The following is a 114,166-nucleotide window of genomic DNA, read 5'->3' on the forward strand; positions in this document are numbered from 1 at the left end:
CACATCGAGCTGGAATTCGAGGAGGACACCCACCGCACCCGCGCCGCGGCCATGGTCCGGCTCTCGGACGGGAGCGAGGTACGCGCCCACGGCTACGCCAGCCGTCACCCCTCCGACTCCGAACAGCCCAGGGTGGGCGAGGAGATCGCGGGTGCCCGTGCACTGAACGAACTGGCGATGAAGCTGCTGACCAAGGCGCACGACGAGATCGACGCGGAGTCCGGACGCACGTCGTACCCGCTGACCTGAACGCCTTGGGTCCGAGGGGTGGGTGCCGGGCCGCTTGTACGAGAGGCTTCGTAATTTGACGGACGTCGTAGTACGGAAGGTATCGTACAAGCGATCCTTCCGTACCCGGCGAAACGGAGTCCGTCGTGAGTGCCCTTTTCGAGCCCATCACCCTGAGGTCGCTTGTCGTGCCCAACCGGGTATGGATGGCACCCATGTGCCAGTACAGCGCCGAACCGGTGGGGCCTGACGCGGGGGCGCCCACCGACTGGCACTTCGCCCATCTCGCCGCCCGCGCCACCGGCGGCACCGGACTGATCCTCACCGAGGCCACGGCCGTCAGCCCCCAGGGGCGGATCAGCCCGGCCGACCTCGGCATCTGGAACGACACCCAGGTCGCGGCGTTCCGCCGGATCACCGACTTCGTCAAGGCGCAGGGCTCGGCCGTCGGCATCCAGCTGGCCCACGCCGGCCGCAAGGCCTCCACCGCCGCCCCCTGGACCGGTGGCGGACCGGTCGGCCCCGACGCGCACGGCTGGACGCCCGTCGCGCCCAGTCCGCTGCCGTTCGACACCGGCTACCCCGTGCCGCACGAGCTGACCGTGGACGAGATCCATGGCGTCGTCGCCGACTTCCGTGCGGCCGCGCGCCGCGCGCTCGACGCGGGCTTCGAGGTCGTCGAGGTGCACGGGGCGCACGGCTATCTCATCGGGCAGTTCCTCTCGCCGCACAGCAACCGGCGCACCGACTCCTACGGCGGCAGCTACGACAACCGCGTCCGGTTCGCCCTCCAGGTCGTCGACGCCGTACGAGAGGTGTGGCCCGAGGACCTGCCGGTCTTCTTCCGCATCTCCGCCACGGACTGGCTCACCGAGAACGCCGAGGACGAGCGCGAGGGCTGGACCGCGGACGAGACCGTGCGGTTCGCCGAGGAGCTCCGGGCCCATGGGGTCGACCTGCTGGACGTCTCCACCGGCGGAAACGCTCCCCGTGCCCGCATCGCCGCCGGCCCCGGCTACCAGGTCCCCTTCGCCGAGCGGGTGAAGCAGCAGACCTCGCTCCCCGTCGCGGCCGTGGGCCTGATCACCGACCCGCAGCAGGCCGAGAAGATCCTCACCGAGGGCCGGGCGGACGCCGTGCTCCTCGGGCGCGAGCTGCTCCGCAGCCCTTCGTGGGCCCAGCAGGCAGCCCGCGAGCTCAGTGGTCAGGTACGCGCTCCCGAGCAGTACGGCTACGCGATCTGACCGCACCCTGCGTCCGCCCGCGCCCTCCCCGCTGCCTGCGGGGAGGGCGCGGACGCATGCCGTGCGCTGAACCGGCCTCCGTTCACCGCACATTCACCAGGGATGACGGCCGCGGCATTCCCTCCGGCGCCGTGGGGATCTACGCTCGGCCCCGAATCGATCATCGTTGTCCCCGTCCGGCCGGATGAAGACAACGTTGTCCGAACTCCCTGGAAGGTACCGCGACATGCCCACCAGACCCCTGCCCGCGGCCCGGCGTCTCGCCGCGCGCGCAGCCGCCGTGCTCGTCACCGGCGCGCTCGCCGCGGCGGTCCTGCCCCCGGCCGCCGAGGCCGTGGCTCCCGTCAGCCGCCCCACCGCCTATGTGGACCCGCTCATCGGCAGCGCGAACGGCGGCAACACCTTTCCCGGCGCCACCCTCCCGTACGGCATGATCGCCTGGTCGCCGACCAGCACCACCGGCGACCAGACGAGCACCGGCGCCGCCAACGGGTACGAGTACGGTGCCACCCGGCTGCGCGGACTGAGCCTCACCCACGTCAACGGTGCCGGCTGCAACCCCGGCGCCGCGGGCGACATACCGATCATGCCGTTCGTCGGGGACGTCACCTCGTCACCGTCCGCCGACACCAAGGACGCGGTCTACGCCGCGAACTTCTCGCACGACGACGAGCGCGCCGTACCGGGCCGCTACACCGTCGGCCTCGACTCAGGCGCCACCGCGGACCTCGCGGTCAGCCGCCGTGCGGGCGTGGCCGACTTCGGCTTCCCGGCCGGGAAACCCGCCAACCTGCTCTTCCGGGTCTCCAACTCGCTCAACGGCAGCGAGGACGCCCAGGTGGAGATCGACGCCGCGCACCGCAAGGTCACCGGCTCGGTGCTCACCGGCGCGTTCTGCGGACGGCGGGCCAACGGCGGTACGAACAACCGCAAGAGCTACTACCGCCTCTACTTCACCGCGTCGTTCGACCGCGCCTTCTCCTCGACCGGTACGTGGAAGGACGGCACCCTCGCCCCCGGCGCCACCACCGGCAGTGGCGGCGAGGGCTACGCCACCGGGGCGGACCGGGCCGGCCGCGGGTCGGGCGGCTGGGTCGGCTTCGACACCGCGTCCGGCAGCGACGTCCACATGCGGATCGGCATCTCCTACGTCAGCCAGGCCGGTGCCGAGGCCAACCTCAGGTCCGAGATCGCCCCGCACGCCGGGGTGGCCGACGTCGCGGCGGCCGCGAGCCGCAGCTGGGACCGGGAGCTGAGCTCCGTGACCACCGGAGGCGGCACCGAGGCGCAGCGCACCACCTTCTACACCGCGCTGTACCACTCGCTGATGCAGCCCAACCTGATCAGCGACACCGATGGCCGCTACCCGGGCATGGACGGTGCTCCGCACCGGGTGGAGCGCGGGCAGAAGGCCCAGTACAGCAACTTCTCCGGCTGGGACCAGTACCGGGCCCAGATACAACTGCTCGCCCTGCTCAAACCGGAGATCGCCGGTGACTTCGCCCAGTCGCTGTACAACTTCGCCCGGCAGAACGGCGGCGTGTGGGACCGGTGGGTGCACATCAACGGCGCGACCCATGTCATGACCGGTGACCCCACCGCGGCGACGCTGGCCACCTTCTACGCCATGGGTGTACGGAACTTCGACTACGAGGGCGCCTACGAATCGCTGGCCCACCAGGCGACCGTTCCCCTCGACGACGGTCTCTCGGATGCCGGCTGCCCGGGGCAGTGCACCGGCCAGCGGCCCAATCTGGGCCAGTATCTGGAGTCCCACTACGCGCCGCAGGACGTGTGCCACTGCTGGGGCGGCGCAGCCGAGACCCTGGAGGACGCGGTCGCCGACGACGCGCTCGGGCGCTGGGCCGGACTGCTCGGCCGCGACGCGGACGCCAAGGCGTTCAAGGAGCGGGGCGGCTGGTGGCGCAACGTGTTCAACTCCGCGGCCACCGACGGAGCCGGCACCGAGGGCTACATCCAGGCCCGCAACCTCGACGGCTCCTGGCTCACCCCCTTCAGCCCGGGAAGCGACAGCGGCTTCGCGCAGGGCACCAGCGCCACGTACACCTGGATGGTGCCGCAGGACGTCCAGGGGCTGGCCGAGGCGATGGGCGGCCGTGACGTCGCGGCGCAGCGGCTGGACGCCTTCTTCCACAAGGCGGACGGTTCCTGGTCGGTGAAGGGCGGCGACGCCGTGCGCTACGACCCGACCAACGAGCCCGGAATCCACGCCCCCTGGCTCTACAACGCGCTCGGTGAGCCGTGGAAGACGCAGGAGACGGTCCGCGAGATCCTGGACACGGTCTACGGGACGGGGCCGCGCGGCCTGCCCGGCAACGACGACCTGGGCACCATGTCCGCCTGGTACGTCTTCTCGGCGCTGGGGCTGTATCCGCGGACGCCGGGCAGCGGGGACCTGCTGCTGGGTACGCCGCTGTTCCCGAGCGCGGTGATCGACCGGCCGCACGGCAGGGACATCACCATCAGCGCGCCGGCCGCCGACGCCACCCACCCGTACATCGACGCGGTGGCGGTCGACGGCCGCGTCCACGACCGGTCGTGGACGGACGCGAGCCTGCTCGCCCGGGGCGGCTCGCTGGCCTACCGGCTGGCCGACAGGCCCAACACCACCTGGGGCACGTCTCCTTCGGGGCTGCCGCGGTAGCTCGGAAGGCGGCCCCGGGCCGATCCCGCGGCCTGTTCGCGGTGATCCGGCCCGGGGCGTCGCCGGGGTCAGACACGACGAATTTCTATCGTTGAAAATTCTCCGTGCACGACTGTTGTTTTGAGTTTGGTGTTGTGGCTCAATGTTCGATTGTGTGCTGTGCCTCACAGGTTCGAGGCACTTCAGCTCTCTCGACAGGACGACGCCTTGAGACGACAAAAGCCCCACCCCCGCGCTCTGTTCAGGACGGTGGTCTGCGCTGCCGCGCTGCTGATCCCCGTGGGCGCGACCCTGGTCCCGGCCGCCGCAGCCGCACCGGCCGCAGCCGCCGGCGCCGCCTCCGCCACCGCTTTCGCGGCCGCCGATCCGGCCACCGACGTGCACGGCCTGAAGGGCGAGTACTTCAGCATGTCCGCGCCCGGCGCGCGGGACTTCGACAAGCTCGGCGGAGTCGCACTCGACCCCGAGATCAACTTCCCCGGCCTCACCGGGGCGTTCGAGTCGGCCACCGGTCAGGCCGAGAACACCACCGCCCGCTGGACCGGCAGTATCCAGGCCCCCGAGGACGGCGACTACACCTTCGCCGCGAGCGGCGACAACGGCTTCCGGCTCTACATCGACGGCAAGGTGGTCATCGACCACTGGGAGCCCGACTGGGACAACGAGCAGACCAGCAAGCCGCTCGCGCTGAAAGCCGGCCAGCCGCACGAGTTCAAGCTGGAGATGTTCCAGGACACCGGCGGCGCCAACATGTTCCTGCGCTGGTCCAGCGCGAAGCTCTCGAAGGAGATCGTTCCGGAATCGGCCTTCACCCCGCCCGCCGACTTCGAGGTCTACCCGGTCGGGCTGACCGTCGGCGACGACGGACAGAAGCTGCAGGCCACGTTCGACGACAAGGTCAGCGACTTCTCCGCGGTGAAGGACCACCTCGCGATCGAGGCGGACACCTCACCGATACCCGTGAAGTCGGTCGCCCGCGTGCCCGGCAACGCCAAGGCCCTGCTCGTCACCCTGTCCGCGCCCGTCCAGAAGGGCCAGCAGGTCCGCTTCGCGTACGACGGCGAGGGCGGTCTGCAGGCAGGCGGCGAGAGCGTCCCCGAGATCAGCCGCACGGCCAAGAACCTGTCCACGCACCGGCTGACCACCACCTGGGGCGACAAGCTCGACCGCAACCACCCGCTGCCCGAGTACCCCCGGCCGCAGCAGGTCCGCGACGAGTGGAAGAACCTCAACGGTCAGTGGGAGTTCGCCGGAGCCACGGCGGGCGAGCAGCCCGCCTTCGGGAAGGCGCTCGGCGAGCACATCACGGTGCCGTACCCCGTCGAGTCACAGCTCTCCGGACTCGAGCGCCACGAAGACCACATGTTCTACCGCAAGCTCGTCACCGTGCCGAAGAGCTGGTCCGTCGGCCAGGACAAGGGTGCCAAGGGCAAGGGCGGCAAGAACAACCGTCTGAAGCTCAACTTCGGGGCCGTCGACTACCAGGCCCGTGTCTGGGTGAACGGCAAGCAGGTCGCCGAGCACACCGGCGGCTACACCTCCTTCACCGCCGACATCACCGACGCGGTCAAGGGCACCGGCCCGCAGGAGATCGTCGTCGCGGTCACCGACACCACGGGTGACGACCAGCCGAAGGGCAAGCAGTCCCGCAACCCCGGCGGCATCGTCTACACCCCGTCCTCCGGTATCTGGCAGACCGTCTGGATGGAGCCGGTCGCGCCCGCCTCGGTGGACACCCTGACGACCACCCCCGACATCGACAAGGGCAGCCTCGCCCTGAAGGTCAACTCCGCGGACTCCTCGGCCGGTGCGCAGATCAAGGCCGTCGCCCGGGACAAGAAGGGCAAGGTCGTCGGTACGGTCACCGGCCCCGCGAACCACGCGCTGAGCCTGCCCGTCGCCAAGCAGCACCTCTGGACCCCGGACGACCCCTACCTGTACGACCTCGAGGTCACCCTGACCGACGGCCGCTCCAAGGACACCGTCGACAGCTACTTCGGCATGCGCTCCCTCGGCATCCAGAAGGTCGGCGGCTACCAGAAGCTGGTCCTCAACGGGAAGCCGTTCTTCTCCCTCGCCATGCTGGACCAGGGCTTCTGGCCCGACGGTCTCTACACCCAGCCGAGCGACGCCGCGCTGACCTTCGACCTGAAGGCGCAGAAGGAGCTCGGCTTCAATGCGGTGCGCAAGCACATCAAGGTGGAGTCGGCCCGCTGGTACTACCACGCGGACCAGCTCGGCCTGCTGGTCTGGCAGGACTTCGTCTCCTCCGACATCACCGGTGAGAAGGGGCAGCAGGCCTTCCTCTCGCAGGGCAAGCAGATGATGGAGCAGCTGCACAACTCGCCCTCGATCGGCGGCTGGATCGTCTTCAACGAGGGCTGGGGCGAATGGGACCGCGCCGAGACCGGCAAGATCGCCGAGTCCGTCAAGGCCGCCGACCCCTCCCGCGTCGTCAACGCGCACAGCGGTGTCAACTGCTGCTCGTCGAAGGGTGACTCGGGCAAGGGCGACATCATCGACCACCACGACTACCTCAACAACGAGGCCCCGTTCCCGGACGACCGGGCGGCCATGGACGGCGAGCACGGCGGCTTCACCCTCCGTACCCCCGGCCACATGTGGCCCGGTGCGCCCGCGGCGATCTACAGCGGTGTGGCGGACAAGGCCGCCCTCACGGCCAAGTACGTGGACAACACGCGCACGTACTACCTGGCAGCGGCCGGTGCGGAGCTGTCCGGCTCGGTGTACACCCAGGTCAGCGACCTGGAGAACGAGCTGAACGGTCTCTACACCTACGACCGGCGAGAGATCAAGGTCGACGCGAAGCAGGTCCGGAAGATCAACGAGCAGGTCATCGCGGCCGGCGCGGCCGCCGGTGACCGCGACGAGGTGAAGGGCGGCGCCGCCTGGAACCTCGACGAGGGCAAGGGCGCCGAGGCGGGCGACCAGGGCCCCAACCACCTCCCGCTCACCCTCTCCGACGGCGCCTCCTGGACCCCCGGCGTCCAGGGCTCCGCGCTGAAGTTCAACGGCGAGGGACAGTACGCCGAGACCACCGGCCCGGCCGTCGACACCACGAAGAACTACACGGTGTCGGCCTGGGCCTCCCTCGACGAGCTGCCCGGCAACTACGCGACGGTCGTCAGCCAGGACGGCAGGCGCACGGAGAACCCGTTCTACCTCCAGTACGGGCAGGGCGCGTTCGCCTTCAGCACCCCGGGCGGCAACCGGGCCCGGGTGGAGATGAAGCCGGAGACCGGCAAGTGGTACCACCTGGTGGGTGTGCGCGACGGCGACGAGCTGAAGCTGTACGTCGACGGCAGCCTCGCAGCCACCGCGCCGGCCGGACCCGCGGACGTCAGCACCGGCCCGCTCTCCGTGGGGCGTGCCCGGTACGCGGGCGAGAAGGGTGACTTCTGGAACGGCTCCATCGACCAGGTCAGGGTGTACGACAAGGCCCTGACCGCGGACGAGGTGAGCGCGCTGCACGGCACCGAACAGCCGTAGTCGCGCACTCCCGCTGAAGTGCTGAAGGCCTGAAGGCCCGAAGCGCTGGTGCACTGAACCGCTGCCTGCTGTCGCCCCTGTGCGGCAGCAGGCAGCGGCATGCGCCCCGGCGGACCCGCGGCCCTGGCGCCGTGTGAGGATCATGGAATGGCTGAGCCGCAGATCCGTCGCCGCCGGGACGGCGACATGAAGGCGTGCATCGAGGCGCTGGCCACCGTGCACGAGGCGGACCGCTACCCGGCGCAATGGCCGGCCGGCCCGGGCCGCTGGCTGACACCGGACGGCATGCTCGACGCCTGGGTGGCCGTGGCGGGGCCGGACGTCCTGGGACATGTGGGGCTGACCCGTACCGGCCTTTCCACGGCGGCGCAGGCCGGCCTTCCGCCGGACGAACTGGTGTCGGTGACCCGGCTGTTCGCCACGGCTACGGCCCGTCGGCGTGGGGTGGCGCGTGCGCTGCTCGCCGCCGTGACGGCCGCGGCAGCCGAGGGACGGCGGCTGGTCCTGGAGGTGGAGGACGGCAGCGGGGCTGCCGTTGCCCTCTACGAGCGCGCCGGGTGGCGCCGGGTCGGCAGCCGCTCCGGGAACTGGACGACGGCGGACGGTCGGACGGCGCTGATGCATACCTATCTGGCGCCGGCCGGAGGGGCGCGGTGGCGCGGACCGTGAACGGGCCGACGGCGTTGCGGCTACCGGCAGCGGATCCGGCCGTCCGAGAACGAACGTACGCGGCGGACCGCCAACGGACCGACGGCCCGGACCGACGCGGTCGCGTCGGTCCGGGCCGTGACCCTGGGGCCTCTCGTTTGGATCATGCCGGGCTCGCGAGCCCCGGCACCGCACCTCGCGGCGTTGTCGTCGGTCGCCGACGCTCCGCGTCGACTCCCTCCTCCGCCTTGCGAGGCACAGCACCGGACCCCGCTCCCTGACCCGGCCTGGTCCAGACGAAAGATCCTGGCAGCGGTGCGGGTGGGCGTCAGATCACGGCGCCCAGGGCGCCTCCACCGCCCAGGTGGTGTCCTCGGTGAAGGTGGCCGGGTTGTCCCAGGCGTGTCCGCCGCCCGGTGTGGCCAGCCAGACCTCCGAGTCGATGTGGCGCAGATAGCTGCCCGGCAGATTGGCGCTGGACAGTCTCACCCCGCCCGTCCCGGCGACGGCGCACCAGGTGGCATCGGCCTTGAACAGGGCCGAGCCGTCGTTGGCGTCCCGCCGGACCCGGAAGTCGCGGTGCCGGAGGAACTCGCCCGGATAGTTGCGGGACTCCAGCGAGTAGCAGTTGCTGTTGCCGAGACCGGCGACGATCTTCCAGGTGGCGTCGCCCTTGAGCACCGCGCTGCTCCCGCCGTCGACGACCGCGGTGAAGGCGAGCGCGTCCTGATGGCGCAGATACTTGTCGGTGTACCCGGGCGTGGTGACCCGCAGGGACTTGTACTGCCCGGTGGGCAGCGTGACCGGTGGTGCGGGGTTGCGGGAGGCGTTGATGAGGGCCTGGTTGGCGGCCTTCACGCGTGCCGCGTCCACCTTGACCACCTGACGGTCGTAGGTGAGCAGCCCGTTCGCCTCGTTCTCGACGTCGGTGATCTCCGTGTAGACGGAGGCGGAGAGCCCCGCCGGCAGCTGTCCGACCCGGATGCTGTCGAGCAGCCCGACGAACCGGTTGTTGAGCGCGGAGGTGCTCGCCTGGTCCTCGTAGCTGAATCCGCCGCCGGGATACCACTCGTGCCCGGGGACCTTGTAGCCGAGGCCGCCGAACTCGCCCAGGACGGCCGCCCGGGTGGACGTCGGTGCGGTGTTGCCGGGGCCGACGTAGACGTGGTTGTCGACCACGTCCCCGTTGCCGCCGTCGACCGAGCCGCAGCAGTTGACGCCGCTCATGTTGTCGACCAGCCGGGACGGGTCGTACGCCTTGACCTCGTTGGCGATCCTCGCCTGGTCGTACTGCCCCCAGCCCTCGTTCTGGTCGACCCACATGACCAGCGAGGGCGAGCTGCGGTGCTGGTCGATGACCGCGTGGTATTCGACCTCCCACTGCGCGCGGGCCGCGGTGTCGGGGCTCTTGCCGGTGTCCATGGCGGGCATGTCCTGCCAGACCAGCAGGCCGAGCTTGTCCGCCCAGTAGAACCAGCGCTGCGGCTCGACCTTGATGTGCTTGCGCACCATGTTGAAGCCGAGGTCCTTGTGCGCCTGCAGGTCGGACTTGAGTGCGGCGTCCGTCGGCGCGGTGTAGATGCCGTCCGGCCAGTAGCCCTGGTCCAGGGTGCCGGTCTGGAAGACGAACTTGCCGTTCAGGACCGGCCGCAGGATGTTGTCGACCTTGGCCACGGCGATCGACCGCATGCCGGCGTAGCTGCCGGCCGAGTCGGTCACGGCCGACCCGTCGAGCAGCTCGGCCTTCACGTCGTACAGGAACGGGTCGTCCGGGCTCCACAGATGCGGGTTCGGCACCGGCACGGAGATCTCCGAGCCGATGGTTCCGGTGGCCGTACCGACGACGTTGCCGCCGCTGGAGACCGTGACCCGGGCGCTGCGGCCGGCAGCGGACGCGCCCTGCACCTTCACCCGCAGGGTGCTGTTGCCCAGGTTCGGTGTCATGTCCAGGCGGGTGATGTGTGCCGCCGCGACCGGCTCCAGCCAGACCGTCTGCCAGATACCGGAGGCCGCGGTGTAGAAGATGCCGCCGCCGTTGTGCGGCTGCACGTCATTGATGCGCTGCTTGCCGACGGCCTGCCCGCCGGTCTGCGTCGGGTCGTAGACGGAGACCACGACCGTGTTCGTGCCGCCGTTGAGCTGCGGGGTGATGTCGTACGCGAACGAGTCGTAGCCGCCCTTGTGCGCACCGACCTGGGTGCCGTTGACCCAGACCGTGGTCTGCCAGTCGGAGGCGCCGAAGTTGAGCTCGACCCGGCGGCCGTTCCAGTTCGACGGCACGGTGAAGGTGCGCTTGTACCAGAGCTTGTCGTTCTCGGTGATCTTGCGCTGGATGCCGGAGAGCGCGGACTCCGCGACGAACGGCACCCGGATCTGATCGGTGAACGAGGACGGCTGCCCGGCGTCGCGGCCGGTCACCGCGAAGTCCCAGATGCCGTTGAGATTGGCCCAGTCGGGCCGGGTGAGCTGCGGGCGCGGGTACTCGGGCAGCGGCTTGTCGACCGGGACCTGAGCGGTCCAGGGGGTGGTCATGGGGGAGGGCTTGGGCGTCCAGGACGCGGCGCCGGCCGGCGCGGCACCGACTCCCACCAGTGCGGTGGACACCAGCGCCAGCAGTCCGGTGCCGGCGATCACTCGTCTCCACCAGGGCCCGTGGCCGGGAACACGTAAACGGCTCATCGGTTCGTCTCCTTCGTTCGGTCCAGCTCCGTCATGCGGGAAGCCCCCCGCGCCGGGTGGCGCGGGGAGCGGTGCGGGATTGCGTGGAACAGTCGGGGGTCAGACGAGCTGCCAGAGGTGGTCGTCGGTGCCGTTGTCGTCGTACTGCACGACGTGGGCGCTGTCGGCGGTGGACATGTTGTCGACGCCGAGGACCTTGGCGGAGTGCCGGTTGCGGATGCGGTACCAGCCGTCTCCGTCAGGGACGAGCTGCCACAGGTGGTCGTCGGTGTCGCTGTCGTCGAACTGGACGACGTGGGCGCTGTCGGCGGTGGACATGTTGTCGACGCCGAGGACCTTGGCGGAGTGCCGGTTGCGGATGCGGTACCAGCCGTCGCCCTCGGGGACCAGCTGCCAGTCGTGGTCGTCGGTGCCGGTGTCGCCGAACTGGACGACGTGGGCGCTGTTGGCGGTGGACATGTTGTCGACGCCGAGGACCTTGCCGGAGTGCCGGTTGCGGATGCGGTACCAGCCGCCCGAGAGCCACGGCTGCGCGTCCGGGTCGGCAGTCGGGAACGACGTGATGCGCAGGCGCGCCGCACCCATGGGGACGAGCGTGATCTCCTCGACCGGTTGCGTGCTGCGGGCCGGACTGTCCTGGAGCGGGGTGACGACGTGTTCGCCGTCCGCCGCCCACTCCGGGATGCGGCGGGCCCGCGCGGTCATGGTCAGCGGGGTGCCGTCGAGCGTGAACGGGTTGGCGTCCTTGACGTGGCTGACCGTGTGGTGGTGCAGCGAGGCCGCCGGCTTCTTCTCGTCCAGCACGAGTCCGTAGTTCCACGGGCCGGTGGCGTGCACCCCGAACTCCGGGAACTGGTCGGTGCCGCCGATGCGCTCGTAACTCTCACCGATCCGCAGCGAGTACGTGAGCGGGCCGCGGTCCACGCTGACGGAACCGTGGTTGTGCTCCCAGGTGCGGACGGTGGTCTGCTGCGGGAAGCGCAGGGTCACCTTGTCGCCGTCGGCCCAGGTGCGGTCGATGCGGGTGAAGGCGGGTCCGGCGGGAGCGTCCACGCCGCGCCCGTTCACCTTGATCTCCGGCACGGCGCACCAGGCCGGCACCCTGAGCACCAGCGGGAAGCGCAGCTGCTTGGGTGCCTTCAGGGTCAGGGTGACCGTGTCGGTGAACGGATAGCCGGTCTCCTCGGTGAAGGTGACCTCGGTGCCGTCGGCGACCTTCGCGGTGACCTCGCTGCTCGCGTACATCGCGGCGGCGAGACCGCCGTCGGGGGTGGCGAGCCAGAGCTCCTCGACGAAGTAGGGCCAGCCCATGCCGTAGTTGTGCGGGCAGCAGCGGTACTGGTCCACGCCAGGCAGGAACGCCTGCATGGCGAAGCCGTTCTGGAACTGCCGTTGCTTCTTCGGCGCGTTGTCCAGGTCGACGCTGTTGGCACTGGTGATGTAGTGGATCGACCTGCCGGACGGGTCCAGCGAGGCGGGCAGCGAGTTGAAGGCCAGTTCCTCGCAGCGGTCGGCCCACAGGGGATCGCCGGTGATCCGGGTGAGCAGCTGGTGGCTGGCCATGAACTCGACGATCCCGCAGGTCTCGAAGCCCTGGCGCGGGTCGCCGTGCCCGGGACGCGCGTTCTCGTCCCCGGCGAAGCCGCCGCCGGGGAACTGCCCGTACTGGTCCATGGCCTTGCCGTAGGTCCCGTAGGTGTCCCGGGTGTCGTCGGCCGAACCGCTGCGCAGCGCGTACTGGGCGGGCTCGCGGAAGCCCTGCGCGATGTTGACGTTGTGCAGGTTGACCAGGTTGTCGCCCCAGTCGGCGCCGTTCGCGTGGATCTTGTCGGCGAGGTCCAGCAGGAAGGTGTCGCCGGTGCGGTTGAAGAGCCAGAACACGCTGTCCAGGCCGTCGCCCCAGCGCAGCGCGATCCAGCTGGTGTTGAAGGCGCCGGGCCCCTGGGCGTTCATGTAGCGGAAGAACCGGCTGAGGAAGGGGATGATCCGGGTGTCCCCGGAGTACTCCTGCCAGGAGCGCAGCGCCTGGACCAGCGGGAGGAAGGGCCAGAAGTCCGGGCCGCCGTTGAGCGAGGTGCGCAGCGACTTCGGGCCGAAGAGGCCGTCGGACTGCTGGGTGGCGAGGATCGCGTCGAACCAGCGGCGCACGGTCGCCAGCGCCTTCGCGTCGCCGGTGACGATGGCGAGGTCGGTGTAGCCGCGCAGCCAGTACGGGACCTCCTCCCAGCCGCCCAGTTCGGGGCGGACCCAGCCGGTGGCGGTGAAGTCCAGGAAGTGCGAGAACTCCTCGTACCGGCCGCAGAGGCCCTCCAGCTGGAGCTTCAGCTGGCCGGCCAGCCAGCCGCGCGCGGTCACCCGGCCGGGCGGGAGTTTCAGGAACGCCGTCGGGTGGAGGGGGGCGGCGTTGGGGGAGTAGTGGCCCCCATGGGCCGGTTCTGCGCGGTGCTCGGCCGCGGTCGCGGTGGTGGCCCAGCGGCCGCTCGCCGCCGTGGCGGCCGCGGCCGTGGCCAGCGCACCGGCCATGAGTTGTCTGCGGTTCAGTGGCATGGAGGGGTCTCCTGCTCTCTGCCGGCCGTGCGGGGACTCCGGCTCGGGGAAGGCGCATGACACGTGCGGGCTGCCAAGACGCTCCGGCGGGGGACGGATACCGGGACGCGCCCATGGCAAGGAGCGCCGTCGCGACCCGGCGGGCTGCGCGGCAACTTCTATGCAACGTTGGAAAATTGGCTACCGGCGGTATGACAGCACGGCGTCAAGCGGCTGTCCAGGGGTGCGGCAGTAACCGGTGGGGCCGCAGCCGCCGGCCGGACCCGAACAACTCCGACACATTTTGGAAACGCATCGACAACGCTCTTGCCGCCCGTGCCGCGCCGCCTATATAACGTTGTAAACCGAGCCGCCGAGAGGCCGCACAGGCTCTCACGACCGCAGTCCGTGCAGCTGGGGCCCACCCCCGTGAAGCACTCGCGGGGTCGTGAGGAATGCAGTGACATCAGCCGCCGAGCGGCCGATGCATCGTCCAGCCATGCCCGACCGCACGCCCACCAGCGTGCCGTCATCCCGCCAAGGAGCCCCCGCGCATGATGATCCAGCGCCGAACCCGTACCCTCGCCGTGGCCTGCCTCCTCGCCGCCACCGCCACGCTGGCCGCCTCCGGCTGCTCCAAGTCGGAGGGCTCGGACAACGCGAGCGCTGACAGCAGCCAGGGCGCCCAGGCGGCCAAGTCCCCCGAGTCCTCCTCCGGTTCCGGCTGCTCGCTGCAGACCTACGGAGCGCCGAAGCTGGACCTGAAGAACGCGGTGGTCGGCTTCTCCCAGTCGGAGAAGGAGGCCAATCCCTTCCGGATCGCCGAGACCCAGTCCATCAAGGACGAGGCCAAGAAGGTCGGCGTCAAGAAGCTGCTCACCACCAACGCCCAGTCGCAGCTGTCCAAGCAGATCAGCGACATCCAGGACATGCTGTCGCAGGGCGCCCAGTTCCTCATCGTCGCCCCGCTGAACTCCGACGGCCTGGAGCCGGCGCTGAAGGCCGCCGCCGCCAAGAAGGTCCCGGTCCTCACCATCGACCGCAAGGTCAACTCCACCGCGTGCAAGGACTACGTGGCCTTCCTCGGCTCCGACTTCGTCGAGCAGGGCAAGCGCGCGGCGGACGCGATGATCAAGTCGACCGGCGGCAAGGGCAAGGTCGCCATCCTCCTCGGCGCGTCGGGCAACAACGTCACCACCGACCGCACCAAGGGCTTCGTCGACCAGCTCAAGGCCAAGGCCCCCGACCTGAAGATCGTCGCCCAGCAGACCGGCGAGTTCGCGCGCGACAAGGGCCAGCAGGTCATGGAGCAGCTCATCCAGTCCAAGCCCGACATCACCGCCGTCTACGCGGAGAACGACGAGATGGGCCTCGGCGCCGTCACGGCCCTGAAGGCTGCCGGCAAGAAGCCCGGCAAGGACGTCAAGATCGTCTCCGTCGACGGCACCCGCAACGCCGTCCAGGCCCTGGTCAACGGCGAGTACAACGCCGTCATCGAGTCGAACCCGCGCTTCGGGCCGCTGGCCTTCGCGACCGCCCAGAAGTTCTACGGCGGCGAGGAGATCCCGGAGAACGTCATCATCACCGACCGTGCCTACGACGAGTCCAACGCCAAGGCCTCGCTCGGCGGCGCGTTCTGACCTGACCGGCACCACCTGCCCGTAGTACCCGCAGGGGCGCCGGGCGGGCAGGGACCGGTCGCGTACCGACCCGTACGCGACCCCCGGCCCGCGCCGGCCCCCGGTGGATCACCTGCCGCCGTGGCGCTCCCCCGTCACGGCGGCCACCGGGCCCACACCCTTGGAAGAGCGGAAGGCCAAGACCAGCCATGGCACCACCCGAAGCAGTACCGCAGCCGCCGGAGCCGGCCGCCTACGTGAAGGAGGCAGCCGCGCCTGCCGACGGCGCGGCGCAGGCAGCCGGCGCGGCCGTGCCCGTCCTGGAAGCGCGTGCGGTGAGCAAGCGCTTCCCGGGCGTCGTCGCCCTCGACGACGTCTCCTTCTCCCTGCGTGCCGGGGAGACCCACGCACTGGTGGGGGAGAACGGAGCCGGCAAGTCCACCCTGATCAAGGTGCTGACGGGCGTGTACCAGCCCGACGGGGGAGAGCTGCGACTGACCGGACAACAGGTCGCCTTCGCCCGGCCGTTCGAGGCGCAGCAGGCCGGCATCTCCACGATCTACCAAGAGGTGAACCTCGTCCCGCTGATGAGCGTGGCGCGCAACATCTTCCTCGGCCGGGAGCCGAAGAACCGTTTCGGCCTGATCGACTTCTCCCGCATGCACCGCGAGACCACCGAACTGCTCGACGGCTTCGGGGTGCGCGTCGACCCGAAGCGGCCGCTGCACACCCTGGGCATCGGCACCCAGCAGATGGTCGCGCTGGCCCGCGCCGTCTCGGTCAACGCCCAGGTCGTCATCATGGACGAGCCCACTTCCTCGCTGGAGCCGCGCGAGGTCGAGACCCTGTTCCGGGTCATCGAGGACCTGCGTGAGCGCGGCATCGCCGTGCTCTACGTCAGCCACCGCATGGACGAGCTCTACCGGATCTGCGACCGCGTCACCGTGCTCCGCGACGGCCGCCACATCCACACCGGTGACCTCGCCGACCTCGACCGCATGCAGCTCGTCTCGATGATGCTCGGCCGCGACATGGCCGAGGTCCGGCGCTCCGGCCTCACCAGCTTCGGCTCCGAGGGACACGACGCCTCCCGCACCCCCGTGCTCACCGCGAAGGGTCTCTCCCGCAACCACCAGCTCCACGACATATCCCTGTCGTTGTACGCCGGCGAGGTGCTCGGCCTCGGCGGTCTCCTCGGCTCCGGCCGCAGCGAGACCGCGAAGGCCCTGGCCGGTGCGCTGAGCCTGGACTCCGGCGAGATCGGGGTCGGCGGGCGCACCCTGCGCAGGCTCACCTCCGCCGGCGCCATCCGGGCCGGGATCAGCCTGCTGCCCGAGGACCGCAAGGCCGAGGGCATCGTCCCCGGCCTCTCGGTCCGCGAGAACATCGTGCTGGCCGCGATGCCCCGCCTCTCCCGCGCAGGTGTCGTCTCCCGCGCCAAGCAGGACCGCATCGTCGACATCTTCATGAAGCGGCTGCGGATCAAGGCGGCGAGCCCCGAACAGAAGGTCGGCGAGCTCTCCGGCGGAAACCAGCAGAAGGTCCTGCTGGCCCGCTGGCTCTGCCTGGAGCCCAAGGTGCTGCTGCTTGACGAGCCCACCCGCGGCATCGACGTCGGCGCCAAGGCCGAGGTCCAGAGCCTCATCGACGACCTCGCCCGCGAGGGCCTCGCCGTCCTGCTCATCTCCTCCGACATCGAGGAACTCATCGAGGGCGCCGACCGCATCGTCGTCCTGCGCGGCGGCGCGGTCGCAGGCGAACTGGCGGGCGACGAGGTGGCCGAGAGCCACCTGCTCGAAGTGCTCGCCGACCACTCACCGGCGCCCGCAGGGAAGGCCCCGGCCGCTCAGGAGGACCCCCGATGACCCAGGCCACGCTCTCCACCACACCCGCCGCCCGCCCCCTGGCGCGGCTGCGCGACCCCGCCTGGTACCAGGAGTACGGCGTGTACCTCGCCGTCGCGGTGGTGCTCCTGTTCAACGCGCTGTTCACCGAGCACTTCATGACCGCGGACAACCTCCGCACCCAGCTCGTCCAGGTCGCGCCCATCGTCATCGTCGCCCTGGGCATGGCCCTGGTGATCGGCACCGAGGGCGTCGACCTCTCCGTCGGCTCGACCATGGCGCTGGCCGCCGCGCTCCTGCCGCTCTACCTCGGCTACGGGCTGGTGGCCGCCCTCGTCATGGCCCTGCTGGCCGGAGCGCTCGTCGGCGCCGTCAACGGCACGCTCGTCTCACTCGTCGGGCTGCAGCCGATCGTCGCCACCCTCGCGCTGTTCGTCGGCGGCCGCGGCCTGGCCCTGGTCATGGCGGACGGTCAGCTCAAGCAGATCGTCAACCCCGACCTGCTGTCGCTCGGCACCGGATCCTTCCTCGGCATCCCGCTCGTCGTGCTCATCGCCGCGGTCCTCGCGGTCGCCGTCGCCTTCCTGGTCCAGCGCACCACCTTCGGCCGCCAGGTCGTCGCGATCGGCGGCAACCGGCCCGCGGCCGCGCTCGCCGGGCTGCCCGTGCGCCGCGTACTGATCGGCGTCTACATGCTCTGCGGGGTGCTCGCCGCACTGGCCGGCATCCTCGCCACGGCCAGGCTCACCGCCAGCGACCCCTCCTCGCTCGGCACCCTCATGGAACTCTCCGCCATCACGGCGGTCGTGGTCGGCGGCACCCCGCTGAACGGCGGTTCCATCCGGGTCCTCGGCACGGTCGCCGGCGCCCTGCTGATGCAGTTGCTGCGCGCCACGCTCGTCAAGCACGACCTGCCCGACTCCACCGCACAGATCGCCCAGGCGGCCATCATCATCGCCGCCGTCTACGTCGCCCGGGAGCGTCGGTCCCGATGAACGAAACCTCACCTTCCCCGGTGGCCCAGGCCCCGGCACCGCGCAAGACCTCCGCAGCGGCCGGCGGCGGCGCGCCCCGCCCCGTGACCGGCGAGCCACCCGCGCTCGGACAACGGCTCGCCGAACTCCTCCAGCGTCAGGGCGTGCTCGCGGTCCTGCTCACGGTCGTGATCGCCGCGTCCTTCATCTACCCGACGTTCGCCACGCTGGACAACGCCCGCGGCGTGACCGTGCAGGCGTCGTTCCTCGCCGTGGTGGCCCTCGGCATGACCATGGTCATCATCACCGGCGGCATCGACCTGTCCGTCGGCTCCGTCTTCGCGCTGGGCGGTGTGCTTGCCGCGTGGGCCTCGCAATGGGGCTTCCTTGCCGCACTGTTCCTGCCCCTCGTGGTGTGCGGTGCGATCGGCCTGCTCAACGGCTTCCTGGTGGCGCGCGCCGGAATGGCACCGTTCATCGTCACGCTCGCCACCCTGCTCGGGGCCCGCGGCATCCTCCTGGCCTTCACCGACGAGGGCGCCACCACCTACCTGGTCCCCAAGGGATCGGCCTTCGCCGAGCTGGGGCAGGGGAGCGTGTGGGGGTTCGGCTACCCGATCCTCATCGCTGTCGTGCTGTTCGGCATCGGCGGACTGGTCCTGCAGCGCACCTCGTTCGGACAGACCCTCTTCGCCGTCGGCGGCAGCAGCGACGCGGCCACCCTGATGGGCCTGCCCGTGGCCCGTACCAAGATGCTCGTCTACACCCTCAGCGGACTGCTGGCCGGGCTCGCCGGCGCGCTCAACGCCGCCCGGCTCTCCTCCGGCGTCACCATCGTCGGCGTGGGCATGGAGCTCGACGCGATCTCCGCCGTCGTCATCGGCGGCACCCTCCTGGTCGGCGGCGCCGGATCGATCAGCGGGACGCTCTGGGGAGTACTGCTGCTGGCCGTCATCCAGAATCTGATCAACCAGATCGGCTCGCTGAACTCCTCGTACCAGTCGGTCGTCAGCGGTGGGTTCCTTATCGTTGTCGTCGTGGCCCAGCGCTACCTCGCGCGCAGCCGCAGAAGCACCTGAACCCGTGCCGGGGCCGCGGCCCCGGCACAGGTCCAGCCGAACCGGCGGAGCCGGGCCACTGCGCTTCAACGCGCGTCAAGTCGATTCAGGGAGTGCCGTGGGCGTCAGCCTCAAGGACGTTGCGCAACGGGCGGGCGTATCGATCAAGACCGTGTCGAACGTGGTGAACAACTATCAGCACGTCACACCGAAGATGCGCGCCAAGGTGCAGCAGGCCATCGACGAGCTCGGCTACCGCCCCAACCTCACCGCACGGCACCTGCGCAAGGGCCGCACCGGCATCATCGCCCTCGCCGTCCCCGAGTTCGGCAACCCGTACTTCGCGGAGCTGGCGGGCGCGGTCGTCGACGCGGCGGCGAGGCACGACTACACCGTGCTGGTCGACCACACCGGTGGGCTGCGGGAGAAGGAGCTCCTGGTCAGCCAGGGGTTTCGGTCCCATGTGATCGACGGCCTCATCCTCAGCCCGATCCACCTGGAGACCGAGGACCTGATGGCGCGCACCGAGACCGCGCCGCTGGTGCTGCTCGGCGAGCGCGAGTACGAGGCCCCGTACGACCACATCGCCATCGACAACGTCGCGGCCTCCCGGGAGGCCGTCCGCCACCTCATCGACCAGGGGAACCGGCGGATCGCCTTCCTCGGCTCGCGCACCGGCCGCGAACGGCAGCCGGCCCATCTGCGGCTGCGCGGCTGGCGGGAGGAGCTCGCCGCCGCGGGCATCGAGCCCGACGAGTCGCTGGTCGTGGTCACCGACGGCTACGGCCGCGAGGACGGGGCCACCGCGATGGCCGCCCTCCTGGACCGCGGGGAGCAGCCCGACGCCGTGTTCGCGTACAACGACCTCATCGCCATCGGAGCGATGCGTACCCTCTTCGAACGGGGTCTGCGCATCCCCGAGGACGTCGCCGTCGTCGGGTTCGACAACATCGAGGAAAGCCTCTACGGAGCGACCACGCTGACCACCGTCGCCCCGGACAAGGAAGCCATCGCCCAGCTGGCCGTCGACAGCCTCGTCGAGCGCCTCTCCGGCGAACCGGTGTCCGAACCCAGGCGGCCCCGGCCCGGCTACCGGCTCGTCATCCGGGAATCCACCGTCCCCCGGCCACCCGCCGAGCGGGCCGGACCGTAGTGCCCCGGCCGGCACGGCCTGCTGGGCGGGGCACCAGCGGCCGTACCCCCGGCCGTCCCTGCCCCGCCCGGCCGTCCGCTCGTCCCAAGGATCTCTGATGCCTCGCCCCACCGTGAACCGCAAACCGTTCGGCGCCCATGGGCACACGGACGTCGACGTCTGGACGCTCGACTCCGGGACCGGAGTCCGGGCCGAGATCCTCACCTACGGCGGCATCCTGCACCGCCTCACCGTGCCGGACACCGCGGGAGCCACCGCCTCGGTCGTACGCTCGCTGACCGCCCTGGACGAATACACGGGCAAGAACCCGTTCTTCGGCGCCCTCATCGGCCGCTTCGCCAACCGCATCGCGCACGGCCGCTTCACCCTCGACGGGACGGCGTACCAGGTCCCCGCCAACGACCGGGGACACGCCCTGCACGGCGGGCCCGACGGCTTCCACACCCGTGTCTGGCAGGCCGCGGGCGAGTCCACCGCCACGGCGGCGACGCTCCGGCTCACCCTGCACAGTCCCGACGGCGACATGGGATTCCCCGGTGCGCTGGACGTCACCGTCACGTACACCCTGGACGCGGCGGGCACCCTCGCCCTCGACTACACCGCGACCACGGACCGCGCCACCGTCCTCAACCTCACCAACCACGCCTACTTCGACCTCTCCGCACGGGGCGACATCCGCGGGCACACGATCCAGGTGGACGCCGACAGCTACCTCCCCGTCGACGAACAGGGCATTCCCGAGGGCCCGGCCACGCCGGTGCACGCGACCCCGTTCGACCTCACCGCCCCGAGCACCGTCGGGGAGCGGATCACCCTCCCGGACGAACAGCTGCGCAGGGCGGGCGGGTTCGACCACTGCTGGATCCTGCACGAGCCCGCGACACCGGGGGAGCTGCGCCGCGCCGCCCGGCTCACCGCCCCCGGGGCCGAGCGGGTCATGGAGGTGTGGACCACCGAACCCGGCATCCAGGTCTACACCGCCAACCAGCTCGACGGCACCATGGCCGCGCCCGGCGGCGGGCACCACGACCGCCACAGCGCCGTCTGCCTGGAGACCCAGCACCTGCCCGACTCACCCAACCGCCCGAACCACCCCGGCACGGTCCTGCGCCCGGACGAGGTCTTCCGCAGCCGCACCGAGTTCAGGTTCCCGCACCTCGCCGCCGCCACGGCCTGAACCGGCGGCACCGGAACGGGCCCGGCCCGCGGATGTCACACACTCCGCGGACCGGGCCTCCTGCCGCCGTGCGTCACTTCAGATACGGGCCCGCCGCCCCGACCTTCCCCGGAGCGGCGTTGCTGCCGCCGAGGTCCAGGACGTAGATCCGCATGTTGCCCTTGCCGGGGGCCGCCACGCTCAGCTTGCCGTCCGACACCACCTTGGTGTCACCGGTGACCGCGTCCTGGTAGGTGCCGTTGGGGATCCCGGTGTAGGTGGCCGCGCCGGTGACCGTCACCAGGGCGAAGCTGTCCACTCCGTTCGCGGCGTCGGTGTAGCGGCGCTTGTACGCCATCTGCCCGGTGATGCCCTCGGTGGAGTACTGGCCCATCTGGAGGGCCGGCACGGCGCGCCGGATCTCGTTGAGCCGCTGGACGTGCTTGACCAGCGGCTTGCTCAGTGTGTTCGCGACCTCGCCGGTGGCCGAGGAGACCTGGCCGAAGCCGGACGCCTCGACCGTCCCCGCGAGGTGGTCGCCGTAGTAGGCGCGGCCGGTGGTCGCCAGCGGGCAACTGGGCCCGCAGTCGATCTTCTTGCCGGCCTGGAACTCGATCTCCGATCCGTAGTACAGGGTCGGGATGCCGCGGAAGGTCCACATCAGAGCCATGTTCTCGGCCCAGGCGTCGGTGCCGCCCGCATAGCGTTCGCTGCTCTTGTTGGGACCGTAGTCGTGACTGTCGACGTAGACGACGTTGTACGTGGCGTCGTTGTAACTGTCGTCGGAGTCCTTGCCGTTGTTGTACGCGTTGTCGGCGTCACCGAAGTTCATGTGCATCCGCATGTCGATGACGTTCATGCCGGAGAACTCGCTGTGGTCCGGCGTGTGGTAGGTGTTGCCGGCCAGGAAGGCGTTGGCGGAGACCGGCTGAGCCCCGGTGCCCAGCTTCTCCTCGTAGTCGTACATCTCCAGTGCGGCCTTGCTGTCGTCCGCGCTGTACTCCTTGCGCTCCTTCCAGGTGAAGAACTGCGCCGAGTGGTTGACCGATCCGCGGTTCCACTTGTCGTTGACGAACGCGCCCACCTCGCCGAAGACGAAGAAGTTCTTCGCGGCCGTGGCACCGAACTGCTGGGTGACGCGCTCCTGGATCGCCGGCAGGAAACGGCGGTTCCAGGTGGTGCGGGGGATGTGGACGGCGGTGTCGATGCGGAAGCCGTCCACGCCCATGTCGATGTACTTGTCGTACGCGCCGATCAGGTAGTTCTGGACCGGTGCGGACTCGGTGTTGAAGTCGGCCAGGTCCTCGTGCAGCCAGCAGGAGCGCGAGTCCTCGCCCTCCCAGTTCCCCAGCCAGCAGTTGTGGTAGTACTCCTTCGGGAACATGCCCGAAGTCGGGTTCGGCCACTGGCAGTTGTAGATCCTGTAGCCCTCCGGCGAGGTGGACCCGGTGGGCTTGCCCCAGTTGACGCAGGTGTTGCCCGAGGGTTCGGCGGTGGACCACAGGTCGCCGTTGTAGTACGACTTCCCGGACTTCGTCTCCACGCTCACGCCGTCGTACTCGAAGCCCTCGTCCTTCTCGTCGTAGTACCAGCTCCACTGGTCGTCGCGGACGCCGTAGACGGCCGGGGTGTACAGGCCCTTGGCGCCCCAGCGCGAGGAGTGGTTGTAGACGACGTCCTGGTAGATCTTCATGCCCTTGGCGTGCGCGGCGTTGATCAGGTCCTGGTACGAGGCGCCCGCCGATTCGAGGCGGCCGTCGACCTGGTAGAAGTCGTAGCCGTGATAGCCGTGGTAGTCGTAGTCGGACCGGTTGAGCACCACCGGGGTGATCCAGACGGCCGAGAACCCGAGCCCCTTGATGTAGTCGAGCTTGTTGACCAGACCCTTGAAGTCGCCCCGGAACATGGGGTCGCCGTTGGCCGCGTTACCGGACTTCACGTCCTGGCTGCCGCCCCGGTTGTTGCTCGCGTCCCCGTCGTCGAAGCGGGCGGTCAGGACGAAGTAGACGGGGTCCTTGCGCGGGTCGGTGCCCAGCGGCCTGCCCGCCGCGGGGGCCACCGGCCCGGAGCCCGTGGTCACGGTCGCGGCGGCCGAGGGCGCCGAGGTGTTGCCCGCCGCGTCCACCGCCTTGACGGTGTAGGTGTAGGCCGTCTTCTCCTCCAGATGCGCGTCGGAGTAGACGGTCGAGCCGACATCGCTCACCATCGAGCCCTTGGTGCCGCCGGTACGCGTCACCTGATACCTCGTCACGGCGCGGTCGTCGGTGGAGGGTTCCCAGGTGAGAACCGCCGACACGCCGTCCACGTCGGCCTTCACCCGTGTCGGGACGGTGGGTGCCTCGGTGTCCGCGGGCTGGGCGGCACACGGGTCGGCGGCGTCCTTGGTCACGGCCTTGTTCCTGACCGTGGAGACGCCCGCGAACAGGGTGTAGTCGCTGCCGTTGTTGTTGTCCCAGACGCCGTTGCCGTTGTTGAACGCGGCCTGCATCTTCGTCGCGGTGCCGAGCTCGACCGAGCGCTTCACCCAGCCGGTACAGGCCGCCTCCATGCCCACTCCCGGCACGGCGGTCCAGGACCCGCCCGCCGGCTGGTAGTGCAGGTTGGTGGTGGTCCAGCCGACGGTCGTGGTCGAGTAGTAGACCGTGGCGGTGTTCTCCGCACCGGCCGTGGCGGTCGGGGAGGGGGAGGGGTCCGGACCTGTTCCGGCGCACGGATCGCTGTGCGCCACCACCCCGTCCCTGACGGTGAGGGAGCCGGTGCCCAGCGCGTAGTTCTTCCCGGCGTTGTTGTCCCAGACGCCCGATCCGTCCGTGAACGTGGCGGCCAGGCCGGTCGAACTGCCCAGCGGCACGGTCTTCTTGACCCAGTCCGTGCACGCCGCCTCCATCCGCGCGCCCGGCAGGGCGGTCCAGGATCCGCCGTCAGGCGCGTAATGGAGGTGGTAGGCGGACCAGTCGCGGGTCTTCGTGTAGTAGAAGACCGTCGCCGTGTTCTCCGAGGCCGCCACGGGCGTGGCGGCGGGGGAGCCCGCCGGGTCCGGTGCGGCCGTGAGCAGTCCCAGCAGTCCGACGGCCGCCGCGACCGCGGCCAAGGGGCGTCCGAGCAGCAGATGGGGGAGCGTTTCATTCGTCTCTCCAGGGGAGTGCGGCAGCCTTCCGGCCGCCGCAGCCAACTGCGGGTGCTCATCGAGCACCCGCGGATCCCGCCGGAGAACCCGGACGCGCCTCGGGGTTCGGGCGAGCAGTGCATCCGGACAGCAAGAGCTGTCTGAATTTTGCTGCAATGTTTTGCGGTCTGGAAGCTACCCGTGCATGACAGGTAGGTAAAGAGTCCGAACGGCACCGGTCGTCCGGGCGCCGGGGTCCGCGGGGGAATGCCGGAATGCACCGGGCTGTTTCGACGTCCATGACCTTCTCTGTGGACGTGACCGTGCGGGGCTACGAACTCGACACCCAGGGCCATCTCAACCAGGCCGTCTATCTCCAGTACGCCGAGCATGCGCGCTGGGAGCTGCTGCGGGCCGCCGGGCTGCCGCAGGAGAAGCTGCTGGCCGACGGGGTGGGGCCGGTCGCGCTGGAGGTCACGGTGAAGTTCCGCAAGGAACTGCGGGGCGGTGAGCGGGTGCGGGTGTCCTGCCGGTTCGACTACGGGGAGGGCAAGACGTTCACGACGGAGCAGCAGATCCTCAAGGAGGACGGCACCGTGGCCGCGGAGGTCACGGGTCTCGCGGGCATCCTCGACCTCACGACCCGCAGGCTGGTCGCCGATCCGCGCGGCCGCCTCGCCTCGCTCGCCAAGGACCCGGACCTGCTGAGCGGCTGACCGCGCGTCACGTGACCTTCCGGCCCTCCCGCAGTGCGGCCACCGCTCTGTGCAGGCGGGCCGCCCGGACCTCGGGTGTGCGCGCCGTCATCAAGCGCATGATCACCAGGTACCGGTCGGTCCTGCCGAGCTGCTCGTAGAAGCGCCGCGCCGGTTCGTCCGCCTCCAGGGCCGCGGCGAGGTCGGCCGGGACGGTCGCCGTGCGCTGCGAGGGGTACGCGGCGTCCCACCGCCCGTCCGACCGTGCCGCCTCGACCTGGGCGAGGCCGGCCTCCCGCATACGGCCGGCGGCGAGGAGCGCCTCGACCTTCTCCACGTTGACCTGCGACCACGTGCTCCGCGGCCGGCGCGGAGTGATCCGCTGCAGGTAGTACACCTCGTCGAGGGACTTGCGCTGACCGTCGATCCAGCCGAAGCAGAGCGCGACGTCGATGACCTCGGCAGCGGTGACGGACCGCACGCCGGAGCTCCGCTTGGCGATCTTCAGCCACAGGCCGGTCCGGTCGGCGTGATGCTTCTCCAGCCACGCTTCGAGCCGGCCGGCCTCTTCGAAGGGGAGGGGGCTCTCGGGTGTCTCCGTCATCCGACTGCGCCTCCTGGGCAGATGGCCGGGCCAGTGCCCGTCGATGGACGCCACGCTATCCATGATCGAGGCCGGATTCTGTCCTATATGCCGGGCGTCCGTCCCGGCCCTCACTCGTGGCGCCGGTGTGAAACTACGATGGGTCTCGTATTATGGGAGGCCCCGGACGAAGACGATGCGGAGCCACCGTGACCCCTGCCAGCGCCACAGACCCGGCCGTCGGCGCCCGCGCGCTCGCGCACCCGGCACGTGACGAGATCAGGATCGAGTCGGTGCTGCACGCGCTCTCCGATCCGGTGCGCCTGTGCGTGGTGCGTGAACTGGCCGCCGCCGACGGCGAGCTCACCTGCTCCCGGTTCGACCTGCCCGTGTCCAAGTCCACCAGTACGCACCACTTCCGGGTGCTGCGCGAGAGCGGCATCGTCCAGCAGGTCTACCGCGGCACCGCCAAGATGAACGGGCTGCGGCGCGAGGACCTGGAGGCGGTGTTTCCCGGACTGCTGGACCGCCTGCTCGAAGCCGCGAACCGGCAGGCGGACCGGCTCGCCGGGCGCTGACCCCTCCCCACCGCCCACGCCCGGGCGAGGGCCCCGGCAGGGCATCCCTACGTGAGGCTGTCGTCCTGTGCCGCGCGCAGGAGCCCCGGCCAGTCCGGGATCTTCACCGGACCACGGCCGAGCGACCGCCCCAGAGCCGCCTCGGCCCGTTCGATCGACAGCCAGCCGTCCCACGCCACCGGGCGCAGCCCCCATGTCCGCAGCGCGGCCAGCGGATCCGGCGCCGACGGGCGGCCGGTGAGCAGCGGGGCGTCCTCGATCAGCGAGGCGACGGTCTCCTTCGCACACGACCGGTTCGAGCCGATGACCCCCGTCGGCCCTCGCTTGATCCATCCCGCGACGTACTGCCCGGGCACCGGCACCCCGTCCCGCAGCACCCGTCCGGCCAGGTGGGGCACCGTCCCGTGCACCGGGTCGAAGGGCAGGCCGGGCAGCGGCATCCCGCGGTAGCCGACCGCACGCAGTACGAGCTGGGCGTCGATGTCCTCGAACACTCCGGTGTCGCGCACCCCGCCGCTGCCGTCCGGTGCCGTGCGGGCGAACCGCACACCGGCCACCCGCCCCCGGCGCTCCAGCAGTTCGACCGGACGCAGGAAGAACCGCAGCCCGATGGTCCGGGACGGTGTGCCTGCGGTGGCGGGGGCGCCGGCGGCCCACCCGCGCAGCACGTCCAGGTTCCGCCGCACCATCGCGGGCAGTACCGGCGAGCCCGGCGCCGTACCGGCGTAGGCCGGATCCAGGGCGAGCTCCGCCGGGTCGACGACGATCCGTGCCCCGGGGAGCCCGCCGAGCTCCCGGAGCTCCTTCGTGGTGAACCTGGCCTGTGAGGGCCCCCGCCTGCCCGCCATGTGGACCTCACGCACCCGGCTGCCCGCCAGCACGCCGAGCGCGGGCTCCGGCACGTCGGTCGGCCGCAGCTCGTCTGCCCCCGGGCGAGGATCCGCGCCACGTCCACGGCGACATTGCCGACGCCGATCACCACGGCCGAACGGGCCTGGAGCGCGAAGCGGTTGGCGGCCGCGTCGGGGTGTGCGCTGTACCAGGAGACGAAGTCGGTCGCCGAGTGACTGCCGGGCAGCTCCTCGCCGGGGATGCCCAGCGGGCGGTCCGTGGCCGCTCCGACGCAGTAGACCACCGCCTGGTAGAGCGCGCCCAGCTGCTCGGGCGACACCCCGTCCCCGCCCACCGGGACGTTGCCGACGAAGGTGACCCGCTCGTGCTCCAGCACGGCGCGCAGGCTCTGCTGGAGTGACTTGATCTTCTCGTGGTCCGGAGCGACTCCGTACCGCACCAGGCCGTACGGACAGGGCAGCCGGTCAAGGACATGCACCCGCACATCGGGCACCAGGTTCTGTGCCACCAGGGACTGGGCGGCGTAGATCCCGCTGGGGCCGGATCCGACGACGGCGACACGTAGCACGGCGCACCTCTTCCCGGAGGGTGACTCCAGCATCGCACCGGCGGGCCCGGCGGGGGAGGGGCGCGCCGGGCCTTCGTCAGGAGGAGAGGGCGCGCATCCGGCCGATCTCGGTCGTCTGCTGGGCGACGACGTCGTCGGCCATCTCCTCGACCTGCACGTTGTTCCCCTCCGAGAGCACCTGGGTCGCCATGGTGACCGCCCCCTGGTGGTGGGTGATCATCCGCTTCAGGAAGAGCTTGTCGAAGGCCGCGCCCTTCGCGGCCCGCAGCTGTTCCAGCTGGCCGGGGGTGGCCATGCCGGGCATGGCGCCGTGCTCGTGCCCGTCGGCCTGCTCCGCCCGGTCGTGGCGGGAGAGCCAGCCCCGCATCGCACCGATCTCGGGCTGCTGAGCCGCGGTGATGCGCTCGGCGAGCCTCTTGACCGCGGCCGAGCCGGAACGGGAGGGGACCAGGGCGGTGAGCACCAGCGCCTGGGAATGGTGCTGGATCATCATCCGGACGTAGCGGACGTCCGCCGAGTTGGGTGTGTCCGCGCCTGCGGCCTTCGCGGCCTCCTCGGCGGAGAGCGTACGCGCGGGCTCACCCGGCTTCCCGGGGGCCACGACCGAAGCGGCCCCGTGGGACCGGTCGTCGGAGCCGCTGTCACCACCGCCCGCGTCGCAGCCGGCCGAGGTGAGCGCGGCGGCGGTGACGGCGGCGGCGAGGGCGATTCCGCGAAACCGCCGGAGGTGACGACAAATCAACAAAGCGGCCTCCGTTGACACATGGGTGGTTGCTCTCTGTCCTAGCACGTCAACGCACAGCTGCGATCAGAAACTTTCATTACGGCTCAGTTGCCATCTGTTGAGATGTACATGGGAAGGACGATACTGCCGGGGTCCGTGAACCGGTCAACTACATTCGGATCCATGGGAGGACGCAGTGACCTCGTTGCACACCACCCCGGTGCGGCGCAGACGTCTGGGCGTGGCGGCTGCCGCCGTCGGGCTCTTCGCGACTCTGCTGACGGCCGGGCCCGCGGCCGCGACGCCCGACCCCGGTGACTCGGCCGCGAACCGCACCGCGGCCTCCACGCGCCAGCAGGCCGAGGCGACCGCCGCGATCAAGAGCGGTGAGATACCGGGCGTGGACGAGATCGTCCACAGCAGCAACATCACCCATCTCGCCAATGTCCCCAAGGACGCGCTCCAGGGACTCAACACGGACCTGGCCTTCCAGGGGAAGTACGCCTTCGCCGGGAACTACGACGGCTTCAGGATCTTCGACATCAGCAACCCGAGGTCGCCGAGGACGGTGGCCCAGGTCCTGTGTCCCGGATCGCAGAACGACATCTCCGTCTCCGGGAACCTGCTCTTCCTGTCCACCGACTCCTCGCGCAGCGACAACTCGTGCGCGAGCACCACGCAGCCGGCCACGGAGAAGTCCTCCTGGGAGGGCATGAAGGTCTTCGACATCAGCGACAAGCGCAATCCGAAGTACGTCGCCGCCGTCGAGACCGCGTGCGGATCGCACACCCACACGATCGTCCCGGAGCGCAGAGACGTCTACGTGTACGTCTCCTCGTACTCGCCGAGCGAGACGTTCCCGGACTGCCAGCCGCCGCACGACGGGATCTCCGTCATCAAGGTGCCGCGCAAGGCACCCGAAGAGGCCCGCATCGTGAACTTCCCGGTGCTCTTCCCGGACGGCGGGAACCCGGGCGCGCCCGCCAACCCGGGCGTGTCCAAGACCACCGGCTGCCACGACATCACCGTGCTGCCGTCCAAGGATCTGGCGGCCGGTGCGTGCATGGGGGACGGCCTGCTGTTCTCCATCAAGGACCCGGAGAACCCGAAGATCATCGACCGGGTCCAGGACAACGTGAACTTCGCGTTCTGGCACTCGGCGACCTTCAACCAGCGGGCCGACAAGGTCGTCTTCACCGATGAGCTGGGCGGCGGTGGCGCGGCAACCTGCAACGAGGAGATCGGTCCGAAGCGCGGCGCCGACGGCATCTACGACATCGTCGGCCGGGGCGACCACCGCAAGCTGGTCTTCCGCAGCTACTTCAAGATCGACCGGCCGCAGGCCGACACGGAGGTCTGCGTCGCCCACAACGGTTCGATCATCCCGGTCAAGGGCCGTGACCTGATGGTCCAGGCCTGGTACCAGGGCGGAGTCTCCGTGTGGGACTTCACCGACTCCTCGAAGCCGAAGGAGATCGGCTTCTTCGAGCGCGGTCCCGTCACCACGGAGGAGGTCACCACGGCCGGTCCGTGGTCGGCCTACTACTACAACGGCTACATCTACTCCAACGACATCGCCAAGGGCTTCGACGTCCTGAAGATCGACGACCGGCGCACCGATCCGGCGAAGCGGGTGCGCACGGACGAGCTCAATGTCCAGACGCAGCCGGACTACTTCGACCGCTGAGCCGACGGCAGGCCGTACCGCACGCGGAGCCTGAAGGCCCGGGAGCCGTGACTGCCGCGCCGGTTCCGCCGGGGGTTCCTCACCCGGCGGAACCGGCGTTCACGCGCCGTGACGTTCATTGACCGATCCGCCGCACCGGGACATGCTGTACCCCCGCGTCGACCGGCTGCCGGCCGCAGGCAGTCGCATGGTCCGCGGCCGGCCGGGGTGACCGCCTGGTTCCGGCGGCGCAGGGGATCGCCGGAACCAGACGACTCAGGCCGCCTCGTACCGGTGTGCCCGACCGCCACGCCACTCGACCCACTCCGGGCTGTCCAGGATGCGCTCGGGGTCGTCGAGCCCCGCGCCCTCCAGGAACACGATCACATCGTGGTCGGAGTGCGCGAGGCCCAGTATCTGGACCCGCCCGTCGCGCTGGACGGTGACGCGTCGCCCGCCGGAGGGGGACGGGCGGAAGATCACGATCGGGGGAGAATTCATGCCTCCAGGGTGCGACGTGCCGACGGCCGACGCACAGCGGACCGGAAACCCGGTCCCGGGGCGGATCAGGAACGTGTAGCGGCGGTGAACCGGCCGCCCCGCCCGAGGAGGGTCAGGCGGCGGACCTGGCGCTGCCGCGGGTGGCAGCGGCCCACTCGACCAGCAGCCGCTGGTACTCGTCCTCGTCAGCCGGGGACAGGTAGCCGCCCGAGCGCTGCCACAGTTCGCGAATGTCTTCATTCACCACTGCGGCGGAACGCACGGAACCGGACGGGCACGGAGTCGGGGGCATAGGTACCAGGCTAAGGCCCCGATGTGACAATCCGACCCATTGGGCGTCAGGGACATCTCTCACATGTTATTCAGGCAACCCCGGGCCTCAATCCGAGCTCCCTCAGTGCGGAAGGCCGCTCTGCCAGCGGCGCATGGTCCACGAACCGCACCTCGCAGCCCAGCGCGGCCGCCCCGGCGTCCGCGTGCCGGTCGTCGCCGACCATCACCACATCCGTCGGATCGTGGCCCAGAAGTGTGCAGGCCTTGTGGAAGAGCCGTGCGTCCGGCTTCTGGATGCCGTGCTCGTAGGACAGCACGTACGCGTCGACGAAGGGTCCAGTCCGTGCGCCCGGAAGACCGGCCGCAGATCCCATCCGATGTTGCTGACCACGCCGATCCGGACGCCGCTGTCGCGCAGCCCGCCCAGCACCTCGGCCGCGTCCGGATACGGCTGCCATGCCGCCGGGGTCCGGTGCCGGTCGTACAGGGCGTCGTACAGTCCGGGATCCGGCAGTGCGACCTGGCGGGCCAGGCCGGTGAACGCGGCCCGGTGCCGGGACGCGCTCGCGTCGCGGACGGCCCAGGCCTCCGCCAGCGCCTCGGGCACGCGCTGCGGTGACGGGCCGCCCGGCAGGGCGCCGGCTGCCTCCAGTTCCGCCGCGTACCGGTCGAAGTCGGCCTCGTCCACACCGACCCCCCGCTCGGCGAGGGCCGCGGCGAGCCAGGACCGGACGGATTCGATCCGGAACAGCGTCCCGGAGAAGTCGAAGAGCACACCCTTGATCGGCATGGCCCGATCCTCACCGATGCGGCGGCGTCCCGGCAAGGACGGCTGCTCAGACAGGGGGTTCCGGCCGTTCGCGTTCCGACCGTTCGCGCGACCCGTACCGGTCGAACCCGGCAATCGAGAAGGCGACCAGCGCGGCCCCCAGCAGCCACCCGCCCAGCACATCGGACGGCCAGTGCACGCCCAGGTAGAGCCGGGTGGCGCCGACCCCGAGCACCGAGACCCATGCCACCACCGTCGCCGCGCACCGGGTCCGGGGTCCGGCGCCGTGACGGCGCAGCAGCCACAGCAGCAGGCCGCAGCTCACCACCGCCGTCATCGCGTGTCCGGAGGGGAACGCCGCGTAATGGGCGGAGTCCACCGGATCGGGCCACCGGGGCCGCTCCCGGCCCACAGCGGCCTTGATCCCCTGCTGCAGAAGACTGGAGAACAGGGTCGTCACCGCCACCCAGGCCGCGAGCAGCCGTTCGCCGCGCCACCACAGGGCCACCACCGCGACGGCGATCAGCGCGCGCATCGTCCACGGGTCCCACAGCCAGTCCGTCAGCACCCGGTTGACGTGGACGAGGCCTGGCTCGGTCACCGCACGCCGGTGCAGCGCATCGGCGACCGTGCGGTCCAGGCGCATCAGCGGGGGCCACCGCGCCGCGACCAGGGCCAGCAGCGCCAGGGCGAGGACCGCGCAGCCGGCCCCCGTCCACAGGGCCGGCCAAGGGGTGCGGGTGCGGTCCGGTCGGGCGAGGGGCGGGGAGTGCATGGAGGGATCCTCGCCGACGAGCGGTGCGCCAGGCCATCACGGTGCGCCGGGCCCGAGGGCGTGTCCCGCTATCCGAGGGCCCTGAGCCCCGGGACGAACGCCACCAGGAGCGGAACCACCGGTACGAGCGTGGCCGCCGCGGTCAGCCGCAGCCGTCGGCCCGCGGTGAGCCGCCCCGCGGGCGCCAGCAGCCGGTTGACCCGCAGCGGCACCTGCGCGTCCGGCGTGGGACAGGGGCCGAACACGCCCCGGTCCTCGTTGAGTTCGACCAGTGCGAGCGCGGTCGTCAGCCGGCCGAAACGCCGCGAGGCCATGTCGTCGGCGGCCAGCTCGACGAGCCGGTGCATCTCGCCACGGAACGCCGCGAACACCGGAACCTGCGGAAAACCCGTCGCCAGCGCGGCGGAACAGTTCAACAGCCAGTCGTGGCGCGCCTGCGCGTGACCCTGCTCGTGCGCGAGCACCGCATCCAGCTGACGGCCCTTCAGCCGCCCCAGCGCCGCGGTGGTGATGACCAGTTGGGGCGCGGCACCCGGCAGCCACCAGGCGTCCGGGCGTTCCCCCTCCAGCACCACCAGGCGTCCGCTGCCGGGCTCCTCGCCTGGCATCAGCGGGGAGCGCACCAGGAGTTCCGCGCGCCGCTGCCTGCGCCGCAGCTGAGCCCGGCGGATCTCCCGGGTCAGCATCGCGGCCGTCCACACACCGCCGAGGGCCAGCAGCACGGCCATCACGGCCGACCACGGCCCGTACGCCGCAAGGGCGTACGCCTCTACGACGCCGTGCGGTGCGGGCGCGAAGACGTGGCCGCGCACGGCCTGCCAGGCCGCGGCCGCGCTGAACGTCATGGACAGCCCGAAGGACAGCAGCACACCGGCCACCACGCACTGCCATACCCACAGGGCCACAACCGGCTCGCGCTCCGGCCATTCGGCCCTCGCCATCACCCGCGGGGTCACGACGGCGGCCAGTGCACCGAGCAGCAGCAGCGCGAGGGAGACCAACATGGCGTCAGCCTATGAGGGGCACGGCGCACACGGGTATGGCTGCGCTCGCCAAGTGACGTACGACACGGTTTGCCGGGCCCCCTGTCTCACAGGGTGAGCAGCATCGCGAACATCGCTATCCCCATGGTCAGCCGGCAGGCCATCGCCAGCTCCGGCCGGGCGCCCCAGCCCGCCGCCCGCGGTCCGCCCGCCACGGCCCCGTCGCCGGCCGTCGTCGCGGCCACCGGTATCAGCCGGGCGCCCGAGTGCAGCACGTACGCCGCGTAGTAGGCGAGGAGCAGCCCGGTCAGCAGCGGTGCGCCGTCGGCCGTGGCCATGGTGTGGGAGCCGTGACCGCCGTGTGCCGCTCCGCCGGCCCCCGCCATCACGAGGGCCATGTAGACCATCGCCGACGAGCCGACCAGGTGGTGCAGATGGTGACCGCTGCGCCGGGAGAACCAGAGTGCGCGCAGCGCGGCGACACCGAACAACGCCGCGTACACCGCCCAACCCCACGCGGGCGGGGCGACGACGGCCGCGGGAACGGCCATCGCGGCCATGCCGAAGCCCATCAGCGCCTCCGCACGCGCGGTCCGGCGCTCCTCCCCGGTCCCGCTGCGGGTCCGCAGCAGGCAGTACGCACCCGTCACCGCGCACAGCGCCGTCAGCAGGCAGCCGGGCACCACCTGTCCATGCACAGCAGACCTCCCCCGGGCGAACGGCATCGCCTTCGCCTAGTCGATGCCCGGGGCCGGACGCTCGTACGCGGCGCACGGGAGTACTGGGGGAGCGCGCGGCGGGGGTGCAATGCGATGCACCCGGTGCGAGCGCTCTCGGACGTCAGGGCCGGAAGCGGAGTGGATGGTCCGCAGGCACCTCGACGACGGCGATCCGGACCCCGTCCGGATCGGAGATCCACATCTCGTCCAGCCCCCAGGGCTCACGCTGCGGCGGCCGCAGCACCTCCACCCCCCGGGCCGACACCTCCTCGTACGCCGCGCGTACGTCGGCCACCTGGAGCCACAACTGCATTCCGGGAGCCGGTGGGGCGTCCCCGCGGCCGGAGAGCTCAAGGAAGCCGCCGCCGAGGAAGTACACCGTCCCCCGCTCGGGGCCGGTACCGAACTCCCGGTACACGGGCAGCCCGAGGGCCTCCCCGTAGAAGGCCCGTGACCGATCGGGATCCGTGGGACGCAACAGGACGCGGCTGCTCAGCACATGAACCATGGTCGGAGCCTAAGGGCGGCGAAAGGGCGCGCGGGCCAGGCACGATCCCGGCGAGAGGCCTCAGGGCCCTTGCCGCGTGGTGGGGGGTTACGCTGCTGCGGCAAGGCCACGGCAGAGAAACGGAGAGCCCCTCATGGACACCGCACCGCCCCGGGACTCGGGAGAGCTGACCTTCCGCGACGCGACCGACGCAGATGTTCCCGCCCTCGTGGAGCTCATCCAGTCCGCCTACCGCGGTGACTCCAGTCGTGCCGGATGGACCACCGAGGCGGACATCCTGCAGGGGCAGCGGACCGACCCGCAGGGAGTGCTCGCGGTGGTCGAGGACCCCGGCAGCCGGCTGCTCGTGGTGGAGCGTGACGGGGAGCCGGTCGCCTGCTGCCAGCTCGAACACCGCGGTGAAGCGGCCTACTTCGGGATGTTCGCGGTCCGCCCCGCACTCCAGGGCGCGGGCCTCGGCAAGGTGATCATCGCCGAGGCCGAGCGCACCGTCCGGGAGAGCTGGGGCGCGCGCGAGATGCACATGACCGTGATCTCCGTCCGGAACGATCTGATCGCCTGGTACGAGCGCCGCGGCTACCGCCGTACGGGAGAGCTGAGCCCCTTCCCGTACGGCGACGAACGCTTCGGCATCCCGCAGCGCGACGACCTCGCCTTCGAGCTGCTGATCAAGGACCTGCCGGCCGGCTGAGGAGCGGCTACGCGGTGAAGCGGCCCGCGCGGCGGATCTCCGGGAAGTCGGTCGTCGCGCCGTCGAGCCCGAGCCCGCGGGCCAGCCGCAGGTGATCCTGCGTGTTGACCACCCAGCCCACCACCGTCAGCCCTTCGGCGTGCGCCTTCTCGACCAGCTCCAGGGTGATCCGCCGGACGTTGAGCACCAGCCTGGTGGCGCCCACCGCCTTCGCGCGGTCCACCAGGTCGTCGCCCCAGCGGCTGGCGACGAGCGCCGTCCGCACCCCGGGCACCAGCTGCGCGATCTCGGCGATCGCCTCGTCGTGGAACGAGATCACCTCGACCCGGTCGACGAGATCGCGCTCCCGCATCACTCCGGCCAGGGTGCGGGCCGCGGCCACATCCTTGATCTCGGCCTGCAGCGGGGACGCCACGGCGTCGAGCACCTCCTCGAAGACCGGCACCCGCTCGCCCTGGCCCGCGTCGAGTGCGCGCAGCTCGGCCAGCGTCTTCTCGGAGATCGGGCCCTCGCCGTCGGTCGTACGGTCCACCTCGGCGTCGTGCATCACGGCGAGGGCGCCGTCCTTGCTCAGGTGAAGGTCCAGTTCGATGAGGTCCATCCCGGCCTGTTCGGCGTGGACGAAGGACCGCAGGGTGTTCTCGGGCTCGACACCCATCACCCCGCGATGACCGATGGTGAGAAAAGACAAGGCACTCTCGCTTCCGTCGACGGCGTCTACCCGCGCTGCTCCTACCCACGCGGCACCACGGCATGACCGCAACTCGGCAGCCTAGTGTCCCGTCGCGGCGGGCGAAGGGACCGGGCGAGGGGGCGGGGCGCCGTGCCCGGCCAGGACGGCACGGATGCTCACGCGGCGGTTGTCCAGAGCGGTACGGACGGGCTGACGCGGTCCGTGCTGTCGGCAGCGCCCGTGCTGTGCGAGGTGCGTCACCCATGGGGGTGGGCGCGTCCCTCGCACGCTTGCCGGGCGGCCGTGAGAGGCGGCGGGGGACGGCCCATGTCCGCTGCCCCTCACGGCCGTTCATCTCATGAAGCATCCGTGGCAACGCTGTGTGACAGGAAAAATCGCGGTGACCATGAGGGTTGGCAGGATAATTTTCGGATCCCCACTTGTCTCGGAGAACCGCACACGGATACGGTTGCTTGACGCGAGGTTCTCCCGTGGAGGAAGAGATATGACGGAAATTCTTGTGCACGACGTCACCGACGGCGGCATAGCTGCCGCCCAGCGGGTGGTCGAGCACCCGGCCTGGCCCGCGCTCAAGAATGCCGTGGAGGAAATCCGCCCCTGGCAGTCGAAGGACGGCTCCATCGACTTCGAGGCCGAGGGAGCCCCCTCCCGCGCGGCCGCCGGGGCGACGCTGGAGCGGGTCACCGCCGCGGTCGAGCGGCTCTCCCCGCTGCTCCCGCACGACGCCGCGTACCACCGGGCCCTCGTCGCGGATCTGCGCCGCTGGGCGGCCGACGGCTTCGGCGTCCCCGACTTCCTCGACTCGCTTCTCGCCTTCCAGCCGGCCAAGAACCGCGTCGACGGGCTGCAGCACCTCGTCGTCTTCGCGATGTACACGCAGAACGGCAACCCTGACCGCAACCTCGAAGCGGTCGTGCTCCGGATGGTCTGGCCCGAGTGGCTCGCCGACCTGGAGGCGACCCGCTACGACAACCCGCTGTTCTGCGGCATCACCTTCGAGGACTTCACCTCCGGGTACGACACCAATTCCGCGGTGCTCTTCCCGGAGACCATCGCCGTGCGCGAGGCCCCCGAGCGCTTCAGCTGGGGCGGCATCTTCTGCGACCGCGAGGCCGCCCGCTTCCGCCGGGTCACCGAGGCGTCCGTCGAGCTCCTGAGCGTCGAGCTGCCCGAGGACATCCGCGAGATGGTCGGCGACCAGCAGCGCTGCGAGCAGGCCTTCGTGCTCTGGGACATGGTCCACGACCGCACCCACAGCCACGGTGACCTCCCGTTCGACCCGTTCATGATCAAGCAGCGCCAGCCGTTCTGGATGTACGGCCTCGAAGAGCTGCGCTGCGATCTCACTGCCTTCCGGGAGGCCGTGAAGCTGGAGGCGGACGGCTTCGGCCAGGGCCGCGACGTGCAGTACGCCGTGCTGTTCGACCGGATGTTCCGCTTCCCGGTCACCGGTGAGCGCGTCCGCAACTACGACGGTCTCGGTGGCCAGCTCCTCTTCGCGTACCTCCACAAGCACGATGTCGTGCGCTGGACCGACAACACCCTGAAGATCGACTGGGAGCGGGCCCCGCAGGTCACCAACCAGCTCTGCGGGGAGATCGAGAAGCTCTACCGCGACGGCATCGACCGCCCCAAGCTCGTCCACTGGTTCGCCGCGTACGACCTGGTCTCCAGCTACCTGGCTCCGCACCCCGGCTCCCGCTGGGCCAAGGGTCCGGACGCGCTGGACCTCTCCCAGCCGCCCCGCAAACTCGTCGACGACGTGCTTCCTGACGAGTTTCCCCTGAGCATGTTCTATGAGGCGCTCTCCAAGAAGCTGAAGAACGTGATCGCCTCCACCAAGGGGATCACCGCCGCGGAAGCCGGGCAGGCGGCCGCGTGAGCGCACGTCGTGAGGAGGCGGTGGCCATGAACGGAAACGGCAAGGGCAGCGGGAGCGGTGCGCTCGAAGGCGCCGTGGTGGCTGTTGCGGGAGCGGCGGGTCCGGCCGGCCGGGCCGCACTGCTGCGCCTCGCCGAGGCGGGCGCGGTCGTCGTCGCCTCGGACGCGAACGCCACCCGGCTCGCCGAGGCCGTGGACGCGGCCCGCTACGCACACGGCGGGGCCACCGTCACCGGGGACACCGTGGATCTGCTCGATCTCGATGCCGCCCGTGACTGGGCCGACCGGACGGAGAAGGAATTCGGCCGGATCGACGGTCTCGTCCACCTCGTGGGCGGCTGGCGTGGAAGCGCCGGCTTCGCCGAGACGGACCTCGCCGACTGGACACTGCTGGAGCGGCTCCTGATCCGTACGGTCCAGCACACCTCGCTGGCCTTCCAGGGCGGACTGCAGCGCAGCGACCGCGGCCGCTACCTGCTGATCAGCGCGGCGGGCGCGAGCAGCCCCACCGCGGGCAACGCCGCGTACGCCGCCTCGAAGGCGGCGGCCGAGGCCTGGACCCTGGCGCTCGCGGACTCCTTCCGCAAGGCGGGGGGCGAGGACGGCGCGCGGACCGCGGCTGCGATCCTGGTCGTGAAGGCACTGGTGCACGACGCCATGCGCGCCGAGCGCCCGAATGCGAAGTTCGCGGGCTTCACCGACGTCAAGGAGCTGGCCGATGCCATCGCCGGCGTCTGGGACCGGCCCGCCCCGGAAGTGAACGGAAAGCGCCTGTGGCTGACCCCGCAACCGTAAGGACCGACGCGCGTCGGCATCACGACCCGCAGGTACGCGGCTTCGCCAGTGACAACTACGCGGGAACCCACCCGGAGATCCTCGCGGCACTCGCCCTCGCCAACGGCGGCCACCAGATCGCCTACGGCGAGGACGACTACACCGGTCATCTCCAGCGCGTGATGCACAGCCACTTCGGCCCCACGGCCGAAGCCTTCCCGGTCTTCAACGGGACCGGCGCCAACGTCGTCTCGCTCCAGGCGATGACCGACCGCTGGGGAGCGGTCATCTGCGCCGAGTCCGCCCACATCAACGTGGACGAGGGCGGCGCCCCGGAGCGGGTCGGCGGCCTCAAGTTGCTCACCGTGCCCACCGAGGACGGCAAGCTCACTCCGGAGCTCATCGACCGGCAGGCGTACGGCTGGGACGACGAGCACCGTGCCATGCCGCAGGTCGTGTCGATCACCCAGAACACCGAGCTCGGCACGGTCTACACGCCCGGCGAGATCCGCGCCATCTGCGAGCACGCCCACGGGCACGGCATGAAGGTCCACCTGGACGGAGCCCGGATAGCCAATGCCGCGGCCTCCCTGGACGTACCGATGCGTACGTTCACCAACGCCGTCGGCGTCGATGTGCTGTCCTTCGGCGGGACGAAGAACGGGGCGATCTTCGGCGAGGCCGTCGTCGTCCTGAACCCCGACGCCGTCCGCGCGATGAAGCACCTGCGCAAGCTGTCCATGCAGCTCGCCTCCAAGATGCGGTTCGTCTCGGTGCAGCTGGAGGCGCTGCTCGCGGGCGACCTCTGGCTGCGTAACGCCCGGCACGCCAACACCATGGCCCAGCGGCTCGCCGAAGGAGTCCGCGCGGTGGGCGGTGTGGAGATCCTCTACCCCGTGCAGGCCAACGCCGTCTTCGCGCGGCTGCCGCACGCGGTGAGCGAGCGGCTGCAGCAGCGCTTCCGGTTCTACTTCTGGGACGAGAAGGCCGGAGACGTCCGCTGGATGTGCGCCTTCGACACCACGGAGGACGACGTGGACATGTTCGTCGCCGCACTGAAGGAAGAGATGGCAGCCTAGAAGAGCCCCCTGCCTCGATGCATGAGTATGCGGTTGATTGGAAACTGATTGACTCCGGTCGACCGCATACTTACGCTCGCGGCCATGGAGATGATTCAGCAGGTACCCGAACTCTCGGCCTACCTCGCGGCCGACGAGGCGATCGATCATGAGCATCCACTGGTGCGGGAGACCGCTGCGCGCCTGCGTTCCGAAAGTACGGATGCATACTCATACGCGGCTGCCGCCTATGCCTTCGTGCGCGACGACATCGTGCACTCCTCCGACTCGGGCGACGTGCGCGTCACCTGGCGCGCCTCGGACGCCCTGGCGACCCGCAACGGCATCTGTCATGCCAAGTCCCACGCCCTGGCCGCGCTGCTGCGCGCGGAGGGCATCCCGGCGGCTCTCTGCTACCAACGGCTCACCGAGGAAGGCACCCCGGGACCCGTTCACGGGCTGATCGCGCTGCGGCTCCCGGGCCGGGACAGCTGGGACCGTCAGGACCCGCGGGGCAATCGGCCCGGCGTGGACGCGCAGTTCTCACTGGACGAGGAGCGGCTGGCCTGGGCGCCACGGCCGGAGTTCAATGAAATGGACTATCCAGTACTCTATGCGGCACCGCACCCGTTGGTTCTGCGTGGCATGCAGGCAGCCGCCGACCGTGCCCAGCTCTGGCACACGCTCCCCGCGGCGCTCTGATCCGTACCGAGGCAAGGCAGTCGATGACCCTGACCATCTCCGTTTCCGACAGCGTCCGCGTCCTCGCCCCGGATTTCAGCTGCCTCGTGGTCGAGGCGCAGGGCCTCGTCAACGGGCCCAGCAGCGAAGCCGGTGCAGAACTCCTGGACGAGGCGACGCGCCGTCTGGTCCGGCGGCTCGACGGCCGGCCCCCGCACGAGGACCCCCACCTGGCCGCCTGGCGCGACGCGTACACCGCGTTCGGCGCCAAGCCCTCACGTACCCGCAACTCCGCGGAGGCCCTCGCCAAGCGGGCGCTGACGGACGCGGGCCTGCCCCGGATCAACCTGCTGGTCGACCTCTACAACGCGATCAGCGTCGCCCACCTGATCCCGGTCGGGGGTGAGGACACCGACCGCATCAAGGGCGCCATGCGGCTCGTTCGCTCCACCGGCCAGGAGCCGTTCCCCACCGTCGCGGGCGGTGCCGAGGCCGTCGAACACCCCGAGCCCGGCGAAGTGGTCTGGTGCGACGACGAGGGCGTCACATGCCGGCGCTGGAACTGGCGCCAGGGCGTACGCACCCGGCTCACCGAGGAATCGGTCAACGCCCTGTTCCTGCTGGAGAGCCTCGCACCGATGCCGGCGGAGGCGCTCGATGCGGCCGGGGCCGAACTCGCCGAAGGACTGGCGAAGCTGAGCCCCGGAGCACGGATCGCCGTCCGCAGGCCGGAGTGACGTTCCCGCGCGGGCGGTGAGGGGGCCTCGTCAGCCGCGCTCGCGGACCTCGGCGGGTGTCGGAGCCGTGCCGCCCAGATGCGCGGGCACCCACCAGGTGTCACTCGCGTCCTTCGGGCGCACCGGGTACGCGCGCTGAGCGGCCTCGAGGAGCTCCTGCACGCGCTCACGCAGCCGTCGGGTGATCGCGCCCGCGTACTGGTCGGTGGGGGCCTCCATCGGCTCGCCGACCCGGATCGTCACCGGGATGTGGCTGCGCCTGAAGTTGCGCGGGCGGCCCTTGGTCCAGAGCCGCTGGGTGCCCCACAGCGCCATCGGGATCAGCGGCACCCCGGCCTCCTGGGCAAGGCGTGCGGCACCCGACTTGAAGTTCTTCAGGGTGAAGGACTCCGAGATGGTCGCCTCGGGGAACACGCCGATGATCTCGCCCGAGCGCAGCGAGGCGAGGGCGTGCGCATACGCGTCCTCGCCCTGCTTGCGGTCGACGGGGATGTGCTTCATGCCGCGCATCAGCGGCCCGGAGATCTTGTGCCGGAACACCGATTCCTTCGCCATGAAGCGGACCAGCCGCTTCTGCGGCAAGGTCGTGAGCCCGCTGAAGATGAAGTCCAGATAACTGATGTGGTTGCTGACCAGAACCGCGCCGCCAGTCTTCGGGAAGTGCTCCGAACCCTGGGTGTCGATCTTCAGGTCGAGCGCCTTGAAAAACGTGCGAGCGGCGCCGATGACCGGCCGATAGACGAGTTCTGCCATCTGGGGAAGACCCTTCTTCAGCGCCTGGGGAGGGTTCTCCCGGCGGAAGTTACGCAGCCGTAGGTTTTCGGCATTGGGCCGATCGTGCCCCATGCGCGTCGCGCTGGCCAGTCTCGGCGGGCGCGGGGCGCGAGATTCTCGTCACGTGGAACGGCCGGGAATGTCCCGGCGGTCGCGGGTGCTGACCCTTTGCGTAGAGCTCTGACAGGAGGCCGAAGGTGGACGGGCAGGCACATGCGGAGAGACTGGGGAGGGCCCAACTCGGCGTGGAACTGGGGGAGCGGGCGACGCTCGTCCAGTTCTCGAGCGCCTTCTGCCAGCCCTGCCGGGCCACCCGGCGCACGCTCGCCGAGGTGGCGGGAATGGTCGACGGCGTCGCCCATGTGGAGATCGACGCCGAGGCGCATCTCACTCTTGTGCGTGCCCTCGGCATCAGCCGGACCCCGACCGTGCTGGTCCTGGACGCGTCCGGCCGAATCGTCCGGCGGGCCGTCGGGCAGCCACGCACCGTCGACGTCGTGGCCGCGCTGGGGCAGGCGATGTGACGGGCCGTGATGCATCTCCCACCTTGTGGGACGGTCTTGACTGCACCCACCATGCATCGTCAGTCTGACGCTATGCCGCCAGTACTCCTTCTCTACGGCCGGGTCCATGTCGACCTCGCCCGCAACGCGAGTGCGCGCTGTCCGGATGCCTGAGCATCCACGGCCCCGTACTCCCGACGCGCAGAAGGACCCTTCCATGACGGCATCACCCGAGCTCGGCAACGCCCGGACGGCATCCCCGGACCTCCTCCGCTCCGTGTTCCGGCAGCACGCCGCCGGAGTCGCCGTGATCACCGCCGCCGGCGACGGACCGGTCGGTTTCACCGCCACCTCCCTCAACTCCGTGGCCGCCGAGCCGCCGCTGATCTCCTTCGGCGTGGGCACCTCGTCCTCCAGCTGGCCGGTCGTCGCGGAGGCCGAACACATCGGCGTCCACATACTCGGCGAGCATCAGCAGGAGCTGGCCGCCACCTTCGCGCGCAGCGGCGCCGACCGGTTCGGCCCGTCCACCTATTGGCGCAGCGGGCCTGCAGGTGTCCCGGTGCTGGACGGCGTGCTGGCGTGGCTGGTCTGCCGCGTGGTGGCGAGGGTTCCGGCCGGGGACCACCGGATCGTCATCGCCCAGGCGGAAGTCGGTGACCCGGCCGGGTCCGGCCGGCCGCTGGTCTACCACCAGGGACGCTTCACGGCTCTGCGAGACTGAGAACCGCATGTGGCTGCCGGGCGCCGGCGTCGGCTAGATCACAGTTCAAAGCGCTTGCTTATGGGGCAGGCGCTGGGTGTACTGGCGAGTAATATTACGGTCGGAGCGTCGGTCGCCCCGACCGGAAATCGCCCCATCAGGCGCCTATGCTGCGTGCAACAAGGCAGCCCGGAAATGACGATGCAGTAGGAGAGCCGGCGTGAGCTTGAGGATCGTTGTCTGTGTGAAGTACGTGCCCGACGCGACCGGTGACCGGCATTTCGCCGATGACCTGACGCTGGATCGTGAGGATGTCGACGGTCTGCTGTCGGAGCTGGATGAGTACGCGGTCGAGCAGGCGTTGCAGATCGCGGACGGGGCGGACGAGGCGGAGATCACCGTGTTGACGGTGGGTCCGGAGGATGCCAAGGACGCGTTGCGCAAGGCGTTGTCGATGGGTGCGGACAAGGCTGTTCACGTCGAGGACGACGACCTGCACGGCACTGACGTCATCGGTACGTCCCTGGTCCTGGCCAAGGCTGTGGAGAAGACCGGTTACGACCTGGTCATCTGCGGCATGGCGTCGACGGACGGCACCATGGGCGTGCTCCCGGCGCTGCTCGCGGAGCGCCTGGGTGTCCCGCAGGTCACGCTGCTCTCCGAGGTGTCGGTCGAGGGCGGCACGGTCAAGGGCCGTCGTGACGGCGACACCGCGAGCGAGCAGCTCGAGGCGTCCTTGCCGGCCGTGGTCTCGGTGACCGACCAGTCGGGCGAGGCCCGTTATCCGTCGTTCAAGGGCATCATGGCGGCGAAGAAGAAGCCGGTGGAGTCCTTGGACCTGGGGGACCTGGAGATCGAGGCGGACGAGGTCGGCCTGGGCGGCTCCTGGAGCGCGGTGGACTCCGCGGCCGAGCGTCCCGCCCGCACGGCGGGCACGATCGTCAAGGACGAGGGCGAGGGCGGCAAGCAGCTGGCCGAGTTCCTTGCGGGCCAGAAGTTCATCTAGATCCAGGCTCGCGGGCCGGAAGTTCATCTGAGCCCCGCCCGCCCCTACATCGCCGACCCGCCTCTTTCGCACGCAGGAGATTGAAGTCCCATGGCTGAAGTTCTCGTCTATGTCGACCACGTGGACGGAGCCGTCCGCAAGCCCACCCTGGAGCTGCTGACGCTCGCCCGCCGTATCGGCGAGCCGGTCGCGCTCGCGCTGGGCAACGGCGCCGCCGACACCGCCGCCGTGCTTGCCGAGCACGGTGCGGTCAAGGTCCTGACCGCCGACGCGCCGGAGTTCGCCGACTACCTCGTCGTACCGAAGGTGGACGCGCTGCAGGCCGCCTACGACGCGGTGTCCCCGGCCGCGGTGCTGCTGCCCTCCTCGGCCGAGGCCAAGGAGATCGCGGCCCGCCTCGCGCTCCGGATCGGTTCCGGCATCATCACCGACGCCGTCGACCTGGAGGCCGGTGACTCGGGCCCGGTCGCCACGCAGTCGGCGTTCGCCGCCTCGTACACCACCAAGTCCCGTGTATCCAAGGGAACTCCGGTCATCACGGTCAAGCCGAACTCGGCCGCCGTCGAGGCCGCCCCTGCCGCGGGTGCCGTCGAGGCCCTCACGGTCGCCTTCTCCGCGACGGCCACCGGCACCAAGGTCCTCTCCCGCACCCCGCGCGAGTCGACCGGCCGTCCGGACCTGACCGAGGCCGCGATCGTCGTCTCCGGCGGCCGTGGCGTCAACGGCGCGGACAACTTCGCCATCATCGAGGCGCTCGCCGACTCGCTGGGTGCTGCTGTCGGCGCCTCGCGCGCCGCTGTCGACGCCGGCTGGTACCCGCACACCAACCAGGTCGGCCAGACCGGTAAGTCCGTCTCCCCGCAGCTGTACATCGCCTCGGGTATCTCGGGTGCGATCCAGCACCGGGCGGGTATGCAGACGTCCAAGACGATCGTCGCGATCAACAAGGACGCCGAGGCCCCGATCTTCGACCTCGTCGACTACGGCGTCGTCGGTGACCTCTTCAACGTCGTGCCCCAGCTCACCGACGAGGTCACCACCCGCAAGGGCTGACCCCGCACGCAGCACGGCACGACCCGCAGACCCGGGGCCGCACGGTGGACACACCGCGCGGCCCCGCAGCGTTTCTGATCACCATTGACGCAGGTACGGCGGCCTTATAACTTCACTATACGGATTGTTGATTCCGGGAAGCGGAAACAACGAGAGTGTGGAGGGTGCGGAAATGGGTCAGCAGGAGAAGGTGGCGACGAGCCTCGCCGGCGCGGTGAGCGAGGGGATCAGCGCTTCCCTCACGGAGGTGGACGCCGAACTCGCCCGCCGTTACCCGGGTGACCCCGGGACCCGCCAGCCCGTCCACACCGTCTACGTACCGGGGGACGCCTTCACCGCCGGCACCATCCGCTCCTGGGGCGACCAGGCGCTGCGGGCGCTGGACGAGCACGCCCCCGACGCGGCCTCCCTCGCCGCGGTTCTCGGCATTCCGGACGAGCTCGCCGGTGCCGTCCACGACCGGGTGCGCGCCAAGCTGGAGCGCGAGCCCGTCGAGGACCTGCGGGTCGACTTCGAGGACGGCTTCGGTCCCCGCTCCGACGCGGAGGAGGACGAGACCGCAGCCCGTGCGGCGCGGCTGATCTCGGACGCGTACGCGAACGGCACGGCCGCCCCGTACATGGGCATCCGGATGAAGTGCATGGAAGCTGCCGTGCGTGACCGGGGAATCCGCACCACCGACGTCTTCCTCACCGGCCTGATGCAGGCGGGCGGGCTTCCCGACGGGCTCGTGCTCACCCTGCCGAAGGTGACGTACCCCGAACAGGTCACCGCCTTCGTCCAGCTCCTCGAAGCCTTCGAGAAGGCGCACAGCCTGCCTTCGGGGCGGCTCGGCTTCGAGATCCAGATCGAGACCAGCCAGTCCATCCTGGCCGCCGACGGCACCGCCGCCGTCGCCCGGATGATCGACGCCGCACAGGGCCGCGCCACCGGCCTGCACTACGGAACCTTCGACTACAGCGCGTGTGTCGGTGTCAGCGCCGCCTACCAGGCGAGCGACCACCCGGCCGCCGACCACGCCAAGGCCGTCATGCAGGTGGCCGCCGCGGGCACCGGTGTACGCGTCTCCGACGGCTCGACCAACGTCCTGCCCGTCGGCCCGACCGCGCAGGTCCACGAAGCCTGGCGGCTGCACTACGGCCTCACGCGGCGCGCTCTGGCCCGCGCCTACTACCAGGGCTGGGACATGCACCCGGGCCACCTGCCGACCCGTTACGCGGCCGTCTACACGTTCTACCGCGAAGGTCTGGAGCAGGCAGCGGCCCGGCTCGCCGCGTACGTGGCCAAGGCCGGCGGCGACGTGATGGACGAACCCGCCACCGCCAAGGCACTCAGCGGCTACCTGCTGCGCGGCATCGACTGCGGCGCCCTGGACACCGCCGAGGTGGCGCGGCTGACCGGGCTGACCCGCGCGGACCTCGACGCCTTCGCCTCACCGCGGCGCGGGGCACTGACGGTCACGACCCCGTAGCCGTCCGCCCTCAGTTCGGGCGCAGCTCGCCCGAACCCCGGGGGATCAGCCTCGTCGGGAGCTCCACCCGCGCCGGTGCGTGGGCGGCGCCGTCGAGCCGGCGGAAGAGGTGCTCGGCCGCGGTGCGGCCGACGGCCGCGGCGTCCTGGGAGATGACGGTGATACCGAGCAGATCAGCGAGCTCGATGTCGTCGAAACCGACCAGGGCGACCGCGGGGTCCCGGTCGGCCAGGACGCGCACCACGGTCACGGTCACGCGGTTGTTTCCGGAGAACAGCGCCGTGACGGGCTCCGGGCCGGAAAGCATGGTCTCGGCGGCCCGGCGGACCCGGGCGGGCTCCGTGGAGCCGAGGGAGACCCAGGAGTCCTCCACGGTTATCCCGGCGTCCGCCATGGCGGTGTGATAGCCGCGCAGCCGCTCGGTGGCGGTGTGGATGCGCGGCTGGTCACCGATGAACCCGATCCGGCGGTGGCCATGCGCGATCAGGTGCGCGACGCCCTGACGGGTGCCGCCGAAGCTGTCCGAGAGCACCATGTCGGCATCGATCCGGCCCGCCGGCCGGTCCACGAAGACGGTCGCGATGCCGGCCTTTATCTCCGGCTCCAGGTAACGGTGGTCGTCGCCGGCCGGGATCACGATGAGCCCGTCGACCCGGCGCGCGCACAGCGCCAGGACGAGCTCCTGCTCGCGCTCCGGGTCCTCGGCGCTCGAACCGTTGATGAGCAGCGCGCCGTGCGCGCGGGCGACCTCCTCCACCGCGCGGCTCAGCGGCCCGTAGAAGGGGTCGGCGAGGTCCTCCAGGACGAGTCCGATGGACGCGGTGCGGCCTTTGCGCAGCACGCGCGCGCTGTCGTTGCGGCGGAAGCCCAGTGCGTCGATGGCCTCCTGGACCCGGCGCTCGGTGTCGGGTGTGACGCCTGCCTCGCTGTTGACCACGCGGGAGACCGTCTTGAGGCCCACTCCGGCACGCGCGGCCACATCCTTCATGGTCGGCCGGTTGCCGTAACGGGGCTCGGGATGACGGGTGGTCTCGGCCACGGTGCGCTGTCCTGTCGTCGGTTCGGGCTGTCCGGCGGGGCCGCGGAGACTACCGCGAGGGGGGCCGGAGGCTGTGGCGTCGAGCATAGGCCCTGGACAACGTTGTCAGCTGAATAGAGACTATGCAGACCGATTACTGAAGCCGCAGGTCCCACCCCCTCACCATCCGGAGCCACACCAATGCATACCGACCTCGTCGCCGCGCTGGACATCGGCGGCACCAAGATCGCCGGCGCGTTGGTCGACAGCAACGGCACGCTCCTCGTACGCGCGCAGCGCCCGACGCCCGCCCGCGAGAGTGGCGAGAAGGTGATGGGCGCGGTCGGTGACGTGCTGGCCGAGCTGACCGCCTCGCCCCTGTGGGGGCGGGCATCGGCCGTCGGTATCGGCAGCGCGGGCCCGGTGGACGCCACCGCCGGGACGGTCAGCCCCGTCAACGTCCCCGGCTGGCGGGACTTCCCGCTCGTGGCGCGGGTGAGCGAGGCGGCCGGCGGGCTGCCCGTCGAGCTGGTCGGTGACGGGGTCGCGATGACCGCGGCCGAGCACTGGCTGGGCGCCGCCCGCGGTTACGACAACGCGCTGTGCATGGTCGTGTCGACCGGTGTCGGCGGCGGACTGGTCCTCGGCGGCATGCTCCGCCCGGGCCCCAGCGGAAACGCGGGCCACATCGGACACATCAGCGTGGACCTGGACGGCGACCCGTGCCCGTGCGGTTCGCGCGGCTGCGTCGAGCGCATCGCCAGTGGCCCCAACATCGCGCGCAGGGCGCTGGACGGCGGCTGGCGGCCCGGCCCCGACGGTGACGCCTCGGCCGCGGCGGTGGCGGCCTCGGCACGGGCGGGAGACCCGGTCGCGGTGGCCTCCTTCGAACGGGCCGCGCAGGCGCTGGCCGCGGGTATCGCCGCGACGGCCACGCTGGTCGAGATCGACATCGCGGTGATCGGCGGGGGAGTGGCCGGGGCCGGCGACGTGCTGTTCGCCCCGCTCCGCAGGGCCCTGCGCCGGTACGCCACGCTCTCGTTCGTCCAGCAGCTGACGGTCGCGCCCGCGGTCATGGGCAACGACGCGGGGCTGGTCGGCGCGGCCGCCGCGGCGTTCTCGGCGCGAGTGGGGGCGGACGGGGTGGTCCCGGTCTGAGGCCCTTCCTCCTGAGTACGCCGGGCGGACCCGAGACCTCGGGTCCGCCCGGCGTACGTGTGGAGCAGGGCGCCGGCCCCGGACTCAGCAGGTGATGCGGAGATCCCCCCAGTCCGCGTGGTCGGAGTCGTCTCCGTCGCCGCCGTCGGTGACCACCAGACGGACTACCTGCGCACCGCTCACCTCAGCCGACACCGGCTGCGCGGCCATCGCGGTGGTCAGCACGCCGGTGGACGTCACCTTCTTGCCGTCCGCCCAGATCTCGAAGGTGACGCTCCCCTTGGCGTCCTTCTCGTCGTCCACGCCGACCCGGGCCGTCACGGTGCTGCACGCACCACCCGTGTAGTACTCGACGGCGCTGTCCGCGTGCACCCCCAGGCCCTTCGCGTAGACCTCGCCGCCGATGGTGAGCGGCTTCCCGTCGCCCGCCTCGCTCTCGCCGTTGCTGGTGTCCTTCTCGACCGGTCCGTAGCCGTTGGACGCCGAGAGCTGCGGGAGATCGCTCAGATAGCCGCCACCGGCCGGTGGTGCCACCACCACATGGGCCTGGAACGGCACCGAGTTGCGCACCCGCTTGCCGGTGGGCGAGCGGTACTGCGCGGTGAGCGTGAGGTCGTACGTACCGGTGGCCGTGCCCGCAGGGGCCGTCACCCGCCAGCGCGTGGTCAGCGCCCGCCCGGTGGGCAGCGCCACGGCAGTCGTCGAGGAGCCTGCCCTGACCTGCCAGCCGGACGGTCCGGTCAGCGCGGCCGACACCTTCAGGGCGGGCGTGCGGCCCAGATCGGTGAGCGTGGTCGTCAGCGCTGCGGTGCGCCCCGCCTCCACCAGGGTGCTGCCTCCCAGGCCGAGTTCCACGGCCGGTGGGGACGCCGCCCAGTCGCTGTCGGCGGCGACGCGCAGCAGCACGGTCCCGTGCGCCGGGACGGTCGCCGAGATGGCGCCCGCGGTGTTGTACTCCTTGTGCTCCCACAGATCACGCATCGTGTACGCGGCGGCCTTCGGCAGCCCCGCTGCCGCAGCCGTCGTCGAGATCCGCTGCGCGTTCCCCGTCTCGTTGAAGAGCGCCACCGTACGGCTGCCGTCCTGCATCTCCTTGGAGACGACCCAGCGCCCCGCGTCGGAGGAGAGGACGGCGCCCTGCTTGCCCAGCGGGTCCTGATCGACCGCGATGACCTCGTGGTTGGCCAGGATCTCGTACGTCTGCGGAGTCGCCTTGCGGAGGTCGGAGCCGATGAGCAACGGCGCGGCCATCACCGACCACATGGAGAAGTGGGTGCGGTACTCGGTGTCCGTCATCCCGCCGTTCCCGACCTCCAGCATGTCGGGGTCGTTCCAGTGGCCCGGTCCTGCGGCTGCGGAGAGCGGCAGATTCTGCTTCATGATCGACAGCATGCTGCTCCAGCTGTCGTTGATGTCGCCCGTGGTGCGCCAGAGGTTGCCGATTCCCGCGGCCCATTCCCAGGGCTTGTTCTGCCCCCATTCGCAGATGCTGTAGACGATGGGACGGCCGGTGGCCGCCAACGCGTCGCGCATCGTCGTGTAGCGCTCTTTCGCGTCCACGCCCTCGTTGTTGCAGTTGTCGTACTTGAGGTAGTCGACGCCCCAGTCGGCGAACTGCTGCGCGTCGCTGTACTCGTGGCCGAGCCCGCCGGGCAGTCCGACGCTGTCGCAGGTCTTGGTGCCCGCGCTGGTGTATATCCCGAGCTTCAGGCCCTTGGAGTGGACGTAGTCCGCGACGGCCTTGATGCCGTTGGGGAAACGCACCGGGTCGGCCTCCAGCTTGCCGTCCGCGTTGCGCTGCGGCTTGGCCCAGCAGTCGTCCAGGTTGACGTACCGGTAGCCGGCGTCCTTGAGGCCCTTCTCGACGAAGATGTCCGCGATGCCCTTGACCATCGACTCGTTGAACTCGGCCCGGCAGTGGGTCGAGTTCCAGTTGTTGAACCCCATGGGGGGAGTGAGGGCGAGGCCGTTGTCGGCCTGCGCCCTGGCCGCGGAGGCCGGTGCGGGGGCCGGGGAATCGGCGGCGGCGGCGGGGACGGAGACGCCCGCCGCGCACAGGAGGCCTGCGGTCAGCGCTCCGATGACTCTCCGGCGGCCTGTGCGGGTTGAACGGGTTGGAAGATGACGCATCGTCACGTTCCTCCAGACTCGTGCCGAATCAATTGACGGCATGTACACGCTAGGACGAGCGATTACGTTAGAGCCTGTTGAAGTCTGTTGGAAGGGGTGCTGCCTGATGTGCGGTTATCTCGTCAAATCCCTTGACGTGGGCCTTGTTTGAGGGTGAGCTCCACGCGGGCGTTCGGTTGTGTGCGGTTGCCCACGGGCAGGAGGCTGTGGAGCGGCCCTCGCCTGACGGGTGAGCGGTACCGCGCCGCGCCGCAGGACATCGGATGTCCTGACGCGAACTGGGGGCTGTGGCAGGGCAGTCGGTGCAGCGCGGCGACGCTTCGACGCCGTCGCCACGGGCCCGTCAGAGAATCCGTGCGGGCGACCGGCCCGAGAATACTTCCAGCCCTCTTCGCTGTACGGCTTGCTCGTCGCCTCTGCCTCGGCCTCGACGGCGGCACGGAACAGCTGGATCAGTTCATCGCTCGGATTCGCCACGGCCGGATCTATACGGCTGCACTGGCAATCACTCGCAGGTCACGCCGCCTCAACCCCGTCGCCCCGCACCACAGCCGCCCACTCGGCCAGCAGCCGCTCGTACTCCCGGCGCCCCTCCGGCGACAGCCGGCCGCCCCGCTGCCACAGCGCGCGGATGTCCGCGTTCACCGCGGCGAGCGAGCGCGCCGGTGAGGCAGGTGAAGGGGGAGTGGACATGCGAACAGCCTACGACGCCGGACAGGCAATGGCCCCGGCGGCGTCGCGACGGGCCGTGCAGGGGCACCCGGCCCACCGGAGGCCGGTGGGCCGGCACGGCCGGGCCGGACGGGCGGACATGCCTCCGATCGAGTCACACAGGCGCACTGACCGAGGTGGTTGTCAGTGGTCGGTGTCATCCTGCGGGTATGGACGAGATCATGCGGCGACGGGTGTACGGCGCCGATCACGACGACCCCGACCCGGGGCCCCGGCCGGGGCGTGTCTACCGGGAGCTGGTGGGCGGTCCGCTCGACGGGCTGCTGCTGGACGTGACCGGCTGGACGGAGGTGGCCCTGGCGGACGGCACCGCCCTGATCACCGAGATCGGCTCCTACGGGGCCGGCGGCAGGGCCGAGTACGGGCCGCGGGCCGACAACCCGTACAAGTGGGACTGGCGCGGCGACACGCCCTGAGCGTCCTGTGGGGTCGGGGGACGCGTCCGCCGACGTTGCACGGCACCGGACCCGGCTCCCTGATCCGGTGCCCTCCGGCGATCTGGCCTGCTCCGGCCTGATCCGAGCGAAAGGTCAGAGCGTCTCCGGATGGCTCGCAGCGAGAAGAAGGCCCGCCGCCTCGTAGCCGATGGCACCACCTTCCTCTGGGCGGCGGGCCACCGGCACCGCACGGAGGGCGGCAGGCCGGACGGGCTGACCGGCTCGGCAACCACTCACGACCGGCCGGGCGGGCTGACGGCAGCGGCTCACGGGTGTGTCCCGTGCGCCCTCAGTGGCCGCGGTCCGAGGACTGCTGCGGCACGACGACCAGGAACGCGTCCTGTTCCAGATCCATCACGACCTCCGCCGCGACGCCCTCGCCGCGGCGGGCCGCCGCGAACTCCTCCGCCGGCCAGCTGCCCCGCGGGCCCCCTGCGGGGAATTGTTCAAGCACGGTGCGAAGCACGGTCCACCCCCTGTCGTTCCTCCTGCTGTCCGCTCCAACGACGTCCGGCCGTCCTCGTTACGGCTCCGGGGGCGGCCGTCCCGGTAGCTCAGGACGCCCGTCGGCGGCCGTCCGCTGTCGCGTTCGTGCAACGGCATCGCCTCAGACGTGTTTTCGCGGCAGGGTGATGCGGGCAAGCCACAGGGGGCTACGGAAGAGGGGGAACCGTGATCGTCTGGATCAACGGTGCGTTCAGCGCGGGCAAGACCAGCGCCGCGCGCGAACTGATCGATCTGATCCCGAACAGCACCTTCTACGACCCGGAACTGACCGGCGCGGGGCTGCGGTGTCTGCTGCCCCAGAAGAAGCTCGCCGAGGTGACCGACTTCCAGGACCTGCCGATCTGGCGGCGTCTGGTGGTGGACACCGCGGCGGCCCTGCTCGCCGAGGTCGGTGGGGTACTGGTGGTGCCGATGACACTGCTGCGACAGGAGTATCGCGACGAGATCTTCGGAGGGCTCGCTTCCAGACGCATTCCGGTGCGCCATGTGCTGCTCTCACCTGAGGAAACGATCCTGCGGCAACGAATAGCCGCCCGAGTGGAATTCGCCGACGATCCGGAACACAGCGAACGGGTCCGGCAGTGGGCGTACCAGCACATCGAGCCCTACCGGTCGGCGCTCGACTGGATCACCGGGGACGCCCACACCATCGACAACGGCGCGCTCACCCCGCAGGAGACCGCCGCGACCATCGCCGAGGCCCTGCGCACCGGGGCCGCTCCGGCCTGCGAGATCGTGCAGACCCCCGATCCGACCGCGGAGACCGTCGCCGCCGGGGTGCTGCTCTTCGACGAGCACGGCCGGGTCCTGCTCGTGGACCCCACCTACAAACCCGGCTGGGAGTTCCCCGGAGGCGTGGTGGAAAGGGGCGAGGCCCCGGCGCAGGCCGGGATCAGGGAGGTCGCCGAGGAGATAGGGATACATCTCGCAAACGTGCCGAAGCTGCTCGTCATCGACTGGGAGGCGCCCGAGCCGCCCGGCTACGGCGGACTGCGGCTGCTCTTCGACGGCGGTCTGCTGCCGGGCCGGGACGCCGAACGGCTGCTGCTCCCGGGTTCCGAGCTGCGTGGCTGGCGGTTCGTCACCGAAGCGGAGGCGGCCACCATGCTGCCGCCCACCCGGTACGAACGGCTGCGCTGGGCGCTGCGCGCCCGCGAGCAGTCAGCCGTGCTCAATCTGGAGGCCGGGGTACCGGTGGGCTGAGGAGCGCGGTCCCGCGGCTCGTCGCCGGTCACGGGGTCCCTCTGACCGGAGCGGACCGCGGCCGGTGCCGGCGCCGCCAGCCGCTGGGACGAGGCCGCGGCCTGCTCACGGTCGATGTTGGAGATGCCCGGCATCACCGGCTCCACCCCCGGCCACACAGTCTCCGGTGAACAGCACCCCGTGCGCGGGGAGATGGAGACAGGGGAACCCGGGGTGGGGCCGGGGGAGCGGACCACCCGCGCGCGCCCCGCCGTCGAATGCGACGTTCGAGCCGTCGGACAGTTCCCGGTCGACCCGGGTCGGCGGGGTCGGCGGGGTCGGCGGGGTCGGCGGGGCCGGCGGGGCCAGCGGCACGGTCGGCGCGTGCATCCACGCACGGATCTACGCACGGATCTACGCGCCGGGCGAGCTTCGCCCGGCGCGTAGCCGGGGCAGCAAGGGCTTCGCCCCGTCCCTCAGGACGCCGGCCTCGCTCGGTCAGGCGTTCTTGGACGCGGCGTAGTTCTGCAGGAACAGCGCCTCGGTCACCGAGAGCCGCTCCAGCTCCTCGGGGGACACGCTCTCGTTCACCGCGTGGATCTGCGCCTCGGGCTCGCTCAGTCCGATCAGCAGGATCTCCGCCTCCGGGTACAGCCCGGCAAGGGTGTTGCAGAGCGGGATCGAGCCGCCCATCCCGGAGGTCTGCATCTCCTGACCCGGGTACGCGGCCCGCATGGCGTCCGCCATCGCGGTGTACGCCGGACTGGTGATGTCGGCGCGGAACGGCTGCCCCTGACCGACCTGCTCGACCGAGACCCGCGCCCCCCACGGCGCGCGCGTCTTCAGGTGCGCGGTGAGCAGCTTCGTCACCGCGTCGGCGTCGCCGCCCGGCGGCACCCGCAGGCTGATCTGCGCCCGCGCGCTCGCCTGCACCGACGGCGTCGCGCCGACCACCGGCGGGCAGTCGATGCCGATCACCGTGACGGCGGGCCGCGCCCAGATCCGGTCCGCGACGGTACCCGTGCCGATCAGCTCGACCCCGTCCAGGACCTTGGCGTCCTTGCGGAACTCCGCCTCCGGGTACTGCAGACCGTCCCACGTCCCCTGCGTGGTGAGGCCGTCGACGGTCGTCGTCCCGTCCTCGGCGCGCAGCGACGCGAGCAGCTGGATCATCGCGGCCAGCGCGTCGGGCGCGGCGCCGCCGAACTGCCCCGAGTGCAGGTTCCCTTCGAGGGTGTCCAGCCGCACCCGCAGCATCGTCATCCCGCGCAGCGACGAGGTGACCGTGGGCAGACCCACCCGGAAGTTGCCGGTGTCGCCGATCACGACGGTGTCGGCCGCCAGCAACTCCGGGTGCGCCTGCGCGTACTGCTCGAGACCGCCGGTGCCCTGCTCCTCCGAGCCCTCGACGATCACCTTCACGGAGACCGGGACCCCGCCGTTCGCCCTGAGGGCGCGCAGCGCGAGCAGATGCATGATGAAGCCGCCCTTGCAGTCGGCCGAGCCCCGGCCGAACCAGCGCCCGTCACGCTCCGTCAGCTCGAACGGCGGGGAGAGCCAGGCGGACTCGTCGAGCGGCGGCTGCACGTCGTAGTGCGCGTAGAGCAGCACGGTGGGTGCACCGGCCGGGCCGGGCAGGAAGCCGTAGACGGACCGGCTGCCGTCCGGGGTGTCGAGCAGGGCGACATCCTGGAAGTCCTCGGCGCGCAGCGCCCCGGCGACCCACTCGGCGGCTGCGTCGCACTCGCTCGTGGGGAACACCGCGGGATCCGCCACCGACTGGAAGGCCACCAGCTCCGCGAGCTCCGCCTTGGCGCGGGGCATCAGTGAGGCGACGGACTCGGAAATCGGACGGGCGGTCATGGGCACGCTCCTAGCAGGTGCGACGTTATGTGTACGAAACCGCGTACATGCCGCCGCGAATGCGGCGTTGCGGGTACGGCGGAGGCTCGGCCGATCCTCCCACAGGAGGTATCGGCCGGAACGCGCCGTAGGATGCCGTGAGCAGCTTGGGCCACTGGTCGGATCGGGAGCAGAAGCACATCGTGAGCAGCGAGAACGCAGACGCCGGACATGAGCACGAAGAGTCGTCCGTGTGGGACGTCGTCGTAGTCGGCGGCGGACCCGCGGGAGCCTCCGCGGCATACGCGGCGGCGGTAGCCGGCCGTAAGGTGCTGCTGCTGGAGAAGGCGGAACTGCCCCGTTACAAGACGTGCGGCGGCGGCATCATCGGGTATTCGCGCGATGCGCTGCCGCCCGGATTCGAACTGCCGCTGCGGGACCGGATCCACGCGGTCACGTTCTCGCTGAACGGCAGACTGGCGCGCACCCGCCGCTCCAAGCGCATGCTCTTCGGGCTGATCAACCGCCCCGAGTTCGACGCGGGGCTGGTCGAGGAGGCGCAGAAGGCCGGTGCCGAGCTGCGTACCGGAGCGACGGTGTCCCGGGTGGAGCAGCACGGCGCCGCGGTGCCGGACCGGCGCACGGTCGCGGTGGTGCTGTCCGGCGGCGAGACCGTCCTGGCCCGCGCCGTCGTGGGCGCGGACGGCAGTGCCGGACGGATAGGAGCTCATGTCGGGGTGAAGCTCGACCAGGTGGACCTGGGCCTGGAGGCCGAGATCCCGGTGCCGGAGACGGTCGCCGAGGACTGGGCCGGCCGGGTGCTGATCGACTGGGGCCCCATGCCGGGCAGTTACGGCTGGGTGTTCCCCAAGGGCGACACGCTGACGGTCGGTGTGATCTCGGCGCGCGGCGACGGCGGCGGTACCAAGCGGTACCTGGAGGATTTCATCGCGCGCCTCGGCCTGGCCGGGTTCGAACCGAAGATCTCGTCCGGCCACCTGACCCGCTGCCGCAGCGACGACTCGCCGCTGTCCCGCGGCCGGGTGCTCGTCTGCGGGGACGCGGCCGGTCTGCTGGAGCCCTGGACCCGCGAGGGCATCTCGTTCGCGCTGCGTTCGGGGCGGCTCGCCGGTGAGTGGGCGGTCCGTGTCGCGGAGTCGCACGACGCGGTGGACGCCCGCCGTCAGGCCCTCAACTACGCCTTCGCCATCAAGGCCGGACTCGGCGTCGAGATGAGCGTCGGACGCCGCATGCTGAAGCTCTTCGAGCGGCGCCCGGGTGTACTGCACGCGGTGCTGACGGGATTCCGGCCGGCGTGGAACGCGTTCGCGGGGATCACCCGGGGGACGACCTCGCTTGCCGAGCTGGTCCGTTCGCATCCGCTGGCGCAACGGGCGCTGTCCGCGATGGACCGCTAGGAAGTACGCGTCACGGCAGTGGTCCGGCCGGATTGGCGGTCCAGGGAAAAGCGGACCGGGGGACCGGCCGGCGCGCCGGCCGGTCAGTCCTCGATCGTGATCCGGAAGACGGGGTGGTCGGGGCAGGCCGCCAGGAGTTCGGCGTCCGTGGACTTCGCCGTGATGCCCTTGAAGTACTGGTTGACCTCCCAGCCCCAGCGCTCCAGGTAGGCGCGGACGACGATCACCTTGTGCGCGTCGTCCGCGATCTCCACGGCGGTGAAGGAGCGGGTTCTGCGGCCCTTCCGCAGTTCGCCGCCGCCCGCGGCCCGCATGTTGCGCACCCACTGCGAGTGGCCGCGGGCCGAGACCAGGTACTGCGCGCCCTCGAAGGGGTGCGGGTTGACGGGGACGCGCTGCATCTGACCGCTCTTGCGGCCGCGGACCGACAGTTCCTGTGTGCCGAGCAGGCTGACCCCGTGCCGGGCGAGCCAGCCGACGATGCCGTTCATCCGGACGGTGAGCGGGCTTCCCTGAAGGTAGTAAGGCTGCGACATGGTGACCCCACTGCTTGGGAGAGCGGTGCTCTCGCTTGAGATCAGTGTGCACTGGAACGGTGCCTAAAAGCAAGAGCAGTGCTCTCGTTTTTGGTCGCCGCTCTGTTCGCGTGGCAGACTGAGACCCATGAGTGCTATCCGGGGAGCCAGGGAACGGGCCCGTATCGAGGTCACCGCCGCCATCAAGGACGAGGCGAGAAGGCAGCTCGCGGCGGAGGGTGCGGCGAAGCTCTCGTTGCGTGCGGTGGCGCGCGAGCTCGGCATGGTCTCCTCCGCGCTCTACCGCTACTTCCCCAGCCGCGACGAACTGCTCACGGCCCTGATCGTCGACGCGTACGACTCCGTGGGCGAAGCCGCCGAGAAGGCGCACCGGACCGCGCTGCCGGACGCCTCCGTGCCCGCCGCCCATCTGAACCGCTGGGTCGCGGTCGCCTGCGCCGTACGCGACTGGGCACTGGCGCATCCGCACGAGTACGCGCTGATCTACGGCTCGCCCGTGCCCGGCTACACCGCGCCGCAGACCACCGTCGGACCCGCGTCCCGCGTCGGCCTCGTGCTCATAGCCGTCGTCCAGGAGGCCCACCGCCAGGAGGGGCTCTCACTTCCGCCGCTCGCCGAGGAACTCCGTCCGGAGGCCGAACGCCTCGCCGCCGACCTGGCCCCCGACCTGCCGCCCGCCGTCGTGGCACCGCTCGTCGCCGCGTGGTCGCAGCTGTTCGGGCTGCTGTCGTTCGAGCTCTTCGGCCAGTTCAACCGGGTCGTGGAGGCGAGGGAGGTCTTCTTCCGCCAGGCCGTGGCGGAGCTGGCCCGCGCGGTCGGCCTGCTCGGCGGCCGCCGGTGAGTCTCCGGCCTGCCGGAAGGCGCCCTGCCCGTTCGCCGTACTCCACAGGGAGTACGGGTGATCACCACGCCCGGCGGACGCCCCGGTGGTGGTGCGCGGTCTAGCGTGGCCGGCATGGAAGAGCAGCGCTCACAGACCCGCGGCGGCCCCCCTGAGGAGCAGGGCGGACCGCCGTGGCGACGGCTCTGGGCGCGCGGCGCGGCGGACGGCGACCCGGCAGGGCCCGGTGGTGGCTCCTGGGGCCCTGGAGCCACGGCGGTCCGCCGCGCTGGCTGACCGGCGTGCGGGGGCGGTCGGCAGACCGGCTGCCCTGGCCGTCGACTCTGCTGCTCGGCGTCGTCGTCATGGCCGGTTCGACCGTCGCGGCCCGCGGCCAGCTCGACGACAAGGCGCCGCTGGACCTCTTCGCCCGGCTGCTCCTCCTCGTCGCCGTGGCGGTGCTGCTGCTGCGTCACCGGTATCCCGTCGTGACTGTCTTCGTGACGTCGGCGGCGGCGACGGTCTATCTCGGTGCCGGCTACCCGTACGGTCCGGTCTTCCTGACCGTGGCCGTGGGCTGCTTCAGTGCCGTCGTCGCCGGACATCGCAGAGCCGCCTGGTCGGCGGTCGGCATGGTGTGGGTGGGACATCTCCTCGTCGCCCACTGGCTGTACCGCTGGCTGCCCCCCTCCGGCGACTCGGCTCCGCCCTGGGGGCAGGAGGTGGGGGTCGCCGCCTGGGTGGTGGCCATCGTCGCCGCCGCGGAGTTCGTCCGCGTACGCCGTGAACAGTGGGCCGCCCAGCGAGTGGAGCGGGCGGCCCAGGAGAAGCGCCGGGCCGACGAGGAGCGCCTGCGGATGGCCCGCGAACTGCACGACGTCCTCGCGCACAGCATCTCCGTCATCAATGTCCAGGCCGGGGTCGGCCTCGCGCTGCTGGACTCCGACCCCGAACAGGCCCGCACGGCACTCACCACCATCAAGGCGGCCAGCAAGGAGGCGCTGGGCGAGGTCAGGCAGGTCCTCGACACGCTCCGTACCCCCGGGGACGCGCCCAGGACCCCGGCTCCCGGACTCGACCGGCTGCCCGAACTGGTGGAGCAGGCGGCGAGCGCCGGACTGACCGTCACCGTGCAGACGGACGGCGCACCCGGCGCCGTGCCGCCGGGCGCGGACCTGGCCGCGTTCCGGATCGTGCAGGAGGCCCTGACCAACGTGGTGCGGCACTCCGGTTCGCGCACCGCCCAGGTCGTGGTCGGCCACGAGCCGGGGCGCATCCGGCTCCGGATCGACGACGAGGGGCCCGCCACCGGTACGGACGCCGGGGGCAGTGGCAACGGGCTCGCCGGGATGCGTGAGCGGGCCGCCGCGCTGGGTGGCACGATCGAGGCGGGGAACCGGCCCGACGGCGGCTTCCGGGTACGTGCCGAACTTCCGTTGCCGGCCGGCGGAACCGGCAGGGCGCCGCACCAGAAGGAGACACCGTGATTCGCGTACTGCTCGCCGACGACCAGCTGCTGGTCCGGGCGGGATTCCGGGCGCTCCTGGACGCCCAGCCGGACATCGAGGTGGCGGGCGAGGCCGCCGACGGCGGGGAGGCCGTCCGCCTGGTGCGTGAACTGAGGCCGGACGCCGTGCTGATGGACATCCGGATGCCGCACCTCGACGGTCTCGCCGCGACCCGCGCCATCACCGAGGACCCCGGGCTGAACGACGTGAAGGTGGTCATGCTCACCACCTTCGAACTCGACGAGTACGTCTTCGAGGCGATTCGCTCCGGAGCCTCCGGCTTCCTGGTCAAGGACACCGAGCCGGAGGAACTGCTCCGGGCCGTCCGGGCGGTGGTCGACGGTGACGCGCTGCTGTCCCCGGGAGTCACCCGCCGGCTGATCGCCGAGTTCGCGGCCCGCTCCAAGGAGCCGGCGGCGGCGACGGGTCTGAGTGAACTCACCGAACGGGAAAGGGAGGTGATGGCCCTGGTCGGCATAGGTCTCTCCAACGAGGAGATCGCCCGCCGCCTCGTCGTCAGCCCACTCACCGCCAAGACCCACGTCAGCCGGACCATGGTGAAGCTCGGCGCCCGCGACCGGGCTCAACTGGTCGTGCTCGCCTACGAGTCGGGGCTCGTACGCCCCGGCTGGCTGGGCTGACCGGGCGACGCCGGACCCCGCGCCCCGACCTCGGCGGCCGTGTCGCGGCGGCCGAACCGCCACAGCACGTCGATGACGCGGCCCAGGAACACCAGCACCGCCACGGCGGCGGCGATCGCGCCGAGCACGGGCCGCAGGCCGCTGCGCGGTGCAAGGAAGACGCAGGGGACGCTGACCGCGACGAACGCGCCGGCGGCCAGCAGGGCTCCGGTCAGCACGGCGAAGCCGATCTCGACCGTCATCGCGTCCCGTTCCGCCTGGCTTCGTCGTCGCATGTCCGAAGTGTCACAGGCGTGGTGGCCGGCGGACAACCGTCGCCCGTCGGCCACCACGCTCCCCCTCGCCAGGTGGTCAGTCCCGCACAGTCACTTTCCGTGCGGTCGGGGCCTCGGCCGCGGCGGCCCGGTCCAGCTCGGAGGAGGCGACCAGCACGGTGTGCTGCGCGGGGAGTCTGCGGCGCAGTCCGGTGAGCGTGATCAGCAGGCCGGCGAATGCCACCGCCGTCACCACCACGAGGCCGGGCCGGTAGCTGTCGAGGATCGCCTGCGGAGAGCCGTTCCCGCTGCCGTGTGCGGTGATGACCGCGGTCACGACCGCCAGGAAGATCGCTCCGCCGACCTGGATCGAGGTGTTCAGCAGCCCCGAGACCATGCCCTGCTCCTCGTCGTCCACCCCGTTGGTGGCCTGGATGTTGAGCGAGGGGAAGGTCAGTGCGCAGGCGGCGCCGAGCAGCAGCATGGAGGGCAGGATCACGGCCGCGTACGACGGGGTGAGGGTGATCCGCAGGAACAGTGCGTAGCCGATGACCAGGAAGGTGAATCCGGCCGCGATGACCCGGGGCGTCCCGAATCTGTCCACCACATCGCCGATCTTCGTGGAGGACAGCGCCACCAGGACACCTGCGGGCAGGAAGGCCAGCGCGGTCTCCAGGGCGGACCAGCCGAGCAGCGACTGCATGTACTGGGTGACCAGGAACTGGAAGCCGACATAGCTGCCGAAGAACGCGGCGGCGCCGAGCTGCGCCCGAACCTGGCTGCCCGAGCGCAGCACGCCGAGGCGGATGAGGGGGTTCGCGGTGCGCCGCTCGATGGTGACGAACACGGTGAGCAGTACGGCGACGGCGAGGAAGGACAACAGGGTGCGGGCGGAGGCCCAGCCGGCCTCGGGAGCCTGTACGACCGTGAAGACCAGCAGCAGCATCGACGCCGTACCGGTGACCGCGCCCGGCAGGTCGTATCCCTTGTGGGTGTGCTCGCGGGCGCTGCGCGGGATCAGCTTCAGACCCGCGACCAGTGCGATCAGCGCGATCGGGGCGGGCAGCAGCATGGTCAGGCGCCAGGACAGCTGGGTCAGCAGGCCGGACAGGACCAGGCCCATGGAGAAGCCGGTGGCCGCGCAGGTGGTGTAGATGGACAGGGCCCGGTTGCGCTCCGGGCCCTCCTTGAACGTCGTGGTGATGATCGAGAGTCCGGCGGGCGCGGTGAACGCGGCGCTCAGCCCCTTGATGAAGCGGCTGGCGATCAGGAGCGGCCCCGAGTCGACGAATCCGCCGAGCAGGGAGGCCACGGCGAAGACGGCGAGCGCGATCAGGAACACCTGCCGCCTGCCGAGGAGATCGGCCGCCCGGCCCCCGAGGAGCAGCAGTCCGCCGTATCCGAGGATGTAGCCGCTGACGATCCACTGGAGGGTCGAGGTGGTCAGCCCGAGGTCGTCGGCGATGGAGGGCAGCGCGACGCCGACCATGGAGACGTCGAGGGCGTCCAGGAACATCGCGGCGCAGAGCACGAGCAGGGTGCCCCAGAGGCGGGGGCTCCAGCCGGCCGGGGAATCGGGGACGGTGAGCGGAGAGGTCATGGGCAGCACGGTACATGCACATGCATTCAATGCAAGTGCATTTAATTCCGATGCAACAAAAGGCTCCGCTCTGCTAACGTGCGGTCATGGCGGCGAACAAGTCCGAGCGGGTGCTCGTGGACGAGTGGCGGGACATCCTTGCCCTGCATGCCAGGACCTCGTGCGAGCTGGATCGCGCACTGCATCCGCACGGTCTGGGCGCCAGTGACTTCGAGGTGCTCGACGTGCTCGCGGAGGCTGTGCCGGAGAGCGGCGACGGCTGTCGCGTGCAGGAGCTGGCCTCGCGGGTCCACCTCAGCCAGAGCGCGCTGTCCCGGCTGATCGCCCGGCTGGAGAAGGACGAACTCGTGTGCCGGGGCATGTGCAGCGAAGACCGTCGCGGTGTCCAGGTGGTCCTGACGGCGAAGGGCCGGGCCCGTCACGGCGAGGTGAAGCCGCTCCAGCGGTCGGTGCTCGCCAGGATGCTGGGCGGTATGCAGGCCTGAGCCGTCGCACGCGGCGGCCGCGGCTGCCCGTCAGGTGCTCCCGCTGTCTCAGGACCAGCTGACCGCTGAGTTCTCGCGCCACAGCCGGGCGAGCTCCGGATCGCCCGACACGGTCAGGTCGCTGAGCGGCCGCCGGTTCCAGAGCGCCAGGTAGAGATCCTGGGCCGTGGCGCTCAACTCGCAGTCCGCGGGCGCCGGCCCGGCCGCCCCGTCCTCGCGCACGACCTGCGGCTGTTCCGCGGAGAGCCGCACGGTCCACGCGGCGGCGGTGTCCGTGGCCCGGATCCGTACCGTGCGCGGCACCTCGGTGCGCACCCTGCTCTTCGGGCGGGCGTGGAAGCCGCGGAGCAACTCGTCGATGCCGTCGACCGCGTGAGCGGCGGCTACGGGAGACAGGGCGCCGCCGCGTGCGGACTCCGCGTCCACCCGGTGGACCGTGGTCTCGTGCGCCTGCCGTCGCGCCCAGAACGCGAGCGGCGAAGGCGCCGGGAAGAAGGACCAGCAGTCCACGTCCGCCGGGGCGCCGTCCAGGGCGGCCACCAGCAGGCGGTGCCCCTCGCGGAACCGGGCGAGCAGTGCGGGCCCGTCCAGGTCCGGCTCGCCGGCGTCGGGGACGTACGAGGTGTGCCCCTCCGTCACGAAGGCGGCCGCCCAGGTGTGGACCATCGCGACGTGCCGGAGAAGATCACGCACCTGCCACTCCGGGCAGGTCGGCACCGGTGCCCCGGTCCCCGCCTCCTCGGCCGCCCGCGCCAGCAACCGGCCCTCGGCGGACAGGGTCTTGATGTACTCCGCGATCTCCATGGCAGGGATTGTGCCAGTGGTCAGACGCCGTGCGGGCGGGCGGACCGGGAGCGGCCGCCGGCGGCGCGTACCAGCCGCACGAACCAGCCGAGCGCGAGCGACTGCACCAGCACGGACACCACCAGCGCCAGGTACAGGAACCAGGCGGGGCCGGCCGCCTCCGCGCCCCACATCGAACCGCCTACGAAGAAGACGAACACCGTCGGTGCCGCCAGGAGGAAGAGCCACACCCCCGCGAACGAGGCGTCCTCGTGGGCGACGAACAGCGTGTCCACGGCGACGAACACGGCAGTGGCCGCCACCACTCCCAGATAGATCAGGGAGGCGGTGTTGCCGAAGGTCAGGCGGGCGATCGCGCGAAGGTGCCGCGTGGTGAGGACCGGCTTGTTCATGGTGTGCTCCCCGTAGATGGCTGACTTATCCATCGTGCGTCCGAGGAACCGTTCCTGCCTGAGTACGGCTACTCACCTGCTCATGGGTGCGCCACGTTGCGCGCGCTGTACCCGAGCGCGGCCGCCGCGGCGGCCAGCAGGGCCACCGTGGTGAGAGCCGCCGGGAGCGAGAACCAGTCGGTCAGGAAGCCGATCGCGGGCGGGCCGAGGAGCATTCCGCCGTAGCCGAGGGTCGAGGCGGCGGCCACCCCGCCGGGGCCGGCCAGCTCGCCGGCCCTGCCGACCGCGACCGGGAAGATGTTGGCCAGGCCGAGTCCGGTGACGGCGAACCCGAGAAGGGCGAGCCAGGTGGTCGGGGCGAGCGAACCGAGCAGCATGCCGGCCGCCGCGGTCCCGCCGCCGGCGACCAGGGTCCGGGTCTGCCCGAGCCGTTCGAGCAGTGCCGTGCCGCTGAGCCGGCCCACCGTCATGGCGAGGGCGAACATCGAGTAGCCGGCCGCCGCGACCCCGGGGTGGGCCTGGAGGTCCTGCTCCAGGTGGAGCGCGCCCCAGTCGGCCAGGGCCCCCTCGCCGTATGCCGTGCAGAGCGCGATCATCCCGAAGAGGATCACCACACGTCGTGCCCGACCGTCCAGCCGCTTGGGCCGCGCCTCGCCACCGGGCGTGACCGGTACGGGCTTCGGGGCGGGGTGCCGCAGCACGACCGGGCCGGCGACGGCGGTCACGAGCAGTCCGATTCCGGTCAGGACGAGGAGATGTGCCGAGGGGGAGAGGCCGCCCGCGACCAGGCCGCCGAGCCCGGCACCGATCATGCCGCCGAGGCTGAACGCGGCATGGAAGCTGGGCATCACGGGGCGCCGCAGGGCGGCGACCAGATCCACCGCCGCGCTGTTCATCGCCACGTTCGTCCCGCCGTACGCGGCGCCGAACACCAGCAGCACCAGGCCGAGCGAGAGTGCCGAATGGGTCTGCGCCGGCAGCGCGATGCTGAGCGACAGCAGGACTCCGCAGACCACGGTCACCGGATGGCTGCCGAAGCGGTGGCAGAGCCGGCCGGTGAGCATCATGGTGATCACGGCACCGGCGGATACGCCGAGGAGTGCGAGGCCGAGGGTGGCGGCCGAGGCGCCGGTCTGGTGCTTGATGGCCGGGATACGGACCACCCAGCCGGCGAAGAGGAAACCGTCGAGGGCGAAGAACACGGTCAGCGCGGTACGGAGGCGGGCCAAGGGTAGTGGGGCGGTGTTGCCGCCCGGTCCCCCCGGAAGAGCCGTCCGCAGTTTGTTTAGTTGCGGCACAAACTCAGCATAGGGGCCTGCGGACAGCGCGCGCAAGATGGCCTGCCGCCGGGCGGCACAGGGGAGGAAGTCGGCCACCACCGCGTCGGCGGCACCTCCGGATCATGGGAGACTCGCCCCCATGAACGGCAAGGTGACCACCACCCGGACGAAGTTGGAGAGGGGCCGCAGCGCGCTCGGACCCGCCCTGGAACTGGTCCACACCGGACGCGCCCCCACCCGCGCCGTCCTCACCTCCGAGCTCGGTGTCACCCGCGCCACCGCGGGCGCGGTCGCCGCGGAGCTGGAGGCGCTCGGCCTGATCCGGGTGGACTCCAGCCCCGGCTCGGCCGCGGGTTCGCAGGGCCGCCCCTCGCACCGGCTGGCCGTACGGGAGTCGGGCCCGGTTGCCGTCGCGGCCCAGGTGCACTCGGACGGCTTCCGGGCCGCGCTGGTCGGGCTCGGCGGCCGGCTCGTCGCGACCGCCCCGGGCTGTGTCACCATCACGGCGGACCCGGCGCAGGTCATCGGCGAAGTCGTCGACGACTGTGCCCGGTTGCTGCGCGACAGCGGTCTGCGGTGTGTGGGCGCGGGGCTCGCCGTGCCGTCCGCGGTCGCCGAACCGGAGGGCACCGCCCTCAACCCGCTCCACATCGCCTGGCCCGCCGGCGCCCCGGTCCGCGAGATCTTCGCCACATGCGTCCGCGAAGCGGGCATCGCGGGACCGGCGTTCACCGGCAACGACGTCAACCTCGCCGCGCTGGCCGAGCACCGGCACGGGGCGGGGCGGGGCGCCCAGCACCTCCTCTGCGTGGCGACCGGCCACCGGGGCGTCGGCGGGGCGCTCGTCCTGGACGGCCGTCTGCACAGCGGGAGTTCCGGCCTGGCCCTGGAGGTCGGCCACCTCACGGTCAATCCGGAGGGCCGGCCCTGCCACTGCGGAGGCCGTGGCTGCCTCGACGTCGAGACCGACCCGCTCGCGTTCCTCACCACGGCCGGGCGCGCACCGGGTCCGCAGGAGTCGCTGCTCAAGCAGTCCGGGGACCTGCTGCGCAACGAGTACGACGACGTGGCGGTACGCGCCGCCGCCGAGGAACTCATCGACCGGCTGGGCCTCGGTCTCGCCGGACTGGTCAACATCCTCAACCCGGACCGGATCATCCTCGGCGGACTGCACCGCGCCCTGCTCGACGCCGACCCGGAACGGCTGCGCGCCGTGGTCGCCGACCGCAGTCTGTGGGGGCGCAGCGGCAGCGTGCCGATCCTGCCCTGCACCCTCGACCACAACAGTCTGGTCGGCGCCGCGGAGCTGGCCTGGCAGCCGGTGCTGGACGACCCTCTGGGCGCGTTGGCCTGAGGGGTGGGCGGCCGGTCTCACGCCTCCCGAACCGGCTCGAACGCGAACGCCCGCGCCGGGTTGGCGACCAGTGCGGCATCCACCGCCTCCGCTCCCAGGGCCTCCTCCAGCCGGGGCCGCAGGCGCCGCAGCAGATGCGGCATGCCCGGGGTCTCCGGCACGGTGGTGTCGCCGCCGAGCAGCAGCTGCCCGCCGAACCCCGCACCGGCCAGCGCCGCCAGCTCCTCGGCCAGCCGCCAGTCCGTGGCGTGGTGGGCCCGGGACGGACCGTCGAACGCGAGGAAAGCCCCCGCCCGCGCCGCCTCCCGATGCACGGCACCATCCGGTGACCGGCCGAGATGCCCGAGAATCACCCGGTGCGGGGCGACGCCCAACTCCCCGCACAGCAGATCGAGTACGTCCGGAGCGGCCGTGCCCAGCTCCAGGTGGACGGCGATCGGAGCGCCGGTACGGTGATGGGCCTCGGCCGCCGCCGTCATGGTGAGCCGGGCGTGTGCGTCGACCGCGTGGAAGGCGCCGGCGACCTTGATCAGGCCCGCCCGCACCCCCGTGGAGCCGATGCCTTCGGTCAGCTCCGAGACGAAGAGCGAGGCGAGGCCGTCCCTGATCCGCCCGAGCAGCTCGGGCGGATAGTGCACGGCCTGGTGCAGCCCGGTCGCCGCCACCACGTGCACGCCCGCCGAACGGGACAGCCCGGCCAGCGAATCGGCCCCGCGCCCCATGCCGTGAGGCGTCCACTGCACCACCGACCGGCCGCCGAACCCCCTGAAGGCACGCAGCCGTTCGGCAGCCGTCCCGGGGTCGTCCAGCTCCCGGCCCGGCAGCACCGGGCTGCGCAGGAAGAGATGGTCGTGGGCGTCGCACACGCCCAGGTCCCCGGCGAGGATGTCCCCGAGGACGGTGCGGACCACGGCTACCACTGCCGGCCGTCCCCGAGGTCGCCGCGCTCCGGCCGGCTGAGGTGGAGCACCTCGTAGTGCTCGCCGGGCTCCTCGGGCGCGGGATGTTCCCAGAGCGTGAAGTGGAGCAGCTCCCAGTGGCGGGGGTCGACTGCGAGCGCCGTGGCGACCGCGCCGGGAGTCCTCGCGAGCCGGCGGCTCTCCTGGAGCGCGGCCTCGACCGCGTCCGCCGGGGCGGCCGAGGCCGCGACGGTCGTGCGGCGCCGGGTGGCCGTGCGGGGGAGCGCGGCCGACGACGGCCCCTCCTGGTACGACAGCCCCGCCCAGTGCTGCACCTGCGGCCGGCCGAAGTCCTGCACGATGCCCTGGAATCCGGGACCCCACAGGAAGGCGTTCATGCCCTCCGGCTTCGACCACAGATAGAACGGCGCGTACTGGTTGACCGGGGAGTCCTCGCCGCGCTCCCGCATCAGGAAGGCCTTGATGCCGAGTCCGGGGAAGGCGTCCAGGAGGTGGCCCTTCGTCGCCACCCGGTTGCGGATGATGCCCATGTCGTAGTCGGCGGGCAGGGTGATCTCGTACTGCATGGCATGCATCGCGTACTCCTCAGGCCGCCGGGTAGCCGGACACGTCGGCATGGGTGTGCCAGTGGATGGTGTTGCCGTCCTCGGCCGCTTCGACGAGGGCGAGATGGGTCATGAAGGTGCGCGGCGTCGCGCCGTGCCAGTGCCATTCGTCCGGCTCGATCCAGACGGTGTCGCCCGCCCGGATCGTCTCCACCGGACCGCCCCTGCGCTGCACCAGGCCCTCGCCCTCCGTGACATGGAGGACCTGGCCGTGCGGGTGGGTGTGCCAGGCGGTGTGGCCGCCCGGGGCGAAGTGCACGCTGAACATCCGCAGCCGGGACGGAGGTTCGGGCGCCGCGATCTCGTCGAGCCAGACGGTGCCGTTGAAGTGCTCGGCCGGTCCGGGCCGGGTGTCCGGGCGGTTCCTGGTGATGCGCATCTGCCAGGGCCTTTCGTTTGGGTGGGCCGGGTCAGGGTGCGGTGCCGGGGCACGGGAGCCCGGCATGCTTCAGGCGAGAGGCTCCAGGTGCTCCTCGACCGGTCGGTCGCGTACGACAGGGGGTCGGCCGGCGTCCGTACGGGGGGCGAGCAGGGCGAGCAGTCCTCGGGCGGCGGCGTCGAAGGCGTCGGGTGAACCCGAGGCGCGGGCCAGCACGTAACCGCCCTGCACCGTTGCGACGATCGTCGCCGCGATGTCGGCGGGCACCAGGGCGTGGGCGAACTCGCCGCGGTCCAGGCCTTCCTGGACGATCTCCGCGAGCCTCGTCCGGAGCCATTCGATCGTCTCGTCGACGGGCGCCCGCAGTTCGTCGCTCGCGATGACCTCCGGATCCATCGTCAGCCGGCCCACCGGGCAGCCCCGCAGCACGTCGCGCTCACGCAGCAGGTATGCCGAGATCCGCTCGTGGGCCGACCCGGGGGAGTCGAGCAGGAGGCCGGCCGTCTCGCGCAGCCCGGCGGCCGTACGGCGGATGGCGGCGAGGGCCAGGTCGGGCTTGCCGCTGAAGTGGTGGTACATGCTGCCCTGGCCCGCGCCGGCGTGCTGCTGGATGGCCTTGGGGCTCGTGCCCACGTAGCCGCGCTCCCACAGGAGTTCCTGGGTGGCTTCGATCAGACGCTCCGGAGTGCTCATGAACTCACTGTACATACTAGTAGGTACAGGATCCAGGGGCGGTCCGCAGCGGGCGGGGAGCAGACCGGCGGCTCTCATCTACTCCCGAGGTGGTACGTGCACGGCCGCTGGCCGTACGACGACGCGGACCCCCGTCCGGAGACAGGCTCGGAAGCGACAGAAAGCGTGACCGAGAACCCTGAACCGAGGAGCTGACCGAGATGAACACCCTGGCCTTCAACGGCGGACCCGGACCGTGGATCCTGCTCTTCCCGCTCGTCTGGGCGGCTGTCGTCATCGGCGTCGTCACGGTCCTGCGCCGCACGGTCTGGCGCGGCCGGCGCGGCCCCTGGCAGACCCGGACCGCACAGGGCGGCCCCGTCGAACCCTCACCGATCACCATGCTCGGGCGGCGCTTCGCCGCCGGGGAGATCGACGAGGACGAGTACTGGCGCCGGCTCTCCGTCCTGGACGAGCAGTTCGGCACCCGCGGCAAGGGTGGTGCGGCATGACCACCACCGTCACGGCCACCGGCACCACGACCGCCGCCCGGGTCGTCGACGCCGTGAAGCTCTACGGCTCGGGCGACACCGAAGTCAGGGCCCTGGACGGGGTGAGCGTCGACTTCCCGGCCGGCCGCTTCACCGCCATCATGGGGCCCTCCGGCTCCGGGAAGTCCACCCTGATGCACTGCGCCGCCGGACTCGACACCCTCACCTCGGGGGCGGCCTTCATCGGCGACACCGAACTGGGCACCCTCGACGACCGCCGGCTCACTCTGCTGCGCCGGCGGCGCGTCGGTTTCGTCTTCCAGGCCTTCAACCTCCTGCCGACACTGACGGTCGCCGAGAACATCACGCTCCCCATGGACCTGGCCGGGGAGCGCCCCGACCGGGCCCGGCTGGACGCGCTCATCGACACCGTCGGACTGCGGGACCGGCTGCACCACCGCCCCAGCGAACTCTCCGGCGGCCAGCAGCAGCGGGTCGCCGTGGCCCGTGCCTTCGCGGGCGGTCCCGAAGTCGTCTTCGCCGACGAGCCGACCGGCAACCTCGACTCGCGCTCCGGCCAGGAAGTCCTGCGGCTGCTCGGCCGCACCGTCCGGCAGACCGGCCGCACCGTCGTCATGGTCACCCATGACCCGGTCGCCGCCGCGCACGCCGACGAAGTCGTCTTCCTGGCCGACGGCAGGCTCGTCGACCGGATGCCGGACCCCACCGCCGAACGCGTACTCGACCGCCTCAAGGCCTTCGACCCCGCACCGAGCACCCAGGAGACGCCATGAACAGCACCGGCGCCTCCGTACGCCTCAGCCTCTCCTCGCTCCGCGCCCACCGGCGCCGCTTCGTCGGCACCCTGACCGCCGTGCTGCTCGGCGTCGCCTTCCTCGCCGGAACGCTCGTCATGGGGGACACCCTGCGGGCGAGCTTCGACACCATGTTCGGCAACGCGGCGAGCGGCACCGACGCGGTCGTCCGCAGCACCAACGTCGTCACGGTCGCCGGCGAATCGGAAGGGACCCGGCAGCCCGTGAGCACCGCTCTCGCCCAGCGCCTCGCGAAGCTGCCCCAGGTCGCCGCGGCCGCCCCCGACATCCAGGGCGCCGGCCAGCTGATCGGCGCCGACGGCAAGCCCATCGGCGGCCAGGGCCCGCCCACCCTCGCGGGCAACTGGATCGACGACCCCGAACTCAACCCCTACCGGGTGGCCGAGGGACGGGCCCCGGCCGCGGCCGGCGAGGTCGTGGTGAACCGCGGCACCGCCGACAAGGGCGGGCTGGAACTCGGCGACACGACGGTGCTGCGCACCCCCGACCCGGTACGCGTCACCGTCGTGGGCCTGGCCACCTTCGGCGGCGAGGACGGCATGGCGCAGGTGACGTACACCGCAATGACGCTCGCCGACGCGGAGAAGCACCTCACTCCGAAGCCCGGCCAGGCGTCGAGCATCCAGGTGCGGGCCGGCCCCGGAACCAGCCAGCAGGAACTCGTGGACGCACTGCGCCCCGTCCTGCCCGCGCACACCGAGGCCGTCACCGGGCAGGCCTCGGCCGCCGAGAACCAGGACATGATCTCCGGCGCCTTCCTGAGCTTGTTCACCACGCTGCTGCTGGTGTTCTCCGGCATCGTGCTGCTGGTCGCGACCTTCTCCATCCACAACACCTTCGCCATCGTCGTCGCCCAGCGCACCCGGGAGAACGCCCTGTTGCGCGCCTTGGGCGCCACCCGGCGGCAGATCCTCGGTTCCACCCTCGTGGAGGCGAGCGTGGTCGGCGTGCTCGCCTCCGCAGCCGGCCTGGCCGGCGGCATCGGCATCGCCGCCGGACTGCAGGCGCTCTTCCCCGCGATCGGATTCCCCTTCCCCGACGGGCCCCTCGTCATCAGCGGTGTGTCCATGGTGCTGCCACTCGTCGTCGGCGTGGTCGTCTGCGTCGGCTCCGCCCTGGTGCCCGCCGTCCACGCAGGACGCACCGCACCGCTGGCGGCCCTGCGCGAGAGCGCAGTCGACGACTCGGCGGCCTCCCGGGCCCGCGCCCTCACCGGGCTCGGACTGCTGCTCGCCGCAGTCGGCGTGATCCTGACCGGTGCGCTCGCCGCCCCGTCCGTCTGGCTGTCGGCCATCGGCGCGGTGCTGGCGCTCGCCGCCTTCGTCGTCCTCGGACCGGTCGCCTCCTCGTACGCCGTACGCCTCCTCGGGGCGCCGCTCGGCCGGCTGCGCGGCGCGACCGGTCACCTCGCCCGGCGCAACGCGCTGCGCAGCCCCAAGCGGACCGCTTCGACCGCCACCGCCCTGATGATCGGCGTCGCGGTGGTCTCGCTGTTCACCGTGTTCGGCGCCTCGTTGAAGGCCACGATGAATCAGACGGTCGACCGTTCCTTCGCCGGCGACGTCGCCATCAGCGCACCCGCCTTCGGGGCCGGCGGCAGCGGTCTCAGCCCGCGGCTGGCCCCGGCCGTCGACCGGCTCCCGGAGGTGGAGAGCGCGGTCGGCCTCGGCAAGGGCGTCGCCGAGGTCAACGGCTCCGGACGGGCGCTCACCGTCACCGACCCGGCGGCTCTCGCCGGCGTCCTCGACCTCGGCAAGGTCGACGGGTCGATGAAGGCCCTGGGCGGCGGCGGGCTCGCCGTATCGGACACCGAGGCGGGCAAGCGGCACCTGCACACCGGCTCCACCGTGCGGCTCGCCTTCACCGACGGCAAGGAGCGGACCTTCACCGTCCGGGCCGTGTTCGGGCAGTCGGAACTGGCCGGGGACTACGTGATCACCCGGCAGGCCTGGGCGCCGCACCGCGCCCAGGACTCCGACTCGCTGGTCGCGGTGTCCTTCAAGGACGGGGTGTCCACCGGAGACGGGAAGGCCGCGGTCGCGAAGACCGCGGCCGCGTACGGGAACCCGGACGTGCAGACCCGTGACGAGTACGCGCAGTCCTCGGCCGGCGGCATCGACATGATGCTCACCCTGGTCTACGCCCTGCTCGCACTCGCGGTGCTCATCGCCCTTCTCGGCATCGCGAACACCCTCACCCTGGCCCTCCACGAACGCACCAGGGAGCTGGGACTGCTGCGGGCCGTCGGACAGACCAGGCGGCAGCTGCGGGCCATGGTCCGCTGGGAGTCCGTCCTGGTCGCCGCCTTCGGTACCGCGGGCGGGCTGCTGCTCGGCGGGGCCCTCGGCTGGGTGCTGGTCAAGGCGTCCGAAGGGGCGGGCGACACGGCGTTCGCCTTCGCCCTCCCGCCGCTGCGGCTCCTGCTGATCGCCCTGGTGGGTGTCACCGCGGGCGCCGTGGCGGGCTGGCGGCCGGCCAGGCGGGCGGCACGGCTGGACGTGCTCCGCGCCGTCGCCGCCGACTAGGGCCGCTAGGAAGGACGCGGCCACGGCGCGGACGGACGGGAGCGGGACGCCTGTGCGGCGTCCCGCTCCCGTCCCTCAGCCGACCACCACCGAGCGTGCGCCCGTGGGCGACGCGACCTCCGGTGGGATGACGCCGCTCAGTTCGAACGGCCCGTCGGTCGTCGCCCCGTACACCGAATGCGGTGGCTGCGCGGCGAAGAGGGAAGGTGCCGGAAGCGTGAACCAGACGATCTTTCCGGCTCCGCCCCTCGGACGGACTCCCCAGCTCTCACTGACCGCGGCAATCAGTGCGAGTCCGCGCCCCGATGTACTGGAGTCGTCGGCCTCGCGCACGGTCGGCAGCCGTGGGTCGTGGTCATGGACGGACACCGTCAGCCGTTCGAGCAGCAACTCGATCTCGACGGTGCATGATTTGTCCGGCTGTGCATGCCGGTGGACATTGGTCAGCAGTTCGGTGACGCCGAGCGCTGCCTGGTCGATCAAGGGATCGAGATGCCAGTAGCGCAGCTGCGCCGAGATGATTCTGCGGACCTGACCGATTCGCGACGGCAGGGCCTGGAGCTCCACCGTGCAGTGCCTGCTTGGCTCGCTGATCACGGCTGCGACTCCCCGAAATAGGTCCGGAAGAAGACGAAGGGACGGATCCAGCAGTTTGGCTGGCTGCTGATTCCGGGCCGGCGGCCTGGATCACAGTGTCACCGCCGGTAAACCATGAGTGACGTGTGTCCAATGTCGCTCAGGGGATACCGCTCCGCAACTCGCGGTGGCTCCGCGGCGCCGCTCCGTCAGCCCCGCCCGCCGCCCGCACCGCGCACCGCTTCGAGGAACCGGTGCGCGGGACCGGCGTCGTCGGGCTTGCCGGGGCGGTGCGGCATCGTGAGCCGGTACCGGGTCCCGTTCACCCGCGCCACCGTCGCGCCCCCGCCCGCGAACCACGGCCTGCCCGCGCTCACGGTGCCCACCGGTGCGCTGTCTATCTCCCGGCCGTAACTGGTGAGCAGGACCACCCGGCCGTCCTTGACGGTCACCTGCCCGGCCCGCGTGAGCGACCGCGCCCACCGGTCGATCCGTACGCCTGTCTCGCTGAACTCCGTTTCGGACATGACCCCTTCGCCCCCTTCTTCGCGTCCCCGAGGGAAGTGTGCCCATTCCGGGGCCGGTGCACCAGAGCGGAACGGGACGCATCCGCGCGGGTGTGCCGCGTATGTCCACCGGCGTCCCGCCCGCAACACCAAGGCAGGGCTATGGAGTACCAAAGTCAATGTTTGTGCAGGTAGGGGGCATATCGTGGGGCGCGCCGAGACCGGTCGTACGAGGAGAAGCGCGCTGATGGACACGAGTGAGCACAGGCACGACGGCGAAGCCGTGGCGACCGTCGACGTCGACCGCACCGACCTGGCTTACCGGGCCTGGCTGAAGGAGGCCGTCCGCAAGGTCCAGGCGGATGCCAACCGCTCCGCCGACACCCACCTGCTGCGGTTCCCGCTCCCCGAGAGCTGGGGCATCGACCTCTACCTGAAGGACGAGTCGACGCACCCCACCGGCAGCCTCAAGCACCGGCTGGCGCGCTCACTCTTCCTGTACGGGCTCTGCAACGGCTGGATCCGCCCCGGAGCGCCGGTGATCGAGGCGTCGAGCGGCTCGACAGCCGTCTCGGAGGCGTACTTCGCCAAGCTGATCGGGGTGCCGTTCATCGCCGTGATGCCCCGCACCACCAGCCCCGAGAAGTGCCGCCTCATCGAATTCCACGGCGGCCGCTGCCACTTCGTCGACGACTCGCGCTTGCTGTACGAGGAGTCCGCCACGCTTGCGGCACAGACCGGTGGCCACTACATGGACCAGTTCACCTATGCGGAACGGGCCACGGACTGGCGGGGCAACAACAACATCGCGGAATCCATCTACCAGCAGTTGCGACTGGAGCGGTACCCCGAACCGGCCTGGATCGTCGCGACCGCGGGCACCGGCGGCACCTCGGCGACCATCGCGCGGTACGTGCACTACATGCAGCACGACACCCGGATCTGTGTGCCCGACCCGGAGAACTCCTGCTTCTTCGACGGCTGGACCCAGCACAACCCCCTTGCCACCAGCGACTGCGGCTCCCGCATCGAGGGCATCGGCAGGCCGCGGATGGAGCCGAGCTTCGTCCCGGGGCCATCGACCGGATGATGAAGGTCCCGGACGCGGCCAGTGTCGCGGCCGTGCGTGCCCTGGAGCGGTCCATCGGCCGCAAGGCGGGCGGATCCACCGGAACGGGACTGTGGAGCGCGTTCAAGCTGGTGGCCGAGATGGTCGGGCAGGGCCGCACCGGCAGCGTCGTCACCCTGTTCTGCGACCCCGGAGACCGCTACCTCGACAAGTACTACTCCGACTCCTGGCTGGCCGGGCAGGGGCTGGACATCACCCCGTACACCCGGACGATCGACCACTTCCTGGCCACCGGCAACTGGCCCGGCCAGGAACCGATTTCGGTCTGATCCGCCGGACACCGCAGGCAGCGGCGCCCCGGCCGGGGCGCCGTGCGGGCCTCAGGCCGGGGCCGCCGGGAGCCGCCGGCCGAGGTTGCGCACCGCGTCCCGGAACGCCTTGCCCATCGCTGCCCGCCCCCGCCCCATCGTGAACCGGAACAGCGCCGACCCGTCGGCGGCGAAGGTCCACTGCACCCGCGTCCCGGTGCCGGCCGGGGTCAGCAGCCACTCCTCCAACAGGGCGTGCAGGCCCGGCGCGTTGGACTCGTCGGCCCGGTAGGCATAGCGCGTCCCCGGCTCCGCCGCGACGACCGTCTCCCGGAAGACGATCCCGCCCCGCAGCCGCACCACACGCCCGGCGCCCGCGTCGACCGGGCGCGCCGAGGTCACCTGGGTGAACCAGCCGGGCCAGCCCTCGACATCATCGGCCAGGGCCCGGTAGACGACGTCGGGCGGCGCGGACACCTCGGCGGCGAAGACCAGTCGTAGCGCAGCGGACTCGACGAAGTCGAGGTCCACGGAGCGGAGTCGGCGTGCCATGGAACGCACCTCCCGTGCGAGCGGCGGCGGACGGGCCGCGCACACCCTATCCGGCGCGCCGCCGGATGTCGCCATGTGCGGCAGCGTGGGACCGGCACGCGGATCGCGTCAGCGCACCGCAGTCAGTGAGCCGCCCTCCCGCAGCCGGCCCGTCAGCCGCACCGACGAGGTCCGGGGTGCCGGCACCGCGAGCGTGGTACCCGCCGACGAGGTGCGGGCCGCCCCGGTCGCCTCGATACGGCTCACCGCACGGCTTCCGGCAGCCAGCACGTACCACCGGCCGGAGGGCGCCCTCCAGTGCGTGGCCGCCAGGACGTGCTGGCCGAACCGGCTGCACAGCGCCGTGTCGCGTCGGTCGGCCACCACGGCCGCAGGCGCGGTCGCCGACGGGTCGGGCCCCAGGAACTGCACCAGAACGCGCCCAGGGCCACGCCAGGTGTCCGCCCGGGTGCAGACCCACTGGGCCGGCGCGCCGCCCTCGGGGAGGCGCTGCTCGGCGAAGTCCCAGTTGTTGACCGCGCGGACACCGGCGCCGCGCAGCGCCCGCAGCGAGCACGCGGTGCGCGCCCAGCTCAGCAGGGCGGGGCCGCCCGTCGCCTCCCTCGGCTGGCGCGCGGGTGCGCCGCCGCCGGGCTTCGGCGTGAACGTGAGGTGGACCGGCGCCAGATCGCCGAGGTCGGTGACGAGGAACGCGTGCTTCTCCACGATGCGCTCGGAGGAACGCAGTTGCATCACCGGCCAGGAGTCGCAGCCGGCGCCCGGCGACGGCCGCGCGACGGCGGCCGTGACGCCGTCCGCGGCCACCTTCAGCGCACGCGCCGGGGTGTTCGGTCTCAGCAGATCGCGGGTCGTGGTCTGCGCGATCCAGGGCGCCAGCAGGAAACGGGCCCGGTCGGCCCTGCGGCTGACGACGACGGCCGCGCCCGTCGTCACGTCCGCGTCGTCGGTCCGCGCGAAGTCCAGCGCGGGCGCCGCCTTCCCGGACAGCGACTCCGCGTAACGCACCACCCGCACACCGCCGTCGTGGAACAGCACCACGGCGGAGCCGTCCACCTCACCCGCGTACAGCAGCCGCGGTGGCTGGGCGGGGGGCACCGGGAGGGTCCCGGGCGTGGTCGAGACGGGAGTGCTGTCCGGCGTACGCCCCCAGGCGCGCAGCGCCCGGCCGAGCAGCTCCCGGTCCTCCGTGCGGTCACCGCGGGCCGGCCACGCGGTGAAGTCCACGCGCGAGGTGTCCGCCCACGCCTCTGCGGCGGTGCGCAGCAGCGCCGCCGGATCGAGGGCGGGGGCGGACCCGCTCCGGCCGGCCCGGCCGTCGGGGAGACGGACGGCCGAGCCCTCCTCGGCCAGCGCGACCACGCCCCCCGCCACCACGCACAGCGCCGCGGCGACCGCCACCGCCCGCATCCGGTGCCTGCGCCGCAGCAGATCGCTCGGGCGCGTCTGCAGCACGCACGGGTCGAACTCCCCGGAACGCAGCAACGCCGCGGCGCCCGCGCGGTCGTCCGCAGCCAGCCGACGGGCCGCCCGCACCGCCCCCTCCGCGTCTTCGGCATCCGCCCGCGCGAGCAGCGCCTGCGCCTCGGGCTCCGCCAGCTCCTCCAGCAGCCGCAGCGCGAAAGCCGCCCGTACGGCCTCCGGAACCGCCGACATCGCCTGGTCCAGGGCGAGCTCCGCCGCGCCCCCGGCGCGCGGGAAGAGCCGCAGACCCCAGACGGCCGGGAGCGTGGGGCGCAGTGCGGCAGGTGCCGGCAGCCGGTCCGGCCACCAGCGTGGCCGGCGCTCGTGGGCCAGCGCGGTGCGCAGCACCCGCAGCCGCATCCAGGCATAGGCGGAGGTGGCACCGCCCGGGGCCGGCCGCTGCGAGCCGCCCCGGGTCTGTGCCGGGACGCGGGCCGGGGCCGGGGCCTCGGGCGCCGTCCGCACCCCCGGCAGTGCGCGCTGGACCACGGCGTGCGCGGCCAGCACGCGGCGGTGCCGGCCGAGAGCCGGCGGCAGCACCAGATAGGCGAGCCGGACGAGGCGCGGATAGTGCTCCACGAGTGCGGCCTCGGCCTGCTGGACGCCGTGGCGTTCGCTGTTGCCAAAGGACCGCTGCTGCGGGTGGTGGATCGGCATGAGTTCGGTGCCTTCTGAGCCGTAGGCGAAAACCTTCACACCGACAAACGACTCGATCGTGTGACGGTCACATCACCTGCTCACGGCACCTGTCGCCGCACGCGTCCGGGTACGGTCGCCGGCCCGTCCCCGTCGGCACGGCGGGTCAGTGATACGGCTGCGCCGGACGGTCGAGCATGGAGTCCAGCACCCGGCCGAAGACCCGCCGCCCCGCGCCCGCGATCAGCGGATCACCCCACCGCGGCAGCAGCCGGACGCTCAGCTCCTCCACCCACACCACGTGCGAGCCGGCATGGGTGGGATACACGTCGATCGAGGCCCGGCCCAGCACCACCTTGCCGCGCTTCTCCAGGCGGCACATTCCCGCCCTGCTGCCGGCCGGCGGTGACCACCGGACCACTTCCATCGGATCGTCGAACGCCAGCGGGCCCACACCGGTCCGCGCCACGAAGACCGTCCCGATGCGGGTCGGCAGCCCGACGGGCACCGTGATCGTGGTCAGCGGGACATGCGCGGCGTGCCGTTCCCAGTCCGTCACCCGGCGCCAGGACTCGGCTGCGGGCAGCGGGGTGAAGCGCTCGATCCGGAAGACGGCCACAGCATGATCCTAGGCGCTGGCGGCCGGGCCGCGAGCTGAGCGGAATCCCAGCTCAGCCCTGGGCCGGCTCGCCGCCCGCGTTCCGGCCCGCCACCACCAGGCCCGGCAGGTGCTCCTCGATCTCCTCGCGGGCGCCGTCGGAGAGACCCGCGTCCGTGACGAAGGTGTTCACCTGCTCCAGCGTGGCGAACGAACTCAGTCCCACCGTGCCCCACTTGGTGTGGTCGGCGACGACCACCACACGCCGTGCCGACTGGACGAAGCGCCGGTTGGTCTCGGCCTCCGCCAGGTTCGGCGTGGACAGGCCGGCCTCCACCGAGATCCCGTGCACGCCGAGGAAGAGCACATCGAAGTGGAGCGAGACGATCGCCTGGTCGGCGACCGGGCCGACCAGCGAGTCGGACGGCGTCCGCACCCCGCCGGTGAGCACCACGGTCGCGGCACCCGGCCGGGCGCCCGGCGACCCCGGCCGCTGCGCGGAATGGAACACGTCGGCGACCCGCACCGAGTTGGTCACCACCGTCAAGTCCGGTACGTCCAGAAGATGCTGGGCGAGCGCATAGGTCGTGGTGCCCCCGGAGAGCGCGATCGCACTGCCGGGCACGGCCATCGCGGCCGCCGCCCGGGCGATGTCCTCCTTGGCGGTCAGCTCCAGGGTCGACTTGGCCTCGAAGCCGGGCTCGTGCGTACTCGCCTCGACCACCGGTACGGCGCCGCCGTGCACCTTCTCGATGACGCCCTGCCTGGCCAGCGCGTCCAGGTCCCGGCGGACGGTCATGTCGGAGACGCTCAGTTTCCTGGTCAGCTCATTGACCCTGACCCCACCGCGCCTGCGCACCTCGTCGAGGATCAGCGCACGCCGCTGCTCCGCGAGCAGATTCTGATTCTCGCTCAACGCCGGTTCCGTTCCTTCCCTCTGGCCGTGCAGGAGTTCGTCAAGACGGGCTCATCCTTCCACGCGGTGTCGCGGGCCGCCGCCCTGGGGAGATTCGAGGTGAGCGGTGCGGACATCTGCGCCCAGCCACGATTGCGGTGACCGGGCATCAGCCGCCTTCCCCTTCGAGAGCGAGTCACCCCAGTGCCACCTGCCCCCCAGGCCCCGCAGAGTACAGGGCCCGCGCTGGAACTGCTGGTCCACGGCGTGGGCGGAGCCACTCCCCAGGAGATGCTCGTCGACCCGCGCACGGTCCGGGTCACCGGCGACGCCACCGCCGCCATCTACCGGCGTGCCGGTGACGTCGACGCGGAGGCGCACCCCGAGCGCTACCGGGACCGGCCCATCGCCGAGGCGTACTGCTGGTCCAACCTCACGTCGGGCAACGGCTCCCGCGCGCTGTGGCTCCTGCTGCTCCCCTTCATGGTCATCAACCTCGCCCACTGGATGCGCCCGCCCGCCACGGGCCGCCGCCGCTCGGTCCGGCTCTACGGCGCGCTCGTCCGCCTCCTCGCCCTCAGCCTCACCGTCCTGCTGACGGCCGCGGCCTGCGAGGTCGCGCTCGATCTGACCGCCTGGCAGTGCGCAGGTGTGCCGAAGTGCTCCGACCAGCGGTCGTGGCTGGGCTTCCTGTCCTCCTCGCAGGGCGGCTGGTGGTCCCAGCCCGGCCGCCGGCTCGCGCTGGCCGCGCTGGTGCCCACCGCGCTGGTGGCACTGCTCTGGTACCTGTCCAACCGCACCTGGAGCGCCTACGAGTCCCAGCGCCCGATGACCGGCGCCGTCCCCGACGACGGCGGGCCGGAGACCGCCCCCAAGCCGAGCAACGACCCCACCGTCCCGGTCGTCCGGTCCGCGCTCGGCCGGCCCGGATTCTGGTACGGACGCCGGCTGGTCGCCCGGCTGCGCGCCGCCCACACCGCCGCCGGCTTCCTCACGGTCACCGCTTCCGTCGCAGGGGCCGCGGCCCGCCAGGACCGTGCCGCCGACGGCCCGGTGCCCGAGGTGTTCGGCCGGCTGATCGAGGCCGCGCTGGTGCTGGGGATACTCGTGGTGCTCTGGGTCGTCTGCCGGCGAGGCCGCAGCGAACGGTGCCTCGACCACCGGCTCGACCGCGCGGTCAGCACGTACCTGCCGGGGTCCGCACTGCTCCTGCTCCTGCTCACCGCGGTGCACGCCGCCTGGTCGCGCCCCGGCTGGAAATCCGCGGGCACGCTCCCCGGCGACATCACGTTCCGCGTCGTCACCCTCGCCCAGGGCGCGCTCGTCGTCGTCCTCGCCGTGGTGGCGTGGAGCCTGTACCGGCGCAGCCCCGAACCGCGCACCGTGCTGCACGGACTCGGCGGCCCCGCGGTTGCGATGCTCGCCTGCGCGCTCGGCGGCGTCATGACCGGCGGAGTGGCTCAGCGGGTCGCCGACTGGCTCGACGGCCCCGGAAGCCCCGGCATGGGCCGCAGCGCCGTCATAGAGGGACCGCCGGTGCTGCTCAGCTGGCAGGCGTCCGTCATTCCCGTTCTGCTGGTGCTGCTCGTGGTGCCGGGCCTCGCGCTCGGGGTACGGACCTGCCTCGCCGCCCGCCGGCTGGTGCCCGTCATCGACACGGAGTACCAGGAGACCCGGCCCGACCCGGCCCGGACCGAGCAGATCGCCAGGACCCGGGCCACGGCCGCGCTCACCGACTCCGCACCCGGCATGCTCGGCCTGGTCTCCGGCGCCACGCTGCTGCTCGGCGCCGCAGCGGTCGGCGGGGCCTGGGCGAGCGGACAGGTTCCCGGCCTCGCGATGGACGGCAGCAGCCCCTTCGTCGAATCGGTGGCCGAGGCGGCGCAGTCGACCGGCTCCTGGATGATCGGCTTCGGCTTCCTGGTCTTCGTCACCTGCGGCCGGCGCGCTTACCGGGACGCCTCCGCCCGCCGCACCATCGGCATCCTCTGGGACGTCGGCACGTTCTGGCCGCGTGCCGCGCACCCGTTCGCCCCGCCCTGCTACGCGGAGCGCGCCGTCCCCGACCTGGCCTCACGCATGTCCGGCTGGACCGCACGCACCCGTGGCAGGCTCGTCATCTCCGGCCACTCCCAGGGCAGCGTCCTCGCGGCGTCCGCGGTCTGGCAACTGCCCGCCGAGACCCGCGCGCGGGTCGCCCTGCTCACCTACGGTTCGCCGATCGAGCGGCTCTACGGGCGCTGGTTCCCGGCCTACTTCGGCCCGGCGCAGCTGCACGGGCTGCACCGCTCGGTGCACTGCTGGCGCAATCTGTGGCGGGCCACCGACCCGATCGGCGGCGAGATCCGGCTCGGCGAGGAGTCCGGTCCCGAGGTGGACCGTGGCCCGCTGAAGGACCCGCTCGTCTACGGGCGCACCCCCGACCACCCGCTGCCGGAGCCGGTACTGGGGCACTCCGACTACCAGGCCGACCCGGTCTTCGCCCAGGAGCGGGCCGCGCTCCTGGAACGGCTGGTCCCGGCCCTGCCCCGTCAGGCGGACGAGCCCCGCCTGGAACTCAGGGAAGTTCCGGAAGGTCCTCCGGATACAGCAGGGTGAGGTCGTCCGTGCTGATCTCGGCAAGCTGGGCGACCCGGCCCGCATGCCGCTCCACCATCGACTCGAAGGTCTGCCGGGCCGTACGGCCGTTGCCGAAACCGGGTCCCTTGGGAAGCTCGGTGAAGTACTTCAGCAACGCCTCGTCGGTCCCGGAGGCCAGGCTGTACTCCTGCTCCTCGGTCTGCTGCTCGACGATCCGCAACAGCTCGTCCGGTTCGTAGTCGCTGAAGGTGATGGTGCGTGAGAAGCGGGAGGCCACACCGGGGTTGACGGTGAGGAACCGCTCCATCTCGTGGGTGTACCCGGCGACGATGACGACCACCGCGTCCCGGTGGTCCTCCATCAGCTTGACGAGCGTGTCGATCGCCTCGCGGCCGAAGTCCCGGCCGGAGTCCTCGGGGGACAGGGCGTACGCCTCGTCGACGAACAGCACTCCGCCGCGCGCCCGGTCGAAGGCCTCCTGGGTGCGGATGGCGGTCGAGCCGATGTGCTCGCCGACCAGATCGACCCGGGACACCTCCACCAGATGGCCCCGCTCCAGCACTCCGAGGGCGGCCAGGATCTCGCCGTATAGCCGGGCCACCGTGGTCTTGCCGGTGCCGGGGGAGCCGGTGAAGACGAGGTGGCGGCGGACCGACGCGGCCTTCAGGCCCGCCTGCTGACGCCGCCGGCCCACCTCGATCATGTCGGTCAGGGCGCGCACCTCGCGCTTGACGCTGTCGAGGCCGACCAGTGTGTCCAGTTCGCCCAGTACCGCTCCGGACGTGCGCACCGGCTCGGCCGGCGCCTCCACGGCGACGGGCTCGACCGCACGCGGTGCGGGAACCGCGCCGAGCAGCCCCGGCGCCGCCTGGGTGGCGGTCGCGACGGCGGGCGGCGGGGGAGTGGCGGTGCGCAACGCGCTCTCGTCGCTGGTGCAGTCCTCCACCACCGGTCCGGTGCCTGAACCGTCACCGCGGGAGGCACCTTCCGCGAACTCGTAACCGCCGCGGGCACAGCGCTCGGTACGGCACCGCGTGAGCGTCGTGCGGCAGCCGTCCATCACATGGAAGCCGTAGCCCTCGCTGCCGGTGACCCGGCAGCCGTGGAAGGCGCCGCGGCCCTCGGCCGACACGTAGAAACCGGCCTCGGCGGGAGAGGTGACCGTGCAGCGCTCGATGGTCGGATCGGCGCCCTTGGTGACGATCACGCCCGTCTGCGCCGCGTCGATGGTGCAGTTGTTCAGGGTGCCGCCGCTCCCGTGGTCGCGGAACCAGGCGCCGGTGGACGCCTCCCGGATCCGGCAGTCGTCCAGCTGTGCCGTCGCCCCGTCACTGACCGACACCGCCGTGTTGCGGACCTGGGACAGGTCGCTGTCCACGACGTCGGCGCGCGAGCCCCGGTCGAGCACGAAGATGGCGTCCGGCACGTCGTGCACGCGACAGGAGTCCAGTATCACGGTCGCCCCGTCGCTGACCCAGACCGCCGGGTAGTCGCCCGTGCTGTCGTGGATCTCGCACTGGTTGGCGTCGACACGGGTGCCGGGATCCCAGACCGAGAGCCCGTTGCGGCCGAACCGGCGCACCGTCGAGCGGGTCAGGGTGAGGACCGAGCGCGAACGCAGGTCCACCGCGTTCTCCGGGATGTCGTGGATGTCGCAGTCGGCCAGCGTGAGCACCGCGTCGGTGTCGAGGGTGACGCCGTCCGCGGAGGTGCGGTGCACCGTGCAGTCGGTGAGGTGGGCGGACGCGCGGGCGGCCACCTGGATGCCGCTGCCCTTGATCTCGTAGATCTCGCAGCCGACCGCCTCCAGGCCGCTGCCCTCACCCGTGACGGACAGCCCGGAGCCCGAGGAGTGATGGATCCGGCAGCGCTCCAGGCGGGGATGCGCGCCGTCGCGCACCGAGACACCGGACTGCCCGGCCGAGACGATCTCGCACTCCTCGAACACCCCGCCCGCACCGTCGAGCACGGCGATGCCGACGCCGGCCGGATTGTCGACGGTGCAGCGGCGCACGGTGGGCCGCGCCGCGCCGCGGACCTCGATCCCGGCGGCCGAGCGGGTCACGATGCGCAGATCGGCGAGCTCCGGAGCGCCCTCCTCGACCAGCAGGGCGGGGGCCGCCGAGTCCTGGCCCTCCACATGCAGGTCCTGGACGACCGCGGAGGCGCGCAGAGTCAGGGGTACGCCGTCGACGGGGGCGATCCGTACGGAACCGACGGACCCCTCGGGCCCGCGCAGCGTCACCGCGCGGGCTATGACCAGATTCTCCCGGTAGGTGCCCGGGCGACGGTGAGCACGTCACCGTCCGCCGCCGCTTCCAGCGCCGCGGTGAGGGAGGCGTATTCGCCAGTGCGGCGCCGCCACCGCGATGTGCCGGTGTGCGTCACCTGGACCGTGCCCTGTGCCATGGCGCTGTCGTGCCCCCACCTCGTGCGTGTGATGCCCGTGTCACTGCCACGCGGCAGCGAGCGACCGGGGTCCGCCTGCCGACGTGTCGGGCGGGCCGGTCCACCGTAGCGCGCGCGGAGGGCGGGAGTTGACCCGATCAGCACCCGCCCGAGGAGTGTCCCGTAATCCCCGGCAGGCATATGACGACGGCCGCGGCACCTCGGCACGTCGTCGGAGCACCGCCACATCCCGTGTGCGGACGCCTCTGTGCCTTGCCAGGCACGGCATCCGACGGCGCGCGGTGCTCCACCGGGGGCCGCGGGACAGCCTCAGGTGCCGGTGCCAGTCCTGCCCCAGTCCGGTCCGGCCCTGGCCCATGCCCGGTCGAGCCGGTCGTACCGCCGCTGCACCATGCGCCATACGATCAGGCGCCGTCCGCACTCGATCAGCAGCGCCGCAACCATCGCCCCGCCGAACCCGGCCAGCGCGGCGTGGGTGTGCGCCGTGGGGGCGTCCATGGGCCGCAGTGACGGACGGCCCTCCCGGTCGGTCCAGATCCGCACCCGGGCACCGGGCGCCGTGTTGCGCGAGGACGTCGTGACCGTGGCGCGGCGGGGCGTGCCGTCCGGGGCCCGCCAGCGGGCCAGCACCGCGGTCTGAGCCACCCGGTCCGTGGAGACCTCCGGGTCGGCCACGAGATGCCGTGCCGCGGGCACCTGGCGCACCACGACGGCGGTGGTGACATGGCTCCTGGCCTGCTGGGCCCGTACCGATTCCTGCAGGGCGTCATCGGCGCGGGAGCCGAGGAACAGGCCGATCGCCGGCGCCGCCAGCACGAGCAGCACACACGCGACCAGCGCCACCCACGCCTCGCGCCGGTCCGTGGCGCGGCGCAGGGGTTGTGCCGCCACCGCCACACTCCCGTAAGCGCTCGCACAGTCCTGCACCCCCTTCCGTATCCGTCTTAACCCGATACGGTGCGGTCCGCGCGCTGGAGCAATGAAGAGAGAGCCACCTCACCCTGTCCAACGCACCGGCCGCCCGCGTCAGTTCCCGCCTCCGCGGGCCCGTTCAACCGAGGATCCGCACGGGGTCCCCGACCCGGATGAGGCCCGCCGCGTCCGGGATCAGATTCTGCCCGAAGAGAAGGTGCCGACCGCTGCGGCGGTGGCGCGCGAGCGTGTGCAGCGGCTCCTTGCCCCGCCGCGCGGTCCGCTGGTCGATGGTGGTGATGACGCAGCGGCCGCAGGGCTCGACCACGCGGAAGGGCACGTCGCCGATCGAGATCCGGCTCCAGCCGTCCTCCGCCCACGCCGCCGTGCCGTCCACGACGACACTGGGCCGGAAGCGGTCCATCGGCAGCGGCCCGTCGCCGGGGTGGTCGCCCCGGGTGATGAGCGAGTTCAGTGCGTCGAGCGAGGCGCCGGAAGTGAGCAGCAGCGGAAAGCCGTCGGCGAGACTGACGGTCTCACCCGGCCGTCCGTACGGGGCGCCGATGGGTCTGCGCCGGCCCGGTGCGTCGAGATGGACCAGCCTGACCTGCGCGCCGAGGTGCTCGCTGAACCAGACGTGGGCGCTGTGCGCCGCCTCCACCACCTCGATGCGGCTTCCGTGCAGCACCACGCCGACCGTGTTCCCCGGCTCCGGGACCTCCACGGTCAGTGCCGCGCTCCCCGGCGCGGACAGACCGATGCCGCCACCCGGCAGGGGCGCGGCGTGGATCTGCGCCATGCGCGGCTGCTGGCGTTGCGTGACAGCTGTGCCGGTGGCGTCGACCAGCATCCAGCGACGATCGCCGTCGAGTCCCCATGGCTCGACAGCGGCCTCGTCGGTTGCGCATGCCGCGAGCGATTTGACCGGGTGGATGTGTACGGCACTCAGTACTGCGGAGAGCATCCGTACATCTTGCCAGCCGCCCCGGACAGCCCGCGGCCTGCGGTCCTGCCTCCAAGTGACCTGGCCCCAGCGGCCCCTAGTACCCCCGGCCCTGGTACGGGCGGTTGTACGGGTCCTCGTACGGGGACTGCGCGGGAGCGGGCCGCGGCGACGCCGGACGCATCGACTCGTAACCGGTGCCCGGCGCGGGACGCTGCTGCTGGTACTGCGGCGGCGACTGGTAACCGCCGCGGCCGGCGGTCGGCTGCTGCGGGATGTACGGCGCCGGGGCCTGCTGCAGATGCGCCGACTGCATCGGCGCGTAGTTCTGCTGCGGGTAGCCGTACGACGGATTGGGCTGGGAAGGCGCCGCGGGCAGAGCCGGCAGGGCCGACGGGAGCGCCGGCAGATAGCTGTTGCCGGTGTCGTAGGCGGCAGGCACTCGGATCGGTGCGATCTGAGGGGTGCCTCGCTCCGCGACCAGGGAGTCGTAGATCGGAGTGTCGGGGAACGACGGTGCGGCGTAGTAGCCGCCGCCGTAGGTGGAGCGGGGGGAGGTCATGGCACCTAAGTTAAGCCCACGATGTGCTGATTGGGGAGCCCGATAAGAGGGTTGTTTTACGTGTTGTGAGTGAACCAGGTTCGCCAATGCGAGCGAACTTGGGAAAAAAAGGGCACCCAACGGCGTAGGGATCGTGTAAAGGGCGAGTTCACGGGGGGTTACCGACGGGTGCACGGGCCCGTCCCGCCACTGCTCTGGGTCGGGCGGCGGAACGGGCATTAGGTTGACCCGGAAAGGTCTCGGCAGCCGGGCTCGCGATGGGGGCGATCATGACCATGCTAAAAGGAACCAATGTTCCAGTGGCGGCGCAGGCCGTGCGCGTCGAATTGGGGTGGCATACCGCCCCGGGCACACCGGACGTGGACGCCTCGGCGCTCCTTCTCCTCACGTCGGGAAAGGTGCGCAGCGACGCGGACTTCGTCTTTTACAACCAGCCGGCCCACGCATCGGGCGCGGTACGCCACGAGGGCAAGCGGACCACCGGCGGCGCGTCCACCGACACCCTGGCCATCGACCTGGCCCGGGTGGAGCCGGCCGTCGACCGGGTCGTGCTGGCGGCCTCCGCGGACGGCGGCACCTTCGGCCGGGTGACAGGGCTGTACGTGCGGGTCACGGACGCGGCGAACGGCTCCGAACTGGCGCGCTTCGACAGCGCCGACGCCACGGTCGAGACGGCGTTCATCCTCGGTGAGCTCTACCGCCGCCAGGGCTCCTGGAAATTCCGGGCCGTGGGCCAGGGCTACGGCACCGGCCTCGAAGGCCTCGCCACGGACTTCGGGATCTCCGTCGACGAGCCACAGCAACAGCAAGTGTCCCCGCAGACCCAAACGCCCCCGCAGCCCCAACAACCCCAACCGGCAGCGCGGGTGGCGCCCATGCCGCCACCGCAGCCGCAGTACCCGCAGCCGGAGGCTGCCGCACCGACGCCGCCTCCCGCACCCCCGGCGCCGCCCGTCACCCAGCCCGTCCGGCTCACCAAGGTGACACTCACCAAGGAGGCGCCGTCCGTCTCGCTCGCAAAGCAGGGCGGCACCTCGGGATCCATGCGCGTCAATCTCAACTGGGAAGTGCGCAAGCAGTTCAAGGGCTGGGGCAGCAAACTCGGCAGGGCCGTCGCGAACCACGCGGATCTCGATCTTGATCTCTGTGCCCTCTACGAACTCACCGACGGACGCAAGGGAGTGGTGCAGGCGCTCGGAAACGCCTTCGGTGCCCTCCAACAGCCGCCTTATATCCACCTCGACGGCGACGACCGGACCGGCGCTGTCGCCTCCGGCGAGAACCTGACCGTCAACCTCGACGAGAAGACCAGGATCCGCCGGATCCTGATCTTCGTGACGATCTACGAAGGTGCCCGGAGTTTCGCCGATCTGCACGCGACCGTCACCCTCCAGCCGCAGCACGGCGCCGCGATCGACTTCTCGCTCGACGAATGCACCGTCCCTTCCACCGTCTGCGCCCTCGCGCTCCTCACCAGCACCGGCGGCGACCTCACCGTGCAGCGCGAGGCCCGCTATCTCGTGCCGCAACGCGGCGTGAGCCCGCAGCGCACCATCGACCAGGCCTACGGCTGGGGCATGAACTGGACCCCCGGCCGCAAGTGAGGCGTTCGGCCTACTGTTCGGGTGCGGCCTCGGGACGGGCGTACGTACGCCCCTTCCAGGCCGCACCGCGGCCCCGGTAGTGCTGCACGGCGGAATCGACCGTCATCAAGAGGTACAGCAGCGCGGTGAACGGCAGCAGCGGCGCCGGCCACAGGGACTGCCGGTAGTACCCCAGCATCGGCATGTAGGTGCAGGCCATCACCGCCCAGCCGATGCCCCCCGCCCAGGCCGCCACCGGATCGCCGCCCAGCAGTCCCGCGACGAGTGCCGCGGGCGGCGCGAGGTAGATGAGGGCGAGCCCCAGCACCGTGCCGAGCAGCACCAGCGGATTGTGCCGCAACTGGGCGTACGCGCTCCGCGAGACCATCCGCCACAGGTCGCCCAGGCAGGGATAGGGCCGCACACTGTCCACCCGCTCCGCGAGCCCCAGCCAGATCCGGCCGCCGCTGCGCTGCACCGCGCGGGCCAGCGACACATCGTCGATCACCGCCTGCCGGATCGACTCCGGCACCCGCGCCCGTACCGCGGCCTCGGTGCGCAGCAGCACACAGCCGCCCGCGGCCGCCGCGGTCCGGGTACCCGTCCGGTTCACCCACCGGAACGGATAGAGCTGCGAGAAGAAGTACACGAACGCCGGCACGACGAGGCGCTCCCAGACACTCTCCACCCGCAGCCGCGCCATCTGCGAGACCAGATCGAACCCGCCCGACCCGGCGGCCGCCACCAGCTCCCGCAGACTGTCCGGCTCGTGCGCGATGTCGGCATCCGTGAGCAGGAGGTACTCCGGCTCCCGGGCCCGCGCCAGCGCGATCCCGTGCCGCACGGCCCAGAGCTTGCCCGTCCAGCCGGGCTCGGGCTCCCCGGGCGACACCACGGTCACCGGCAGCCCGCCGTGCCGCACGGACAGCACGCGGGCCAGCTCCCCGGTGCCGTCCTTGCTGCAGTCGTCGACCAGGAAGATCTCGGCGGGTCCCGGATAGTCCTGCGCCAGCAGCGACGGCAGACTCACCGGGAGCATGTCGGCCTCGTCACGGGCGGGCACGACGATGGCGACGGACGGCCAGTAGGACGGGGCCGCTCGGTCCGGCAGCCGCTGATCGGTCCGCCAGAAGAAACCCTGTCCCAGCAGCAGCCACACCCAGGTGGCAAGCGAACCCACGGCGATCCAGGCAACGGCGCTCATTGGCCGAAGTCTGCCCCACTGAGCCGGGACCGCAAGGGCGGTCGACTATGGTGACCGGGTGAAGATCGCGCTCATGGACTCCGGAATCGGCCTACTCGCCGCCGCCGCCGCAGTGCGCCGGCTGAGGCCCGACGCCGATCTGGTGCTCTCCTCGGACCCCGACAGCATGCCCTGGGGCCCCCGCACCCCGAGGACGTGACGACGCACGCCCTCGCGGTGGCACGCGCCGCGGCCGCCCACCGGCCCGATGCCCTGATCGTCGCCTGCAACACCGCTTCGGTGCACGCGCTGGCGGCGCTGCGGGCCGCGCTCGAACCCGCCCTGCCGGTCATCGGCACCGTCCCCGCGATCAAGCCGGCCGCCGCCGCCGGCGGCCCGGTCGCGATCTGGGCCACCCCGGCGACCACCGGCAGCCCGTACCAGCGCGGACTCATCAGGGACTTCGCCGGGTCCGCGGCCGTCACCGAGGTCCCCTGTCCGGGTCTCGCCGACGCCGTGCAGTACGCGGACGAGGACGGGATCGACCGGGCCCTCGCCGCAGCCGCCGCGCTGACCCCGGCCGACGTCCAGGCCGTCGTGCTGGGCTGCACCCACTACGAGCTGGTCGCCGAGCGCATCCGCAGCGCCGTGCAGCAGCCCGGCCGGCCCCCCGTGATCCTGCACGGCTCCGCCGGGGCCGTCGCGGCTCAGGCGCTGCGCCGGATCGGGGCGGTACCCGCTCCGTCGGCCGAACCCGGCACCGGGCTTGCCGTGCTCCTCGGCGGCCGCGTGTCCGACATGCCCGAAGCCGCTCTGGCCTACCCGAAGGGCGTCGGCTCACGGCGGTCAGCCCCGCCCGCTGACCGCCGGACCACCCTGAGGGCGCGGTCGGACCCGTCCCCCGCGCGGTTTCTTCAGTACGCTGCTTGGCATGAGGGACCATCCCCGAGAACCGAGGCACACCGGAGCCGACGTCCGCCCCGCGGTCTGGACCGGCCGGGCCACCAATCGGACCCAGTGGGTGCTCGCCGCCGCCGGCGCCGCGTGTCTGGCACTCGGCATCCAGCTCGCCGTCAGCTCCAACTGGGCCTCCGGCATCGCCCCGCTGCTGATGTCGGTGATCGGCTGCATGGCGGCCGGACTGCTGATGCTGTTCGGCACCCTCGCCTTCGTGAACGTGGCCGTCCGGGTCGACGGGGACGCCCTCGAAGTGCGCTGCGGCCACATGGGGCTGCCACGCCGCCGGATCCTGCTCACCCATGTGGTGGGCGCGGAATTCGCTCCCCGGGTCACACCGCGCCAATGGGGCGGGTGGGGCTACCGCTGGCGCCCGGAGCAGGGCACGGCTGTGGTCGTCCGCCGGGGCGAGGGCCTGGTGCTCAGCCTCGGGGACGGCAGGACCTTCACGGTCACGGTGGACGACGCCGAGGCGGGCGTCCGGTTCATCCGCGACCGTCTGCACCTGCCGGCCACCGGCGCACCGGCCGGGGCCTGAGCCCACCGCCGTCCCCGCAGCTCCGCCACCCGCCGTCGCGAGGCGCCCCGGCCACTCGCAGCGGCTTCACGGCCTCATGGTCCGGAGCGGTTCGCTCCTTGCCCCTTCCCGAGGACCCCGGCCCGCAGCGCCGGCTCCGGCACCCCCCGTGCCGAGGCGCCCGGCCGCGGCCGGGCCTCACGTACTGGCCCTGGCCGGGCCTCACGTACTGGCCCTGGCCGGGCTCACGTACCGGCTCTGGCCGGGCCTCACGTACCGGTCTCACGTCCCGGAGCGGTTCGCCCGTTGACCGTTCCCGTGGACACCGGCCCCGGCCCCGTCCCCGTCCCCGTCCCGCGCCACCCGTCGCGTACCGACGTCGCCGGCTGCCCCGCCGTCCCCGATCGGCCGCCTGGCGGACGCCAGTCCGGCGAGCAGGCCGGCCCCTGCCGTCACGGGTGTGAAGCTCAGCGCGTTGCCGACGCCGGCCAGCGCCGCGAGCGCGGTCAGCGCGGCCGCGGCCGTCAGGGCGACCGGGGTGCTGCACGGCGAGCGCCACAGCGCGTACAGCAGCCAGCCGAACGCGGCCGCGAGCAGCAGCACCCCCACCACCCCCTGTTCGGCCGCCTGTTGCAGCGCCGCCGAGTGCGGCTTGCCGTCGGAGCGGAGGGTCTGCTGTGCGGTGGGGCTCAGCTCGTCGAAGCGGTCGGGTCCGATGCCCCGCACCGGATGCTGCCCGGCCAGATGCGCCGCGTCCTGCCAGAGCCGAACCCGGTTCGAGGTGAGCTGCCCCTCGAGCGAGGCCGTGAGCCCAGGGGGCAGTACGTCCTCGGCCACCGCCCACGAGAGGCCGACCACCAGACCGGTGGCCAGCGCGAGCCCGGCCAGCCCGAGCAGCCGGCGCCGCATGCCGGCCGCGGCAACCGAACACAGCAGGACCCCGAGCGCCGCCGCACACCCCGCCGCCGAGCCGAGCCCGAGCGAGGCGCAGGCCGCCCCAAGGGCCAGCAGCCGTAGCGCGAACCGCAGCGAGTCCCGCCGGGCAGCAGCCGCCGCGCAGCAGGCCGATCCGGCCGCGAGCACCAGCAGCGCGGCGGCCGCACCGGTGTAGCCCGGCGCGGTGTCCACCGTGGCCGTGGCGCCGGGCACGCCGTGTCGCCAGACGACAGCCATGACAAGGGCGGCCAGCGCGGCGACGGTCGCCGTCGCGACCGGCAGCAGCGTGCCGCAGACGCGCCCGCAGGCGAAGCCCGCCGCGACTGCCAGGAGTGCCAGCAAAACCCCCTCAGGCCGGGTTTCCCGCCCCGCCGCGCTGATCAGGGACCAGGTCGCGCAGGCGGCGAGAATCAGGGCCCCGGCAGCATCGGACGCGTTGCCGCCCTCTCGCCCCCGCTCTGCGGATGCAGTCATCACGTCCGTCCCCCGGCCTGTGACCGTCCCGTTCGCGACTGCCGGACACGGCCGGTCGGCGGGGGACTGGCGCACAGGCTAACGGCCGTGGCGGGCACGCGCGCGGGAGATGCGAAGAAACGATCCGGCGGTGCGGGTTCCGCAACCACGACGGGACTGCCGGTCACACAGGCCGCCACCGTAGACTCCGCCTGGTGAGCACCACCATCGCCCCGGTCGGCGACCCGCAGCAGCCCGCCTCCGCCCCGCGAGCCAGGCGTCTGCTGCCTCGTCTCGCACGCCCCTGCGCAGCCCTGCTCTCCGGGGTGATGCTCTACGCGAGCTTCCCGCCCCGGCCGCTGTGGTGGCTGGTTCTGCCCGGGTTCGCGCTGCTCGGCTGGGTGCTGTTCGAGCGCAGGTTCCGCGCCGCGTTCGGGCTCGGCCTGCTCGCCGGACTCGGCTTCATGCTGCCGCTGCTGCACTGGACCGGCGAGGAGGTCGGACCGGTGCCGTGGCTGGCCCTGGCCGTCGCGGAGGCGCTGTTCATCGCGGTGGGCTGCATCGGCATCTCCGCCGTGTCCCGGCTCGCCGGCTGGCCGCTGTGGGCGGCCGCGGTCTGGACCCTGGACGAGGCGGCACGGGCGAGGGTGCCGTTCGGCGGCTTCCCCTGGGGCAAGATCGCCTTCGGTCAGGCGGACAGCGTGTTCCTGCCCCTGGTGGCGCTGGGCGGCACCCCGCTGCTCTCCTTCGCGGTGGTGCTGTGCGGCTTCGGGCTCTTCGAGGCGGTCCGCAGGTTCCGCATCCGCCGGGCCACGGGCGAACTGCCCCGCCTGGCGGCGGCAGCGACCGCGGCGGCCGTCCTGGTACCGGTGGCGGCCGCCCTCGCGTCGCTGCCGCTGGTGGACGACTCGGCCGAGGACGGCACCGCGACCGTCGCCGCGATCCAGGGCAACGTGCCGCGGCTCGGCCTCGACTTCAACTCCCAGCGCCGCGCCGTCCTGGACAACCACGCGAACCGCACGCTGCAACTGGCCCGGGACGTGAAGGCGGGCAAGGTGCCCCAGCCCGACTTCGTCCTGTGGCCGGAGAACTCCTCCGACCTCGACCCCTACCGCAACGCCGACGCGAGGATCGTGATCGACGACGCGGTGAAGGCCATCGGAGTGCCGACCGTGGTCGGCGCGGTCGTCGAGCCCGACACCGGCAAGCTGCGCAACACCCTCATCCAGTGGGACCCGGACAAGGGGCCCGTGGCCACGTACGACAAGCGCCACATCCAGCCGTTCGGCGAGTACATGCCGATGCGCTCCTTCGTGCGCATCTTCAGCTCGGACGTGGACCGGGTGCAGCGCGACTTCGGACCCGGCAAGAAGGTCGGTGTCTTCGATCTGGCGGGCACCCGGGTCGGGCTCGTCACCTGCTACGAGGCCGCCTTCGACGACGCCGCGCGGGACACGGTCGAGCACGGGGCCCAGCTCATCACCGTCCCCAGCAACAACGCCACCTTCGGCCGGAGCGAGATGACCTACCAGCAACTGGCGATGTCGCGGGTGCGCGCGGTGGAGCACAGCCGGTCCGTCGTCGTCCCGGTCACCAGCGGCGTCAGCGCGGTCATCCGCCCGGACGGCACGATCGTCCAGAAGACCAGGATGTTCATGCCCGACGCGCTCGTGGACGAGGTTCCGCTGCGGTCCTCGCTGACCCCCGCGACCCGGATGGGACCGCTGCCCGAAGGGGTGCTGGCCCTGCTCGCGGTCGTCGGCCTCGGCTGGGTGACGACGAGGGCGGTCCGCGCACGCCGCGGCCGGTGACCAGGTCGGCGCACCACGTAGGGTCGGCGCATGGCAATTCCTGACTTCATCCGCGAGATCCGCGCCACCGCGGGTCACCAGTTGCTCCTGCTGCCCGGCGTCAGCGCAGTCGTGTTCGACGAGGAAGGCAGAGTCCTGCTCGGACGGCGTGCGGACACCGGCAAGTGGTCGATCATCGGGGGTATCTCCGAGCCGGGGGAGCAGCCGGCGACGACGGCGGAGCGCGAGGTGTACGAGGAGACCGCCGTGCACTGCGTGGCCGAGCGGGTGGTGCTCACCCAGGCCCTGCCGCCCACGCAGTACGAGAACGGCGACCACTGCCAGTTCCTGGACGTCACCTTCCGTTGCCGGGCCACCGGCGGCGAGGCGCGCGTGAACGACGACGAGTCGCTGGAGGTGGCGTGGTTCCATGTCGACGCGCTGCCGCCGCTGGACGAATTCGCGCTCTTCCGCATCAAGCAGTCGCTGACCGACGGGCCCACCTGGTTCGAGACCACCACCCCGCAGTGATGGTGACGGCCGGGCGGGCCGTCGTTTCCTGACCCGTCCGGGCCGTCACGCACCTCGCGGCGGCACCGTGGCGTACTCAACCGGGTTACGGCGCAGATGCGTTGACGCCGGACGGTACGGCCGGATCTCCGGTCCGCCGCGAGTGCGGATATGGCACAGTCGGGCCGGTGGACGCACTGAGGCCTCAGGACCCCGCGCGCATAGGCGCCTACCAGCTCATCGCCCGCCTCGGCGCGGGCGGCATGGGACAGGTGTACCTCGGGCGGTCCCCCGGGGGGCGGCTGGTGGCCGTGAAGGTCATCCGCGACGAGATCAGTGATCACCCCGACGCACTGGCCCGCTTCAGGCGCGAGGCCGCGACCGTCGAGACCGTGCGCAGCGCGTACACCGCCCAGCTGATCGAGGCGTCGCTGGACACGTCTCCGTACTGGCTGGCCACCGAGTACGTGGCCGGGCCCACGCTGCGCGGCGCCGTGGCCGCGAACGGCCCCTTCCCACCGGACAGCGCACTGCGGCTGCTCGCCGCGCTCGCCGAGGGACTCGCCGCGGTCCACGTCCACGGAGTCACGCACCGGGACCTGAAACCGCACAACGTCATCCTCTCTCCGCAGGGGCCGCAGCTGATCGACTTCGGAATCGCCCGCGGGCTCGGACAGACGATCCTCACCCGGGAAGGCATGGCGTCGGGGACGCCCGGCTTCGCGGCACCCGAGGTGCTCCTGCGCAACGAGGTGGGGCCGGCGGCAGACGTCTTCGCGCTGGGCGCGACCCTCGCCTACACGGCGACGGGCCGGCCCCCGTACGGCGCGGGCGACGCGGCGGCCGTCAGCTACCGGACCGTGTACGAGGACATCGACCTGGCGGGAGTGCGGCCGGAGCTGGCCGGGCTGATCCGGAGGTGTGTCGCCAAGGATCCGGCGGACCGGCCGGAGCCGGCCGCCGTGATCGCCCTGTGTGCGGTGGACTCACCGCTGGCGTCGGACGCGCACTACTTCGCACTGGTACGCGGCGCGGAGGACGAACTCGTACCGGCTCCCACGGGCCCGTCCGGCAGGTCCGACGCATCTGCCACTTCGGCCACCTCCGCTGCCTCTGCCACATCTGCCGCGTCCGGGACGTCTGCCACGCTTGCCACCTCCCGCATGTCCGGCACATCTGCCACGTCCCGCACGCCGACGGACGCGTACGCCGAGCCGGAGACCGTGCCCGCACCGCAGACCGGTGACCGGACCCGGCCCGCAGATCAGGAGCTGTCCGGCCACCCGGCGCAGAGGCCGGTGACGACCGGGCCCGTCCAGCCACCCGGCACCACCCCGTACGACGGGCCGCACCCGCGGCAGCGTCCGGGCCGCGCGCCGCGGGGCCGGACCTGGCTCGCGGTCTGCGCCGTCGCGGCCGCCGTGCCGCTGACGGTCTGGCTGCTCCCGGAGGGGAACGGCACGGACACCGGCGCAGGACCCGCACCCGGGGCCACCGTGTCCGGTCAGCCGACCGCGACCCGCTCCGCAGCCAAGGACGCGGGGGTCGCCGGGCCCCCGGATCACATCGTGAACGACCGTGTCTCGCAGGATCGTTGGACCCTTTCGCAGGACCCGGAGCAGGCCGCCCTGGGCAGCGGCTCCTGCGATCTGGACAGCCTTGCCGCCTCCTCACCTCCCACGGGCCTGATGTCCTCCGTGTCGCACACCACCGGCTCGGACACCGCCTCGGTGTCGCTGCGCCCCAAGGACGCCGGGAAGGGGAAGAGACCCGCGCCCTACTACGTCTCCGTGGGCGTCCGGCCCCCGCACGAGACCGACCGTGTCACCGGCCGGCCGCAGCGGGCGATCGCCAAGGGCATCGGCTTCACCAGCAAGCCCGTCGACCTCTACTCCCGGTGGGCCTCCGGCGGAACCGTCAAGCTCAGGTACCCCGAGGACTTCCGGGCCCACTTCGGCGAACGGGCCCTCGATGCCGTCCCGGTGGGGGAGGACCGAGGGGACTGGACCGTGGTGATCTACCACGTCGAGGGCGGGCCCACGAAGTACACATCCGTCGTCTGCAACGGCTTCCACGCCTGAGATCTCGCCGGCGCAGGATCCCTCCGCAACCCTGTACGGGCCCCGCCCGCCTCGTATACCGTCACCGTGACGTTTGGGATTGAAACGATTCATGCGCGCGTTTCCCAGCGATGCGCGCCTACGGAAGGACGCCGAGACGTGACGAGTGAGGGCAACAAGAGGCCGGGTCCGACGCGGCGCACCGTGCTCGAAGTGGGTGTCGGCGGCGCGGCGTCGCTCGCGGCCGGACTGCCGCTCGTCGCCGCGGGTACGGCCGCCGCCGATGCCGCGCCGTCGCGCGGGACCTCATGGCACCGCTACGTCCAGGGGCCGTCGGACCGGACCGTGCGGCCGGTGCGGACAGTGCGCTCGGCGGGGGACGTGTCCAGGCCCGATGCGCTGCTGACGCCCGGCGGTCAGGTCACCGTCCTGCGGCGCGCGCAGCCGCCCGCCGCTCCCCGCTGGCCGCAGGGCACCAAGGCCGAGGCCTCGTCCACGCATGCGGGCAACAACGGCAGCGACGGCCGGCCGCGTACATACACCGCGGAGCACACGATCGACGGCGACCCGGACACCTTCTGGAACGACGACACCGAGGGTGCCTTCCCCGACACCCTGACCATCAGCCTGCCCGGGGAGCAGCAACTGCCCGGTGTGACGGTGGTGTCCAACACCGACGGCGTGCCCGCCGACTTCACCGTGGAGTCATGGGCGAACGAAGCCTGGCGGACCGTCGGCAAGGTCACCGGCAACACCGACGTACAGCGTGCCGTGCGCTTCGACGCGCCGGTCTCGACGGACCGGGTGCGTATCGTCGTCACGGCCGATCAGGACGCCGGACAGGGCGGGTTCACCCGCGTCAACGAGGTCTGGCCGGACGCGGTGGTTCCGCCGGTCGCTCCCAGTGTGACCCTCGACTTCGGCAAGGTCGTCGTGGGCTACCCGAAGGTGGATTTCGCCTGGGCCTCCGACAACAGTCCCGGCGTGCGTCTGGCGTTCTCCGAGACGCTCCAGTACCTGACCGAGCGCTCCGACTTCACCCGCAGCGACCAGGCCGGGGGTGCGGGCCACGGCACCGACCAGTACGCCGTGCCCGCCGGTGGTGCCAAGTGGACGGACACCAAGGGCTTCGGCTCGGGCGACGACAAGGTGTACGCCGACGGGCTGCACGGCTTCCGCTACCTGAAGATCACGCTGGACGCGCTGCCGTCGGACGCGCCGGCCGCCCAGCCCTGGGGTGAAGTGGCCGTCGACGCCGTGGCGTTGGACTTCACCGCCTACCTCGGCACACCGGAGTCCTACCGCGGCTGGTTCCTGTGCTCCGACGAGGAGCTGAACCGCTACTGGTACGGAGCCTCATACACCAACGAACTGGTCGTCGACACCTTCCGCCGGGACGACGTGGACCCGCGCAACGCCTACAGCCCGTCACTGGACGGCAAGCTGGTCCTGCACGACGGCCCCAAGCGGGACCGGGACCCGTATGTGGGGGACGTGGCGGTGGCGGGGCGGACCCTCTACCTCACGCACGACGACGCGGCAGAGGCGGCGCGCAATGTACTGGCCGACCTCGCCGACCACCAGCGGGACGACGGCTGGATCCCCCCGGCGTCCATCAACAACTACACCCTCCCGCTGTTCGACTATCCGCTCTGGTGGGTGACGTGCAGCTGGGACTACGTGCTGTACACCGGCGACCAGGACTACGCCGCGCGCTACTACCCGCAGCTGGTGAAGGTGCTCGACACCTGGTACCCGAGCGTGACGGACGACGCGGGGCTGCTCAGCAAGGGGCTGAACGGCACGTCGGACTACGGCGACTACGCGTTCCTCGGCCGCACCGGCCGCATCACCTACTACAACGCCAACTACGTACAGGCGCTGCGCGACGCGGCTCGCATCGCCGGCGTCCTGGGCCACGACTCCGACGCGAAGCGCTGGTCGGAACGGGCGGACAAGGTGGCCGTGGCCATCAACGACCACCTCTGGGACCCGGCGGCGGGTGCCTATCTGGACTCCGCCACCGGCCCGGTGAGGCACGCCCAGGACGGCAACGCCATCGCCATCACCGCGGGCGTCGCAGACGCGGAGCGCGCGGCCTCGGCGCTGGCCCACCTCGACTCGACGACGAAGCTCAGGTACGGCAACGCCTTCATGGACAACGACACGCTGTTCGGCGGCGCCTCCCAGCGGGTGTACGCCTTCACGTCCTACCCGGAGCTGGTGGCCCGCTTCGAGACCGGCCGGCCGGACTCGGCGATCGACCAGATCAGGCGGACCTACGGCTGGATGGACAGCCACGACCCCGGCATCACGCAGTGGGAGGGCATCGGCCCGAACGGCTCGGCCTACGAACAGGGCTTCACGAGCATGGCGCACGGATGGTCGACGGGAGTGCTGCCCGCACTCACCCACCAACTGCTGGGCGCGAAGCCGACGTCACCCGGTTACGCCACCTGGGAGGTGCGGCCGAACCCCGGCCAGGTCCGCTGGGCGCAGGGCCAGCTCCCCACGCCGCACGGTCCGCTGGGTGTGGAGTGGGACCAGGACGGTGCGACCTTCACCCTGACGGTGCGGGTCCCGCGGGGTTCGCGCGGCTCGGTGGCGCTGCCCACGGAGGGCCGGAGCGTCACGGTGCGCTCGGGGCCGCGGACGTTGTGGAAGGGCGGCCGGGCGTACGGCACCGGCGTGCACGGTGACACGCGACGCGTGACGGTCACCGGTCTCACCCACGGCACGCATCACCTCACCCTCGTACGCGAGCGCTGAGGCGCTCCGGGGTCCCGTCGCCGGAACGGGACCCCGCATGCGTGAGACCGGATGCGGAGACCGGCACCCGGGTCGTGCCTACTCCTGCCCACGGCCTGGCGGCCGGGCCGCGGCTGCCCGGAGTCCGTGGCGGGTCCTACTTCGCCGCGGTCACGGCTTTGAGTTCGTCGAGGGACTCCCGGATGAGCAGTGACATGTCCTGCCGGCCGGTACCGCTGATCCACCGTTCGAACGCGATCTTGAAGACGGCAATGCCCGCCTCGGCTGCCAGACTCGCGGCGGGGTCTGCGACGCCGCGCCGACGCAGTGCGTCGGCGAGCGCCCCGGACAGCTTTGCGAGCTTGATCAGCTCGCGTTCCTGCAGCTCGGCGTTTGCGGCGATGATCTGCTGGCGCTGCCGGGCGTACTCGTAGCGCTCCTGGAACACGGCCGCTGCGGCGTCGAGGGCGGCGGCCACCGCGTCGATCGGAACCGCGGACTCGGGCGCGCCGGTGAGCGTGGACACGAAGAGGTCCTGCAGCGAGGCCGAGCCCGCGAAGAGGACCTCGCGCTTGTCGGCGAAGTGCCGGAAGAACGTGCGCTCCGTGAGCCCTGCCCGCCTGGCGATCTCGGTCACGGTGGTCTGCTCGTACCCGCGCTCGCTGTAGAGGTCCATCGCGGCCTGTTCCAGCCTGCCGCGCGCGTTCGGCTCCCATCGACTCATGGCGGCGATTCTATGTGATGACAGTGACTGGCATCAGATGTAGGCTGATGGCAGTCGCTGACATCGGTGGTCCTGTCGCGCTTGCCGTGGCGTGGACGGTCGGTAGGCAGCGGCCGGCATGCAGCGGTCGACATACCGGAGGTTTCTCATGCGTGTATTCATCACTGGTGCAACGGGCTGGATCGGTTCCGCCGTAGTTCCCCAGCTCATCGGCGCAGGTCACGAAGTTGTCGGGCTGGCCCGCTCGGACGCCTCGGCGGCTGCGCTCGTCGCGGCGGGGGCCGAGGTGCAGCGGGGCGCCCTGGACGATCTCGACGGCCTGCGGAAGGGGGCGGCCGCTTCGGACGGGGTCATTCACCTCGCGTTCAAGCACGACATCGCCTTCTCGGGGGACTTCCAGGGCGCTGCCGACGCGGACCGCCGCGCCATCGAGGTGTTCGGCGAGGCACTGGCCGGTTCCGGCCGGCCGTTCGTCATCGCCTCCGGCACGCTCGGCATCGCTCCGGGCCGGGTCGCTACCGAGCGGGACGGACAGAGCGCGGAGGCCGCGGTGCCGTTCGAGGGCGCGCAGGCCCGGCTGGCCAATGCGCAGTTGACCGTCTCCTTCGCGTCCCGAGGCATCCGCTCGTCCGTCGTGCGGCTTCCTCCGACGGTGCACGGCGACGGGGACCACGGCTTCATGGCGGCCCTGGTCGGCATCGCGCGCGACAAGGGCGTATCCGGCTATGTCGGTGACGGTTCGCAGCGCTGGCCCGCCGCGGCCCGGCTCGACGCCGCGCGGCTCATCTGCCTGGCGCTGGAGAAGGCCCCCGCGGGGTCGACGCTGCACGCGGTCGCCGACGAAGGTGTGGCGATCCGCTCCGTCGCCGAAGTCATCGGACGCCACCTCGAACTCCCCGTGGTCTCCGTCGACGCCGAGGACGCGGGCGAGCACTTCGGCTGGCTGGGTGGCATCCTGGCTCTGGACAGCCCGACGACCAGCGAGCTCACCCGCGAGCAGCTCGGGTGGCAGCCGGCCGAACAGGGGCTCCTGGCGGACCTGGACGAGGGGCACTACTTCCGGACCCCGTCCGCATGACGTGCTGACCCGGGCGCGGCGTGGCGGGACCGGGCCGGTCGCCTTCGGCATTCACTTTCGCCACGGCCGTGGTCATGCTGATCGACGCCGCTCTTCTCTTCGCGATCTGACGCCTGGGGAAGTCTCCGCAATGGAATTGACGGATATGCAGGCAAGGAGTGACACAGATGTCGCTGATCGTGCCGGACTTCGACGAGTCCGTCGTCGTACGCTCCGCCGACGCGGAAGTGATCGGCCGGGCCCCCACCACCATCCGCCTGCTGGCCGACAGCAGTTCGACCGGCGGCGCACTGTCCACCCAGCGGGTCAGCCTGACCAATGGTGCGGACGGAGCCAGGCCGCACCACCACTCGCGATCGGCCGAGCTGTTCTACGTACTGGACGGCACGGCCCAGCTGCTCTCCGGCGAGCAGCTGGTGACCGCCGAACGCGGCGACCTGGTCATCGTGCCGCCCGGCCTCGCCCACGCCTTCGCCGCTGCGCCGGGAGAGGACGCCGACATCCTCATCGTCATCACCCCGGGCGTCGAGCGTTTCGAGTACTTCCGCCATCTGGAGCGCATTGCGTACGGCAAGGTACCGCCCGAGAGCCTGCTGGAGGTCCAGGAGTTGTACGACACCTACTTCCTCGACAGCGCGACCTGGAGCGACGCCCGAGGGTGACAGGGCGGGTGGCCCGGGGGAGTACCGACGGTGTGGTCCCGGACCGGCCCGGGTCGCCAGCTGAACCGTCCCCGACCGTCCCGAAACGGACCAGCGGACCGGGGTGCGGAGGAGACACCCGACGGCGTCCCGAGCGAACGGTGCAACTGCCGTACAGGGAAAGCGCGTCAGATCAGGGGAGCATCCCTGTGACGGCGCGTTCGCCCGGACGTGAACCGGGTGTGGGGAGCGGATGCCGAGAACTGGGCGAGGGGCGGGAGCAGCGGTGGACGGAAGGACGCACTGGGGCCGTTTTGCGGCGCTCGTCGCCGTAGTGCTGATCCTCGGCATGGGGGTCGGCGCCTTCTTCTACCCGAGGGCGGCGTGGCCTTCTGCAGCTATGGCCCTCCTTCTCGGCGCGTGCTGGTTCTCCGTCCGGGGTGTGCGGGCCGGGCGGCCGGTCCGTGCCCGGCTGGTGCTGACGCCCGACCAGGCACTGGTGGGTGGTACGAGGACCGTCGGGTTCAGGGCCAGGGCGCGCTGCACGCACTGCGCGGGGGCGGGTGTGCGCGGCGTCGGCACCGGCCGGCGATGCCTGTGGTGCCACGGCAGCGGGCTGGGGATGCCGGGCCGCCGGGCCGCCACCGTGCGGATTCCGGCCGGCGTGCAGGACGGAAGCACACTGCGGGTCCCCGGCAGGGGCACACCGGGCAAGGGAGGAGATCCTGCGGGGGACCTGCTCCTGTCCGTACGGATCTCCGGCACCCGCACGCGTAGAGCCGCACCGCCGGGGTCGACCGTGGGTTCCGCGCCGCCCGGGTCGAGGACCGGCCCCGTACCGTCCGCGGCGCGGACCGGCACAGCGCCGCGGCCGAGGACCGGCACCGCACCGCCCCGGCCGCGGAGCGGGGCGGCCGGGGCGGGGGGCGCGGGCACCGGACCCGTCAGCGTCCGCGCCGACGGCATCCGGGTCACGGTGGACCAGCAGTCCGTCACGGTCCGGGAGGAGCGAAGGTCTCCCACGGGGCGCACTTCCTGGGTGACCACGCACGAGCTGCGCTGGTCCGACATCGCCCTGCTGGTCTTCGACAGCGACCGGCACGACGCGGTCGTCGCGCTGTACGCGATACCCGCGGACGCCTCCGGGACCGGACAGCGACGGCAACATCTGGTCGACGCAAGGCAGCTCAGGGCCGAGGACTGGCAGGTCCTGGCGGACGCGGTCGAGCGGCACACCCACGGGCGGATAGCCCTCGACCACGCTCCCCGTCGGAGCCCCGGCGGGCTGCGCGATTCCTGACGCGCGAGCGGCGGACGACGCGGCCGGGGGACGACGCGGCCGGGGGCCGACCGACGCGGCCGGGGGCGGACCGGCGCTCAGGCGGCGAAGCCCAGCACCATGGCGCCGACCACCGGCGCCGCGTACACCAGGGGAAACGGGATGTGCGAGTACCAGCGGGCACGGATCACCGTGACGACCGCACCCGCGAAGTACAGCACCAGACCGGCCCCGGCCACGACGCCGATGACCGGCACGAACAGCCCGGCCAACAGCCCCGCGGCACCGGCGGCCTTGGCCGCGCCGAGCCACGTCCACCAGGAGCGGGGAACGCTGTAGTCGGTCAGGGCCTGGACGACCCACTGGGCCCGCAGGAGAAGGGCGCCGGCGGAGTAGCCGGCCATGGCGGCGGCGACGAGAGTGACGACGACGTGGGCGATGGACATGGTGAGTGCTCCTCATCGGACGGGTGCCGGTGCGGGTCGCTCCGGCCGTGGCGGCCGGTCCGGCACTGCACTGACACGCCTCGACGGGAGAACGTGACGTGTTCCGCGAAGAATTCTTCATCCCGTTCGCGCAGCCGCGCGGAGCTGCCCCGAGCGGCTGCGCGAGCGGGGCCATTCGCCCCGCTCCACGCGTCCGCGGGCCCCGTCAGGTGCGCCGGGCGAGCAGGAACAGGTGAGGTTCGGGCACGGCGGCCGGATGCGCCGGGGTGAACACGCTGCTCTGTTCCGACACGATCGAGAAGCCGGCCCCGGCCACCAGGGCGATGAACTCGGTGGGCCCGAAGCTGGTCACCCGCACCGGCTGTCCCATGAATTCGCCGCTCACGCCCTCAAGGTCCAACGGCACTGTCGCCACCGCCAGATGGCCGCCGGGCCGTACGGCCTCGCCGAGCTGGCGCAGCACCTCCGACTGGTCCGCGCGTGACATCTGCAGGAGTGAGAAGTACACGCACGCGGCGTCGAACCCCGCCTCATCCAGGGGGAGTTCCCGGATGTCGGCACACCGGAACTCGGCCCCGGGGACCTGCCGGGAAGCGATGTCCACCATGACCTGAGAGACGTCGACACCCAGCACGTCATGGCCGGCGTCGGTCAGCGCCTGGGCGGTCGGCCGCCCGGTGCCGCTGCCGACGTCCAGTACCCGGCTGTGCGGGGCGAGCCGCTCGAGCAGCTGCTCCAACGAGGACCGGTGCGCGGCCGATCCGGCGAACGCCTGCTCGTACTCGGCGCCGAGGGCGTCGAACACCGTCGCAGCGGTGGGGGCTTGACCTGCGTCCATCGGGAATCCACTCCTTCTCGGGCTGTTGTCCCCTGTCCCCGGGCTACGGGACGCGGGCCACGGCCACGTACAGGCCGCTCTGCTCGGGCTGCGGGGCCGACGTGCCGCGGAACCACTCGGGTGCGGTCACCAGCCCCGGCTCGACGACCTCCAGCCCGTCCAGGAAGCGGGCGAACTCGGCGCGCGTGCGCAGCGCCAGCCGGATGCCGCCCTTGTCGTACTCGTCGGCCCCCTGCCGGCCCCGCTCCGGGTTCACGTCGGAGGCGCCCTGGGACAGCACCGTGTAACTGCCGGGAGCCAGTGCGCCCGTCAGGGTGCGGAGGATGCCGTGCGGGTCCACGTCGTCGGGCAGGAAGTGCAGCAGGCCCAGGAGCGAGAGCGCGACCGGGCGCTCGAAGTCCAGCACCTTGCGGGCCGCCTCGATGATGGTTTCCGGCTCGCGGACGTCCGCCGGAACGTAGTCGGTGGCGCCCTCCGGCCGGCTGATCAGCAGCGCCTCCGCATGGCGCAGGACGATCGGGTCGTTGTCGCAGTAGACCACCCGCGAGGCCGGATTGACCTCCTGGGCGATCTGGTGCAGGTTCGGGGCGGTCGGTATGCCGGTGCCGATGTCGAGGAACTGGTCGATGCCCTCGCTGGCCAGCCAGGCCGTGGCGCGGTTCATGAACGCGCGGTTCTGCCGGGCGCCGGTCTTCGCCTCGACCGGCAGCTGTTGTGCCACCGCCTGATCCACGGGGTAGTTGTCCTTGCCCCCGAGAAGTGCGTCGTAGACCCGTGCCGACTGGGGCCTGCCGGTGTCTATCGGGGGCTGGGACGTCCCTGCCGTCATGGCGAGCTCCGATGCAGATGAGGTGAACCGCTCCATCGGCGCAGTCTGCCACAGCAACTTCGGGATGATCATGCTGTGTTGAATGAATTCAGCCGGTCAGCGCCGACGCGGCATCACACCTTGCGCCGCCCGGTGACCGGTCGCCCGTCCCGTCCGTCTGCCGCGACCGGGTCTACTGCAACGCGTGCACCGCCGCACCGAAGACGGCCGGCGCACGGTACGCCGCGGGGACGATCAGCTGCGCGGCCGCGGGGTGCCGGGCGACGGCCAGCAGCCCCTCGGTGAGGAAACGGTGGCGCCTGGTCAGCTTCGCCCACCGGCCCGGGTAGTCCTGCGGCCGGCCCGAGGCCAGTGCGTCCACCGCCGCCGCGGCCGTCGCCAGGGCGAGCGCGACACCCTCGCCGGTCAGCGCGTCCACGTAACCGGCGGCGTCACCGACCAGCAGGACGCGCCCGGCCCGCCGGGCCCGCGCCCGCTGCCGCAGCGGCCCCGCGCCGCGCACGGGGCCCGTGTCCCGGCCGAGGAGCGAGGCGGCCAGGCGGGGGAACGCCGCCAGGTGCTTCTCGTAGGGGAGGCGTTCCCGGCTGAGTACGGCCACGCCCACCAAGCCCTCCCCGAGCGGCGTCACGTACGCCTCGCCGTGCCGTGACCAGTGGACCTCGACGAACTCGGTCCAGGGGCCGATCCGGTAGTGGCGGCGCTGTCCGTACCGGCGCACCGCCGTACCCGGACCGTCCAGCCCCAGCTCGCGCCGGAGCGGTGAGTGCAGGCCGTCCGCGGCGATCAGCCAACGGGCTGTCAGGCCGCCCGCGACGACTCGGTCGTGGCTCTGCCGCACGCCGGCGACCTTGCCCGGCACGATCCGGACGCCGAGCTCCAGGGCCCGCTCGTGCAGGGCGGTGTGCAGCTCGGTCCGCCGTACGCCGAGCCCCGGCTGTCCCCGGAACACCGCCTGTGCGCTGCGCGCACCCTCCACGTACCGGATTCCGCGCAGCGGGTGTCCGGACACCTCGATGCCCAGGGCGCGCAGCGCGGCGACGCCGCTGGGCATGATGCCCTCGCCGCACGCCTTGTCGATGGGCGCGCTGCGGGGTTCGACGACGACCGCCTCCATGCCCAGCCCGGCCGCCCGGATCGCCGCCGCGAGGCCGGCCGGGCCGCCGCCCGCCACCAGGAGGTCGATCACGCCGGTACGTCCGCTGCCGACGCGGCGGTGAGAGCCGCCTCCTCGCACCGGACGCGTACCCTCATGAGCGCCGCGTTGAGAGCGGTGAAGAGCGCCGCGGTCACCCACGCGCCGTGGACGAGCGGCAGCGCGAGGCCCTCGGCGGCGACGGCGACGTAGTTGGGGTGGCGCAGCAGCCGGTACGGTCCACCGGTCACCAGCGGCAGGCCCGGCACGACGATGACGCGGGTGTTCCACCGGTCGCCGAGCGTGCGGATGCACCACCAGCGCAACGCCTGCGCGGCGAGTACGACCGCCACCATGGCCCAGCCGAAGAGCGGCACGAACGGCGCGTCCGTCAGGCCGGCTTCCAGGAGGCAGCCCGCCAGGAGAGCCGTGTGCAGCGCGACCATCGCGGGGTAGTGGGCCGGCCGGTCTCGATGCCGCCGCGGGCCAGCGCCCAGCGGGTGTTGCGCAGTGCGACGGCGAGCTCGGCGATCCGCTCGACGGCCACGGCCAGGACCAGCGCGGTGTACCAGATCATGTGTTCCTCCGACCTACCAGCGCAGCAGCACCAGTTCGCAGCAGAATCCGGGGCCCATGGCCAGCAGCAGACCCGGTGACCCCGGCTCCGGCCGCCGCTGCTCCAGGGTGTCCCGCAGGACGTGGAGCACCGAGGACGAGGACAGGTTCCCCACCTCGGCCAGCGAGCGCCAGGTGACGTCGAGAGCCCCGTCGGGGAGCGAGAGGACCTCCGAGACGGCTTCCAGGACCTTGGGGCCGCCCGGGTGGCACACCCAGTGCGCCACGTCCTTCGGCTTGAGGCCGTGCTCCGCCAGGAAGTCGCGCACGTCGTCGGCGAGATACCGGCGCACGACGTCGGGGACCGCCGGATCGAGCAGCACCTTGAAGCCGGAACTGCGGATGTCCCAGCCCATCACGTGCTCGGTGTCCGGATACATGCGGCTGCGGGTGGCCACGACCTCCGGCCCGGCCCCGGAAGCCCGGCCCTCGCCGAGCGCCACCACGGCGGCCGCTCCGTCACCGAACAGCGCGGTCGCCACCAGGTTCGCGGTCGACGCGTCCTGGCGCTGGAACGTGAGGGAGCAGAGCTCGACCGAGAGCAGCACCGCCACGTCCTCGGGGCGGCCGAGCAGGTAGTCGTGCAGCCGCGCCACCCCGGCGGCCCCGGCGACGCAGCCGAGTCCGAAGACCGGCAGCCGCTTCACGTCGGGACGCAGTCCGAGCCGCCCCACGAGCCGGGCGTCGACGGAGGGCGCGGCCACGCCGGTGACGGACGTGAACATGAGGAGGTCCACATCGGTGGGCCGCAGCCCCGCGGTCCGCAGCGCCCCGCGCAGCGCATCGGCGCCCATGTCCACCGCCGCGCCGATGAACACGTCGTTGGCGGCGCCGAATCCGTCCAGCTCCGCGTAGCGCTCCAGCGGCAGCACCATGTTGCGGGTGCGCACCCGGGCGTTCTCGTGCAACCGGTCAAGGACCCGCCGGTCGGCGCCCGGCGGCAGGCAGGTGCGGGCCACCATGTCGGTGACCTCGCGCTGGGTGTAGCGGTACGGAGCCGGGGTGCCGTGCACGGCGGCGATCCGGGTCATCCCGGGTCCTGCTTCGGAGGCGTCATGGCCCATCCCTGCCCCGCAAAGGGGACAAAACACCGTAAACAACCCGTGCGGCTGTCATGCCCGGCCACCCCGGAGTACCTACGATCACGAGATGGGCACCCCCGACCCGTCCCGCGCGTACGCCGCGACCGCGTGGCCGCTGCGCCGCACGGCAGCACTGGCCCGCTCCTGCCATCCGGGGCCGGTGGCCGCGGTGACCGCACTGGCCGGCGCACTGGGTGCCGACGCCGGCCTCGACGGGGTGCGCGGGACCCTCCTCGTCACCGCCGTGCTGACCGGTCAGCTCTCGGTGGGCTGGTGCAACGACGCCTTCGACGCCGGGCGGGACGCCGCGGTCGGACGCCGCGGCAAGCCGGTGGCCGACGGGTCCGTGAACCGGACAGCCGTGTGGGCGGCGGCGTTCACCGCCGCCCTGCTGTGCGTTCCGCTCTCCCTGGCCTGCGGCCTCCTCGCCGGTACGGTGCACCTGGCCGCTGTGGCGGCGGCCTGGGCGTACAACCTGAAACTGAAGGCCACCGCACTGTCCTGGCTTCCGTACGTGATCGGATTCGGCACCCTGCCCGCGGTCGCCGCCCTGACGCTGCCCGGCAGTCCCTGGCCGGCCTGGTGGATGGTGACGGCCGGTGCGCTGCTGGGCCTGGCCGCGCATCTGGGCGATGTGCTCCCCGACATCGAGGACGACCTGCGCAACGGACTGCACGGCCTGCCGCAACGGCTGGGCGTCACCGGCACCGGACTGTTGCTGCCGGTGCCACTCGTCGCGGCGTCGGCGGTCCTGGCGCTCGGCCCGCCCGGACCGCCGGGCTGGTGGGGCGTGGTGACGCCGGCCGTGGCGGCGGGGACGGCACTGGCCGGGCTCGCACTCGGCCGCTACTGGCGCAAGGCCGCGCTCGCCGCCGCCGTGGTCGTCGCGGCGGCCGACGTGGCCCTCCTGCTGCTACGCGGCACCGCCCGGTGTGACCCGACGGCACCTGGGCGACGGGGTCGCCGGGAAGCGTGTCGCGTGGGCCGCGGCCTTCACCCCATGCGCAGGTGTGGACCGGGGGACTCCCCTCGTGCGCCGGCGTGGACCGGGGTCCTCACTCCGTGCGCAGGGGTGGACCCCGGCCCTCCCCTCGTGCACCGGCGGGGACCGCCGCCTTCACCCCGTGCGCAGCCATGCGTCGAGCAGCCGGAAATCCGCGTCCGTCAGGCCGCGGCCGGGATCGACGCGGTGGAGCAGCGCCCGCTCGCCGTGGTGTGCGCGGACCCAGGCCCGGTCCGCGTCGGTGATCTCGTCGTCGACCCAGACGAAGTCGCGCCCGGCCGACCAGGCCACGAGTGTGCGGGTCTTCCAGTGCAGCCCCGCCCGCGCGTCCCGTTCGTCCTCCTCGGACGGTCCGGGCCAGACCACCACACGGAGCTCCGGGAGCCCGAGCCGCGGCGCGACGACCTCGTTCGCCTCGTGCATCCACGTCGTCGCCCAGACGGGCTCGCAGGGGAGCGCCGCGAGCCGGGGCCCGAGCCCCGGGTCGATCCTTGCGAGCAGGGGGTTCGCCCCGGCTCCCGGTGGAAGCGGGCCGGCCGGGTACGTCCGGTGGCCGCCGTGCGGGCCGGTGGCCGGGCCGAACGGGATGAGCGGGCCGTCGACGTCGAGGAAGAGCAGCGGGAGTCCGCCGGAACCGTTCATCGCCGCACGGTACAGCCGGACCCACGGCTCCCGAGGTGACAGCGCTGCCCGCTCAGGTCAGGACGACCGGATTGGTGAGCGCCGCCATGTGCCCGTCGGGATGGCGCACCTCGATGCGGACGAACGCCGAATCCACGGCATTGCCATGCCACTCCACGGTGCCCGGTCCTGAGCCGGGAAGGGACTCCTGGTGCACGTTTCCCCGTTCGGTGTGAAAGCTGACGGAGCCCGACGGCGCACCGCGTACCACCACCCTGGCCAGGGCCGGCTCGTCCCCGGTCTCCAGCCGCCCGCCGATCCCGGCGCTCCGGCCGGCCGCGGACACCGTGAACGACAGGTCGACCGCGGCCGATCCGGCGATCCAGCTCCGGCCGGCGCGGATCCCGTCGAGTATCCCGTCCGTACTCAGCTCGTCGGCGAGCACGACGGTGTGCGGAACGCCGAGCTGTTTCGCCAGGTGGGCGTCGCTGTTGCCCACCGCCGGCCGCCACCGTCCCTGGTGGACGTCCGCGGCCAGGCCGCGTCCCCATTCGGCCAGTGCCGCCTCGTTGTCCGCCTGCCACGGCACGTCCGAACGCCACGGCCCGTTCCACACCTCGACCACGTCGAAGCCCCGGTACGGGTACATGAAGGTGCCCGAGGGGTAGGGCGCGTACGGGTGGGCCGCGACACAGAGCCCGCCGGCCCGGTGGACCTCGTCCAGCTGCCGGTCGATCACGTCGTCGCGCACGCCGTAGCGCCAGTCGACCAGCTGTCCCGGGCGGATCCCCAGAGCGAGCCAGTGCCCCGTCCGGGTGGTCGCCTCCTGGCCCAGGATCACCAGCAGGCCCCCGCCGGCTTGCCGGCTCCAGGCGTCATGCGTCTCGGAGGTGTTGTGCTCGGTGGCCGCGAGGAAGTCGAGGCCTGCCGCGCGGGCCTCGCTCACCAGCTGCTCCGGCGTCAGTTCGCCACCGTTCGAGGCCATCGAATGCACATGGCAGTCTCCGCGGTACCAGCCCCGCCCCGGCCGGCCGGCGGCGGTGGCGCGAGGCCCGACTCCGGCATCGCTTCCTCCTGTTGTCGGCTCCCACCCGGACCCGGGATCATCGCACGGCCCGTCGGGAACGCGTGCCCGTGGGAACCGGACACCGTGGCGCGACCGGACGTCAGCGCCCGCCCGCCACGCGCAGAACCGTCCCGGTGGCGTACGAGGCGTCGTCCGAGAGCAGCCAGGCGACGGCCCCGGCGATCTCCTCGGGCTGCCCGGGCCTGCCCATCGGAATGCCGGCGGCGGCCTTGTCGGGGCGCTCCGGGTCCTGGTGGAAACCGGTGCGGATGATGCCGGGCGCCACCGCGTTGACCCGGATGCCCGCCGCGGCGACCTCCTTGGACAGGCCGACGGTCATCGTGTCCACAGCGGCCTTGGCGGCGGCGTAGTGCACGTACTCACCGGGGCTGCCAAGGGTGGCGGCCGCCGAGGACATGTTCACGATGGCCCCGCCACCGGACCGGCCCATGTCGCGCACGGCGCGCCGCGCACAGAGGAGGTAACCGATGACGTTGACGTCCAGGGCGCGGCGCAGCCCGGCCACGTCGGCTTCCGCGAGCGGGCCCACGGGGCCGCCGACGCCCGCGTTGTTGACCAGCCCGGTGACCGTGCCGAGCTCGTCCGCCGCGGTCTCGAAGAGCCGGTCGACATCGGCCTCGTCGGTCGTGTCCATCCGCACCGTCACGCAGCGCCGGCCCGTCTCCCGGACAGCTGCGGCGACGGTCTCGGCCGCTGCCTCGTCGGAGCGGTAGCCCAGCGCGATGTCGTGACCGTCGACCGCCAGACGCAAGCAGACCGCGGCGCCGATACCGCGACTGCCGCCGGTGACCACGGTGACCGGACGACGGCTCATGAAAACCCCTGACTCTCTTGCGAGGGCGCGGTGCCCCCGGCAGGAGGACCATCGTAGAAGTCATGATCGAACTCCTGTCGCACAGGTCCCGGACGCCACCGGGGAGGCGGGGAGCGCGTCACGGTGACGATGGCCGAAACCCGCCGTGCGGGGCCCGGAGGGGGAATGCCTTTCGGGGGCGGTCACTTGAGGGTGGTGCACGGGGTGACCGATGCATTTCCACAGGGGAGCGACCATGACCATTCTTGTGACCGGTGTCCGCGGCCAGGTGGGCAGCGCCGTACTGCGCGCCCTGCTCGACGCGGGCCACCCGGTGCGGGCCGCCAGCCGTCGTCCCGGGGACGCGGGGCCGGTGGGCGGAGCGCCGACCGTACGGTTCGACCAGTCCGACCCGAGCACGCTGGCGGAGGCCCTCCACGGCGTGCGCAAGGTCTTCCTCTACGCGGCTCCCGAAGGCATCGGGGACTTCACCGAGGCGGCGCGGAAGGCGGGCGTCGAGCACGTGGTGCTGTTGTCCTCGCTCGCCGTCGACGGGCCCGGCGCCGAGGACAGCCCGATCGCGCGGGCACACCTGACGGTCGAGCAGGCGCTGGAGGCGTCGGGGATCGACCGGACCTTTGTCAGGCCCGGCGGATTCGCCTCCAACGCCCTGCAGTGGGCCGGTCCCATCCGGGCGTCCCGGCGGCTGAACCTGGCGTACCCGCAGGCCTACAGCGAGCCCATTCACGAACGGGACATGGCCGAGGTGTCCGTTCGGGCACTCCTGGACGACACGCACCGCGGCGCCACGTACCGCATCACAGGTCCGCAGTCCCTCACCCAGCAGGAGCAGGTGGAGCTCATCGCCGACGCCCTGGGAGAACCGGTCGATGTGACCCGGATCAGTGTCGAGGAGTACCGGGCGGAGCTCGTGCGGCACCTGCCCGCGCCGTTCGCCGACGTGGTGATCTCCTACCAGGCCGAGCAGGACGGCAAGCCGCAGCCGACCCATGACGACGTCCTGACGGTGCTGGGCCGCCCGGCCACCGGCTTCGCGGCATGGGCCGCGGACCACGTGGAGGACTTCCGCTGACCGCTGCGCGCCCGACCGGCGCCGGCCCGCCCCCGGCCCGGCCCGGGGGAGCGGCAGCCCGCACGCACAGAGCGACCGATGGCCGCCACCCACTCATGGAAGAGTGGCGGTCCATCGGTCGCCCGTGTGATGCGGTGGCTACAGGGGGAGGGCGTCGCCGTCCCGGCTGTCGTGCTGCTCGCTCTGCTCGTGCAGCTTCCGGGCCTTCTCCTGGAGCCGGCGCTTCTGCTCCGGGTCGCTGGTGCGCTCCGCGGCCTCGGTCATGTGCTTGGCCTTCTCGCGCATCTGCTGGGCTCGGCCGGATTCTCCTGCAACGCTCATTGTCGCTCCTTGAACAGTAGGGAAGAGCGGGCTCCCTCAGAGAACCAGCGCTTCGCAACCGTCGCACGCCGAAGCGCTACGCAGCGTGAAGCTGCCAGGTGGGGCGGGTGCCGCTGCGGGGGTGCGGGCGCGGATTCGGGCTTCGCCGGGAATCGGCGCCCTGCGACGCTGGCATGATCAGGGGTATGAACGAGCGCATGATCGCCGCGTGTGACGGGGCGTCGAAGGGTAATCCGGGGCCTGCGGCCTGGGCGTATGTGGTGGCCGACGCCGCGGGCAGGCCGCTGCGCTGGGAGGCGGGACCGCTGGGCACCGCCACCAACAACGTCGCAGAGCTCACCGCTCTGCAGGAGCTGCTGGAGTCCGTCGATCCGGGTGTGCCGCTCGAAGTGCGGATGGATTCGCAGTACGCGATGAACGCGGTGACGAAGTGGCTGCGGGGGTGGAAGCGCAACGGCTGGAAGACCTCGGCCGGCAAACCGGTCGCCAACCGCGATCTGGTCGCCCGCATCGACGCCCTGCTGACCGGCCGCGCCGTGGAGTTCGTCTACGTCCCGCCCATCAGGTGGACGGCGATCCGCTGAACGCGCTCGCCGACCAGGCGGCCAGTGAGGTGGCCGTGGCGCAGCGTGCGGCGGGCACCTCGCAGGGTTCGGCGGACCTGCCCGTCCCCGTGGCCGCCCG

General features: G+C 71.7%; 96 protein-coding genes and 9 pseudogenes (2 of these 105 running past the window's edge). 52 read left to right on the forward strand and 53 right to left on the reverse strand.

What is annotated here, in order from left to right; all coding sequences use genetic code 11:
• The 5 genes from LNW71_RS30730 to LNW71_RS30750 form a co-directional block, all read left to right on the forward strand.
• Window positions 1-249, forward strand: the 3' portion of a protein-coding gene (locus LNW71_RS30730; protein WP_250971169.1) for a DUF1876 domain-containing protein. The gene continues 24 nt to the left of window position 1, outside the view; only the last 249 of its 273 coding nucleotides appear in the window; its start codon lies off the left edge, out of view; its stop codon occupies window positions 247-249.
• Window positions 250-374: 125 nt separating this feature from the next.
• Window positions 375-1,472, forward strand: a complete 1,098-nt coding sequence (locus tag LNW71_RS30735; RefSeq protein ID WP_250971170.1) for an NADH:flavin oxidoreductase/NADH oxidase — start codon at window positions 375-377, stop codon at window positions 1,470-1,472.
• A 226-nt stretch (window positions 1,473-1,698) separates the two neighbouring features.
• Entirely contained in the window at window positions 1,699-4,137 is a 2,439-nt protein-coding gene (locus LNW71_RS30740; protein WP_250971171.1) for a GH92 family glycosyl hydrolase, read from the forward strand.
• A 207-nt stretch (window positions 4,138-4,344) separates the two neighbouring features.
• Window positions 4,345-7,647 (forward strand): LamG-like jellyroll fold domain-containing protein, encoded by a 3,303-nt coding sequence (locus LNW71_RS30745; protein WP_250971172.1) that lies wholly within the window; start codon window positions 4,345-4,347, stop codon window positions 7,645-7,647.
• Window positions 7,648-7,794: 147 nt separating this feature from the next.
• Window positions 7,795-8,316: a GNAT family N-acetyltransferase gene (locus LNW71_RS30750; protein ID WP_250971173.1), complete on the forward strand. Its 522-nt coding sequence runs from the start codon at window positions 7,795-7,797 to the stop codon at window positions 8,314-8,316.
• A 312-nt stretch (window positions 8,317-8,628) separates the two neighbouring features.
• Here LNW71_RS30750 and LNW71_RS30755 read toward each other — a convergent pair whose 3' ends face one another.
• Complete coding sequence (locus LNW71_RS30755; protein ID WP_374119472.1) at window positions 8,629-10,974, reverse strand: AbfB domain-containing protein; 2,346 nt, start codon at window positions 10,972-10,974, stop codon at window positions 8,629-8,631.
• A gap of 99 nt (window positions 10,975-11,073) precedes the next feature.
• The gene (locus tag LNW71_RS30760) at window positions 11,074-13,521 is read right to left on the reverse strand and encodes an RICIN domain-containing protein (protein ID WP_250971174.1); all 2,448 of its coding nucleotides are present in this window, start codon (window positions 13,519-13,521) and stop codon (window positions 11,074-11,076) included.
• Window positions 13,522-14,054: 533 nt separating this feature from the next.
• Here LNW71_RS30760 and LNW71_RS30765 point away from each other — a divergent pair.
• The 6 genes from LNW71_RS30765 (at window position 14,055) to LNW71_RS30790 (ending at window position 21,325) form a co-directional block, all read left to right on the forward strand.
• On the forward strand, window positions 14,055-15,140 hold the full coding sequence (locus LNW71_RS30765; protein WP_250971175.1) for an ABC transporter substrate-binding protein: 1,086 nt from the start codon (window positions 14,055-14,057) through the stop codon (window positions 15,138-15,140).
• A 188-nt stretch (window positions 15,141-15,328) separates the two neighbouring features.
• Window positions 15,329-16,984: a sugar ABC transporter ATP-binding protein gene (locus LNW71_RS30770; protein ID WP_250971176.1), complete on the forward strand. Its 1,656-nt coding sequence runs from the start codon at window positions 15,329-15,331 to the stop codon at window positions 16,982-16,984.
• Entirely contained in the window at window positions 16,981-17,958 is a 978-nt protein-coding gene (locus LNW71_RS30775) for an ABC transporter permease (RefSeq protein ID WP_250971177.1), read from the forward strand. The genes LNW71_RS30770 and LNW71_RS30775 overlap by 4 nt, the downstream gene beginning before the upstream one ends.
• A complete protein-coding gene (locus tag LNW71_RS30780; protein WP_250971178.1) occupies window positions 17,955-19,016 on the forward strand; it encodes an ABC transporter permease in 1,062 nt (353 codons plus the stop codon). The genes LNW71_RS30775 and LNW71_RS30780 overlap by 4 nt, the downstream gene beginning before the upstream one ends.
• Window positions 19,017-19,113: 97 nt before the next feature.
• Window positions 19,114-20,148 (forward strand): LacI family DNA-binding transcriptional regulator, encoded by a 1,035-nt coding sequence (locus tag LNW71_RS30785; RefSeq protein ID WP_250971179.1) that lies wholly within the window; start codon window positions 19,114-19,116, stop codon window positions 20,146-20,148.
• Window positions 20,149-20,245: 97 nt separating this feature from the next.
• Entirely contained in the window at window positions 20,246-21,325 is a 1,080-nt protein-coding gene (locus tag LNW71_RS30790; protein ID WP_250971180.1) for an aldose epimerase family protein, read from the forward strand.
• Between the two features lie 73 nt (window positions 21,326-21,398).
• Here the strand turns inward: LNW71_RS30790 and LNW71_RS30795 are convergent, their stop codons facing one another.
• The gene (locus LNW71_RS30795) at window positions 21,399-24,413 is read right to left on the reverse strand and encodes a carbohydrate binding domain-containing protein (protein WP_250972206.1); all 3,015 of its coding nucleotides are present in this window, start codon (window positions 24,411-24,413) and stop codon (window positions 21,399-21,401) included.
• 296 nt (window positions 24,414-24,709) lie between these two features.
• Between LNW71_RS30795 and LNW71_RS30800 the strand changes: the two genes are divergently transcribed.
• Window positions 24,710-25,126: an acyl-CoA thioesterase gene (locus tag LNW71_RS30800; protein ID WP_250971181.1), complete on the forward strand. Its 417-nt coding sequence runs from the start codon at window positions 24,710-24,712 to the stop codon at window positions 25,124-25,126.
• A 7-nt stretch (window positions 25,127-25,133) separates the two neighbouring features.
• On the opposite strand, the gene LNW71_RS30805 is transcribed toward LNW71_RS30800, so the two are convergent.
• The gene (locus LNW71_RS30805; RefSeq protein ID WP_250971182.1) at window positions 25,134-25,709 is read right to left on the reverse strand and encodes a YdeI family protein; all 576 of its coding nucleotides are present in this window, start codon (window positions 25,707-25,709) and stop codon (window positions 25,134-25,136) included.
• A 188-nt stretch (window positions 25,710-25,897) separates the two neighbouring features.
• Here LNW71_RS30805 and LNW71_RS30810 point away from each other — a divergent pair, with 188 nt between their 5' ends.
• On the forward strand, window positions 25,898-26,266 hold the full coding sequence (locus tag LNW71_RS30810; protein WP_250971183.1) for a helix-turn-helix transcriptional regulator: 369 nt from the start codon (window positions 25,898-25,900) through the stop codon (window positions 26,264-26,266).
• 47 nt (window positions 26,267-26,313) lie between these two features.
• Here LNW71_RS30810 and LNW71_RS30815 read toward each other — a convergent pair.
• A pseudogene (locus tag LNW71_RS30815) lies at window positions 26,314-27,686 on the reverse strand (FAD-dependent oxidoreductase).
• Window positions 27,687-27,762: 76 nt separating this feature from the next.
• Entirely contained in the window at window positions 27,763-28,431 is a 669-nt protein-coding gene (locus LNW71_RS30820; protein WP_250971184.1) for a DUF305 domain-containing protein, read from the reverse strand.
• A gap of 175 nt (window positions 28,432-28,606) precedes the next feature.
• On the opposite strand from LNW71_RS30820, the gene LNW71_RS30825 reads away from it, so the two are divergent.
• The gene (locus LNW71_RS30825; protein WP_250971185.1) at window positions 28,607-30,097 is read left to right on the forward strand and encodes a hypothetical protein; all 1,491 of its coding nucleotides are present in this window, start codon (window positions 28,607-28,609) and stop codon (window positions 30,095-30,097) included.
• Between the two features lie 255 nt (window positions 30,098-30,352).
• On the opposite strand, the gene LNW71_RS30830 is transcribed toward LNW71_RS30825, so the two are convergent.
• From LNW71_RS30830 to LNW71_RS30860, 7 genes and pseudogenes are all read right to left on the reverse strand, one after another.
• Window positions 30,353-30,577: a hypothetical protein gene (locus LNW71_RS30830; protein WP_250971186.1), complete on the reverse strand. Its 225-nt coding sequence runs from the start codon at window positions 30,575-30,577 to the stop codon at window positions 30,353-30,355.
• 112 nt (window positions 30,578-30,689) lie between these two features.
• On the reverse strand, window positions 30,690-30,869 hold the full coding sequence (locus tag LNW71_RS30835; protein ID WP_250971187.1) for a hypothetical protein: 180 nt from the start codon (window positions 30,867-30,869) through the stop codon (window positions 30,690-30,692).
• A gap of 70 nt (window positions 30,870-30,939) precedes the next feature.
• A pseudogene (locus LNW71_RS30840) lies at window positions 30,940-31,640 on the reverse strand (HAD family hydrolase).
• A gap of 46 nt (window positions 31,641-31,686) precedes the next feature.
• Window positions 31,687-32,394 (reverse strand): phosphatase PAP2 family protein, encoded by a 708-nt coding sequence (locus tag LNW71_RS30845; protein ID WP_250971188.1) that lies wholly within the window; start codon window positions 32,392-32,394, stop codon window positions 31,687-31,689.
• Window positions 32,395-32,462: 68 nt separating this feature from the next.
• Entirely contained in the window at window positions 32,463-33,398 is a 936-nt protein-coding gene (locus LNW71_RS30850) for a M56 family metallopeptidase (protein ID WP_250971189.1), read from the reverse strand.
• 86 nt (window positions 33,399-33,484) lie between these two features.
• Window positions 33,485-34,102 (reverse strand): DUF5134 domain-containing protein, encoded by a 618-nt coding sequence (locus LNW71_RS30855; RefSeq protein ID WP_250971190.1) that lies wholly within the window; start codon window positions 34,100-34,102, stop codon window positions 33,485-33,487.
• 115 nt (window positions 34,103-34,217) lie between these two features.
• Window positions 34,218-34,604: a VOC family protein gene (locus tag LNW71_RS30860; RefSeq protein WP_250971191.1), complete on the reverse strand. Its 387-nt coding sequence runs from the start codon at window positions 34,602-34,604 to the stop codon at window positions 34,218-34,220.
• Between the two features lie 133 nt (window positions 34,605-34,737).
• Here LNW71_RS30860 and LNW71_RS30865 point away from each other — a divergent pair, with 133 nt between their 5' ends.
• Window positions 34,738-35,295, forward strand: a complete 558-nt coding sequence (locus tag LNW71_RS30865; protein WP_250971192.1) for a GNAT family N-acetyltransferase — start codon at window positions 34,738-34,740, stop codon at window positions 35,293-35,295.
• A 7-nt stretch (window positions 35,296-35,302) separates the two neighbouring features.
• On the opposite strand, the gene LNW71_RS30870 is transcribed toward LNW71_RS30865, so the two are convergent.
• Window positions 35,303-35,986 carry a glycerophosphodiester phosphodiesterase family protein gene (locus tag LNW71_RS30870; protein WP_250971193.1) on the reverse strand — a complete coding sequence of 228 codons (684 nt, stop codon included), beginning with the start codon at window positions 35,984-35,986 and terminating at the stop codon, window positions 35,303-35,305.
• Between the two features lie 487 nt (window positions 35,987-36,473).
• Here LNW71_RS30870 and LNW71_RS30875 point away from each other — a divergent pair, with 487 nt between their 5' ends.
• The 5 genes from LNW71_RS30875 to LNW71_RS30895 all read left to right on the forward strand — a co-directional run bounded on the left by LNW71_RS30875 (window position 36,474) and on the right by LNW71_RS30895 (window position 41,120).
• Window positions 36,474-37,871 carry a DUF6421 family protein gene (locus LNW71_RS30875; protein ID WP_250971194.1) on the forward strand — a complete coding sequence of 466 codons (1,398 nt, stop codon included), beginning with the start codon at window positions 36,474-36,476 and terminating at the stop codon, window positions 37,869-37,871.
• A 26-nt stretch (window positions 37,872-37,897) separates the two neighbouring features.
• A complete protein-coding gene (locus LNW71_RS30880) occupies window positions 37,898-38,665 on the forward strand; it encodes an SDR family NAD(P)-dependent oxidoreductase (RefSeq protein ID WP_250972207.1) in 768 nt (255 codons plus the stop codon).
• Window positions 38,644-39,723 carry a low specificity L-threonine aldolase gene (locus tag LNW71_RS30885; RefSeq protein ID WP_250971195.1) on the forward strand — a complete coding sequence of 360 codons (1,080 nt, stop codon included), beginning with the start codon at window positions 38,644-38,646 and terminating at the stop codon, window positions 39,721-39,723. The genes LNW71_RS30880 and LNW71_RS30885 overlap by 22 nt, the downstream gene beginning before the upstream one ends.
• Before the next feature lie 84 nt (window positions 39,724-39,807).
• Window positions 39,808-40,404, forward strand: coding sequence for a transglutaminase family protein (locus LNW71_RS30890; protein ID WP_250971196.1), 597 nt, complete (start codon window positions 39,808-39,810; stop codon window positions 40,402-40,404).
• Window positions 40,405-40,427: 23 nt separating this feature from the next.
• The gene (locus LNW71_RS30895; RefSeq protein WP_250971197.1) at window positions 40,428-41,120 is read left to right on the forward strand and encodes a phenylalanine--tRNA ligase beta subunit-related protein; all 693 of its coding nucleotides are present in this window, start codon (window positions 40,428-40,430) and stop codon (window positions 41,118-41,120) included.
• 30 nt (window positions 41,121-41,150) lie between these two features.
• Here LNW71_RS30895 and LNW71_RS30900 read toward each other — a convergent pair whose 3' ends face one another.
• A complete protein-coding gene (locus tag LNW71_RS30900; protein ID WP_250971198.1) occupies window positions 41,151-41,873 on the reverse strand; it encodes a lysophospholipid acyltransferase family protein in 723 nt (240 codons plus the stop codon).
• Window positions 41,874-42,091: 218 nt separating this feature from the next.
• Here LNW71_RS30900 and LNW71_RS30905 point away from each other — a divergent pair, with 218 nt between their 5' ends.
• The 5 genes from LNW71_RS30905 (at window position 42,092) to LNW71_RS30925 (ending at window position 46,630) form a co-directional block, all read left to right on the forward strand.
• On the forward strand, window positions 42,092-42,418 hold the full coding sequence (locus tag LNW71_RS30905) for a thioredoxin family protein (protein ID WP_250971199.1): 327 nt from the start codon (window positions 42,092-42,094) through the stop codon (window positions 42,416-42,418).
• A 196-nt stretch (window positions 42,419-42,614) separates the two neighbouring features.
• A complete protein-coding gene (locus LNW71_RS30910) occupies window positions 42,615-43,121 on the forward strand; it encodes a flavin reductase family protein (protein ID WP_250971200.1) in 507 nt (168 codons plus the stop codon).
• A gap of 199 nt (window positions 43,122-43,320) precedes the next feature.
• A complete protein-coding gene (locus LNW71_RS30915; protein WP_250967129.1) occupies window positions 43,321-44,106 on the forward strand; it encodes an electron transfer flavoprotein subunit beta/FixA family protein in 786 nt (261 codons plus the stop codon).
• A 90-nt stretch (window positions 44,107-44,196) separates the two neighbouring features.
• Entirely contained in the window at window positions 44,197-45,159 is a 963-nt protein-coding gene (locus LNW71_RS30920; protein WP_250967130.1) for an electron transfer flavoprotein subunit alpha/FixB family protein, read from the forward strand.
• A 172-nt stretch (window positions 45,160-45,331) separates the two neighbouring features.
• Window positions 45,332-46,630 (forward strand): aldolase/citrate lyase family protein, encoded by a 1,299-nt coding sequence (locus LNW71_RS30925; RefSeq protein WP_250971201.1) that lies wholly within the window; start codon window positions 45,332-45,334, stop codon window positions 46,628-46,630.
• A 10-nt stretch (window positions 46,631-46,640) separates the two neighbouring features.
• Here LNW71_RS30925 and LNW71_RS30930 read toward each other — a convergent pair whose 3' ends face one another.
• Window positions 46,641-47,669, reverse strand: coding sequence for a LacI family DNA-binding transcriptional regulator (locus LNW71_RS30930; protein ID WP_250971202.1), 1,029 nt, complete (start codon window positions 47,667-47,669; stop codon window positions 46,641-46,643).
• Window positions 47,670-47,849: 180 nt separating this feature from the next.
• On the opposite strand from LNW71_RS30930, the gene LNW71_RS30935 reads away from it, so the two are divergent.
• Complete coding sequence (locus tag LNW71_RS30935; protein ID WP_250971203.1) at window positions 47,850-48,806, forward strand: ROK family protein; 957 nt, start codon at window positions 47,850-47,852, stop codon at window positions 48,804-48,806.
• 84 nt (window positions 48,807-48,890) lie between these two features.
• Here the strand turns inward: LNW71_RS30935 and LNW71_RS30940 are convergent, their stop codons facing one another.
• Window positions 48,891-50,936, reverse strand: coding sequence for an NPCBM/NEW2 domain-containing protein (locus LNW71_RS30940; protein ID WP_250971204.1), 2,046 nt, complete (start codon window positions 50,934-50,936; stop codon window positions 48,891-48,893).
• A 516-nt stretch (window positions 50,937-51,452) separates the two neighbouring features.
• The gene (locus tag LNW71_RS30945; protein ID WP_250971205.1) at window positions 51,453-51,629 is read right to left on the reverse strand and encodes a hypothetical protein; all 177 of its coding nucleotides are present in this window, start codon (window positions 51,627-51,629) and stop codon (window positions 51,453-51,455) included.
• 188 nt (window positions 51,630-51,817) lie between these two features.
• Between LNW71_RS30945 and LNW71_RS30950 the strand changes: the two genes are divergently transcribed.
• On the forward strand, window positions 51,818-52,084 hold the full coding sequence (locus tag LNW71_RS30950) for a hypothetical protein (protein ID WP_250971206.1): 267 nt from the start codon (window positions 51,818-51,820) through the stop codon (window positions 52,082-52,084).
• A gap of 310 nt (window positions 52,085-52,394) precedes the next feature.
• On the opposite strand, the gene LNW71_RS30955 is transcribed toward LNW71_RS30950, so the two are convergent.
• Window positions 52,395-52,559 (reverse strand): hypothetical protein, encoded by a 165-nt coding sequence (locus LNW71_RS30955; RefSeq protein ID WP_250972267.1) that lies wholly within the window; start codon window positions 52,557-52,559, stop codon window positions 52,395-52,397.
• Window positions 52,560-52,777: 218 nt separating this feature from the next.
• On the opposite strand from LNW71_RS30955, the gene LNW71_RS30960 reads away from it, so the two are divergent.
• A complete protein-coding gene (locus LNW71_RS30960; protein WP_250971207.1) occupies window positions 52,778-53,815 on the forward strand; it encodes an NUDIX domain-containing protein in 1,038 nt (345 codons plus the stop codon).
• A 477-nt stretch (window positions 53,816-54,292) separates the two neighbouring features.
• Here LNW71_RS30960 and LNW71_RS30965 read toward each other — a convergent pair whose 3' ends face one another.
• Window positions 54,293-55,657 carry a dipeptidase gene (locus LNW71_RS30965; protein WP_250971208.1) on the reverse strand — a complete coding sequence of 455 codons (1,365 nt, stop codon included), beginning with the start codon at window positions 55,655-55,657 and terminating at the stop codon, window positions 54,293-54,295.
• Window positions 55,658-55,839: 182 nt separating this feature from the next.
• On the opposite strand from LNW71_RS30965, the gene LNW71_RS30970 reads away from it, so the two are divergent.
• Window positions 55,840-57,054 carry a geranylgeranyl reductase family protein gene (locus LNW71_RS30970; RefSeq protein ID WP_250971209.1) on the forward strand — a complete coding sequence of 405 codons (1,215 nt, stop codon included), beginning with the start codon at window positions 55,840-55,842 and terminating at the stop codon, window positions 57,052-57,054.
• A gap of 83 nt (window positions 57,055-57,137) precedes the next feature.
• Here the strand turns inward: LNW71_RS30970 and LNW71_RS30975 are convergent, their stop codons facing one another.
• Window positions 57,138-57,590 carry a nitroreductase family deazaflavin-dependent oxidoreductase gene (locus LNW71_RS30975; protein WP_250971210.1) on the reverse strand — a complete coding sequence of 151 codons (453 nt, stop codon included), beginning with the start codon at window positions 57,588-57,590 and terminating at the stop codon, window positions 57,138-57,140.
• A 127-nt stretch (window positions 57,591-57,717) separates the two neighbouring features.
• Here LNW71_RS30975 and LNW71_RS30980 point away from each other — a divergent pair, with 127 nt between their 5' ends.
• The 3 genes from LNW71_RS30980 (at window position 57,718) to LNW71_RS30990 (ending at window position 60,559) form a co-directional block, all read left to right on the forward strand.
• Window positions 57,718-58,431, forward strand: a complete 714-nt coding sequence (locus LNW71_RS30980) for a TetR/AcrR family transcriptional regulator (RefSeq protein WP_250971211.1) — start codon at window positions 57,718-57,720, stop codon at window positions 58,429-58,431.
• A 173-nt stretch (window positions 58,432-58,604) separates the two neighbouring features.
• The gene (locus LNW71_RS30985; protein WP_374119473.1) at window positions 58,605-59,897 is read left to right on the forward strand and encodes a sensor histidine kinase; all 1,293 of its coding nucleotides are present in this window, start codon (window positions 58,605-58,607) and stop codon (window positions 59,895-59,897) included.
• A complete protein-coding gene (locus tag LNW71_RS30990; protein WP_250971212.1) occupies window positions 59,894-60,559 on the forward strand; it encodes a response regulator transcription factor in 666 nt (221 codons plus the stop codon). The genes LNW71_RS30985 and LNW71_RS30990 overlap by 4 nt, the downstream gene beginning before the upstream one ends.
• On the opposite strand, the gene LNW71_RS30995 is transcribed toward LNW71_RS30990, so the two are convergent.
• Together LNW71_RS30995 and LNW71_RS31000 are read right to left on the reverse strand one after the other, a co-directional pair.
• Window positions 60,520-60,834: a DUF6332 family protein gene (locus tag LNW71_RS30995; RefSeq protein ID WP_250971213.1), complete on the reverse strand. Its 315-nt coding sequence runs from the start codon at window positions 60,832-60,834 to the stop codon at window positions 60,520-60,522. The genes LNW71_RS30990 and LNW71_RS30995 overlap by 40 nt on opposite strands.
• 76 nt (window positions 60,835-60,910) lie before the next feature.
• Complete coding sequence (locus tag LNW71_RS31000; RefSeq protein WP_250971214.1) at window positions 60,911-62,413, reverse strand: MFS transporter; 1,503 nt, start codon at window positions 62,411-62,413, stop codon at window positions 60,911-60,913.
• 86 nt (window positions 62,414-62,499) lie between these two features.
• On the opposite strand from LNW71_RS31000, the gene LNW71_RS31005 reads away from it, so the two are divergent.
• The gene (locus LNW71_RS31005) at window positions 62,500-62,898 is read left to right on the forward strand and encodes a MarR family transcriptional regulator (protein ID WP_250971215.1); all 399 of its coding nucleotides are present in this window, start codon (window positions 62,500-62,502) and stop codon (window positions 62,896-62,898) included.
• 48 nt (window positions 62,899-62,946) lie between these two features.
• On the opposite strand, the gene LNW71_RS31010 is transcribed toward LNW71_RS31005, so the two are convergent.
• Genes LNW71_RS31010 through LNW71_RS31020 form a run of 3 tightly spaced genes read right to left on the reverse strand, consistent with a single transcriptional unit; the run spans window position 62,947 to window position 65,392 of the window.
• On the reverse strand, window positions 62,947-63,702 hold the full coding sequence (locus tag LNW71_RS31010; RefSeq protein ID WP_250971216.1) for a maleylpyruvate isomerase family mycothiol-dependent enzyme: 756 nt from the start codon (window positions 63,700-63,702) through the stop codon (window positions 62,947-62,949).
• Window positions 63,703-63,722: 20 nt separating this feature from the next.
• The gene (locus tag LNW71_RS31015) at window positions 63,723-64,127 is read right to left on the reverse strand and encodes an SCO4225 family membrane protein (RefSeq protein ID WP_374119474.1); all 405 of its coding nucleotides are present in this window, start codon (window positions 64,125-64,127) and stop codon (window positions 63,723-63,725) included.
• Between the two features lie 47 nt (window positions 64,128-64,174).
• Window positions 64,175-65,392, reverse strand: a complete 1,218-nt coding sequence (locus LNW71_RS31020) for an MFS transporter (protein WP_250971217.1) — start codon at window positions 65,390-65,392, stop codon at window positions 64,175-64,177.
• Between the two features lie 121 nt (window positions 65,393-65,513).
• On the opposite strand from LNW71_RS31020, the gene LNW71_RS31025 reads away from it, so the two are divergent.
• Window positions 65,514-66,728, forward strand: coding sequence for an ROK family protein (locus LNW71_RS31025; protein WP_250971218.1), 1,215 nt, complete (start codon window positions 65,514-65,516; stop codon window positions 66,726-66,728).
• Window positions 66,729-66,745: 17 nt separating this feature from the next.
• Here the strand turns inward: LNW71_RS31025 and LNW71_RS31030 are convergent, their stop codons facing one another.
• From LNW71_RS31030 to LNW71_RS31045, 4 genes are all read right to left on the reverse strand, one after another.
• Window positions 66,746-67,648: a phosphotriesterase gene (locus LNW71_RS31030; protein ID WP_250971219.1), complete on the reverse strand. Its 903-nt coding sequence runs from the start codon at window positions 67,646-67,648 to the stop codon at window positions 66,746-66,748.
• A complete protein-coding gene (locus tag LNW71_RS31035) occupies window positions 67,642-68,223 on the reverse strand; it encodes a DUF4865 family protein (RefSeq protein WP_250971220.1) in 582 nt (193 codons plus the stop codon). The genes LNW71_RS31030 and LNW71_RS31035 overlap by 7 nt, the downstream gene beginning before the upstream one ends.
• Before the next feature lie 10 nt (window positions 68,224-68,233).
• Complete coding sequence (locus LNW71_RS31040; protein ID WP_250971221.1) at window positions 68,234-68,632, reverse strand: cupin domain-containing protein; 399 nt, start codon at window positions 68,630-68,632, stop codon at window positions 68,234-68,236.
• Between the two features lie 69 nt (window positions 68,633-68,701).
• A complete protein-coding gene (locus LNW71_RS31045; RefSeq protein ID WP_250971222.1) occupies window positions 68,702-69,325 on the reverse strand; it encodes a TetR/AcrR family transcriptional regulator in 624 nt (207 codons plus the stop codon).
• 200 nt (window positions 69,326-69,525) lie between these two features.
• Here LNW71_RS31045 and LNW71_RS31050 point away from each other — a divergent pair, with 200 nt between their 5' ends.
• Genes LNW71_RS31050 through LNW71_RS31060 form a run of 3 tightly spaced genes read left to right on the forward strand, consistent with a single transcriptional unit; the run spans window position 69,526 to window position 73,156 of the window.
• A complete protein-coding gene (locus LNW71_RS31050; RefSeq protein WP_250971223.1) occupies window positions 69,526-69,816 on the forward strand; it encodes an SHOCT domain-containing protein in 291 nt (96 codons plus the stop codon).
• Window positions 69,813-70,589, forward strand: coding sequence for an ABC transporter ATP-binding protein (locus LNW71_RS31055; RefSeq protein WP_250971224.1), 777 nt, complete (start codon window positions 69,813-69,815; stop codon window positions 70,587-70,589). Before LNW71_RS31050 ends, LNW71_RS31055 begins: the two co-directional genes overlap by 4 nt.
• A complete protein-coding gene (locus tag LNW71_RS31060) occupies window positions 70,586-73,156 on the forward strand; it encodes an ABC transporter permease (RefSeq protein WP_250971225.1) in 2,571 nt (856 codons plus the stop codon). The genes LNW71_RS31055 and LNW71_RS31060 overlap by 4 nt, the downstream gene beginning before the upstream one ends.
• A gap of 75 nt (window positions 73,157-73,231) precedes the next feature.
• Here the strand turns inward: LNW71_RS31060 and LNW71_RS31065 are convergent, their stop codons facing one another.
• Entirely contained in the window at window positions 73,232-73,753 is a 522-nt protein-coding gene (locus tag LNW71_RS31065) for an ATP-binding protein (RefSeq protein ID WP_250971226.1), read from the reverse strand.
• Between the two features lie 188 nt (window positions 73,754-73,941).
• The gene (locus LNW71_RS31070; protein WP_250971227.1) at window positions 73,942-74,259 is read right to left on the reverse strand and encodes a hypothetical protein; all 318 of its coding nucleotides are present in this window, start codon (window positions 74,257-74,259) and stop codon (window positions 73,942-73,944) included.
• A 226-nt stretch (window positions 74,260-74,485) separates the two neighbouring features.
• Between LNW71_RS31070 and LNW71_RS31075 the strand changes: the two are divergent.
• Window positions 74,486-75,636: pseudogene (locus tag LNW71_RS31075) on the forward strand (PLP-dependent cysteine synthase family protein).
• Window positions 75,637-75,687: 51 nt separating this feature from the next.
• Here LNW71_RS31075 and LNW71_RS31080 read toward each other — a convergent pair.
• From LNW71_RS31080 to LNW71_RS31095, 4 genes are all read right to left on the reverse strand, one after another.
• A complete protein-coding gene (locus LNW71_RS31080) occupies window positions 75,688-76,167 on the reverse strand; it encodes an SRPBCC family protein (RefSeq protein ID WP_250971228.1) in 480 nt (159 codons plus the stop codon).
• Between the two features lie 108 nt (window positions 76,168-76,275).
• A complete protein-coding gene (locus LNW71_RS31085; RefSeq protein WP_250971229.1) occupies window positions 76,276-78,285 on the reverse strand; it encodes a hypothetical protein in 2,010 nt (669 codons plus the stop codon).
• Between the two features lie 145 nt (window positions 78,286-78,430).
• Window positions 78,431-78,883 (reverse strand): SRPBCC family protein, encoded by a 453-nt coding sequence (locus tag LNW71_RS31090; RefSeq protein ID WP_250971230.1) that lies wholly within the window; start codon window positions 78,881-78,883, stop codon window positions 78,431-78,433.
• A 52-nt stretch (window positions 78,884-78,935) separates the two neighbouring features.
• Complete coding sequence (locus tag LNW71_RS31095; RefSeq protein ID WP_250971231.1) at window positions 78,936-79,778, reverse strand: DeoR/GlpR family DNA-binding transcription regulator; 843 nt, start codon at window positions 79,776-79,778, stop codon at window positions 78,936-78,938.
• 183 nt (window positions 79,779-79,961) lie between these two features.
• Between LNW71_RS31095 and LNW71_RS31100 the strand changes: the two genes are divergently transcribed.
• On the forward strand, window positions 79,962-82,355 hold the full coding sequence (locus tag LNW71_RS31100; RefSeq protein ID WP_285803291.1) for a hypothetical protein: 2,394 nt from the start codon (window positions 79,962-79,964) through the stop codon (window positions 82,353-82,355).
• Here the strand turns inward: LNW71_RS31100 and LNW71_RS31105 are convergent.
• The 4 genes and pseudogenes from LNW71_RS31105 to LNW71_RS31120 form a co-directional block, all read right to left on the reverse strand.
• Window positions 82,315-84,746 (reverse strand): annotated as a pseudogene (locus tag LNW71_RS31105) (right-handed parallel beta-helix repeat-containing protein). The gene LNW71_RS31100 and the pseudogene LNW71_RS31105 overlap by 41 nt on opposite strands.
• A 309-nt stretch (window positions 84,747-85,055) precedes the next feature.
• Complete coding sequence (locus tag LNW71_RS31110; protein ID WP_308294531.1) at window positions 85,056-85,637, reverse strand: hypothetical protein; 582 nt, start codon at window positions 85,635-85,637, stop codon at window positions 85,056-85,058.
• A gap of 160 nt (window positions 85,638-85,797) precedes the next feature.
• Window positions 85,798-86,622, reverse strand: coding sequence for an MOSC N-terminal beta barrel domain-containing protein (locus tag LNW71_RS31115; RefSeq protein WP_250971232.1), 825 nt, complete (start codon window positions 86,620-86,622; stop codon window positions 85,798-85,800).
• A 76-nt stretch (window positions 86,623-86,698) separates the two neighbouring features.
• Window positions 86,699-87,163, reverse strand: coding sequence for a DUF6643 family protein (locus LNW71_RS31120; protein WP_250971233.1), 465 nt, complete (start codon window positions 87,161-87,163; stop codon window positions 86,699-86,701).
• Window positions 87,164-87,420: 257 nt separating this feature from the next.
• On the opposite strand from LNW71_RS31120, the gene LNW71_RS31125 reads away from it, so the two are divergent.
• On the forward strand, window positions 87,421-88,767 hold the full coding sequence (locus tag LNW71_RS31125; protein WP_285802229.1) for a TerD family protein: 1,347 nt from the start codon (window positions 87,421-87,423) through the stop codon (window positions 88,765-88,767).
• Between the two features lie 10 nt (window positions 88,768-88,777).
• Here LNW71_RS31125 and LNW71_RS31130 read toward each other — a convergent pair whose 3' ends face one another.
• Window positions 88,778-89,950, reverse strand: coding sequence for a glycosyltransferase (locus tag LNW71_RS31130; RefSeq protein ID WP_250971235.1), 1,173 nt, complete (start codon window positions 89,948-89,950; stop codon window positions 88,778-88,780).
• Window positions 89,951-90,008: 58 nt separating this feature from the next.
• On the opposite strand from LNW71_RS31130, the pseudogene LNW71_RS31135 reads away from it, so the two are divergent.
• A pseudogene (locus LNW71_RS31135) lies at window positions 90,009-90,792 on the forward strand (glutamate racemase).
• Between the two features lie 68 nt (window positions 90,793-90,860).
• The gene (locus LNW71_RS31140) at window positions 90,861-91,424 is read left to right on the forward strand and encodes a hypothetical protein (RefSeq protein WP_250971236.1); all 564 of its coding nucleotides are present in this window, start codon (window positions 90,861-90,863) and stop codon (window positions 91,422-91,424) included.
• 261 nt (window positions 91,425-91,685) lie between these two features.
• Here the strand turns inward: LNW71_RS31140 and LNW71_RS31145 are convergent, their stop codons facing one another.
• Window positions 91,686-92,813 (reverse strand): O-antigen ligase family protein, encoded by a 1,128-nt coding sequence (locus LNW71_RS31145; protein WP_250971237.1) that lies wholly within the window; start codon window positions 92,811-92,813, stop codon window positions 91,686-91,688.
• 194 nt (window positions 92,814-93,007) lie between these two features.
• Here LNW71_RS31145 and lnt point away from each other — a divergent pair, with 194 nt between their 5' ends.
• From lnt to LNW71_RS31165, 4 genes are all read left to right on the forward strand, one after another.
• Window positions 93,008-94,603 (forward strand): apolipoprotein N-acyltransferase, encoded by a 1,596-nt coding sequence (lnt, locus tag LNW71_RS31150; RefSeq protein ID WP_250971238.1) that lies wholly within the window; start codon window positions 93,008-93,010, stop codon window positions 94,601-94,603.
• Window positions 94,604-94,633: 30 nt separating this feature from the next.
• A complete protein-coding gene (locus tag LNW71_RS31155; RefSeq protein ID WP_250971239.1) occupies window positions 94,634-95,113 on the forward strand; it encodes an NUDIX domain-containing protein in 480 nt (159 codons plus the stop codon).
• A gap of 167 nt (window positions 95,114-95,280) precedes the next feature.
• Window positions 95,281-97,173, forward strand: a complete 1,893-nt coding sequence (locus LNW71_RS31160) for a serine/threonine-protein kinase (protein ID WP_250971240.1) — start codon at window positions 95,281-95,283, stop codon at window positions 97,171-97,173.
• A gap of 138 nt (window positions 97,174-97,311) precedes the next feature.
• The gene (locus LNW71_RS31165; RefSeq protein ID WP_250971241.1) at window positions 97,312-99,921 is read left to right on the forward strand and encodes an alpha-L-rhamnosidase C-terminal domain-containing protein; all 2,610 of its coding nucleotides are present in this window, start codon (window positions 97,312-97,314) and stop codon (window positions 99,919-99,921) included.
• Window positions 99,922-100,057: 136 nt separating this feature from the next.
• Here LNW71_RS31165 and LNW71_RS31170 read toward each other — a convergent pair whose 3' ends face one another.
• Window positions 100,058-100,624 (reverse strand): TetR/AcrR family transcriptional regulator, encoded by a 567-nt coding sequence (locus tag LNW71_RS31170; RefSeq protein ID WP_250971242.1) that lies wholly within the window; start codon window positions 100,622-100,624, stop codon window positions 100,058-100,060.
• A gap of 148 nt (window positions 100,625-100,772) precedes the next feature.
• Here LNW71_RS31170 and LNW71_RS31175 point away from each other — a divergent pair, with 148 nt between their 5' ends.
• The 3 genes from LNW71_RS31175 (at window position 100,773) to LNW71_RS31185 (ending at window position 103,643) form a co-directional block, all read left to right on the forward strand.
• Window positions 100,773-101,702 (forward strand): SDR family oxidoreductase, encoded by a 930-nt coding sequence (locus LNW71_RS31175; protein WP_250971243.1) that lies wholly within the window; start codon window positions 100,773-100,775, stop codon window positions 101,700-101,702.
• Between the two features lie 167 nt (window positions 101,703-101,869).
• Window positions 101,870-102,364, forward strand: coding sequence for a cupin domain-containing protein (locus tag LNW71_RS31180; RefSeq protein WP_250971244.1), 495 nt, complete (start codon window positions 101,870-101,872; stop codon window positions 102,362-102,364).
• Window positions 102,365-102,629: 265 nt separating this feature from the next.
• Entirely contained in the window at window positions 102,630-103,643 is a 1,014-nt protein-coding gene (locus LNW71_RS31185) for a DnaJ C-terminal domain-containing protein (RefSeq protein ID WP_308294532.1), read from the forward strand.
• A 77-nt stretch (window positions 103,644-103,720) separates the two neighbouring features.
• Here LNW71_RS31185 and LNW71_RS31190 read toward each other — a convergent pair whose 3' ends face one another.
• From LNW71_RS31190 to LNW71_RS31215, 6 genes and pseudogenes are all read right to left on the reverse strand, one after another.
• Window positions 103,721-104,068 (reverse strand): DoxX family protein, encoded by a 348-nt coding sequence (locus LNW71_RS31190; RefSeq protein WP_250971245.1) that lies wholly within the window; start codon window positions 104,066-104,068, stop codon window positions 103,721-103,723.
• 205 nt (window positions 104,069-104,273) lie between these two features.
• Window positions 104,274-104,906 (reverse strand): class I SAM-dependent methyltransferase, encoded by a 633-nt coding sequence (locus LNW71_RS31195; RefSeq protein WP_250971246.1) that lies wholly within the window; start codon window positions 104,904-104,906, stop codon window positions 104,274-104,276.
• A 43-nt stretch (window positions 104,907-104,949) separates the two neighbouring features.
• The gene (locus LNW71_RS31200; RefSeq protein ID WP_250972211.1) at window positions 104,950-105,735 is read right to left on the reverse strand and encodes an SAM-dependent methyltransferase; all 786 of its coding nucleotides are present in this window, start codon (window positions 105,733-105,735) and stop codon (window positions 104,950-104,952) included.
• A gap of 172 nt (window positions 105,736-105,907) precedes the next feature.
• Window positions 105,908-106,921, reverse strand: a complete 1,014-nt coding sequence (locus tag LNW71_RS31205; RefSeq protein WP_250971247.1) for an FAD-dependent monooxygenase — start codon at window positions 106,919-106,921, stop codon at window positions 105,908-105,910.
• Window positions 106,918-107,444, reverse strand: a pseudogene (locus tag LNW71_RS31210) (isoprenylcysteine carboxyl methyltransferase family protein). Before LNW71_RS31210 ends, LNW71_RS31205 begins: the two are co-directional and overlap by 4 nt.
• Before the next feature lie 13 nt (window positions 107,445-107,457).
• The gene (locus LNW71_RS31215) at window positions 107,458-108,513 is read right to left on the reverse strand and encodes a 3-oxoacyl-[acyl-carrier-protein] synthase III C-terminal domain-containing protein (RefSeq protein ID WP_250971248.1); all 1,056 of its coding nucleotides are present in this window, start codon (window positions 108,511-108,513) and stop codon (window positions 107,458-107,460) included.
• A gap of 118 nt (window positions 108,514-108,631) precedes the next feature.
• On the opposite strand from LNW71_RS31215, the pseudogene LNW71_RS31220 reads away from it, so the two are divergent.
• A pseudogene (locus LNW71_RS31220) lies at window positions 108,632-109,492 on the forward strand (UbiA family prenyltransferase); the annotation flags it as partial.
• Between the two features lie 189 nt (window positions 109,493-109,681).
• On the opposite strand, the gene LNW71_RS31225 reads toward LNW71_RS31220, so the two are convergent.
• The 3 genes and pseudogenes from LNW71_RS31225 to LNW71_RS31235 form a co-directional block, all read right to left on the reverse strand.
• The gene (locus LNW71_RS31225; protein ID WP_250972212.1) at window positions 109,682-110,209 is read right to left on the reverse strand and encodes an HAD domain-containing protein; all 528 of its coding nucleotides are present in this window, start codon (window positions 110,207-110,209) and stop codon (window positions 109,682-109,684) included.
• A gap of 52 nt (window positions 110,210-110,261) precedes the next feature.
• Window positions 110,262-111,194: pseudogene (locus LNW71_RS31230) on the reverse strand (CehA/McbA family metallohydrolase); the annotation flags it as partial.
• A gap of 160 nt (window positions 111,195-111,354) precedes the next feature.
• Entirely contained in the window at window positions 111,355-112,089 is a 735-nt protein-coding gene (locus LNW71_RS31235) for an SDR family oxidoreductase (RefSeq protein WP_250971250.1), read from the reverse strand.
• A gap of 235 nt (window positions 112,090-112,324) precedes the next feature.
• Between LNW71_RS31235 and LNW71_RS31240 the strand changes: the two genes are divergently transcribed.
• Window positions 112,325-113,161, forward strand: coding sequence for an NAD(P)H-binding protein (locus tag LNW71_RS31240; protein WP_250971251.1), 837 nt, complete (start codon window positions 112,325-112,327; stop codon window positions 113,159-113,161).
• 138 nt (window positions 113,162-113,299) lie between these two features.
• Here the strand turns inward: LNW71_RS31240 and LNW71_RS31245 are convergent, their stop codons facing one another.
• The gene (locus tag LNW71_RS31245; protein ID WP_250971252.1) at window positions 113,300-113,482 is read right to left on the reverse strand and encodes a DUF6381 family protein; all 183 of its coding nucleotides are present in this window, start codon (window positions 113,480-113,482) and stop codon (window positions 113,300-113,302) included.
• 185 nt (window positions 113,483-113,667) lie between these two features.
• Here LNW71_RS31245 and LNW71_RS31250 point away from each other — a divergent pair.
• Window positions 113,668-114,166: pseudogene (locus LNW71_RS31250) on the forward strand (ribonuclease H) (it continues 205 nt past the right edge of the window).

It is taken from the genome of Streptomyces sp. RKAG290, assembly GCF_023701695.1.
Lineage (GTDB): Bacteria > Actinomycetota > Actinomycetes > Streptomycetales > Streptomycetaceae > Streptomyces.

Excerpts from the sequence above, each read along its gene's own strand:
- LNW71_RS30935 (WP_250971203.1), top strand. The coding sequence starts at position 47,850 with ATGCATACCGACCTCGTCGCCGCGCTGGACATCGGCGGCACCAAGATC.
- LNW71_RS30965 (WP_250971208.1), bottom strand. The coding sequence starts at position 55,657 with ATGACCGCCCGTCCGATTTCCGAGTCCGTCGCCTCACTGATGCCCCGC.
- LNW71_RS31085 (WP_250971229.1), bottom strand. The coding sequence starts at position 78,285 with ATGCCGATCCACCACCCGCAGCAGCGGTCCTTTGGCAACAGCGAACGC.
- LNW71_RS31170 (WP_250971242.1), bottom strand. The coding sequence starts at position 100,624 with ATGAGTCGATGGGAGCCGAACGCGCGCGGCAGGCTGGAACAGGCCGCG.
- LNW71_RS31225 (WP_250972212.1), bottom strand. The coding sequence starts at position 110,209 with ATGAACGGTTCCGGCGGACTCCCGCTGCTCTTCCTCGACGTCGACGGC.
- LNW71_RS31040 (WP_250971221.1), bottom strand. The coding sequence starts at position 68,632 with ATGCGCATCACCAGGAACCGCCCGGACACCCGGCCCGGACCGGCCGAG.
- LNW71_RS31240 (WP_250971251.1), top strand. The coding sequence starts at position 112,325 with ATGACCATTCTTGTGACCGGTGTCCGCGGCCAGGTGGGCAGCGCCGTA.
- LNW71_RS30950 (WP_250971206.1), top strand. The coding sequence starts at position 51,818 with ATGGACGAGATCATGCGGCGACGGGTGTACGGCGCCGATCACGACGAC.
- LNW71_RS30855 (WP_250971190.1), bottom strand. The coding sequence starts at position 34,102 with ATGCCGTTCGCCCGGGGGAGGTCTGCTGTGCATGGACAGGTGGTGCCC.
- LNW71_RS30800 (WP_250971181.1), top strand. The coding sequence starts at position 24,710 with ATGACCTTCTCTGTGGACGTGACCGTGCGGGGCTACGAACTCGACACC.
- LNW71_RS31145 (WP_250971237.1), bottom strand. The coding sequence starts at position 92,813 with ATGACTGCATCCGCAGAGCGGGGGCGAGAGGGCGGCAACGCGTCCGAT.
- LNW71_RS31125 (WP_285802229.1), top strand. The coding sequence starts at position 87,421 with ATGGGGGCGATCATGACCATGCTAAAAGGAACCAATGTTCCAGTGGCG.
- LNW71_RS30755 (WP_374119472.1), bottom strand. The coding sequence starts at position 10,974 with ATGAGCCGTTTACGTGTTCCCGGCCACGGGCCCTGGTGGAGACGAGTG.
- LNW71_RS30805 (WP_250971182.1), bottom strand. The coding sequence starts at position 25,709 with ATGACGGAGACACCCGAGAGCCCCCTCCCCTTCGAAGAGGCCGGCCGG.
- LNW71_RS30900 (WP_250971198.1), bottom strand. The coding sequence starts at position 41,873 with ATGGCAGAACTCGTCTATCGGCCGGTCATCGGCGCCGCTCGCACGTTT.
- LNW71_RS30980 (WP_250971211.1), top strand. The coding sequence starts at position 57,718 with ATGAGTGCTATCCGGGGAGCCAGGGAACGGGCCCGTATCGAGGTCACC.
- LNW71_RS30880 (WP_250972207.1), top strand. The coding sequence starts at position 37,898 with ATGAACGGAAACGGCAAGGGCAGCGGGAGCGGTGCGCTCGAAGGCGCC.
- LNW71_RS30895 (WP_250971197.1), top strand. The coding sequence starts at position 40,428 with ATGACCCTGACCATCTCCGTTTCCGACAGCGTCCGCGTCCTCGCCCCG.
- LNW71_RS31115 (WP_250971232.1), bottom strand. The coding sequence starts at position 86,622 with ATGCTCTCCGCAGTACTGAGTGCCGTACACATCCACCCGGTCAAATCG.
- LNW71_RS31010 (WP_250971216.1), bottom strand. The coding sequence starts at position 63,702 with ATGGAGATCGCGGAGTACATCAAGACCCTGTCCGCCGAGGGCCGGTTG.
- LNW71_RS31235 (WP_250971250.1), bottom strand. The coding sequence starts at position 112,089 with ATGAGCCGTCGTCCGGTCACCGTGGTCACCGGCGGCAGTCGCGGTATC.
- LNW71_RS30865 (WP_250971192.1), top strand. The coding sequence starts at position 34,738 with ATGGACACCGCACCGCCCCGGGACTCGGGAGAGCTGACCTTCCGCGAC.
- LNW71_RS31060 (WP_250971225.1), top strand. The coding sequence starts at position 70,586 with ATGAACAGCACCGGCGCCTCCGTACGCCTCAGCCTCTCCTCGCTCCGC.
- LNW71_RS30945 (WP_250971205.1), bottom strand. The coding sequence starts at position 51,629 with ATGTCCACTCCCCCTTCACCTGCCTCACCGGCGCGCTCGCTCGCCGCG.
- LNW71_RS30860 (WP_250971191.1), bottom strand. The coding sequence starts at position 34,604 with ATGGTTCATGTGCTGAGCAGCCGCGTCCTGTTGCGTCCCACGGATCCC.
- LNW71_RS30780 (WP_250971178.1), top strand. The coding sequence starts at position 17,955 with ATGAACGAAACCTCACCTTCCCCGGTGGCCCAGGCCCCGGCACCGCGC.
- LNW71_RS31155 (WP_250971239.1), top strand. The coding sequence starts at position 94,634 with ATGGCAATTCCTGACTTCATCCGCGAGATCCGCGCCACCGCGGGTCAC.
- LNW71_RS31070 (WP_250971227.1), bottom strand. The coding sequence starts at position 74,259 with ATGTCCGAAACGGAGTTCAGCGAGACAGGCGTACGGATCGACCGGTGG.
- LNW71_RS30940 (WP_250971204.1), bottom strand. The coding sequence starts at position 50,936 with ATGCGTCATCTTCCAACCCGTTCAACCCGCACAGGCCGCCGGAGAGTC.
- LNW71_RS31180 (WP_250971244.1), top strand. The coding sequence starts at position 101,870 with ATGTCGCTGATCGTGCCGGACTTCGACGAGTCCGTCGTCGTACGCTCC.
- LNW71_RS30875 (WP_250971194.1), top strand. The coding sequence starts at position 36,474 with ATGACGGAAATTCTTGTGCACGACGTCACCGACGGCGGCATAGCTGCC.
- LNW71_RS31190 (WP_250971245.1), bottom strand. The coding sequence starts at position 104,068 with ATGTCCATCGCCCACGTCGTCGTCACTCTCGTCGCCGCCGCCATGGCC.
- LNW71_RS30850 (WP_250971189.1), bottom strand. The coding sequence starts at position 33,398 with ATGTTGGTCTCCCTCGCGCTGCTGCTGCTCGGTGCACTGGCCGCCGTC.
- LNW71_RS31015 (WP_374119474.1), bottom strand. The coding sequence starts at position 64,127 with ATGGATAAGTCAGCCATCTACGGGGAGCACACCATGAACAAGCCGGTC.
- LNW71_RS30770 (WP_250971176.1), top strand. The coding sequence starts at position 15,329 with ATGGCACCACCCGAAGCAGTACCGCAGCCGCCGGAGCCGGCCGCCTAC.
- LNW71_RS31055 (WP_250971224.1), top strand. The coding sequence starts at position 69,813 with ATGACCACCACCGTCACGGCCACCGGCACCACGACCGCCGCCCGGGTC.
- LNW71_RS30890 (WP_250971196.1), top strand. The coding sequence starts at position 39,808 with ATGGAGATGATTCAGCAGGTACCCGAACTCTCGGCCTACCTCGCGGCC.
- LNW71_RS31200 (WP_250972211.1), bottom strand. The coding sequence starts at position 105,735 with ATGACGGCAGGGACGTCCCAGCCCCCGATAGACACCGGCAGGCCCCAG.
- LNW71_RS31005 (WP_250971215.1), top strand. The coding sequence starts at position 62,500 with ATGGCGGCGAACAAGTCCGAGCGGGTGCTCGTGGACGAGTGGCGGGAC.
- LNW71_RS30775 (WP_250971177.1), top strand. The coding sequence starts at position 16,981 with ATGACCCAGGCCACGCTCTCCACCACACCCGCCGCCCGCCCCCTGGCG.
- LNW71_RS30910 (WP_250971200.1), top strand. The coding sequence starts at position 42,615 with ATGACGGCATCACCCGAGCTCGGCAACGCCCGGACGGCATCCCCGGAC.
- LNW71_RS30750 (WP_250971173.1), top strand. The coding sequence starts at position 7,795 with ATGGCTGAGCCGCAGATCCGTCGCCGCCGGGACGGCGACATGAAGGCG.
- LNW71_RS30760 (WP_250971174.1), bottom strand. The coding sequence starts at position 13,521 with ATGCCACTGAACCGCAGACAACTCATGGCCGGTGCGCTGGCCACGGCC.
- LNW71_RS30790 (WP_250971180.1), top strand. The coding sequence starts at position 20,246 with ATGCCTCGCCCCACCGTGAACCGCAAACCGTTCGGCGCCCATGGGCAC.
- LNW71_RS31215 (WP_250971248.1), bottom strand. The coding sequence starts at position 108,513 with ATGACCCGGATCGCCGCCGTGCACGGCACCCCGGCTCCGTACCGCTAC.
- LNW71_RS31140 (WP_250971236.1), top strand. The coding sequence starts at position 90,861 with ATGAGGGACCATCCCCGAGAACCGAGGCACACCGGAGCCGACGTCCGC.
- LNW71_RS30995 (WP_250971213.1), bottom strand. The coding sequence starts at position 60,834 with ATGCGACGACGAAGCCAGGCGGAACGGGACGCGATGACGGTCGAGATC.
- LNW71_RS31045 (WP_250971222.1), bottom strand. The coding sequence starts at position 69,325 with ATGAGCACTCCGGAGCGTCTGATCGAAGCCACCCAGGAACTCCTGTGG.
- LNW71_RS30925 (WP_250971201.1), top strand. The coding sequence starts at position 45,332 with ATGGGTCAGCAGGAGAAGGTGGCGACGAGCCTCGCCGGCGCGGTGAGC.
- LNW71_RS31035 (WP_250971220.1), bottom strand. The coding sequence starts at position 68,223 with ATGCATGCCATGCAGTACGAGATCACCCTGCCCGCCGACTACGACATG.
- LNW71_RS31025 (WP_250971218.1), top strand. The coding sequence starts at position 65,514 with ATGAACGGCAAGGTGACCACCACCCGGACGAAGTTGGAGAGGGGCCGC.
- LNW71_RS30845 (WP_250971188.1), bottom strand. The coding sequence starts at position 32,394 with ATGCACTCCCCGCCCCTCGCCCGACCGGACCGCACCCGCACCCCTTGG.
- LNW71_RS30975 (WP_250971210.1), bottom strand. The coding sequence starts at position 57,590 with ATGTCGCAGCCTTACTACCTTCAGGGAAGCCCGCTCACCGTCCGGATG.
- LNW71_RS31175 (WP_250971243.1), top strand. The coding sequence starts at position 100,773 with ATGCGTGTATTCATCACTGGTGCAACGGGCTGGATCGGTTCCGCCGTA.
- LNW71_RS30740 (WP_250971171.1), top strand. The coding sequence starts at position 1,699 with ATGCCCACCAGACCCCTGCCCGCGGCCCGGCGTCTCGCCGCGCGCGCA.
- LNW71_RS30830 (WP_250971186.1), bottom strand. The coding sequence starts at position 30,577 with ATGAATTCTCCCCCGATCGTGATCTTCCGCCCGTCCCCCTCCGGCGGG.
- LNW71_RS31245 (WP_250971252.1), bottom strand. The coding sequence starts at position 113,482 with ATGAGCGTTGCAGGAGAATCCGGCCGAGCCCAGCAGATGCGCGAGAAG.
- LNW71_RS31195 (WP_250971246.1), bottom strand. The coding sequence starts at position 104,906 with ATGGACGCAGGTCAAGCCCCCACCGCTGCGACGGTGTTCGACGCCCTC.
- LNW71_RS31000 (WP_250971214.1), bottom strand. The coding sequence starts at position 62,413 with ATGACCTCTCCGCTCACCGTCCCCGATTCCCCGGCCGGCTGGAGCCCC.
- LNW71_RS30920 (WP_250967130.1), top strand. The coding sequence starts at position 44,197 with ATGGCTGAAGTTCTCGTCTATGTCGACCACGTGGACGGAGCCGTCCGC.
- LNW71_RS31080 (WP_250971228.1), bottom strand. The coding sequence starts at position 76,167 with ATGGCACGCCGACTCCGCTCCGTGGACCTCGACTTCGTCGAGTCCGCT.
- LNW71_RS31050 (WP_250971223.1), top strand. The coding sequence starts at position 69,526 with ATGAACACCCTGGCCTTCAACGGCGGACCCGGACCGTGGATCCTGCTC.
- LNW71_RS31130 (WP_250971235.1), bottom strand. The coding sequence starts at position 89,950 with ATGAGCGCCGTTGCCTGGATCGCCGTGGGTTCGCTTGCCACCTGGGTG.
- LNW71_RS31120 (WP_250971233.1), bottom strand. The coding sequence starts at position 87,163 with ATGACCTCCCCCCGCTCCACCTACGGCGGCGGCTACTACGCCGCACCG.
- LNW71_RS30835 (WP_250971187.1), bottom strand. The coding sequence starts at position 30,869 with ATGCCCCCGACTCCGTGCCCGTCCGGTTCCGTGCGTTCCGCCGCAGTG.
- LNW71_RS30765 (WP_250971175.1), top strand. The coding sequence starts at position 14,055 with ATGATGATCCAGCGCCGAACCCGTACCCTCGCCGTGGCCTGCCTCCTC.